Consider the following 97,302-nt stretch of genomic DNA (forward strand, 5'->3'; position numbering starts at 1 on the left):
CGGTTGCTCCGATCGAGCGGCGACCGGCCACCCCGGCGGAGCGGTAAGAGCGGTCGGCCGAGCTGGTGCGACGTTCGCTCATGACCGGAGACCCCTGCCGATGCTGGACAAGGTGAGCGGTGCCGATCTCGCGACGCAGAGTACGCAGGCCCTCAAGACCCGGCTGCTGCAGCTGGTAGACGGGCAGGACGACAAGCGGCTGAGCGAAAAGCTCGCACTGCTGGACGGTCCGCTCGCGCCCTATGTCGACGAGCTGACGCGGCGCAATCCGCATCCGCGCGCCGAGGATCAGGTCGCAGCGGTGATCGGAGTGTGGACGCCGGTGTGGTCGACTATCCCGTTTCACCATGCGCTGCCGGGCCGGATTCCCTCGCAGTCCTACCAGATCTTCCGAGACCGCGGCTTCTACGCCAACGTCGCGCACCATGCGCCGGGGCACCAGAACGCGCTGCTGCACCGGCTCACGCCGCTCGGCCTCGCCTGCAATCTGATGCTGGTGCAGCGGTTCGAGGTCAGAGGCGGGCGGTGGCTGATTGAGAATATCGGCATCGAGGTCGCGCGCGGCCGTCGCGACAAGGGCCTCAGCATCGACGACGCCGAAGCCTGGTTCGACGCGGTGCTGGAGCAGAAGCTCGATCGCGCCGAAGCTCCGAACGCCACGCGGGGCGCTCCCGACCTCAGCGGCCTCGACGCGGCATCAGCGAAGCGGCTGGCGAAGTCGTTCCAAGCGAAGCCGATGATGCAGAACATCTACGTCGACGACGATCTGCGCCTGATCCGAAGCCAGCGCGAAGCCGCACAGCGGCCGTCCTACACGATCGGTGTCCGGCGGCGTTGAAGCGCCAGCGGCGACCGTCTCGTCGCGCGACCACGCGATGATCCGCCCCTCGCTGTGATAGCGACAGGCCCACAACTCGGACGCCGCTGGCGCCGCGAGGCCGCGGAGGCATGGCTGTTGGGGATTTGAATCGATGGTCGCGGCAGGGCAGAGCGGAGCGCTCGCTCCAATCATCACCGTCATCGTCCGGCTTGTCCGGACGACCCAGTATCCCAGAGCGCTCGTTGCGCCGTGCGGAAGTTGTGCCACAGGCGCTCTGGAATACTGGATCCCCCGCATGCGCGGGGGATGACGGTGGAAATGGGATGACGACGGAGAAAGGGGTGATGATGAAAAGGAAGTGGTGATGAAGGAGGCGAGGGATGACGACGACGAGGCGTTCGGCGCTGATCCGAGGAGCAGCTGCGCGCGAGCTACTCCGCCGCGACCGCGCGTGGCCGCGTCGTCGCCAGCTTCAGCACGTCGCGATAGGACGGCGCCACGGTGACGCGGTCCAGCAAGCCCTTTTGCTGCAGGAGCCGGTGCGCTTCGGGAAGATTGTAGCAGGGCAGGTACATGAACAGGTGATGCTCGGCGTGGTAGTTGACCCAGTACGGCGCGATCAGCGCGCGCTCCAGCGGATTGGCCAGCGTGGTGCGGGCCTGGCTGAACGGATCGGCGCCGGTCGAGGTGCAGGCGTGCTCGGCGATGTTGCGCACCCGCGTCACCAGCGGCAGCCAAGTCGCCATCGCCACCAGCCAGACGCCGACGAACCAAACCCCGGCGCCGGCCAGCCAGAACAGCAGCAGCAACACGGCATTGGCCGCGAGGAAACGCTGGGTGCGCGCTTTGCCGCTCGCGACGAAGCTGTCGTGCTTCGGCGCGCCGCTGTCCATCGGCGCGAACAGCGCCTTCAACGCCGGCAGCCGCTGCTTGACGAAGGTTTGCCCGGTGAGGTCGCGGATCGCCTTGCGGGCGAAGCTATCCTTGCTGATCGGGAACGGCGCCGACAGCACTAGATCCGGATCCTCCGGCTGCTGGGTGTATTTGTGATGCTGCAGATGGTAGCGCCGATACGCCGGCAGATCGGCGCCGACCGGCACCGCGCACAGCCATTGCCCGATCGCCTCGTTGAGCTTCGGATTGCGGTGCAGCCCGCCATGCGCCGCCTCGTGCATCAGGATGGCGAGGCCGAGCTGCCTGGTGCCGACGATCATCACCGCGATCAGCCAGGTCAGCGGGGTCGGCCAGATCGTCACCAGCGCGACGGCCAGGGCAATACAGCCCCAGGCATGCGCCACCAGCCACAGGCCACGGGCCGAACTGCGATGCGTCAGCCGCGCCCATTCGTCGGCGGAGAAAATCGTCTTCGGATCGATCCGCGCCACTGCCGGCATCGCTGCCTCCCTGATTTTGTTTTCGGCAGTGTCGGGGAAGCGGCCGGCAGCGTCAATCGGCGCTGCGCGTGATGATGCTGACTTCCGAGGTGAGGGTGCGGTGCACCGGGCATTTGTCGGCGATCTCGATCAGCTTGGCGCGCTGCTCGGCGGAGAGATCGCCCTCGATGCCGATCACACGCTCGATGCGGTCGAGCAGCCCGACCTTGGTTTCGCACTCGGCGCAATCCTCAGCGTGGATCTTGGCGTGGCTCAGCGTCACCGTGACGCGATCGAGCGGCAGCGCCTTGCGTTCGGCATAGAGCCGCATCGTCATTGAGGTGCAGGCGCCGAGCGCGGACAGCAGCAGATCGTAAGGCCCCGGCCCGCTGTCACGGCCGCCGACGCTGGCGGGTTCGTCGGCCAGCAGCCGATGCGGCCCGACGCTGATCTGTTGCTGGAACTTGCCGTCGCCGGTTTCCTGCACGGTGACGAGGCGTGGCACTTCCGGCGCGCCGGCGGTCGGGGCCGGCGGCTCGGCGTCGATGTAGCGCTGCGCCCAGGCGGCGATCACGCTCGCCGCGTAGGTCGCGTCACGACGATCGCTCAGCAGATGGTCGGCGTGATCGAGCGAGACGAAGCTCTTCGGATGCTTCGCCGCGACAAAGATCTTGGTAGCGTTGTCGATGCCGACGGTGTCGTCGGTCGGCGCGTGCAGGATCAGCAGCGCTCTGTGCAGCTTGGCGATCTCGGCCATCAGATTGTGTTCTGCGATGTCGTCGAGAAACTCGCGCTTGATCGTGAACGGCCGGCCGGCAAGCGAAACATCGACCTGTCCTTCAGCGCGGATCGTCTCGATATCACCGGCAAACAGTCCGGTGACGTGCGACGGATCGGACGGCGCCGCAATGGTTGCGATCGCCTTCGCCTCCGGGATCTGCGCCGCGGCTGCCAGCACCGCAGCGCCGCCGAGGCTGTGCCCGATCAGCAGCGACGGCGCCCGATGCGACGACCGCAGATGATCGGCGGCCAGCACGAGGTCGGCGACGTTGGACGAGAACGTCGCGTTCTCGAACTCTCCCTCGCTGGCGCCCAATCCGGTGAAGTCGAACCGCAGGACAGCGATGCCGCGCGCCGCCAGCGCCGCCGAAATCCGCCGCGCCGCGAGGTTGTCCTTGCTGCAGGTGAAGCAATGCGCGAAGAGCGCATAGGCGAGTGGCTGCGCATCCGGCAGATCGAGCGCTGCAGCAAGTTGATGCCCGCCGCTGCCTGGAAATTGGAAACGTTCGGTGGGCATCTTGAATACTCCTGATGTCTCTTCGTCATTGCAAGGAGCGAAGCGAGGAAGCAATCCACTTCAGTGCACGAGGCTGGATTGCTTCGCTTCGCTCGCAATGACGGGTGGACTCTCTTCGCCACAGATCGTCATTCCGGGGCGCGCGGAGCGCGAACCCGGAATCCAGAAGTGCAGAGCACCTCGAGATTCCGGGTTCGCGCCTGTCGGCGCGCCCCGAATGACCCGCGCGGCGTCAATCACTCGAATAGCGCTGCTCGGCCCATGGATTGCCGCGGTTGTGATAGCCGCGGAGCTCCCAATAGCCGGGCGCGTCGTCGTCGCGGAATTCGATGGCCTGCAGCCACTTCGCGCTCTTCCAGAAATATAGATGCGGCACGACCAGACGCACCAGGCCGCCGTGTTCCTGATCGAGCGGCGCGCCAGACCAGCTGTGTGCGATCATCGCATCCGCGGCGGCGAAGTCTTCGATCGATAGATTAGTTGTGTAGCCGTCGTAGCTGTGCAGCACGACGTAGCGGGCGGCATCGGTCGGCTGGCAGGCGTCGAGCAGCGTTCGTGTCGCGGGCCCCTGCCAGCGATTGTCGTAGCGCGACCAGGTGATCACGCAATGAATATCGGAGACGATGTCAGCCTGCGGCTGGGCCATGAACTGCGCCCAATCCCAAAACACCGGCTGCGCCACCGCGCCATAGACGTCGAGCCGCCAGCGGTCGCGGCCGATCTGCGGCGTCAGGCCGAGATCGAGCACCGGCCAGTCTTTGACCAGATGCTGGCCCGGCGGCAGCCGTTGCTCATCCGGCCGGACGTGCCGGCCGGTGAGAAATTTGCCTTCTGCCGCCCAGCGCTGCTTGCTGCGGGTGAGTTTGGACTCCGGCGGCAGTTCGGCATCGTCGGACATCGGCGACCTTTCGGGCGAGGGCTCAGCTCGGCTTGCCGAACAGCAGCGGCAGGTTGCGCGGGCCCCGGACTGTGCCCTCCGACCATCGCACTTTTTGTGACGGGTCGAGCCTAAACGAAGCAATCCGCTTCAGCCACTCCTCGATCGCAACTGTCATCTCCATCCGCGCCAGATTGGAACCGACGCAGCGATGGATGCCGAGACCGAACGCGACATGCGGATTCTCCTTGCGGTCGATCATCACGCGGTCGGCATCGGGAAACACCGATGGATCACGATTAGCGGCGGGGAACGACAGCAGCACCATGTTGCCCGGCTTCACCGGGCAGCCGGCGATCGAGGTTTCCTTCATCACTTCGCGGGCCATCGTGACGGGCGAGTAGGCGCGCAGAAACTCCTCGATCGCGGTCGGCATCAGCTCGGGTTCGGCCAGCAGCCGTTCGCGGTCGGCCGGATGCGTGGCGAGATGCCACAGCGCAGCGCCGATCGCGCTCCAGGTGGTGTCGATGCCGGCGATCAGCAGCAGCCGCAGCGAGCCGAGCACATGCGCGTCCGACAGCGGCTGGCCCTTGTCGTCGCGGGCGTTCATCAGCGTGGTGATCAGGTCGTCGGTCGGCTTTTGCTTGCGGTGCTCGATATGGCCGTGGAAGTAGGTGCTCATTTCGAACACCGCCTTCATCAGGATGGCATCGTCGTTGATGCCGAGTTCAAGGATTTCGTGAATCCAGCGGATGAAGATGTCGCTGTCGCCTTCCGGAATGCCAAGCATGTGGCAGATGGTCTTGACCGGAATGTGCTTGGTGTAGGCGGTGGCGGCGTCGCAGCCATCGTCTTCGATGAAGGCGTCGATCAGTTCGTTGCAGATCGCGCGCACCCGCGGCTCGAGCTTGGCGACCGCATCGGGCGTGAACGGCGGCAACAGCAGCCGCTTGGCCGGTTTGTGCTCGGGCGGGTCGGAAGTGATCGGCGGTGCCGGCGGCGGCGATGCCGAGCGGACGTTGCGGACGATGATCCGCCGCGACGAGAAGTGATCGGTGTCGTAGGAGATTTCTTTCACCGCCGCAAACGTGGTCGGCATGTAGCAGCCGAGAAACCGGTCGGTGTGGACCAGCGGACTGGCCGAGCGCAGCTCGTCCCAGATCGGATAGGGGTTTTCGGTCCAGCGCGGATCGGTGTGGTCGAAGTCATTGACCCAGTCGGTGACGGGTGCGCGTTCGCTCATGTCTGGCGTTTCCTCTGCTGAATGTCGGTGCGGTCTTGGCGCCGCTCGAACGGGGAGAAGGCGGAGTGATCAAGCTTCGTCGATGACGATCGCGTTCTCGGGGCAGTTGGACTTGGCCAGCCATGCCTGGTCGATCAGCGCGGTGGGCACCGTGCCGTCGCCGGTTTCGTGGGCATTTCCGTAGTCATCGAGCTCGAACAATTCAGGAGCCAGCGCTTTGCAGCGCGCATGGCCCTGACACTTGTCTTGGTCGACGTGGATTTTCAGCGTCTCGGACGCTTTCAGGTGATCGGACATTGGCGTTTCCCTATCGTCCGCCTTTGTCGGCGGATCTATCGGTGTTGCAACACGCGTGAGAGTAGCACAGCGTGTTGCAACCGCCAGTCCCGGAGGGCGCCTACAGGCTGGCAGGCGCCGGGCGCGGGTCGATCGGGGTGGTGCTCTTCAGGCCGAGGATATCCTCGAGCACCGCGGCGCCGGCGAGCAGGCCGGCTTCGTTGCGCGGTTTTGCCACCATCTGCAGGCCGATCGGCAGCCCGGTTGCGGTGAAGCCGCAAGGCAGCGATAGGGCAGGGCAGCACACCAGCGTGATCGCATAGACGATGCCGAGCCATTCGACATAGTTGCCGAAGGTGTGGCCGTTGCATTCGGCGAGGTAGCGCTGCTCGACCGGGAACGGCGCGGTGATCGTTGCCGGGCACAGCAGCAGATCGTAGGTCTTAAAGAACTCGATCGTGCGCGCCGTCATCGCCACCCGCTGCGCTTCGGCCTTGGCGAGATCGTCGACGCTGAGCTTCAGGCCCTGTTCGATATTCCAGATCACTTCGGGCTTGAGCAGGTCGCGCTTGGTGCGCAGCAGATCGGCCTTGCTGATCGCGAAATCGAACGCGCGCAGCGCCTGGAAGCACTCATGTGCTTCGGACAGATCGGGCTGCGCCTGTTCGACGATCACGCCGGCTTCGGCGAAGCGTTCGGCCGCCTTGCGGGTGACGGCGGCGACTTCCGGATCGACAGGGGTGATGCCGAGGTCGGGCGAATACGCTACGCGCAGCGGCTTCTGCCGCGACCGCGCTGCAGCGAGGAACGAGGTGGCGGGCGAGGGGATCGACAGTGGGTCGGCGGCGTATTCACCGCTCATCGCGTCGAGCAGCAGCGCGACGTCTTCGACGTTGCGGGCCATCGGGCCCTGGACACCGAGATTGCGGTCGATCTTCGCCGCCGGCGTGTGCGCGACACGGCCGAAGCTGGGACGTAAGCCAACGATGCCGCAGAAACTCGCCGGATTGCGCAGCGAGCCGCCCATGTCCGAGCCGTGGGCCAGCCATGCGGTACCCGATGCAAGGGCCGCCGCGGCGCCGCCGGACGAACCCGCCGCGGAGCGCGACAGATCCCACGGGTTGCGCGTCGCGCCGAACACTTCGTTGAACGTATTGGCGCCGGCGCCGAATTCCGGCGTGTTCGACTTGGCGTAGACCACGCCGCCATTGCCTTCGAGATGCTCGACCATCAGGTCGGAGCGGGCGGGGACATTGTCCTTGTAGATCGGCGAGCCCTGGGTGGTGAGCACGCCTGCGACCGCGGTGAGATCCTTGATCGGCACCGGCAGACCGGCGAGAAGACCGCGCTCGGCCGGCGGTTTTTTCATCAGCTCGGCGGCGTGAGCGCGCGCGCGATCGAAGCACAGCGTGGGGAGAGCATTGACGGCGCCGTCGACTTCGGCAATCCGCTCTTGCAGCACATCGAGAACCTCGATCGGCGTCACCTCGCCGGACTTGAGCTTGTCGACCACTGCACAAGCGGTTTCCTTTACCAGCGCCTGATCTGCCGCCACCCTGTAACTCCCCTGAGTTGATTGCGCGGCGGTATCAGTACATCACCGTCAGCGCTTTTGGACCGGATACCAAGACTAGACGCAATGGGTACCCCGGACCGCTTCACAACCTGCCGGTCCGGGCCTTATATCGCGTCATGGGACTCTTCTCACATAACGACTCGAACGGCCACAACCTGACCGGGTTCTGGCTGCTGTCCCGCAGATTTTGGCTGAGCGGCAAGCCTCGCGTCACGGGCCTGATCGTGGTGCTGATCGGCGTCGTGCTCGCACAACTGCTGGTTCAGTTTTATCTCAATTTGTGGAATCGGCATTTCTTCGATGCACTCGAACGACGTGATGCCGGCGCCTTGTGGACGCAGACCGGGATTTTCGTGATGCTGGCCGCCACCAGCGTGCTGGTCGCTGCGACCTCGGTGTGGGGCCGCATGACCGGGCAGCGCAAATGGCGCGAGTCCATGACATGTGAAATCCTGGCGCGCTGGTCGCGAAAGGACCACAACGTCCCAATCGATGGTACAGATCACGGCGCCGAGAACCCGGAATATCGCCTCGCCGAGGACGTCCGGATCGCCACCGACTCACCGGTCGATCTGATCCTGGCGTTTCTGTCGTCGGTGCTCACGGCGCTGACCTTCTTCAGCGTCCTGTGGAGCGTCGGCGGCAGCATCGACATCAGCGTGTTCGGTCATCGCGCCGAGATCCCGGGCTACCTCGTGGTCGGTGTGGTCGGATATTCCACCCTGATGACCGCGCTGATGCTGTGGTTCGGCCGGCGCATGACCAGTATCAGCGAGCGTCGCAACCAGAACGAAGCGGAATTCCGGGCGGCAGCCGAGGTGATGCGCGGCGGGCGTCCCGCCAGCGAGGCCGACGAGAAGGCCTGGATGGCGAAGCTGGCGCGGCGTCTGCAGGAGGTGCTGCGGTCGTGGCGCGAGTTGTGCTGGCAGCTCGTCGACATGACGCTTGTGTCGCACAGCAACTTCCTGTTCGCGCCGGTTGCCGCGTATTTCCTGTGCTTTCCGAAATATCTCGCCGGCGCGATGACGCTCGGCGAGGTGACGCAGAGCGCGGCGGCGTTCGTCACCGTGCAGGGCGCGGTGAACTGGCTGGTCGACAATTATCAGCGGTTGGCGGACTGGCGCTCGTCGGCCAACCGCGTCGCCGCCCTGCTGGCCGCAATCGATGCGATGCCGGACCGCACGCCGGCGACGCCAGCCGAGGCGTCGCGCGAATTGGCGTCGTCGTAAAAGCCCCGCCTGCTGCTTCAGGCGCTCGCGCCGCGGGCGTGACGGATCACGTCGGCGAACCAGTTGAACGACGCCTTCGGGATCCGGCGCAGCGTCGCATAGTCGATGTAGATCAGCCCGAAGCGGACGCTGTAGCCGGATTCCCATTCGAAATTGTCGAGCAGCGACCAGACCATGTAGCCGCGGACATCGGCGCCGTCGGCGACCGCCTGATCGAGCGCGGTGATGTAGTCGCGCAGGAAGGCGATGCGGCCGGGGTCGATCACCTCGCCGTTGGCGTCGGGTTTCTCGATATTGCTGCCGTAGCCGTTCTCGGTGACGTAGACCGGCTTGCCGTAGCGGCGGCTGATCTCGATCAGCGTATCGCGGAAAGCATCCGGCTCGATCGTCCAGTCGATCGGCGAGCGCGGAATGCCTTCGGGCTTCGGGCCCCAGCCGAGTCCGACGATCGCGTTCGGATCTGAGTTGATGTAGACGGGGCTGTAGTGGTTCAGGCCGAACCAGTCGAGCGGCCGGTGGATGCGCTCCATGTCGCCCGGCTGGATGAACGGCTTGATGGCGTCGCGGATCAGGTCGGGGTATTCGCCACGATACTGCGGGTCGGCGAAAGCGCGATTCCAATAGTCGCTGATCAGCTTTGCCTCGGCGACGTCTTCCGGCTTGTCGCTCGACGGGTACACCGGCTGATAGTTGGTGACCAATCCGATCTTGGCGTCGGGGACGGTCTCGCGCAGCACGTCGACGGCGGCGCCGTGCGCCAGATTGACGTGATGAATCCAGCGATGCAGCTTCTCATCCGCGCTGCGGTCGCGCGCGCCGAATGAGCGGCTGAACAGGCTGAAGATGCCGGGCTCGTTGAAGGTCGCGAAGTGCTTCACCCGCTTGCCGTAGCGCTCGCCGATCACCCGGGCATAGTCGGCGAACCAGCCGACGATCTCGCGGTTCATCCAGCCGCCGCGCTCTTCCAGCGCTTGCGGCTGATCCCAGTGATACAGACAGATCCACGGCTCGATGCCGGCAGCTTCCAGCGCGTCGATCAGGCGATCATAGAAGGCGAGGCCGGGCTCGTTGATCGCGCCGGTGCCTTGCGGGAAGATTCGCGGCCAGGCGATCGAAAACCGATACACCTGAATCCCAAGCGCCTTCATCAGCGCGACGTCTTCCTGATAGCGATGATAGTGATCGCAGGCGACGTCGCCGGTGTCGTTGTTGGCGACGTAGCCGGCGCGGCAGTACACGTCCCAGATGCTCTGGCCGCGGCCGTCTTCGTTGGTGGCGCCTTCGATCTGGAAGCTCGCCGTCGACACGCCCCAAATGAAGTCTTTGCGGATGTGCGACAGCACCGGCAAACCGGGCATGGGCTCAGAAGCGGGAGGGGTGAGCGATGAGGCCATGGCGAAATCTCCGATTGCAGATGTCATTTGATACGCTGCGGCGCTGACGGCGCCGCTTGCGTTGAATCAAACAGCGACGTTGTGACGCCCGTGCGGTTGACGATCCGTTGCGGCACGGCTGTGGCGAAAGGCCTGCGCGGCCACACCGTCATGGCTGAGTTGCGGCCGGCGCGGCCGTTGTGGTTCAGGCCGGCCAGCCCGCGCTGAGGCCGCCATCGACCGAGAAGATCGCACCGGTGGTGTAGCCGGACCGGTCGGACGCCAGATAGGCCATCAGGTCGGCGATCTCGCGCGGCTGCGCCGGGCGGCCGAGCGGAAGGTTCTTCTGCAGTTCGAGGTAGCGGCTCTCGTCGCCGAGCTCGGCCTTGGCGCGGCCCTTCATCCGGCCGAGATAACGATCGGTGCCGACCGGGCCGGGGTTGATGCCGACGACGCGGATGTTGTCGGCGAGGCTGCGGCTGCCGAGCGCCCGGGTGAACGCCATCAGCGCAGCGTTGCCGGCAGAGCCGCAGATATAACCCGGGTCGAGCCGTTCGCCGGCTGCGCCGATGTCGTTGATGATGACGCCGCCGCCGCGCGCCTTCATCTGCGCGTACACCAAGCGGGTGAGATCGATGAAGCCGAACACCTTCAGATCCCACGCATGGCGCCAGGTCGCGTCGTCGATCGCATCGATCGTGCCGCGCGGAATATCGCCGGCATTGTTGACCAGGATGTCAATATCCGTCGCTTGAGCGGCGAGCTGCGACAGGTCTGTCTTGTTGCGCAGGTCGGCGACATGGACTGCGACGCCAACGCCGTGCTGGTCGCGGAGCCGGGCGGCGAGGGCTTCCAGCGCATCCTTGTGGCGGGCGGCGAGCCGCAGGTGACAGCCTTCCTCGGCGAAAGCTTCGGCCGCGGCGGCGCCGATGCCCTTCGACGCGCCGGTGATGAGGACGCGCTTGCCGCGTAGATGCAGGTCCATCGAGTGCCCTTCGGTGAGGTCCGGTTCGGCCGGACGCCGCCGTTACAGATAGCCCTCTCCGGCCTCGGCGGCAAAGCGCGCCGGATCGCCTTCCCAGACGATGCGGGCGTGTTCGAGCACATAGACACGGTCCGCGTGCGGCAGCGCGAAGGTGACGTTCTGTTCGCCGAGCAGCACGGTGATCGACGAGGTCTGGCGCAGCTTCTCCAGCGCCTTTGACAGTTGCTCCAGGATCACCGGCGCGAGCCCGAGCGTCGGCTCGTCGAGGATCAGGATCTTCGGCTGCATCATCAGCGCGCGGCCGATCGCGAGCATCTGCTGCTCGCCGCCGGACAAGGTCTGCGCGAGCTGGCCATGTCGTTCCCGCAAGATCGGAAACAGATCGAACAGCCATTCGATCTGCTTGTCGCGGACGTCGTCGGCGAGGTGATAGCCGCCGAGGTCGAGATTCTCGCGCACCGTCATCTCGCCGAACAATTCGCGGGATTCCGGGCACTGCACGATGCCATCGCGGGCAATCTTGGCCGCCGAGGTGCCACGCAGGACTTCGCCGCCGCGCTTGATCGCGCCCGTGTAGGGCAGGAGCCCGGAGATGGTGTTGAACAGCGTGGTCTTGCCGGCACCGTTGAGCCCGACCACCGAGACGAACTCGCCCTCATGGACGTGGATCGAGACGTTCTCGAGCGCCTGGGCTTTGCCGTAGAACACGTTGACGTTCTCGACCTGCAGCAGCGGGACCTTGTCGTGGAAGCTGGTCTCGGGCCGCGCCGAGGTCTCGATCGCGCCGCCGAGATACACCCGGCGCACCGTCTCGTTCTTCATCACCTCGCCGGCGGCGCCGGTGCAGATCTCTTCGCCGAGATACATCGCCAGCACGCGGTCGACCAGCGCTGCGACGCTCTTGACGTTGTGGTCGACCAGCAGCACCGCGCGGCCTTCGTCGCGGAAGCCGGCGATCAATTCGGAGAAGGTGCCGACCTCCGCCAGCGTCAGGCCGGCGAACGGCTCGTCGACCAGCACCACCTTGGGATCGCGCGCGATCGCTTTGGCCAATTCGAGGCGGCGCAGGTCGGCGAACGGCAGCGTCGGCGGCTTCCGCCGCATCACCGCGCCGAGGCCGACACGTTCGGCAATCGCCTCGGCGCGTTCGACCAGCGCCCGATCGTGAAACAGCGCCAGCAGGCTGTCGGGCAGCAGCGCCACCATGATGTTTTCCAGCACGGTCTGCCGGTTCAGCGGCCGGGAATGCTGAAACACCATGCCGAAGCCCTTGCGGGCGATCTTGTGCGCTGGCAGGCCGGCGACGTTCTCGCCCTGAAACATGACCTCGCCGGCGGTCGGGCGTTCGATCCCCATGATCGATTTCATCGCGGTGGATTTGCCTGACCCGTTCGGCCCGATCAGGCCGAAGATCTCGCCAGCGCGCAGGTCGAACGACAGGTTCTTGACTGCGGTGAGACCGCCGAACCGTTTGGTCAGACCGCGGACTTCGAGGGTGGGAGCGAAGTTGCTGGAGACGGCGTCCATCAAGTCCGGGCCTCACGCGACATGGCCGCTCCGAGGAAGCCGCCGGGGAAGAACAGCACGACGAGCAGAGCGATCGCCGAGACGATGAAGGTGGCAAGTTCGCCGGTCGGACGCAGGAATTCGCCTGCGACGATCAGGAACACCGCGCCGAGCGCAGCGCCGATCACGGTGCGCCGTCCGCCGAGCACGGCGGCGACAATCACGTTCACGCCGACTGCGACGTCGACCACGGTGCCGACCGAGGCGGTGCCGAAGTAGAACACCAAGAGCGCGCCGGACAGGCCGGAGAAGAAGGCACTGACCACGAAGGCGAACAGCTTGTGCTTGACGATGTTGAAGCCGAGTGCGCCTGCCTGCACCGGATCCTGGCCCGAGGCCTGCAGCACCAAGCCGATCGGCGATTGCGACAGGCCGTACAGGATCGCGCCGCTCACCGTCATGAAGCCGAGCGCGATCCAGTAATTGGCGCCAGCGTTGATGGTGATGACGTCCGGAATGGTCAGCCCGATCTCACCACCGGTGAGGTCGGCAAACACCACGATGAAGTTCTGCAACATCAGCACCGCGACCAGGGTAGTCAGGCCGAAATACGGCCCGCGCACCCTTAGCGCCGGCAGCGCCAGGATGAAGCCGGCGACGACCGAGGCCATCGCGCCGATGAAGATGCAGAAATACGGCGACAAGCCGTATTGATTGTTGATGATGCCGGCGGTGTAGGCGCCGACGCCGATCAGGAAGGTCGGGCCGAAATTGACCTCGCCGGCGAAGCCGAACAGCAGGTCCCAGGCCATCGCGAATACGCCGAAATAGAACGCGACCGTCAGCAGGCCGAGAATGTAGCCCGAGACATAGAGCGGCAGTGTCGAGGCGACTGCGACCACCAGCAGCGCGATCCAGAACAATCGTGACGTGAAGAACCCCATCTCAGCGCCTCCCGAGCAGGCCCTGAGGCCGCAGATACATCACCGTCACCAACAGCAGCAGCGCCGGGATGGTGCGGTAGGCCGGCGAAATCATGTAGGCGGTGAAGGTTTCGAGATAACCGACCACGAAGGCGGCGATCAGCGAGCCCGAGACGCTGCCGAGCCCGCCGAGCACCACGATCGAAAACGCGCTCGCGGTCAGCGGCCCGACACTGTAGGACGACACCCCGAGGAACATGCCGAGCAGCACGCCAGCGATGCCGGCGAGCACGCCGTAGATGATCCACACCACGACATAGATGTTGGTGAGTTCGAGCCCAAGCAGCGTGACGCCGCGCGGGTTCATCGAGGCTGCGAGCACCGCCTTGCCGATCTTGGTGCGGTTCACCAAGAGCCACAGCAGCGCGATCACCAGGCAGCACACTACGGCGGTGAATATCTCGTTGCGCGGGGTGCGGACGCCGAAGATCTCGACCACTCCGTTGACGATCGGCAGCACGGTCTTGGCGTTGTTGGTGAACAGGTAGGCGATCGCCTCCTGGATCATGATGCCCCACAGCAGGGTGCCGGTGAGGACGAAGATTTCCTTCTCCTCATTGGCGATCCGCCGCGAGCGCTGGATCGGCTGCACCACCGCGAAATAGGTGAGCAGCGCGATCACCAGCGCGGTGGCGATGCCGATCAGCGCGCCGGCGTAGCTGCCGACGCCGAATGTGCTCGACGCTGCCCACGCCGCGACCGCGGCGGCGACCATGATGGCGCCATGTGACAGGTTGAGCACGCCGGAGACGCCGAAGATCAACGTGAACCCGGTCGCGCCCAGCGCATACAGCGCGCTGATGGCGAAACCGTCGATCAGGATTTGCAGGGCGAGCATTCGGGACCTTCAGTTGGCCAAATCCGGTACGTCATTCCGGGATGCGCGCCGCCGGCGCGCAGACCCGGAATCCCGAGTTGTTCTGAGATTCCGGGTTCGCGGGCGTCGCCCGCGCCCCGGAATGACGATGTGGAGAAGCTTGCAGCCGGACGAAAAATGCTCCCGTCGTTGCCGGCGGGAGCATTCGTTGAAGCGGTCAGTTCGCGGCAGCCTTGATGAAGGCCGGGAACTTGATCTTGGCTTTGGCCACTTCCGGCGGCCACACCGCGACCTGCTTGCCGTCCTGCCATTGCAGCATCAGACCGGTGAGCAGGCCCTTGCCGTATTTCAAGCCGTGGGTGAACGGCTCGTCCTTGCCGTAGAACTGGACGCGGCCGATCGTGCCTTCGTAATCGGTCTTTTCCAGCGCCTCGACCAGCTTCTCGCCGTCGGTGGAGCCGGCACGCTTCACCGCTTCGGCGATGTAATAGACCTCGTCATAGGCCGTGTAACCGGCGTAAGACGGATAGTTGCCGTACTTCTTCTTGAAGTTCTCGGCGAACGGCACCGACTTCGACGTCACCGCGACGCCGGGGCCCGACACGCCTTGATACAGCACGCCATCGGACGCGTTGTTGGTGTCCTTGCCGAATGTTTCGTTGGTGGCCTGCGAGGCGATGCCGAACATCGGGATCGGCACCTGCTGGTTCTTCCACTGCACCGTCGGCTGGACGCCGACATGCGAGATGCCGGTGATGATCACGTCCGGCTTCGAGCCTTCGATCTTATTGAAGATCGGCGTGAAATCGGTGGTGTCGGGCGAGAACCGGATGTGGTCGAGCACCTTGAGACCGACCTTCGGCAGGCACTCCTGGTAGCCGACGTCGAGCGGCTTGGTCCAGGCGGCGTCCTCGCTCATGATCACGGCGGTCTTCATCTGCCGGGCGTCGACCAGCAGGTCCTTCGCGGCATCGCACACCGATTGGGCGAGCTCGCCCGAGGTCAGATAGCCGTGGAAGGTGTATTTATTCTTTTCGTAGTCCTTGTTGACCGCCTTGGTGATCTCGTTCGAGGCGGCGCCCGGCGTCACGAACGGCGTTTTCAGCCGCGAGGCCCAGGGCATCAGAGCCAGCACAACTTCCGAGATGTAGCTGGCGATCACCGCGTTGACCTTGTCCTCATTCACGGCGCGCTGGAAGGCGCGCACGGAATCGGCGGACGACGAGTGGTTGTCGTAGCTGACGATCTCGATCTTGCGGCCGTCGATGCCGCCTTTGGCGTTGATTTCTTCAGCAGCGAGCTGCGCGGCCTGCGGAATCGACGCGCCGGCGATCGCCTGCGCTTCGGCGATCACGCCGATCTTGATCGGGTCGGCTGCGAGTGCCGACGAAGCACCGAATCCGAGCGCTGTCGCGGCGACCATAGCGCGCATCGACCACGAACGGACATTCGAGGGGGCTGGAGACATGGCGTTTCCTCTTTATTGTCTTTGTTTGGTGGCGCGTTGGCCGGCGGCTTGTTGATCAGCCACGAAAAGTGTAGCGCGCGTTTTGTCGCAGGCAAGCACAATGCTTTCGTATTTACGCGGATTCGCTATGTGCAGCGCAGCGTTGAACGCCAACGTACTTTGGGCCAGATGAAGCCGCGCCACGCGCGACACAAAGGGGAACCGAGTTGAATCAGAGCAAGGATCAGTATCGCATCGCCGTGATCGCAGGCGACGGCATCGGCAAGGAAGTGATGCCGGAAGGACTGCGTGTGCTCGAAGCGGCCGCGAAGAAACATCGGGTCAAACTGGTGTTCGACCATTTCGATTTCGCCAGCTACGACTATTACGAAAAGCACGGCCAGATGATGCCGGACGACTGGAAGGAGAAGATCGGCGGGCATGACGCGATCTTCTTCGGCGCCGTCGGCTGGCCGGCGAAGATTCCGGATCACATTTCGCTGTGGGGCTCGCTGATCAAGTTCCGCCGCGAGTTCGATCAGTACGTCAACCTGCGCCCCGTGCGGCTGATGCCCGGGGTGCCGTCGCCGCTCGCCGGCCGCAAGCCGGGAGATATCGATTTCTGGGTGGTGCGTGAGAACACCGAGGGTGAATACTCCTCGGTCGGCGGCCGGATGTTCCCCGACACCGAGCGTGAGTTCGTCACCCAGCAGTCGGTGATGACCCGTGTTGGCGTCGACCGCATTCTGAAGTTCGCGTTCGAGCTGGCACAGTCGCGGCCGAAGCGGCATCTCACCTCAGCCACCAAGTCGAACGGCATCTCGATCACGATGCCGTATTGGGACGAGCGCGTCGAAGCGGTGGCCAAGAGCTACCCGGAGGTGAAGTGGGACAAGTACCACATCGACATCCTCACGGCGCACTTCGTGCTGCATCCGGACTGGTTCGACGTGGTGGTCGGCTCCAATCTGTTCGGCGACATCCTGTCCGACCTCGGCCCGGCCTGCACCGGCACCATCGGCATCGCGCCGTCGGGCAATATCAATCCCGAGGGCGACTTCCCGAGCGTGTTCGAGCCGGTGCACGGCTCGGCGCCGGACATCGCCGGCCAAGGCATCGCCAATCCGATCGGGATGATCTGGTCGGGCGCGATGATGCTGGAGCATCTCGGCGAGAAGCAGGCGGCGGATTCGATCGTCAAGGCGATCGAACGCACCTTGGAGGAGCGCACGCTCCGCACCCGTGATCTCGGCGGTCAGGCCGACACCTCGGCCTGCGGTAAGGGCGTGGCCGAGATGGTGGAGTAAGCGCTCCGCTGTGAAGCACGCAGAAGCCGGCGTCAGCGGGTCGGTGACGCCCCTGCTGCGCTGGCCCGGACCAGCGTCATCGGCTTGCGGACGCGCCGCCGCTGCCGGATCTGCGGCGGCTGCCGGAGCGGGCGGCGCGGCTTAAGCGCGATCGCGTAGCCGGGCTTGCGGCTCGGCAGCGGCGGAAGCGGACGAGCCCGATTGTGGGTCGTTTTACGCTGCTGACGCTTGCTTGCCGCCTTACGGACGCCGCGTGCAACGGGCCGGCGGTTTTGCGAGGGCCGCGGCTTGGTGACCTCCCGTGGCCGCGGCGCGACGATGCGGGTCGACGTCCGCAGCAGGAGTGGGGCCGGCTCAGCTACGGGCTGAACCGGCGTCACGGCCGGAGCCAGCACTGCCGAGCTCTGCGTGTTGTTGGGCGGCGGAAGCGGAGTGTTGCGGTTTGCGTGTGCCGAGACGTCTGCGCCGGCATCGTGAATACGCACCACGCGTCGCGGCGGCGTGGGGCCGTCGCGGTGGATGCTGAAGGCGAGATAGGCTGCAATTACGACAGCCACGAGCAAGGTGATCGGCGGGCCGACCATCAGCGTGCTGGCCATCACGATCATCGCGACCGCAGCCGCCTTCAACAGCTTGTCGCTATCGTCGAACAGTCGCTCGAGCCACTGCCAGTTGCTGCGGGTCCAGATCGGCGGATCGAACCGAACGCCGAACGCGGCGCGTGCCTGGGCGAAGCCCAATTCGCGTGCGGAGAGCAAGTACCACGTAACGAAGAAAGCCAGCAGGAATGCCAGCGTGCCGACGAGGCCGGCGGCAGAACCGATGATGATGACCAGAGCGAGGGCGAAGACCGCGTACCAATCCTTCATGGGAATGACTCCGTGCGATTCGCTAAGTATCGCACAGACTTAGTTCGCGTGCCGTTGATTCGGATCAGGCAGAGGCGCCGGCTCTCGCGGAGGCGGCCGCCTGTCCCCGCATTTTGCGGTAATCGATTGCTGTTATTAGGACTTAGCTTGCGCCCACGATCCGCCGGCAATGCGCGCGCGCCTCGGCGATCAGGTTCTCGCTCGCCTCCGGGGTGCGGAAGGCCGAATGCGCCGAGAGCGTGACGTTGGGCAGCGCGGTGAGGGGATGGTCGGCAGGCAGCGGCTCGATGTCGAACACGTCGAGCGCAGCATGGCGGAGGTGACCCGAGCGCAGCGCGTCGATCATCGCGGCCTCATCGACGAGGGCGCCGCGCGCGGTGTTGACCAGGATTGCGCCCGGCCGCATCGCGGCGATCCGCTGGCGCGACAGGAACCCGCGGGTCTCGTCATTGAGCAACAGATGCATCGAAACGACGTGGCTGTCGCGCAGCAGGGTGTCGAGATCGACGAAGCTGACGCCGTCGATCTGCTTCGTGCTCCTGTTCCAGGCGATCACCTTCATGCCCGAGCCGTAAGCGATCCGCGCTACTTCGGCGCCGATGCCGCCGAAGCCGATCAGGCCGAGGGTCTTGCCGGTGAGCTGCATGCCGTCTTCACGCAGCCATTGCCCGTGCCGCATCTCGCGATCCATGATCGCAAGATTGCGGGCCGCCGCCCACATCAGCGCGATGGTCCCTTCTGCAACCGCGGTGTCGCCGTAGCCGCGGATCAGGTGAACCTCGATGCCGAGCTCGGCGAGTTCTTCGATGTTCATGTAGCTCCGGGCGCCGGTGCCGAGAAACACGACGTGCTTCAGCCCGGTGCAGCGCCGTGCGATTTCGGTCGGCAGATAGGTGTGGTCGATCATCGCGATGGCGCCGCCGGCCAGCACATCCGGCAATTGCTCGGGTGTGACGTCCGGGTCGCGGTGGATCTTCACCGCTGGATCGCCGGGCGTCGCCATGCGCTCCATCAGTTCGGCAAGCGTATCGCTGGCGTCGACGAACACCGCGTGCATGGTGATCTCCCCCGAAATCTGCTGGTGTTGTCGGCGATTACTTGGCGACGCCGGCGAGCGACAGCACGGTATGCAGCAGCACGTTGGCGCCGGCGGCGCAGTCGGGCTGGGTCGCGTCTTCCAGCTCGTTATGGCTGATGCCGTCCTTGCACGGCACGAAGATCATCGCGGTCGGAATTCGGGTGTTGAGGTTGCAGGCATCGTGGCCGGCGCCCGAGGTGATGCGGCGGTTCTGATAGCCGAGGGCGTTGGCGGCGTTCTCGACGCTGCCGACCAGGGCAGGATCGAAGTGCGTCGGCTCCTTGCGCCACACCAGATCGAGCGCGACCTCGACCTTGCGCCGGGGCGCGATCTCGGCAACCGCGGCGCGCAGCCGCTGGTCGAGCTGGTCCATGATCGCCGCATCGGCACTACGCATGTCGATGGTGAAGGCGATCTCGCCGGGAATGACGTTGCGCGACGGTGAGGCGATTACCGCTTCGCCGACGGTGCCGACGGCATTGGGGCCGAGCTCGGTTGCGATCTTTTCGACCGCCAGCACGATCTCCGACAGCGTCGCCAGCGCATCGCGGCGCAGATGCATCGGCGTCGATCCGGCATGGCTTTCGAAGCCGGTGATCTTGCCGTCGTACCACAGCACACCCTGGCCATGATCGACCACGCCGATGGTCTTGCCTTCCGCTTCCAGGATCGGGCCCTGCTCGATGTGCAGTTCGATAAAGCCGGTAAACGGCTGGGCGCCGACCGGCTTGTCGCCGCGATAGCCGATGCCGTCGAGCGCTTCGGCGACGCTGATGCCGGCTGCATCCTTGCGCGACAGCACGTCCTCGACCGTGAAGTCGCCGACGAACGCCGCCGAGCCCATCATTGCCGGAGCGAACCGCGAGCCTTCTTCGTTGGTCCAGTTGGTGATGCACAGCGGCAGTTCGGTCTCGATGCCGGCGTTGTTGAGCGTCCGGATCACTTCGAGGGCGGCGAGGGTACCGAGGATGCCGTCAAACTTGCCGCCGGTCGGCTGAGTATCGAGATGCGAGCCGAGGCCGATCGGCGGCTTGGTCATATCCCGGCCCTTGCGCAGCGCGAACATGTTGCCGAGGGAATCGATGCTGACCTCGAGCCCTGCCTGCTCGCATGCCTGGCGAAACCAGTCGCGCACCTGCTTGTCTTCCGCCGACAGCGTCAGCCGTTTGACGCCGCCCTTTGGAGTGCCGCCGACCTGCGCGGTGCCGAGGATGGTGTCCCACAGCCGCGAGGAATCGATCTGCAGGTTCGAGGCAGTCTTGGTCATAGTCACTCCGGAAAGTCAGCGCGGACGCGCGAGGCAGAACGAAAGTGTGTCAAGCCGGCTGGGCGCGCGTCAACCAATCGCCGGTTCAACGACGTGGGCAATATCGCGGAGCTGCATTGCAGGATCGGGCATGAAGCCGCCGGTGTGCGCAATCTCGGCTGCGAGCTCGGCAACGCGCTCGATCGCGACGGTGTCGGGCGAAGCGAGCCAGCTCGCGGAGAACCGCAGCGGTGAGATTTTCAGGTTGGTCTGCAGCAGTTGCAGCCGGCCTTCGGCGAGTTCGTTCTCGACGATTGCGGTCGGGATCACCGCGATGCCGAGGCCTTCGATCGCCATGTGGATCACCGTGCCGAGCGACGCCGATGCATGCAGGCGGATCGGCGGCAGCTCCGGCTTGTTGAACAGCGAGCGCACGATCTCATAAGGCTGCGTCTTGCGCGGGAAGGTGATGATCGGGAATTTCGCCAAATCTCCAACAGTCAACGGACCGTTGCCGAGGCCGAGCGACGGGCTGGCAAGGAAGCCGATCGGATACTCGCACAACACCCGGCTGCGCACGGTCGAGGCCGTCATCGGGCCGAGCAGGAACGCCAGCTCGATCTCCTGTGCGAGCAGCCGCGCGCGCAGGTTCGGCGTGATGTCGACTTCGATTTCCAGCGACAGATTGGGATAGACCCGGTTCACCTGTTCGATCAGCCGCGGCAGCCAGGTGTGGACGATAGTTTCGGCGACGCCGAGCCGCAGCACGCCGCGCATACTCGACTGATCGCTTACCGCCGCCATCATCTCGGTCCGCAGCCGGATCAGCTTCTCGGCATACAGCATCAACTGCCGGCCGCTCGGCGTCGGCGAGGCGACCCGGTGGTCGCGCTGCAGCAGCCGCACCCCGAGCTCCCGCTCCAGTTGCGCGATCCGCTGCGAGATCGCCGGCTGGGTTGTGTTCAGCTTCTGCGCCGCGCCGCGGAAGCTGCCGAGCGTGACGACCCAAATGAATGTTTCGAGCGCTTTGAAGTCCACCATCGGTCGACTCCTTTGGTCGATAAGACAGGTTTATTGTTTCCGATCAGAAACAAAGATTAGACATTATACTAGGCTTCCGCTCCTCTACTGTCGAGAGACTAGGCAGGACGAGCGAATGACTGTTTTTGCGGCAGAGCAACAGTTCCACGACGCCGAAAGGCCGCTTCCTTCCCATCAGGCCCGGCTTGCCTGCCGCGCCGGACTCGCCGAAACGACGGCCGGTGTGGCGCCCGGTTTCGTCCAGGGCAACCTGGCGATCCTCCCGGAAAAATACGCCGCCGCCTTCCACCGCTTCTGTCAGCTTAACCCAAAGCCGTGCCCGATCGTCGGTATGTCTGACGTCGGCAACCCGATGATTCCATCGCTCGGGATTGACCTCGACATCCGCACCGACCTGCCGCGCTATCGGGTCTGGCGGGACGGTGAGCTGGCCGAGGAGCCGACCGATATTCTTGCGCATTGGCGTGACGACCTGGTCGCCTTTGTGATCGGCTGCTCGTTCTCGTTCGAGGAGGCGCTGCTCGCCGACGACATTCCGATCCGCCATATCGAGGAGAAGGTGCGGGTGCCGATGTATCGCACCAACATCCCGTGCGCGCCGGCCGGTCCGTTCTCCGGGCCGATGGTGGTGTCGATGCGGCCGCTGAAGCCGAAGGACGCGATCCGGGCGATCCAGATTACCTCGCGCTTTCCCTCCGTTCACGGCGCTCCGGTGCATATCGGATTGCCGCAGTCGATCGGGATCGCCGACATCGCCAAGCCGGACTATGGCGACCCGGTGCCAATCGGCTCCGACGAATTACCAGTGTTTTGGGCCTGCGGTGTCACTCCCCAGGCGGTGATTGCCGCCGCTAAAGTCCCGTTCGCCATCACCCACGCGCCCGGATTGATGCTTGTCACCGACCTGAAGAACAAGCACCTTGCCGTGCTGTAACGCCGAACCGAACCTCTGACCGCTTCACTCCCAACGCTGGTAGCAAAGGAAGACGTCATGAAGATCAATCGCCGTAACCTCGTTCTCGGCGGCGCGGTCAGCGCCGCTTTGCTGCCGTTCGCGACGGCACGGGCCGAGACCAAGGAAGTCGTCATCGGTGTGATCTATCCGTTGTCGGGATCGAGCGCCCAGATCGGCGTCGACGCGCAGAAGGCGTTCCAGACCGCCGCCGAACTGATCAATAACAAGTACGATTTCGATCTGCCGCTGGCGCGCGGCGAGGGCCTTCCGGGGCTCGGTGGCGCCAAGGTCCGCCTCGTATTCGCCGACCATCAGGCCGATCCGCAGAAGGGCCGCGCCGAAGCCGAGCGGCTGATCACTCAGGAGAAGGTCTGCGCCATCGTCGGCACCTACCAGAGCGCCGTGGCGGTCACCGTCAGCCAGGTTTGTGAGCGCTATCAGGTCCCGTTCCTGTCGGCCGACAACTCCTCGCCGAGCCTGCATCGCCGCGGCCTGAAGTATTATTTCCGGCCGGCTCCGCACGACGAGATGTTCTCGCAGGCGATGTTCGATTTCTTTGATGCCCTGAAGAAGAAGGGCCAGAAGATCGAGACCCTGGCGCTGTTCCACGAAGACACCATCTTCGGCACCGACTCCTCGAACGCGCAGCTCAAGCTGGCGCAGGAGCGCGGCTACAGGATCGCGGCGGACATCAAGTATCGCGCCAACTCGCCGTCGCTCACCGCCGAGGTGCAGCAGCTCAAGGCTGCGGACGCCGACGTGCTGATGCCGTCGAGCTACACCACCGACGGCATCCTGTTGATCCGCACCATGGGTGAGCTCGGCTACAAGGCCAAGAACATCGTGGCGCAGGACGCCGGCTTCTCCGAGAAGGCGCTGTATGACGCGGTCGGTGACAAGATTCCGGGCGTGATCTCGCGCGGCTCGTTCTCGATCGACCTTGCGCAGAAGCGGCCGATGGTCGGCAAGATCAACGACATGTACAAGGAGAAGTCCGGCAAGGACTTCAACGATTACTCGTCGCGGCAGTTCATGGGCCTGATCGTGATGGCCGACGCCATCAACCGCGCCAAATCGACCGACGGCGAGAAGATCCGCGACGCGCTGGCCGCCACCGACATGCCGGGCGAGCAGACCATCATGCCGTGGAGCCGCGTCAAGTTCGACGAGACCGGCCAGAACACCTTCGCCGACCCGGTGCTGCTGCAATATGTCGGTGGCAAGTTCGTCACCATCTTCCCCACCCAGGCCGCGGTCGCCGACGCGATCTGGCCGATGCCGTAACGCAAGAGTTGAAACGGGCGCACCTTGGTGCGCCCGTTTCTGCGAGGAGCCTAGCGACGACGCAATCCAGCGCTGGGCTCCTGTTTTGGATTGCTTCGCTTCGCTCGCAATGACGGAGAGAGGACTTTGACCACCGCGACGATCATCCAGTCTCTCGCCAGCGGCCTGCTGATGGGACTTCTGTACGGCTTGGTCGCGGTCGGCCTGGCTCTGATCTTTGGCCTGATGGACGTCACCAACTTCGCCCACGGCGAATTCCTGATGTTGGCGATGTACATCACCTTCTTCCTGTTCGCGTTCTTCGCGATCGATCCGATCCTCGCTGCTCCACTCGTTGGGGCGGCGATGTTCATATTCGGCGCGGTGATCTACTTATTGGTCGTCAGATTTGCGATGCGAGCCAGAGCCAATATCGGCATGGTGCAGATCTTCACGACCTTCGGCCTCGCGATCCTGATGCGCGGCCTGGCGCAGTACTTCTTCACCCCCGACTATCGCAGCATCAACGTCTCCTGGCTCGGCGGCAAGACGCTGGAGATCGGCGGCGTTTTCCTGCCGGTGCCGCAGCTGGTCGGCGCGCTGGTGTCGATCGCAGCGTTCGGCGCGCTGTACTTCTTCATGAAGAAGACCGACTTTGGCCGTGCCTTGGAAGCGACCCGCGAGGACGCCGGCGCGGTGGCGCTGGTCGGCATCGACAAGAATAAGGTGTTCGCCTTGGGCTGGGGGCTGGGTTCAGCCCTGATCGGGCTTGCCGGCGCCGTGATGGCGATCTTCTTCTACATCTATCCCGATGTCGGCGCCTCGTTCGCGCTGATTGCCTACGTCACGGTGGCGCTCGGGGGCTTCGGCAGCGTGTTCGGCGCCTTTGCCGGCGGCATTATCGTCGGTCTGGTCGAGGCGACCACCGCAATGATCCTGCCGCCGTCGCTGAAGTCGATCGGGATCTACGCCGTTTATCTGCTGGTTGTGTTCATTCGGCCGCGTGGCCTGTTCGGATCGATCTGATGGACGAGGCTTATCTCAAACGCCGCCGCCGCGACCTGATCGTCGCCGCTCTGCTCGCTGCCGCCGCCGCCTGCGCGCCGCTGTTCATCAAGGACGTCTACGTCCAGAACATCATGGTGCTGACCCTGATGTACGCGGCCTTATCGCAAGGCTGGAACATCCTGGGCGGCTATTGCGGCCAGATCTCGCTCGGCCACGCGCTGTATTTCGGCCTCGGGGCCTACACCACGGCGCTGCTGTTCACCAAGCTCGGCGTGCTGCCCTGGTTCGGCATGATCGGCGGCGGCATCATCTCCTCGGTGATTGCGCTGGCGCTCGGCTATCCGACCTTCCGGCTGCGCGGGCACTATTTTGTCATCGCCACCATCGTGATCGCCGAGATCGGTTTCCTGTTGTTCCACAATTGGGACTGGGCCGGTGCGGCGCTCGGCATCGACATTCCGGTGCGCGGCGACAGCTGGGCCAAATTCCAGTTCACCCGCAGCAAGCTGCCTTACTATTACTTCGCTCTGGTGTTCTGCTGCCTCGCTTGGCTGATCACCTGGTGGCTGGAAGACTCGAAGTGGGGCTACTGGTGGCGCGCCGTGAAGGACAATCCGGATGCCGCGGAAAGCCTCGGCGTGGTGGTGTTCAACTCCAAGATGGGCGCCGCCGCGGTGTCGGCGTTCCTCACCGCGGTGGGCGGCAGCTTTTACGCGATGTTCGTATCCTACATCGATCCTGAAAGCGTGATGACCTTCCAGTTCTCGCTGCTGATGGCGCTGCCCGCCGTGCTCGGTGGCATCGGCACGCTGTGGGGGCCTGTGCTCGGCGCTGCGATCCTGATCCCGCTCACCGAGCTGACGCGGTCGTTCGTCGGTGGTTCGGGACGCGGCGTCGACCTGATCCTGTACGGCAGCGTGATTGTGGTGATCGCGCTGGCGCGGCCGGAAGGCTTGATCGGGCTGTTCTCCCGCCGCCCGGCTTCCAAGGGAGTGCCGCAATGAGCGAGACACTTCTGGAGACCCGCGGGGTGTGGCAGCGCTTCGGTGGCCTCGTCGCCAACAGCGACGTCTCGATCAAGGTCGGGCGCGGCGAGATCGTCGGCCTAATCGGCCCGAACGGCGCCGGCAAGTCGACGCTGTTCAACCTGATCGCCGGCGTGCTGCCGCCGACCCAAGGCTCGATCATCTTCGATGGCGAGGATGTCACCAAATTGCCGGCCACCGCGCGCTGCGCCCGCGGGATCGGCCGGACCTTCCAGGTGGTGAAGAGCTTCGAGTCGATGACGGTGATCGACAACGTCATCGTCGGCGCGCTGATCCGCACCACGGTGATGCGCGAAGCGCGGCGCAAGGCACATGAGGTGCTGAAGTTCTGCGGCCTGGATGCGCGAGCCGACGTGCTCGCCAGTCAGCTGATCCCCTCGGAAAAGCGACGGCTCGAAGTCGCCCGCGCGCTCGCCACCGAGCCGAAGCTGCTGCTGCTCGACGAGGTGCTCACCGGCCTGACGCCCACCGAAGCGGAGAAGGGCGTCGAACTGGTCCGCCGCGTCCGCGACGCCGGCGTCACGGTGCTGATGGTCGAGCACGTCATGGAAATCGTCATGCCGCTGGTTGACCGTGCCATCGTTCTCGACCTCGGCAAGGTGCTCACCGAAGGCAAGCCGGCCGACGTGGTGCGCGACCCGAAAGTCATCACTGCTTATCTTGGGGATCGTCATGCTGTCGGTGCGTGAGGTCACCACCGCCTATAAGGGGCTGGTCGCGATTTCGAACGTTTCGATCGAGGTCGAGAAGGGCGAGATCGTCTGCGTCGCCGGCGCCAACGGCGCAGGCAAATCGACGCTGCTGAAATCGATCGCCGGCGCCGAGCGGATCCGCTCCGGCCAAGTGCTGTTCGACGGCGAGCGGCTCGACGGCGTCCCGCAGCATCTGATCACCAAGCGCGGCGTCGCCTATGTGCCGGAGAACCGCCGGTTGTTTCCGCGCCTCTCGGTGCACGACAATCTGCGGCTCGGAAGCTATCTCTACCGCGGTGAAGCCGACCGCGAAAAGCCGCTGGAATTCGTGTTCAGCCTGTTTCCCCGGCTGCAGGAGCGGCTTGAGCAGCGCGCCGAGACGTTAAGTGGCGGCGAGCAGCAGATGCTGGCGATCGGCCGCGCGCTGATGACACGGCCGCGCCTGTTGATGCTCGACGAGCCGTCGCAGGGCATCATGCCCAAGCTGGTCAGCGAGATCTTCCAGTCGGTGAAGAAAATCCGCGACGCCGGCATGACCGTGCTGATCGTCGAGCAGCGCATGGCCGAATGCCTCGAAATCGCCGACCGCGCCTACATCCTGCAGACCGGCCGAGTCCTGATGCAGGGCAAGGCCGCGGAGCTGATGGATAACCCGGACGTCCGGAAGGCGTATCTGGGGCTCTAGAGGCCGGTTCTCAGCAGGCGGCTGTTCTGCTAGACTGACGATATGAGCAGCGTCGAAGACATCGAAAGGGCGGTAGAGCAGCTGTCTGTCGAACAGCGGGCGCGGTTTCGCGCCTGGTTCGCCGAATACGATGCGGCCCGTTTTGATGAGCGCATCGAACGGGACGCCAGTGCCGGAAAACTGGACGAGCTTGCCGCCGAAGCTTTGGCAGAGCATCGTCATGGTCGCTCGCGCGAGCTGTGAAGCATCTGGCGAGCCCCAAATTCTGGGCCGCCTATCGCGCGCTTCCGCAACCGGTCTGCGCGCTCGCCGATAAGAACTCGCACTGCTGAAGGCTGATCCGGACCATCCCTCGCTGCACTTCAAGCGGGTAGGCCAGTTCTTCTCCGTCCGCGTTGGACTACGCTATCGTGCCCTTGCGCTTCCTGTGGACGAGGAGATGCTGTGATTCTGGATCGGCCCACACGCAGACTATGACTCGCTCCTGAAGTGATAATGCGCCATGCCCCGCTTCGCCGCTAATCTCAGTTTGCTGTTCACCGAATACGCTTTCCTCGATCGCTTCGAGGCGGCTGCTAAAGCCGGCTTCACGGCTGTGGAGTTTCTGTTTCCGTATGAGCACGACCCGGATGCGATCGGCGAGCGGTTGCGCCGCTTCGGGTTGACTCAAGCGTTGTTCAACCTGCCGCCGGGTGATTGGGCTGCCGGCGAAAAGGGCTTTGCGGCGCTGCCTGACAGGTTCGACGAACTCCAGCGTAGCCTGCACACCGCGCTGCCTTATGCGCTCGCGACCGGGGTGAAGCGGTTGCATCTGCTCGCCGGCAATGCCGACCGCCGCGACGGCGCGGCCGCGCTGGCGTTTCGGCGGTCGCTAGCGGTCGCGGCGCACTTCTTTGCGCCGCACGGCATCGACGTGCTGATCGAGCCGCTGAATCATCGGGATGCGCCGGGTTACTTCCTCGACGATGTCGACCATGCTCACGCGCTTGTCTGTGAAATGGCTATTCCCAATCTGAAGCTGCAGTTCGACGTCTATCACTGCCAGATCCTGCACGGCGACGTCACCACACGGCTGCGTGCGATGCTGACGGTCATCGGTCATATTCAGGTCGCCAGCGTGCCGTCCCGGCATGAGCCGGACGACGAGGAGCTGAACTACCCCTTTCTGTTCGCCGAGCTCGATCGGCTCGGTTACGCCGGCTTCGTCGGCGCCGAATATCGGCCGCGCGGCAAGACCGAGGATGGCCTCGGCTGGTTCAAGCCGTATCGCGCCGGAACCTGACGGCGCCGCCAGCGCGCATCGGTTTGCTGCACTGCAATCAATCTGTCGTGACCGCTCGGCGGAAACCCCTTAACACTGAGCGACCCCGCGGTTTGTCGCGTTGCTGCGGGCTGCGCGACGCTTGGCTAATTGCGCGGCTTTCGATAAATCAACACAAGGGCCCCGCCGGGCAGGCGGCCTTTCCGTAACAAGAAGACCGGGACGACCCGACGAATGATCGCGCTGGTCCGCATCGCACTGAGCCGGCCCTACACGTTCGTGGTGTTGGCGCTGCTGCTGCTGATCGTCGGTCCGCTGGCGGCGCTCCGCACCCCGACCGACATTTTCCCTGAAATTCGTATCCCGGTGATCGGTGTCGTCTGGCAGTACACCGGCCTGCCGCCGGATCAGATGGCCGGACGTATCACGACGCCGTTTCAGCGCGCGCTCACCACTACGGTGAACGACATCGAGCACATCGTGGCGAACTCCTATGGCGGGTTCGGTATCGTCAAGATCTTCTTCCAGCCCAATGTCGACATCCGCACCGCGAATGCGCAGGTCACCGCGATCTCGCAGACGCTGCTCAAGCAGATGCCGCCCGGCGCCACGCCGCCGTTGATCCTGAACTACTCCGCCTCCACCGTGCCGATCCTGCAGTTGGCGCTGTCGGGCGAGGGGATGACGGAACAGAGCCTTGCCGACCTCGCGATCAATCAGCTCCGCACCCCGCTGGTGACCGTGCCCGGCGCGGCGATCCCATGGCCGTTCGGCGGCAAGCAGCGCCAGATCCAGATCGACCTCGATCCCAGCGCCCTGCAGGCGCGGGGACTGTCGGGACAGGACGTCGCCAACGCGCTCGCCGCGCAGAACCTGATCACCCCGGTCGGCACCCAGAAGATCGGCGAGTTCGAATACATCATTCAGCTCAACAACTCGCCGCTGAAGATCGAGGAGCTCGGCAATCTGCCGATCAAGGCGGTCGGCGGCGCGATGGTCTACATCCGCGACGTGGCCTCGGTGCGCGACGGCAACCCGCCGCAGACCAACATCGTGCATGTCGACGGCAACCGTTCAGTGCTGATGATGGTGCTGAAGGCCGGCGCGGTGTCGACGCTCGATATCATTGCCGGCATCAAGCAGAAGATCGTCGACGTCAAAGACGCCATGCCGGAGTCGCTGAAGATCGCGCTGATCGGCGACCAATCCGTGTTCGTCCGCGGGGCCATCACCGGCGTCGCCGTCGAGGGCGTGATCGCGGCGCTGCTGACCAGCGTGATGATCCTGCTGTTCCTGGGCAGCTGGCGATCGACCATCATCATCGCAGTGTCGATCCCGCTGTCGGTGCTCGGCGCCATTATCTGCCTGTCGGCGATCGGCGAGACGCTGAACATCATGACGCTGGGCGGCCTCGCGCTGGCGGTGGGGATCCTGGTCGACGACGCCACGGTGACGATCGAGAACATCAATTGGCACCTGGAGCAGGGCAAGGAGGTCGAGCCTGCGATTCTCGACGGCGCCAATCAGATCGTGACGCCGGCCTTCGTCTCGCTGTTGTGCATCTGCATTGTGTTCGTACCAATGTTCTTCCTGCAGGGCGTCGCGCGCTATCTGTTCGTGCCGATGGCCGAAGCGGTGATGTTCGCGATGGCCTGGTCGTTCCTGCTGTCGCGTACGTTGGTGCCGACGATGGCCAAGTATTTGTTGAAGCCGCACGTCCATCACGACAGCCTCTCGGGCCGGAAGCCGTCGCGCAATCCGCTGGTGCGCTTTCAGCAGGCGTTCGAAGGTGTGTTCGCCCGGTTCCGCCACGGCTATGGTGATCTGCTGACCCTGGCGATGGGGCATCGCCGGGTGTTCGTCGCCGGCTTCCTCGGCGTGGTCGCGTTGTCGTTCGCGCTGGTGCCGTATCTCGGCCGCAACTTCTTTCCCTCGGTCGATGCCGGACAGATCCTGATGCATGTCCGCACCCAGGTCGGGACCCGGATCGAGGAGACGGCCAATCAGCTCGCCGAGGTGCAGAAGGCGGTCCGCAAGATCATTCCGCCGGATCAGATCGAGACCCTGACCGACAACATCGGCATGCCGATCTCGGGCATCAATCTCACCTACAACAACACCGGCGTGATCGGCACCCAGGATGCGGACATCCAGATCAAGCTGAAGGGCGAGCACCGGCCGACTGCGGAGTACGTGAAAATCCTGCGCGAGCAGCTGCCACGGCAGTTCCCGGGCATGACCTTCGCGTTCCTGCCTGCCGATATCGTCAGCCAGATCCTCAATTTCGGCGCGCCGGCGCCGATCGATCTGCAGATCCGCGGCGCCAATTTGCCGGCGAACTTCGATTACGCCGGCAAGCTGCTGGCCAAGATCAAGCGTATCCCGGGCGTGGCCGATGCCCGCATTCAGCAATCGCCCAACAACCCGACCTTCAATATCGATGTCGACCGCACCCGCGCCCAATATGTCGGCCTGACCGAGCGTGACGTTACCAACAGCCTCGTTGTCAATCTGGCCGGTTCGTCGCAGGTGGCGCCGACCTATTATCTCAATCCAGAGAACGGCGTGTCGTATTCGATCGTGATGCAGACGCCGCAATATCACGTCGATTCGCTGAGCAAGCTCGAGACCATTCCGGTCTCGGCTTCCGGTGCGGCCACGGCAAGCGCGCCGATCCTCGGTGGCCTTGCCGAGATCAAGCGCTCCGCCGGCAATGCTGTGGTGTCGCAATACGACATCCAGTCGATCGTGCAGATCTTCGCCACCACGCAGGGGCGGGATCTCGGTGCGGTGTCGGCCGATATCCGCAAGGTGATCGACGAGACCAAGCCCGAGGTGCCGAAAGGCTCATCGGTCGTTTTGCTCGGCCAGGTCGAGACCATGAACAGCGCGTTCGCCGGGCTGCTGTTCGGCCTACTCGGCGCGATCGTGCTGATCTATCTGCTGATCGTGGTTAACTTCCAATCTTGGGCCGACCCGTTCGTGATCATCACCGCGCTGCCGGCGGCGCTTGCCGGCATCGTCTGGATGCTGTTCGCGACCGGCACCACGTTGTCGGTGCCGGCGCTCACGGGCGCGATCATGTGCATGGGCGTTGCCACAGCCAACAGCGTGCTGGTGATCTCTTTCGCGCGCGAGCGCTACGCGGTGCTCGGTGATCCGATGCAGGCCGCGCTGGAGTCCGGCTTTGTCCGATTCCGTCCGGTGCTGATGACGGCGCTGGCGATGATCATCGGCATGGCGCCGATGGCGCTCGGCCTCGGCGAGGGCGGCGAGCAGAACGCGCCGCTCGGCCGCGCCGTGATCGGCGGTCTGCTGTTTGCGACGTTCGCGACGCTGATGTTCGTGCCGGTGGTTTTCAGCATGGTTCACAAGCAACAGCCGGCGTCCGATGCCGCGCCCGCTCCGGAGATGTCGCATGCCCACTGATCAACCGCCGCGCAGATCCCGTCGCGGTCTTGGCATCGCCGGCGTGGTGCTGGCCTGTGGGGCGGTCGCGATCGTCGTCACCGGCATCAGCGCTCGCGAGAAGAGCAGTGCCGAGCTGCGGACCTGGACCGACGAGCAGGCGATTTCCAGCGTGGCGGTGACGCGGCCGGACGGCAAGGCGCCGACCACCACGCTCGATCTGCCGGGCCGGCTGGAGGCGTATTCGCGCGCGCCGATCTACGCGCGCGTCTCCGGCTACGTGAAAAGCTGGAGCGCCGATATCGGCGCCAAGGTGAAAGCCGGTGAGGTGATCGCCGAGATCGAGGCGCCGGATCTCGATCAGCAATTGCTGCAGGCCCGTGCCGATCTCGCCAGCCAGCAGGCAAGCGCGAAGCTTTCGGAAGCGACCCTGAACCGCCGCAAGACGCTGGTAGCGTCGAACTTCGTCTCAGCGCAGGAGATCGACGAACGCACCGCGGATCTTGCCGCCAAGAAGGCCGCGGTGAACTCCGGCCAGGCCAATGTCGAACGGCTCGAAGCGCTTGCCGGCTATAAGAAGATCACCGCGCCGTTCGAGGGCATCGTCACTGAGCGCAACACCGACGTCGGTGCGCTGATCAACGCCGGCTCCAGCTCAGGGCCGGCGATGTTCGTGGTGTCGGATATCGCCAAGCTGCGCGTTTACGTCAACGTGCCGCAGAACTACGCGCCGCTGGTGCGGATCGGCGGCAAGGCCGTGATCGCGCTGCCGGAATATCCGGGCCGCACTTTCCCGGCGACGGTTGAAGCGTCTTCGCAGGCGGTGGACGTCGCCTCCGGCACGATGCGGATTCAACTTGGGCTCGACAACGCCAGGGGCGAACTGTTGCCGGGCGGCTTCGCCAATGTGAAGCTCGCGCTGGCTCGCGATCAGGCGCCGCTTCACATTCCCGCGTCTGCGCTGATTTTCAACCGCAGCGGGCTGCGTGTTGCGACGGTCGGCCCGGATGATCGTGTCCAGCTCAAGCCTGTCACCATCGCACGCGACCTCGGCCGCGAGATCGAGCTGTCGGCCGGTCTCACCGCCGACGACCGTATCATCATCGCGCCGCCGGACGGCATCGCCAACGGCGAGAAGGTGCGCGTCGTGGCCGACGATGCAGCCAAGGCAGGGAAGCCGACGGCGTCGGAGAAGCAGGACGTGAAGGGGTAGGACGCTTGCGTTCGATCCCGCACCTTTGAGATCGGACAAGCCCTCTCCCCGTCATAGCGAGGAGCGCAGCGACGAAGCAATCCAGCCCGGTGCACGGCGTCCCTGGATTGCTTCGCTTCGTTCGCAATGACGTAGATGGGGTGTGGCTCGGTCGCTCTGAAGGCCCGAACTAACCGGCGTTCCGCCATTCCAGCACGCCATCGGCTGCGGTGGCGATCGGTCCGCGCGTGCCGACCGGGCTGCGGTCCATATCGGTCAGGAACGTCAGCGTCGCCTGATCCTGAGCCGGCACGCGCGCCAGCGCGCGAGCGCCGTCAGCGGTGCGCAGCATCACCACGCCATGCTGGACCTCGCCGCGACCGTCATAGATCACAGTAAACGTCTCGACCGTGCCGTCACCGTTGGCCTCGGTGACGAAGCGCGGCACGGCGCCATAGGCCGCGTCGGCCTTCGCCTGCACGCTGATGTCTTCGCTCAGCGGTTGCTGCGGCGGGGTGCGCGAAACGATCAGACCGTGGTGCTTGGTGACGAAACCGCCCTGGCCGTACAGCAGGCCGAGCTTGGCGCCGTCGCGCAGGCGGCGCACCATCGCGCAGGCGGCATGGGTCATGTAGGTGTTGAGCGGCGCCCCGAAGAAGGTGAGGCCGCCTGTCACCGTCGGCTCGACGTCGTCGCCGAGACCGAGCGTGCGCCGCGCCATCTTCGGCACCACCGGGAAGCACGAGTACAGCTCGATCGCGTCGAAGGCGCGACCGTCGCCGCCCACCATCGCCTTGATGGTCTCCAGCACCGCGTTCTGGGCGTGGCTCTGCACGAACTGATCGCGGGCGAGATAATCACGCGGCTCTTCGGCGGATGCGCCGCCGTGGATGTAGATCAGCTTGTCCTCGGGAATGCCGGCTTCGCGCGCCTTAGCCAGCGAGGTCAGCAGCACCGCGGCGCCGAGATTGACGCTCGGATTGGCGACCATCAGTTTGGTGTAGGGCCAGGCGATCAGCCGGTTGTCGGACGAAGGCGTGGTGATCTCGTTCGGTGCGAAGGCGCGTTTGATCCAGGCGTTCGGATTGCGCGCCGCTGCCGCCGCGTAGCGCGACCATAGCACCCCGGATTCGTCGAGCGCCTGCTGCGGTGTCTGCCCCCAATGCGCCGCAGTGGCGGCCTCATACAACGGATACACCGTGATCGGCCGAGCGACCCCGAGGGTCGAGGCGATCGGCAGCTGGAACGCCGCGCCGCGCTTCGGCTCGGGCGCATCGTGGGCGAACGGCGTCCACGGCAGGTCGATCTTTGCCCTTGCGGCCTTGGTCGCGGTTGACTGCGCCTCGGCGCCGCAGACCACGGCGACCTGAGCTTCGCCGCGGGCGATCCGCAGCGCGGCTTCATGGATGAAGCGGATCGGGCTCTCGCCGCCGACCGGCCCGTAGAAACAGTGACGCGGCGCGATGCCGAGCCGCGTCGCGAGTTGTTCGGCCGGCGCGTGATAGCGCCAGCTCAGGAAGTTGACGATGTCGAGCGAGTCGATCTGTGGCAGCAGGCTCGCGGCGCTGTCGTTGCCGGCGCGTTGCACGGCGGCTTCGAGCAGCGCCAGCGGCTCCAGCCCTTGCGCGATGTCCTCGGGGTGGTCTGCGATTTCGCCGACACCGGCGATGACGGGAATGCGTTCGGGCGGGAGCGTGGTCGGCATTTCTTGCTTCTTATTGATCGAAGGGTGGTGGGGGTGTCGTCAGAACGCGGTGTAGCCGCCGTCGATCACGAAAGTATCGGCGGTGTGATACGACGAGGCCTTGCTCATCAGATACACCGCGATGCCGCCGAAGTCTTCCGGCTCGCCGAACCGCCGCACCGGAATCCGCGGCATCACATTGGCGACGAACTTGTCGTTGCCCATGATGCCGGCGGTCATGTCGCTCTTGATCCAGCCCGGCAGGATCGCATTGGCGGTGACGCCATAGCGCGCGAGTTCGACCGCCAGCGCGCGCACCAGCGCATTGATCGCCGCCTTGGTGGCTGCGTAGTGCTCGTTGCGCGCAGTGCCGAAGATCGAGGCGAGGCTCGAGGTGGCCACCAGCCGGCCGAACGGATCGCCGTCGGCAGCGCGCTCGGTCATGTGCCGCGCTGCTGCCTGGAAGGCGTGGAAGACGCCGTCGAGATTGGTGGCGAACATCGAGCGCCACTGCTCCTCGGTGCGGTCGATGAAAGCCTGCCGGCCGCCGCCGCCGATGCCGGCATTTGCGAAGCAACCATCGACACGGCCGAACGCCTTCAGCGTCGCATCCATCGCGGCCTTCACCGACGCCGGATCAGTGACGTCGCAGATCTGAGCTTCGACCTTGCCGGGCGCGTTCGCCATGGTGGCGAGCGCAGCGTGATTCTTGACCGCGTTACGACCCCAAATCGAGACGTTGCAGCCCGCCGCGGCCAGCGCCTGGGCCATGCCGAGGCCGATACCACCGTTGCCCCCGGTGACGACCGCGACGCGGCCGCTCAGATCGAAAATGCTCATCCAGCGTTTCCATTTTTGTTTGTTGCGCGCTACACCGTGCGGGCCGGGCACGCGCTGTGATCGATGCTGGACCATGGACAAGCGCGTCGCAAAAATCAAATATGGCCTCACGTCGTGAAGCCCTTCCACAGCGCGGAATAACCGCGAACCGATAGCGCGAGGAAACAATGCAGTTCAAACACGTCACGCTCGATTTCGACGGTCCCGTTGCGATCCTGAAACTCGATCATCAGGAAGTGATGAACGCGGTGTCGATCGACATGCTCGGCGGACTCGGCGAAGCGCTCGACGCGATCGAAGACAAGCGCTCGGAAGTGCGCTGCCTGGTGATCACCGGCGCCGGCCGCGCGTTCTGCACCGGCGCGAATCTGCAGGGCCGCAACTCCGGCAACAACATGAGCCAGAGCGGCAAGGGCGCCGGCGCCGCGCTGGAGACCGCGTTCCATCCGTTCCTGCGCCGGCTGCGCAAGCTGCATTGCCCGATCGTCACCTCGGTGAACGGCCCGGCCGCCGGCGCCGGCATGAGCTTCGCGCTGATGGGCGACATGATCCTGTGCGCCAAGTCGTCGTACTTCCTGCAGGCGTTCCGCCGCATCGGCCTGGTACCGGATTGCGGCTCGACCTGGCTGCTGCCGCGGCTGGTCGGCAAGGCGCGCTCGGTCGAGTTGTCGCTGCTCGGCGAGAAGCTCCCGGCCGACAAGGCGCTGGAATGGGGCCTCGTCAATCGCGTCTACGAGGACGCCGAGCTGTGGACCGAAACCATGAAGCTCGCCCAGGACCTCGCCAACGGCCCGACCGTGGCGCTGTCGCTGATCCGCAAGATGTACTGGGACTCGCCGGAGAACTCGTTCGAGGAGCAGCTCAACCTCGAATTCGAATGCCAGCGCGTCGCCGGCTCCACCGACGACTTCAAGGAAGGCGTCGGTGCGTTCCTCGAAAAGCGTCCGGCGCAGTTCAAGGGCAAATAAGCCCGACATGGCATCTGCAGCTATTACCGACGCGCTGACGCAAAGCGTGATCGGTTGGTGCGCTGGCGCCACCGGCATTCGCGATCTCGCGCAGCTCTCCGGCGGCGCGAGTCAGGAGACCTGGTCGTTCGTGATCGAGCGGCCGGACGGCGACGTCGCGGCGATCCTGCGCCGCTCGCCGCCGGGCTATGGCAGCGTTTCCGGGCGTGCCGCCGGTCTCGATGTTGAAGCCGAACTGATGCGGCTCGCCTATGAGGCCGGCGTGCCGTCGCCGCAGGTGCTGCACGTCCTCACCGAAGCCGACGCCCTCGGCGCCGGCTTCGTGATGCGGCGTGTCGATGGCGAAACCATCCCGCGCAAGATCCTGCGGGATGCGGAGTTTGCCGCAGCACGCCCGAAGCTGGCGCGGCAGATCGGCTCGATCCTCGCCGGCCTGCACGGCATCGAGAGCGCCGCACTGCCGCCGCTGCGGACGATCAGCTCGACCGAGGAGATCGGCCTGTTGCGCGACGACTATCGCTCTTACGAGTGGCCGCGGCCGGTGTTTGAACTGGCGCTGCGCTGGCTCGCCGATCACGATCCCGGCGTGTCGAAAGCGATCACCTTGGTGCATGGCGATTTTCGCCACGGCAATCTGATCATCGGTCCGGACGGCGTGCGCGCCGTGCTGGATTGGGAGCTGGCGCATCGTGGCGATCCGATGGAGGATCTCGGCTGGATCTGCGTGAATTCCTGGCGGTTCGGCGAGATCGACAAACCGGTCGGCGGGCTCGGCTCGCGGGAGGAGATGTTCGCCGGCTACGAAGCCGCGGGCGGCCATGTCGACGAGGCGCGGGTCAAGTTCTGGGAAGTGATGGGCACGCTGCGCTGGGGCATCATGTGCTGCGGCATGATGCGGCGGTTCCGGGAAGACCCGGATCATTCGATGGAGCGCGCGATGATCGGTCGACGCTCGTCCGAAACCGAGATCGATCTGCTGCGGCTGCTGGCGCCGCGCAGTTAATCATTCAGCGAGGCAGCGATGCAGGACGAACCGAGGCCGGACGAATTGATCAAGGCGGTGGCGGACTTTCTGCGCGAGCAGATCGTTCCGCAAATTTCGGGCCATGCTGCGTTCAAGCTACGGGTCGGCATCAACGCGCTCGATCTGGTGACGCGGCAACTGGCGCTATCGGACGAAAGCGACGCCGAAGAACACGCCAGCCTGCGCGCTCTGCTCGGCCACGACGGCTCGCTGTTCAACCTCAACGCCGAGCTCGCCGACCGTATCGCCACCGGCTCGGTCGACCTGTCGACGCCCGGCGTCAAGGACCATCTGTGGCGCACCACGCTGGCCAAGCTGGCCGTCGACCAGCCGAACTATGCGAGCTATCGCCGGGAGTTGGAACAGAAGTAATGGATGACGGGGCGCAACGGCCTCGGAGTTGCTAGGGCCGACGCGCCCATCGTTCGTCATTCCGGGGCGCGCGTAGCGCGAGCCCGGAATCCATAATCCCTGTGCCATCGTCTTACTAACGGCGTCGATCTCCCGCCGCGCCAGTGCCGCCAATGCTGCGGCATATGGATTCCGGGTTCGCGAGCTGCGCTCGCGCCCCGGACTGACGAACGACAGGTGTTCCTTCGTCATTGCGAGCGAAGCGAAGCAATCCAGCGTCGCGCACGGGCTGGATCGCTTCGTCGCTGCGCTCCTCGCCATGACGAAAGAGGTTGCGCGGCGAACGAACTACTTACCCTGCCAGTTCGGCGCGCGCTTTTCCGAGAACGCCTTCGGGCCTTCGATATAGTCCTGCGACGCCACCATCGCCTTGACTGCCGGGTAGTCGCGCTGTTCGGCGATCGCTTGGGGCAGCGAGACGTCGAGGCCGCGCATCAGGGTTTGCTTCGAGGCGCGGATCGACATCGGCGAGTTCTTGCAGATCGTCTCGGCCCAGCGCTCGGCGGCGGCGAGCGCTTCGCCTTGTGGCACGACTTCGTTGACGAAGCCGAGTTCCAGGCCCTCGCGGGCGGGGACGTGACGGGCGGTGAGGATCATGCCCATCGCGCGCTTGAGCCCAATCTGGCGGGGGAGGCGGTGCAGACCGCCGGCGAGGGCGGCGAGGCCGACGCGCGGCTCCGGCAGTGCGAAGGTGGCGTTCTCGGCCGCGATGATCAGGTCGCAGGCGAGCGCGATCTCGAAGCCGCCGCCCATCGCCACGCCGTTGACCGCGGCGATGATCGGCTTGTCGCAGTCGAACCGCGAGGTCAGTCCGCCGAAGCCGCTTTCGCCCCAGCCGCGCTTGCCGCCGCTGGCCTGCCACTTCAGATCGTTGCCGGCGCAGAACGCCTTGTCGCCGGCGCCGGTGACGATCGCCACCCACTGCTCGGGATCGGCGGCGAACTCGTTGAACACGCCTTCGAGTTCGTAGTGCGCGTCGGTATGCAGCGCGTTGTAAACTTCCGGCCGCGACAGCGTGACGATGGTAATCGGGCCTTTGCGGGTAACGGTGGAGAATTGCAGCGCCATCGGCGTTTCCTTTTTTCGTTGGACAGAATTGGTGCGGCTGAAGCGCGCTTGACTTGTCGTGTGCGGCGCATGTTAATCGGTCGCTTAACAAGATCAACAACAACACGAAGACTGTGGGAGCACGCCTTGGATTTTTCTCTGCCGCCCGATTTGGTCGCCTATCTCGCCGAGCTCGATCGCTTCATCGAGTCCAAGATCAAGCCGCTGGAGCAGGCGGACGACAACATCCGCTTCTTCGATCATCGCCGCGAATGGGCGCGTACCGATTTCGAGCATGGCGGGCTGCCGCGTCACGAGTGGGAAGAGCTGCTGCGCAAGGCGAAGAACCTCGCCGACGACGCCGGCCATCTTCGCTTTGCGATTCCGAAGCGCTATGGCGGCCAGGACGGCACCAACCTCTGGATGGCGGTGATCCGTGAACACTTCGCCGCCAAGGGGCTCGGCCTGCACAACGATCTGCAGAACGAACATTCGATCGTCGGCAATTTCCCGATCGTGAAGATGCTGGATCTGTACGGCACGCCGGACCAGAAGGCGATGATCGACGGCTCGATCACCGGCAAGTATCGCATCACTTTCGGCCTGACCGAGCCAGATCATGGCTCCGACGCGACGCACATGGAGACGCGTGCTGAAGAGGCCGTGCGCGACGGCAAGAAGGGCTGGGTGATCAACGGCGAGAAGATGTGGACGACCGGTATGCACGTCGCCACGCATTGCGCGCTGTTTGCCCGCACCGCCGGCAAGGACGGTGACGCGCGCGGCATTACCTGCTTCCTGGTGCCGGCCGATGCGCCAGGCGTGAAGGTCGAAGAGTATTTGTGGACCTTCAACATGCCGACCGACCATCCGCGGGTGTCGTTCAAGGATGTATTCGTCACCGAGGATGCGGTGTTTGGCGAGGTCGGCCGCGGCCTGTCGCTGGCGCAGTGCTTCGTGCACGAGAACCGCATCCGCCAGGCAGCCTCGTCGCTCGGCGCTGCGGTGTTCTGCATCAACGAGAGCGTCAAATACGCGCGTGAGCGCAAGCCGTTCGGCGAGGAGCTGGCGCGCAACCAGGCGATTCAATTCCCGCTGGTCGAGCTCGCCACCCAGGCCGAGATGCTGCGCCTCTTGATCCGCAAGACCGCGTGGGAGATGGATCAGATGACCCAGGCCCAGGTCGAGCACACGCTGTCCGACAAGGTGTCGATGTGTAACTATTGGGCGAACCGGCTGTGCGGCCAGGCGGCCGATCGCGCCATTCAGGTCCACGGCGGCATCGGCTATTCGCGCCACAAACAGTTCGAGCACATCTACCGCCACCACCGCCGCTATCGCATCACCGAAGGCAGCGAGGAGATCCAGATGCGGAAGGTGGCGGGCTTCCTGTTCGGCTACATGGGCGCGAATAAGCGATAGATATCTGTAAGGTGGGCACGCTTCGCGTTGCCCACCTTACAGCGCTACACGCAGAACCTCTCCGTCGTCATTCCGGGGCGCGCGAAGCGCGAACCCGGAATCCATATTCCCTGGCTTTGCCGTGTCAGTAGGTGTTTGCCACGCGGTGGCCTAACGCGACCACTGTGGTTATGGATTCCGGGTTCGCGAGCTTCGCTCGCGCCCCGGAATGACGAACGTGAGGGATGTGCGCCGGGCTTTGGCGACGTAGCGTCGCCGTCCGATGTGGCTGCGCTCAGTTCACCTGCCGGTCCTTGCCGCTCCAATACGGATCGCGGAGCTGGCGGCGGAGTATCTTGCCGGATGCGTTGCGGGGCAGGGCCGGGATGAAGTCGATCGACTTCGGCGTCTTGTAGCCGGCGATGCGGGTGCGGGTGAAGCCGATGATGTCCTGCGCGGTCGCTTCCTTGCCGGGCTTCATCACCACCACGGCTTTTACCGACTCGCCCCACTGATCGTCGGGGACGCCGACCACCGCGACTTCCGCGACGTCGGGATGGTCGCAGATCGCGCTCTCGACCTCGGCCGGATAGATGTTCTCGCCGCCGGAGATGATCATGTCCTTGATGCGGTCATGGATATAGACGTAGCCGTCCTCGTCCATGTAGCCGGCATCGCCGGTGCGCAGCCAGTTGTCGCCGTCGATCGTCTTCTTGGTGGCGTCGGGGAGATTCCAGTAGCCCACCATGTTGGAGCCGGAGCGGGTGGCGATCTCGCCGACCTGCCGAGGCGGCAGCGGCTTGCCGTCGGGATCGAGGATCGCGATCTCGACGCCGGGCAGCGCCTTGCCGGCCGAGCGCATCCGCTCCAGGCCCTCGACGTGATCCTCCGGCGGCAGCGCCACGATGGTGCCGGTGGTCTCGGTCATGCCGTACATCTGCACGAAGCCGCATTTGAAGACCTCGATGCACTCCTTCAGCAGCGCCGCCGGGATCGGGGAAGCGCCGTACAGCATGTATTTCAGCCGCGAGAAATCGACCTCGCGGGCGCGCGGCTGCCGCACCACGAACTGCATCGCCGCCGGCACCATGAACAGCTTGGTGATGCCTGACTGCTCAAAGAAGTCGAGCACCTTGGTCGGATCGAACTCGCGCGCGATTACGCCCTTGGCGCCGTGATACACCCCCATCATGCCCCAGCCGGAGCCGCCGATGTGGAACACCGGCATCGCCACCAGTGACACGTCATCGGGCGTCCAGGTGTTCCACTCCGGCTTGTTATCCTGGCCGGCGCGGACCAGCGACAGGAAGTTGGCGTGGCTGAGCATCGCGCCTTTCGGCTTGCCGGTGGTGCCGGAGGTGTAGAGCTGGATCGCGATGTCGGACGGCGCGATCCCGACCTGCGGATCATCGCCCGGTTGCGCGTCGCGCCATTTGGTGAAGTCCTGCCATTCCGGCGCGCCGCCTTCGGTGGTAATGATATGGCGCACGCTCGGGATCTGGTCCTTGAGGCCGCGGACCTGATCGACGAATTCCGGGCCGACGAACAGGATCGCCGCCTTGCAGTCTTCGACGATGTAGGCGATCTCCGGCCCTGCGAGGCGCCAGTTCACCGGCGCCATCACCGCCTTGGCCTTGATCGCGCCACTCCACAGTTCGAAATAGATATCGCTGTTCTTGCCGAGATAGGCGATGCGCTCGTTCGGCTGCACGCCGGAGGCCTGCAGTGCGCGGGCGACCTGGTTGGTGTGGCGATCGAAGTCGGCAAAGGTGGTGATGCGGCCTTCGAACTCGTAGGCGATCTCGTTGCCGCGGGTCTCGGCCTGCGCACGGATGACGTCGGCCAGCGTGGCCGGCTCGGCTGCCTCGGACATTGTCTCTCCCTTGGATATTGTTAGTTCGTTGCTTGTTGTTTGCACGAAGTCTGCCGCGCTTCGGCTGCAAACACAAGCGGGAGGGAATGTCGCGGGGATGATGAACGTGCGGCCTGGAGGCCAATGGCGCCGCTTGCAAAGCACAAAAGCTGCGCAGCACAAGATGGTCATCGCCCGGCTTGTCCAGGCGACCCAGTATTGCAGGGCGTTCGTGGTTAGCCGCTGACGCCCTGAAATACTGGATCCCCCGCATACGCGGGGGATGACGTCGTCATTAGTTGGTTCGTGCGTGCGATCCGAGCTTGTTATCCCCGCTGCGCGCGGTCTTTTTCGTTCTGGGCTTTGATCGAGGCCTTGGCGTTTTCCCAATCGTCGTTGCTCCAGTCGCGCAGCTGGTAGAAGTTGCCGCCCATCGCGAGGCCCTGCGCGCCGTCCATGGCGATGGTTTCGCCGCTGATCCAGTCGCAACCGCCGGAGATCAGGAAGGTCGCGAGGTTCTGCAGCTCTTCCATGGTGCCGACGCGGCCCATCGGGTTCATCTTGATGGTGCGGGCGCCGGCTTCGTCGCCCGGTTTGATCCGCTTGCTCATGCCTTCGGTCGGAATTTCGCCCGGCGCAATGGTGTTGAGGCGGATGCCGTATTTGCCCCATTCGGTGGCGAGCGACATCGTCATGGCGTGGATCGCCGACTTGCTCATCGCCGACGGCACCACATAGGGGCTGCCGTTGCGCACCCAGGTGGTGGTGATCGACACCACGTTGCCGCGGTGGCCGCCGGCGATCCAGCGCTTGCCGACCGCATGGGTGACGTAGAACGTGCCGTGCATCACGATGTTGGCGACGGCGTCGAAGCCGCGCGGGCTGAGATCCTCACTCCGCGAGATGAAATTTCCGGCCGCGTTGTTGATCAGGTCGGTGAGCGGCCCGCTCTCGAAGATGGTCTCGACCATATGGTCGACCGCCGCGGCGTCGCGGATATCGACGCCGTAGGTCATCACCTTGCCGCCGTACTGATCCATCAGTTCGGTCGCGGTCTCGTCGCACACGCCCTTGCGACGGCCGCAGATGTTCACTTCGGCGCCGAGCTGCAGGAAGCGCGCCGCCATCGCCTTGCCGAGGCCGGTGCCGCCACCGGTGACGAGGATGCGACGGCCGGCGAGAAGCTGATCTGTGAACATGAAGAAAACCGCCCGGAAAAGTTGAAGCTGATCATTAATTAGGCGATTGACTAAATCCCGACAACGCTTTTCTGTAGCGCCGCAACGCAAAACAAAATGGAGGATGTCCCGATGAGCGACCGCGTTTCGGTGACGATCACGGACGGTGTCGCCGATGTCCGCCTGGTGCGCGCGGACAAGATGAATGCGCTCGACGCCGCAATGTTCGAGGCTTTGGTGAAGGCCACCGAGCGCTTGGCGAACGAGAAGGGCGTGCGCGCCGTGGTGCTATCCGGCGAGGGTAAGGCGTTCTGCGCCGGCCTCGACATGGGACGTTTCGCCGCGATGAAGGACAGCGGTGGCAACGGAATTCCGGGAGGCGAATTTCGCGACCTGACCAAGCGCACGCACGGCCAGGCCAACGCTGCGCAGCAGGCGGTGTGGGGCTGGCGGATGCTGCCGGTGCCGGTGATTGCTGCGGTGCACGGCGTCGCCTTCGGCGGCGGCTGTCAGCTCGCGCTCGGCGCCGACATCCGGCTGATGGCGCCGGATGCCAAGATGTCGATCATGGAAATCAAATGGGGCCTGGTGCCCGACATGGCCGGCACGCCGATCCTGGCGACGCTGCTGCGCGACGACGTGCTGCGCGAACTGACCTACACCGGACGGATCGTTGCGGCACAGGAGGCTGTGAGCATCGGCCTCGCCACCAAGATCGTCGACGATCCGTACCAGGCCGCGCTGGAGATGGCGCGCGAGATCGCCGGCAAGAATCCGGACGCGGTGCGCGCTGCCAAGCGGATGATGAATAAGCTCTCGGTCGATCCGGGCCCGGCGCTGCTCGCCGAAAGCGTCGAACAGCAGAAGCTGATCGGTTCGCCGAACCAGACCGAAGCGGTGCGCGCGAATATGGAAAAGCGCGCGCCCAACTTCGTCGACGCATAGCGCTACGCGGCAAATACATGACTTATCGAGGGGACGCCGCGCGCATCGCGCGGCGTCTTCGCGTATAAGCGCCGCATCATCGTGCTGCAGCGTGCGGTCATCCTTGCGCGCTGCGGCCAACCCCGACTCGAGAATCGGAGAGTAACAATGTCCGAGAACCAGCTTTATCACGGCATCATTTCCGGCGACCGCCGCCGCAGCTTCGACGAAGTGAACGCGCGCGTCGCGACCATCGCCGGGGGCCTGCAGGCGCTCGGCGTCAAGCCCGGCGACTGCGTCTGCGTGCTGATGCGCAACGACATCGCCTTCATGGAAGCCGTGTACGGCGTGATGACGCTCGGCGCCTATGCGGTGCCGGTGAACTGGCATTTCAAGCCGGAGGAAGTCGGCTACATCATCGGCGATTCCGCCACGCGGGTGCTGATCGGCCACGCCGACCTGTTGCACAGCGTCGCCTCCGCGATCCCGGCCGAGCTCATGGTGCTCAGCGTGCCGACGCCGCCGGAAGTGATCGCCAACTACAAGATCTCGCCGGATCATCTGTCGCCGCCGGCGGGTGCGATCGATCTCGACGGCTGGCTGGCGCAGCAGAAGCCGTATGACGGCCCGGCGCTGCCGCAACCCCAGAACATGATCTACACCTCCGGCACCACCGGCCATCCGAAGGGCGTCAAGCGGTTCGCGCCGACGCCGGAGCAGGCGGCGCATGCCGAAAAGATGCGTGCGACGATCTACGGCCTCAAACCTCAAGTGCGGGCGCTGTGCCCCGGCCCGCTGTATCACTCCGCCCCGAACTCGTTCGGCATTCGCGCCGGCAAGCTCGGCGGCGTGCTGGTGCTGATGCCGCGCTTCCACCCCGAAGAGTTCCTGGCGCTGGTGCAGGAGCACAAGATCGGCACCGTGTTCATGGTGCCGACGATGTTCATCCGGATGATGAAGCTGCCGGCGGAGGTGCGCGCCAAGTACGACGTCTCGTCGCTGCGCCATGTCATCCACGCCGCGGCTCCGTGTCCGGCCGACGTCAAGCGCGCGATGATCGAGTGGTGGGGGCCGGTGATCTATGAGTTCTACGGCTCGACTGAATCCGGTGCGGTGACGTTTGCGACGTCCGAAGACGCGCTGAACAAGCCCGGCACTGTCGGCAAGATCGCGCACGGCGCCGAACTGAAGTTCATCGACGATGACGGCAACGAAGTGCCGCAGGGCGAGATCGGCGAGATCTTCTCGCGGATCGCCGGCAATCCGGATTTCACCTATCACAACAAGCCGGAGAAGCGCACCGAGATCGACCGCGGCGGCTTCATCACCTCCGGCGACATGGGCTATCTCGACGATGATGGCTATGTCTTCATCTGCGATCGCAAGCGCGACATGGTGATCTCGGGCGGCGTCAACATCTATCCGGCCGAGATCGAGGCTGCGCTGCACGCCGTGCAGGGCGTGCACGACTGCGCGGTGTTCGGCATTCCGGATGCGGAGTTCGGCGAAGCGCTGATGGCGATGCTCGAGCCGCAGCCGGGCGTGACGCTCGACGAGAGCTTCATCCGGTCGCAGCTCAAGCTGGCGCTCGCCGACTACAAGGTGCCCAAGCACATCAAGATCATGCCGGAGCTGCCGCGCGAGGATTCCGGCAAGATCTTCAAGCGCCGCCTGCGCGATCCGTATTGGGCGAATGCCGGCCGGGTGATCTAGCAGCGGTTCTGTCTCTGACGGGATCCGGCCGGCGCGTTGCGCCGCCATGCCATGAGGCTCCGCCGTGTTGCGCCTTGGCGGCGGAGCTCCAAGTTCACCGACATGGGACGAGTCTAGCTTGCGGCGCTCTTGCGTTCCGGGCCGGCCTCGTCTTCGGCCGGCTGATGATCGGCGCGGCCGAGGGCGGCGCGGACCAGGCGTGCCAGATCGGCTCGGCGGAACGGCTTCGATAGCAGCAGCACGCCGGGGTCGAGCCGGCCGTGATGCATGATGGCATTCTCGGTGTAGCCTGAGGTGTACAGCACCTTCACCGGCCGCAGCCGCGCCACCGCGTCGGCGAGCTGCCGGCCGTTCATGCCGCCCGGCATGATAATGTCGGTGAGCAGCAAATCGAACGGCGTTCCGCGCCGCACTTCCGCCAGCGCTGCGGTGCCGTCCGCGGCCGGAATGGTGCGATAGCCGAGGCCGCGAAGCTGCGCGAGTGCGAAGTTGCGGACCAATTCGTCGTCTTCGACCAGCAGGATGGTTTCGGTGCCGCCTTCGATCGGCGTGATCGACGGCAGGGCATCGACGTCGGAATCGGCGCGGGGCAGGTACAGCCGGATCGTGGTGCCGTGCTGTTCCTCGCTGTAGATCTGGATGTGGCCGTTCGACTGTTTGACGAAGCCGTACACCATGCTCAGGCCGAGGCCGGTGCCCTTGCCGACGCTCTTGGTGGTGAAGAACGGCTCGAACGCTTTCTCCAGCACGTCGGGCGTCATGCCGGCGCCGGAGTCGCTGACTGCGATCATCACATAGCGGCCCGGCTTCACCTCGGGGTGATGTTCGGCGTAGTCGTCGTCGAGCATCACGTTGGCGGTCTCGAACAGCAACTTGCCGCCGCCCGGCATCGCGTCGCGGGCGTTGACGGCAAGGTTGAGCAGTGCCGACGACAACTGCGACGGATCGATCAGCGCCGGATCGACCGCCGGATCGAGCCGAACGTCGATGTCGATGTGCTCGCCGATGGTCGGCCGTAGCAGCTGCTTGATGTTCGACACCACGGTATTGACGTCAATGTTGCGCGGCTGCAGCGGCTGCTTGCGGGCGAAGGCGAGCAGCTGACGGGTGAGGTCTGCGCCGCGCTCAGCGGCCTGGTCGATCATTTTGGCGATGGTGACGAGGTCGGGCCGGTCGGCCAGCTCGTCGAGCAAGATCTCGGCGGTGCCGCTGATCACCGTCAGCATGTTGTTGAAGTCGTGCGCGACGCCGCCGGTGAGCTGACCGATCGCCTCCAGCTTCTGCGATTGGTGCAGCCGCCGTTCGGTCTCCTTCAATTCGGAGACGTCGCTGAACACCACCACCGCGCCGCTGATCGTGCCGTCGGCCTCGCGGATCGGCCGCGCGTTGCCGGAGACATCGACAATCTTGTCGCTGCCGAGCACATGGACGACGAACTCGAAGCGATCAATCGGCTCGCCGCGCATCGCCCGTCGTCCGGGACGCTGATCCACCTCGAGCGGCGTGACGCCGTCAGCGAGGAACGACTCGACCGAAGTCTCCCAGGTCGGCCCCGTGATGCCGGTGGGCGAGGTGCGCAGCGCCACCGCGGCGGGGTTCTCATAGACGATCACCCCTTCGGTATCGACCAGCAGCACGGCCTCGGCCATCGCATTCATGATCGATTCGAAAATCTCCTTCTCGCGGCGGAGCGCGGCGGTCTTCTCGCGCGACTCCTGCATCGTCGAAGAGAACGCCTGCGCCAGCACTCCGATCTCACCGCCGGCGTTGCGCGGCAACGTCAGCGGCCCGCCGCTACTGAGGCTTTCGACCGCACGGGTCATCTCCGAGAGCGGCCTCGCCAAGCTGCGGGCGAACGTCACCGCCAGCACGATCGCCACCAGCACCGCGAAGCTGCCGCCGACCAGCGTTGACTTCCCCCACGCCAGCATCGGGCCGCGCGTCATATCGTGCTCGGCGATCGCTTCGACCAGCGCCAAAGGCGTCTCGGTGCCGGCGTTCATCGGCTGATAGGCGACGCCGAACCGACGGCCGTCGCTGCTCTCGATAACGGCCGGAGTCCAGCGGTCGGTCGCCAGCGCCTCGGCCAGCGTGGGAAAATCCTGCTCCAAGGTGGAGGGGAAGCCGATCGCTAGGTCGCCCCGAGAGGCGTCCGGGTGGAACAAGTAGTGCCCCTTGTCGTCCACCACATAGATCTTCGACGCCGCCAGTACCGGGTCTTTCAGCCGCTCGAACGGCCTTCTCAGGTCGATCGTCGCGGCCAGGACGCCGAACCGCGCGCCTTCGTCGCTGAACACCGGGGTGACGACACGAATGACGGGACGCAATGTTGCAGCGTCGTGCTGTGGGGGTTTGGCGGACGGCTGCTCGATCGGTTCGAATTCGACGTTCGAGATCAGCATCTCGCCGTCTTTGGCCGACATGCCGAGCTGAATGATCTCACGTCCGCCCGCGAACGCTAACTCGTCATCGGGAACGATACGAATCTTGCCGGTTGTCTGACGCTCGACTCGGATGATGTCGCGGCTCTGGTTGGCGACGCCGATCAGGCGGTAGCGTGCGAAGTCCGGCTTGTTCTCCAGTTCTAGCGCGAGGCGGCGGCCGATCCGTTCGCGCCATTGCGGCAGGCTCCCCCCGCCGGCGACGGTCTTTGACGGGTCGAGGCTGAGTTCGATCAGCTCGTCGATGCCGATGATCTGGCGGAAGCCCATCAGATCGGCGGTGGCGCCGTTGACAAGGTGGGACAGCTCGCGCGCCTGCCAGCTTGCATTGGCGTCGAGCCCGGCTAAAGTCCGCTCGATCGCCACCGGCGCGATGTTGCGATAGCCGAGGTAGCCGACCCCGCTTGCGGTCAGCATTGCCGTCGACATCACCAAGATCGCCAGCCTGGTCGAAAGCGTCAGCCCCTTGCGCAACGTGCCACCCTCCTAGGTTGTGACCCTAGGCATGGCTTCGGCAGCGCCGCAACGATGCGAGGCAAATAAGCTAAGTTTTCTTTGGATAGTTACAGAGTTGTGAGTTCCTGTGGCGGGAACCGGGAATTAGCAGCGACGATTTTGGTATCCAAATCCAGATCAGCGCGTGGGCGGATCGGACAATTCAGCAAGTAGTGCGTTCTCGGCCTGACTGTGGCTGTGTTCCTTGTGACGCAAGAGATGAAACGCGCGATGCGGCAGATCGAATCGCTGGCTGTGCAACGTGCCTGCGGTCAGTGACGGCGCGGCGACGAGCGCAGAGATCGCGGTGGCGCAGTCAGAACTTTCGACTGCGGCGCGGACCGCTTCGTTAGAGGGCAATTCCAGCCGCACATCGAGATCGGACAGCGCTAGCCCGCTGCGTTGCAGCGCGGCCTCGAACATCGCGCGCGTGCCCGAGCCGCGTTCGCGCAGCACCCAGCCGGTGGTGGTGAGCTTGGCAGTCGTCAGCCGCGGCAGCGTGCACCATGGATGGTCGCGTCCGACCACGATCACCAGATCATCGCCGCCGATCGGCGTCGCGTTCAGCAGCGGATCGTCGACCTCGCCTTCGACCAGGCCAAGATCGGTGCGGCCTTCGCGCACCGCGGCGGCGACCTGTTCGGTGTTGGCGATCGTGAGCTGCAGCGTGATGCCGGGATAACGCTGCCGGAAGCGCAGCAGCCGCTGCGGCAGCCAGTAGTTGCCGACGGTTTGGCTGGCGGCGACGCTGAGCGAACCTCGCTTCAGTCCGGCGATGTCGTCAAGCGCCTGTGCGGCGGCGCGCGCGCGGGCAAGCACGGCGCGGGCTACGCCGAGGAAGTCGCGACCGGCTTGCGTGAGCACGATGCCGCGGCCGACGCGGTCGAACAGCTTGACCCCGTGACGTGCTTCCAGCGCGGCGATTGCCGCGCTGGTGGCCGATTGGGTGAGGTTCAGTCCGCTCGCGGCGCGGGTCATGTGCTGCTGTTCGGCGACCGCGATGAAGATGCGGAGCTGTTCCAGTGTCATCCGTGCCATCCTGTGAGTTTGATCAGCATCAGCGAGAAGCCGGCGATGAACAGCGACGCGGTGAGGCCGAGCAAGGCGGGGCGTAGGCCGCGCGCGGCGAGTTTGCGCAGGTCGGTCTCCAGTCCCATTGCCGCCAGCGCCATCGACAAAAGGAAGCCGGTGATAGCCACGATCCAGCTCTTGGCCTCGTGCGGGATGGCGACGAACTGGTTGACGCCGATCATCGCCACGAAGCCGAGCACAAACCAGGGCATCGGCGGCGCCGCGGCGCGGTCGCCGGCGGGCAGATGCTTGGCGCGGAAGCGGGCCAGCATGCCAAGCGCGATCACCAGCGGCGCCAGCAGCATCACCCGAGCCAGCTTGGCGATGGTGCCGAATTCACCGGCGCGCTGGCCGCCCTGGAAGCTTGTCGCCACGACCTGGGCGATCTCGTGGATGGAGGCGCCGCTCCACAGCCCGAAGCCGTGAGCATCGAGATTGAACGCCGCCTGCAGCAGCGGGTAGCCGACCATCGCCAAAGAGCCGAACACGGTGACGCAGGCGACCCCATAGGCGACGTCCTCGTCATCGGCGCGGGTCACGGTGTTGGTGGCGATGATCGCAGAGGCGCCGCAGATTGATGTGCCGGCGGCGATCAGCTCGGCGAGCTTGCGGTCGACGCCGAGCACGCGACCGAACCACACCGTAAAGCAGAAGGTGGTGAGCAGCGTTGCGGCGATGATTGCAAGGCCTGCACCGCCGACCTCGATCAGCTGCGCGGTGGTGAGCTGCAGGCCGAGCAGGATGATGGCGAAGCGCAGCACTCGCCGCAGGCTGAACTTGACCCCCGGCACCGCCCAGGACGGCGTGCCGATGGCATTGTGGCCGACGATGCCGATCAGGATCGCCAGCAGCATCGGGCTGATGCCGGGCATGCCCGGAATGGCATGCAGGCCGACGGCGGCGGTTGCGATTGCGGCGGTCACCGCCACCCCTGGGGCGATCGCCGCGAGATGCCGTCCAAGGTGGGCGGCACGAGGGTGGTGGGGGTGCGGGTTCGGCTTGGCATTTGTGATGAGGCTCATGGATCGGCTCCTTGTTGGCCAATCCATTGCGGTTCCAGACTCATCAATCAAACAGATTGTTTTGTTTAAAGCAATCGATTTAGATGATTAATCTCTGAAGGGCCCGCCTAAAGCAGAGTTCCTTCTCTCTGGAACCGCCGCTGCACCGGATCGTTGCCAAGGTGTGACGCGTGCGGACGCCGGTTGGCAGCTTGCTTACCAAAGCGGGAGATCCGCCCCAGGACGTCACAGCGCGTCCGCGGGTTCCATGCTACACAGGGGCACGCTGGAGGGGATCGATCATGACAGACCTGCATTCAGACCCGTCGCGTGCAAAATGGCATTCCGGCATCGGCGGCTTCGTCGTCGGGGAGTGGCCGTATCTCTTGATGCTGCTGTTGGCGCTGTTCGGCGTCGCTTACACCAGCTTCTCCGAAACCAGCATCTACTGGGTGATCCTGGCCCCGTTCATCGGCCTGGTCTGCGTGGTGTCGCGCTGGCGTGAAGCCCGCGCTGCCGATCAGCACGTCTATCTGGTGGTGTCGCAGGTGCTGCATTGGGGCGCCGTGCTGCTGACCATGGAATTGATGTCGCTGCAGGTGACGCGCCAGCTCAGCGGCCTTGCCGCTGCGCTCGGCGTGCTGACGCTGCTGGCGCTCGGCACCTTCACGGCCGGTTTGCACATCCGCGCCTGGAAGATTGCGGTGGTCGGCGTCATCCTTGGCGTCAGCGTCCCGGCGATCGCCTTCCTGCAGCAATCGGCGCTGCTGATCCTGCTGGTGATCGGCCTGATCATCGCCATCGTGGTGCCGTTCGTTTGGGCCAAGCGCCGGCCTGCGCCAGCTTCGGAGCCGCTATTCCAGCCGCCGTTCACCCGCACCACCACCCCGCCGACCTCGGCCAGCGCGCGGCCGGTGCCGCAGCCGCCGCTGTACGAAACGTCGGTCGCGGCCCCGATGCCGGTCGCCCCGCCGCCGGCTCCGACGCCCAGCGCTGCCGAGCCGGCCTCGCCGCCGCCCGACAGCGACACGCCGCCGGACAATGTCCGCAACATCTCGGGCGCGCGCTAACTACCCTTCGACCAGGCCGCGCGACGTGCACCGCCGATTCTTGATCTTGCGTGCGGTGCACAAAATCCTTCAGGATACCGATCTGATCCTGGAGTGCTGCGATGTCGTCGTTGAACCTGTCCGCCGGTGCCGAGCCGGTTTCCGAACGTCCTGACGACGCGGCCGCGATCGAGGCCGAGACCCGGCTGCGCAACGACATCCGGCTGCTCGGCCGGATCCTCGGCGACACCGTGCGCGAGCAGGAAGGCCAGACCGTGTTCGATCTGGTCGAGAACATCCGCCAGACCTCGATCCGATTCCATCGCGACGACGACAAGACCGCGCGCGCCGAGCTCGAAGCGATCCTGGACGGAATGTCGATCCCCGACACGATGCGGATCGTTCGCGCCTTCAGCTATTTCTCGCACCTCGCCAACATCGCCGAGGACCAGAACAACATCCGCCAGATGCGCGCCGGCTCGACCGCGGGTTCGGCGCCGCGCGCCGGACTGCTCGCCAAGACGCTGGCGCATGCACGGCAGGAAGGGATCAGCGCGGCGGAACTGCGCAAGTTCTTTGCGACCGCGCTGGTCAGCCCGGTGCTGACCGCGCACCCGACCGAAGTGCGCCGCAAGAGCACGATGGACCGCGAAATGCAGATCGCTTCGCTGCTCGATCAGCGCGACCGCGTTCAGCTCACCGCCGACGAATGGGCCGACAATGAGGAGCGGCTGCGCCGCGCCGTCGAGACGCTGTGGAAGACCAATCTGCTGCGCCGAACCAAGCTGACGGTGCTGGACGAAGTCACCAACGGCCTGTCGTTCTACGACTACACTTTCCTGCGCGAGGTGCCGCGGCTGCACAGTGCGCTGGAAGACCGGCTTGCCGATGCGGCCAAGGCGGAAGGCGTCAACAGCGAAGGCGAGCTTGCGAGCTTCCTGCGGATGGGAAGCTGGATCGGCGGCGATCGCGACGGCAATCCGTTCGTCACCGCCGAGGTGCTGCACGGCACCTTGAAGCTGCAGAGCACCCGCGTGCTGCGCTATTATCTCGACGAGCTGCACGAGCTCGGCTCGGAGTTGTCGCTGGCCTCGCATCTCGCCGGTACCACCGACACCGTCAAGGCGCTGGCCGAGACCTCGCCCGACACCTCGCCGCATCGCAAGTACGAGCCGTATCGCCTCGCGGTGTCCGGCATCTACGCGCGGCTCGCAGCGACCGCGCTCAAGCTCGAGGTCGAGAACCTCCGCGCGCCGGTCGGCGAGGCCGAGCCCTACGCCAGCGCGCAGGACTTCAAGGCCGATCTCGACGCCATCCATCTGTCGCTCACCCAGCACAATTCCGGCGTGATCGCGCGCGGCCGGCTGCGCCAGCTCCGCCGGGCGATCGACTGCTTCGGCTTCCATCTCGCCAGCCTGGACATGCGGCAGAACTCGGCGGTGCACGAGCGCACCATTACCGAGCTGATGGACGCGGCCCGGCCCGGCACCTCCTATGCGATGCTCGACGAGGAGGCGCGGATCGCGCTCTTGATCAGCGAGCTGCGCAGCACCCGGCCGCTGACCTCGATGTTCGTCAAATACAGCGACGAGACCGTCGGCGAGCTAGCAGTGTTCCGCGAAGCCGCGAAGGCGCACGCGACCTACGGGGCGGCGGCGATCCCCCAATGCATCATCTCCATGACCAAGGGCGTCTCCGATCTGCTCGAAGTCGCGGTGCTGCTCAAGGAAGTCGGGCTGATCGATCCGTCGGGGCGTAGCGCCATCAACGTGGTGCCGCTGTTCGAGACCATCGAGGACCTGCAGGCCTGCGCCAAGATCATGGACCGGCTGTTGTCGATCCCGGAATATCGCCGGCTGGTCGACAGCCGCGGCTCGGTGCAGGAGGTGATGCTCGGCTACTCCGACAGCAACAAGGACGGCGGCTTCGTCACCTCGGGCTGGGAGCTGTACAAGGCCGAGATCGGCCTAATCGAGATCTTCGAGCACCATGGCGTGCGGTTGCGGCTGTTCCACGGCCGTGGCGGCTCGGTCGGCCGTGGCGGCGGTCCGAGCTACGACGCCATCGTGGCGCAGCCGGGCGGCGCCGTGAACGGCCAGATCCGCATTACCGAGCAGGGCGAGATCATCACCAGCAAGTATTCCAACGTCGAAGTCGGCCGCAACAACCTCGAGATCCTCGCCGCCGCGACGTTGGAAGCAAGCCTGCTGCAGCCGAAGCGGGTGGCGCCGCATCGCGACTATCTCGAAGCGATGGAGCAGCTCTCGGCATTGGCCTTCAAGGCGTATCGTGGCCTGGTGTACGAGACCGACGGCTTCGTCGACTACTTCTGGGCCTCGACGGTGATCAATGAGATCTCGACGCTGAACATCGGCAGCCGTCCGGCCTCGCGCAAGAAAACGCGCGCGATCGAGGACCTGCGCGCGATTCCGTGGGTGTTCTCATGGGCGCAGTGCCGGCTGATGCTGCCGGGCTGGTACGGTTTCGGCAGTGCGGTCTCGGCCTGGGTCACCGCGCATCCCGAGAAGGGCATCGCCTTCCTGCAAAAGATGTATCAGGAGTGGCCGTTCTTTCGCACGCTGCTGTCGAACATGGACATGGTGCTGTCGAAGAGCTCGATCGGCATTGCCTCGCGCTATGCCGAGCTGGTCGAGGACGTCGATGTCCGCGAGCGCATCTTCGGCCGCATCCGCGCCGAATGGCATTCGTCGATCGAGTATCTGTTCGCGATCATGCAGCAGGACCGCCTGCTGCAGAGCAACCCGCTGCTCGAACGCTCGATCCGCCACCGCTTCCCGTACCTCGACCCCCTGAACCACGTCCAGGTCCAGCTGCTGCGCGAACACCGCACCCACGATCCGGACGAACAGGTGCTCCGCGGCGTGCAACTGACGATCAACGGGATTTCGGCGGGGCTGCGGAATAGCGGGTGAGGGCGGGGTGCCGCTGGGATTGGTCTGGGCTCGTTCAGCCGGTGGAAAGGCGCGCCTGTTAGATTGGCGGCGATGCTGAAGCCGGCCAGCAGCCGCAGACACCGAGGACGTCCACCATGCATTGGCTCTATCTTCTGATCGCGATCGTGGCTGAAGTCGCCGGGACATCAGCGCTGAAGGCGTCGCAGGGGTTTACGGTGCTGTTGCCGTCGGTGCTGGTCGTCGTCGGCTACGGCGCGGCGTTCTATTTCCTGTCGCTGACGCTGACCAGCATCTCGGTCGGCATTGCTTATGCGCTATGGTCCGGGATCGGGATCGTGCTGATCTCGGCGGTCGGCTGGCTGTGGTTCGGCCAGGCCTTGGACGCCGCGGCGATGGTCGGCATCGCGTTCATCATCGCCGGCGTCGGCATCATCAATTTCTTTTCGAACGTGTCGGCGCATTAGAGCGCAGCGGGCTCGCCGAGACCCGCGCGGATAATTTCGGCACTGCGATCTGCCGCGTCGCTTCAAGCGGAGCCGAATCGATCCTCCGACTTTGCATCCCGATACCGCGAGCGCTGTATCCCGCTACGGTCTGGTAGAGGGGTAGTTAGTTGCGTGCCAAAAATGTCGGCGCGTGTGCTTAGTTAGTAAGCACGAAGTACGACAGGTCAAACTTTTGTCAGGATACGGCTCGGCCAAGCCGATCGCCAGCAACGACACCGCCGAAGGCCGGGCGCAGAATCGGCGGATCGAATTCGTGGTGAAGTAACTCCCCCTCCAAGGTGCTTCACCCGACGGAAAAGCCCGCTGCAAGGCGGGCTTTTCTGTGTGTGTAAACTGCGGGGGCTGTTAGTTCTTCGAGTCATTCCGGGGTGCGAGCGCAGCTCGCGGACCCGGAATCCCGAGTTGGTAGCGACGGCCGGGTGTCCCACAGCTCCGGATTCCGGGTTCGCGCCTGGCGGCGCGCCCCGGAATGACGTGCTGGTGTTTAACCGATCGTCGTCGTGGAGCTGACCGAGTTTACACCGGATCCCAGTTGAAGATGTCGGCGGAGCGGTCGAGCTTGTAGAACGAGCCCTTCAGCGCCGGCATGCCGTGCTCGGCGAGGCTTTCGCAGGTCCAGCCGCCGTCGCGGTGCACCGAACGGATCGGGCGCGACTGGCCCATCAGGAAGATCTCGTTCATCCGCACGGCGAAGATCTGGCCGCTGACGTCCTTGGCGGCGTCGCCGAGCAGATACACCGACAGCGGCGCAATCTTCTCCGGGCCCATTTGCTGCATCCGCGCGACGCGGGCCTTCTCGGCCTCGGTCTCGGTCGGAATGGTGCCGATCAGGCGGCTCCAGGCGAACGGCGACACGCAGTTGGAGCGGACGTTGAAGCGGCTCATGTCGAGCGCGATCGACTTCGACAGGCCGACGATGCCGAGCTTGGCGGCCGCGTAGTTGGCCTGGCCGAAATTGCCGATCAGGCCCGAGGTCGAGGTGAAGTGCACGAACGAGCCGCTCTCCTGCTCGCGGAACAGCCGGGCAGCGGCGTGGCTGACGTAGAAAGTGCCCATCAGGTGCACCTTGATGACCTGCTCGAACGCGTCGATGCTCATGCGGTGGAAGATCGCATCGCGCAGAATGCCGGCGTTGTTCACCACGCCGTCGAGCTTGCCGTAGGTGTCGACCGCCTGCTTGACGATCTTGCTGGCGGGGATCGCCTCAGCGACGCTTTCGAAGTTCGCGACCGCGGTGCCGCCTTCCTTCTTGATCTCCTCGACGACCTGCTCGGCCGGGGCGGCGTCGGTGCCCGAGCCGTCGGAGGCGACGCCCGGATCGTTGACGACCACCTTGGCGCCTTCGCGCGCCGCGAGCAGTGCGATCTCGCGGCCGATGCCGCGCCCCGCGCCGGTGACGATGATGACTTTGCCGTCCAGTGCCTTGGCCATGTTTTTCTTTCCGTTGTTGGCGTTTGGTCGTTGATGGTGCCGCTGCGTTCACCTCTCCCCGCGTGCGGGGAGAGGTCGACCGGCGAGCGTGAGCGAAGCCGGGCGGGTGAGGGGGCGCTTCCACGCGGCCGAGCGGTTCAGACTCGCGGAGACGCCCCCTCACCCCAGCCCTCTCCCCGCACGCGGGGAGAGGGAGCGCGCCTCGCGGCGCCGATGGTCTGAACTACTTCTCGTTGGTGAAGATGATCGTCCCCGACGCCGCGAACATGCCGCCGACGCCGTGGCAGACCGAGATCTTCGCGCCTTCCACCTGCGCGGGCGCGATGCCACGCATTTGCCGGACGCTTTCCTGCAACGCATACATGCCGTACATGCCCGAGTGCATGTAGGACAGGCCGCCGCCGTTGGTGTTGAGCGGCAGCTTGCCGCCGGGGCGGGTGTTGCCGTCGGCGATGAACTTTCCGGTTTCCTCATACGGCATGAAGCCGAGGTCGCCGAGGCCGAACAGCGGCAGGTGCGCGAAGGCGTCGTAGATCATCAGATGATCGACGTCCTTGTGGCTGATGCCGGCCTCGCGGAACGCGGTCGGGCCCGCCACCTTGAAGGCCCGCGAGGAGTTGAAGGTCTCCATCTGGCTGACCATCGGCGTTTCCACGCTCTCGCCGGTGCCGAGCACATAGACCGGTTTGTGCGGGAAGTCCTTGGCACGATCGGCCGAGGTCATGATCAGCGCGCCGCCACCGTCGGTGACGAGGCAGCACTGCAGCAGGCGGAACGGATAGGCGATCATCCGCGAGTTGAGGACGTCCTCGACCGTGATCGGGTCCTTCATCATCGCGCGCGGATTCTTCGCCGCCCATTCGCGCTGCGCCACCGCGACCGAGGCGATCTGCTCGTGGGTGATGCCGTAGGTCTTCATGAAGCGCAGCACCGGGATCGGGAACTGGCTCGGCGGCCCGTAGATGCCGTAGGGCGCTTCGAACTGGCCCTGCAGGCTGTCGGCCTGGAACGAGCGCGGCAGTTTGCCGATCATCGACTTGCCGCTCTCGGCGTGGGTGATCAGCACCGTCTTGCACAGCCCGGCCTCGATCGCCGCGGCGGCGTGGCGGACGTGCAGCATGAACGAGCAGCCGCCGACCGAGGTGCCGTCGACCCAGGTCGGGGTGATGCCGAGATAGTGGGCGATCTGCTGCGGGGTTTCGACCGCGGTAGCGATGCCGTCGATGTCCGACAGCTTCAGCCCGGCGTCGGCGATCGCGTTGAGCGCGGCGTCGGCGTGGAGCTGGATCTGCGACATGTCGGGAATGACGCCGAGCTTGGTGGTTTCGGCGGCGCCGACGATAGCAACCTGATTGCGACGCATGGTGCTTACCCCTTCGCCGGACGGAATTGCGGAAGGGTGAGATTGTCGTCGATCTTCTGGAAGGTGACTTCCAGCTTCATGTCGAGTTCGAGCGCCTCCGGGGTCTGCGGGCACTCCAGGATGTTGCTCATCATCCGCGGGCCCTCTTCGAGCTCCACGACCGCGATGGCGTAGGGCTCGGTGAAGCCGGCCGCCAGCGGGCGGTGATTGATCACGTAGGAATACAGGGTGCCGTTGCCGGAGGCCTTGAACACGCTGACCTCGCGCGAGCCGCATTTCGGGCAGAAGGGGCGGGGCGGGAAGTACGCATGAGCGCAGGAATCGCAGCGCTGAAGCCGCAGTTCGCCTTGCTTGGCGCCGTCCCAGTAGTGCTGGGTTTCCGGAGTGATCTTGGGACGTGCGCGTGCGGGTTCAGCCATGTCTTAGTTTTCTCCCTGAGCTGGCTCGTGGGCCCATCGGTTGTGGCGTCTTGATGCGATATCGCTCCGTCAGCGTCAACACGCGCAGGGCGCGGAGCCGTGTGCAGGAATTGTATTCCGCAAAGCGGACAATCGACCATGGCGAGCGATGCGCTGCACGCGGAGCCGGAACCGCCTTCGCCGCGGATGGCAAACCGTCACTTTCCGCGCTACTGAATAAGCCGATGATCCTCATGTACGATCGAGGCGCGCCGCAGCGCGCGGCCGGTCGGCTCCCAGCGGAATGAACACTATGACCCGACATCCCACGCTCGCCGCCCTCGCGGCCGATCTCGAAGCCGGCCGCACCACCGCCCGCAAGCTGGTGGAGGACTGTCTGGCGCGGATCGACGATCCGGCCGGCGAGGGCGCGCGCGCCTTCATTCACGTCGACCGCGACGCGGCGTTGCAGGCAGCGGATGCGATGGACAGGCTGCGCGCCGCCAACGCGGCGCCGTCGCCGTTCGCCGGCATTCCGGTCTCGATCAAGGATCTGTTCGACATCAAGGGGCAGGTGACCCGCGCCGGCTCGCGTGCGCTCGACGATAATCCGCCGGCCGAGGCCGACGCGCCGACGGTCGCGCGGCTGAGGCGCGCCGGCTTCGTGGTGATCGGCCGCAGCAACATGACCGAGTTCGCCTATTCGGGCATCGGCATCAACCCGCATTACGGCACGCCGAAAGCCGTCTATCGCCGCGACGTCGGCCATGTGCCGGGCGGCTCGTCGTCGGGCGCCGCGGTGTCGGTCGCCGACGGCATGGCGCATGCCGGGCTCGGCACCGACACCGGCGGCTCGTGCCGGATTCCGGCAGCGTTCAACGGCATCGTCGGCTACAAGCCGTCGCAGGCCCGCGTGCCGCGCGACGGCGCGGTGCCGCTGTCGTTCTCGCTCGACTCGATCGGCCCGCTGGCGCGCAGCGTCGCCTGCTGCGCCGCGCTGGACGCGATCCTGGCCGACCAGCCGGTGGTGCCGCTGAGCACGCGGCCGCTGAAGGGGATGCGGATCGCGGTCCCCTCCACGGTGGCGCTGGATGAACTCGACGCCGTCGTGAAGGCCGCATTCGACCGCGCGCTGACTACGCTGGCCAGTCATGGCGTGATCGTCGAGCAGATCGAGGTGCCGGAGTTCAACGACGTCGCACCGCTGAGTGCGAAAGGTGGCCTGACCGCCGCCGAGAGCTACGCCTGGCACCGCTATCTGGTCGTCGCGCAGGGCGACGTCTACGATCCGCGGGTACGCGAGCGCATCCTGCGCGGCGAGACCCAGAGCGCCGCGGACTACATCGATATCGTGACCGCACGCAAATCGCTGATCGAACGCGCCACGGCGCGGCTGGCACCCTACGACGCGGTGGCGATGCCGACCACCGCGATCGCCGCGCCGACCATTGCCGAACTTGCCGACGACAAGGCGTTCACCAAGGCCAATCTGCTGGCCTTGCGCAATTGCACGTTGATCAACATGATCGACGGCTGTGCGATCTCGCTGCCGTGCCATCGGGACGGCGAGGCGCCGGTCGGGTTGATGCTGGCGGGCGTCAATGGCACCGACCGCGAGATCTTCGAAGTCGCGGCCGGCATGGAGGCGGTGATCCGTGGTTGATCTTGCCTTCACGCTCGCCGCTGCCGGCGGCCGCACCCAACTGACGCTGCCGATTACGACGGCGGTGATCGCCGGCTGGACCGGGCGCGATCCGGTGGCGCGCGACCACCACATTGCCGAACTCGAGGCGCTCGGCATCGCGCGGCCGGTGTCGACGCCGATCTACTACCGCGTCGCCGCGGCGCGGCTCACCTCCGCGCCGGTGATCGAAGTGTCCGGTGGCGACTCGTCCGGCGAAGTCGAGTTCGTGCTGATCGGCCATCAGAGCCGCATCCTGGTCGGCGTCGGCTCCGACCACACGGACCGCAAGGTGGAAGCCTATGGCGTCACCGTGTCGAAGCAGATGTGCGACAAGCCGGTGGCACCGGAGCTGTGGGAGTTCGGCGACATCGAGGCACATTGGGATCGCATCGTGCTGCGTTCCTACGCCACGATCGGGGGGACGCGCGTGCTGTACCAGGAGGGCACGCTCGATGCGATGCTGCCGGCGCGCGAGCTGATCGCCCGCGGCTTTGGCGGCGCGAGCCTGCCCGATGGCTGCGCGCTATTCGGCGGCACCTTCGCCGCCAAGGGCGGCATCCGCCCGGCATCACGTTTCGAATTCGAGATCGACGATCCCGTGCTCGGCCGCGTCATCCGCCATGGCTATGACGTGGTGGAGCTGCCGATCTTGGGGTGAGCAAGGCGCAAGCGCACCATCATCACCGATCGTCATTCCGGGGCACGCGCGAAGCGCGTGAGCCCGGAATCCCGAGGTTGTGACGAAGGCTGGCGGCGCAGAACAGCTCCGGGTTCCGGGTTCGCGCTCCGCGCGCCCCGGAACGTCGGTGCCAGACGGCCATGAGCCGCTAACTCACTCCTTCGCCGTCACCACGCTGAATGTGCCGTTGGCGCGGGCGCAGCGGGTGCCGTCGGTGGTGACGAAGCACTGCGCGACGCACAGCTTGGCGCCGACCTTGATCACCTCCGGCTCGATCTGCAGCCATTGGCCGATCTTGGCGGGACCGATGAAGTCGATGGCCAGCGACGACGTCAACAGCCGCGCGCCGCCGCCGAGCTTGAGGCCGCAGCTGTAGCCCATCGCGTTGTCGGCCAGCGCCGTGATCAGCCCGCCATGGGCGAGACCGCGCGAATTGGTGTGGCATTCGCGAATCTGCAGGCCGAGCATCACCGCATCCGCCGTGGTCTTGGCGTAGAGCGGCTCCCACGGCGCGGTGAGCGGGCTCGAACGGCTGTGGCGCACGAAGCCGTCAGGAATGCTGTCAGGCGCTGGGATGGAGTTCTGATCCGGTTCGGTCGTCATGCGCGTCGCTCGCCTCCCTGCATCGAACACCTTTAGACCGCACCGCAGCATCGTCCGCAACGCCGACAAAGTTTGAAGCGTGGTTTGAGAGGGTGTTTGAAACGGCCGGCAGGGGGGCGGGCTGATTGCACCGCTGCTTCGACAGCCTGGCGTTCGTCATTCCGGGGCACGCGCGTCAGCGCGTGAGCCCGGAATCCATAACTACAGCCGTGATTAGAGCTTGTGGAGGTTCGATCGTCCCAGAATACAAGCGCAGCGCTTATGGATTCCGGGCTCGCGCTCCGGAATGACAATGGCTAAGCCGTGAATGGCGGCGGCTCTGCGTCGTCTCAATACGGCAGGCCGACGTAGTTCTCCGCCAGCGAGGTGATCGCGGCCTTGGAGTTGACCAGGTAGTCCAGTTCGGCGGTCTGGATGCGCTGGGAGAAGGCGTCGCTGTCGGGGAAGCGGTGGAGCTGCGAGGTCATCCACCAGGAGAACCGCTCGGCCTTCCACACCCGGCGCAGCGCGTTGGCCGAATAGGCATCGATGCCGGCCTGCGACTTCTCGGCGTAGTATTCGCGCATGGCGCGCGACAGGTAGTACACGTCGCTGGCGGCGAGGTTGAGGCCCTTGGCGCCGGTCGGCGGCACGATGTGGGCGGCGTCGCCGGCGAGGAACAGCCGGCCGAACCGCATCGGCTCGGCGACGAACGACCGCAGCGGCGCAATGCTCTTTTCGATCGACGGCCCGGTGACCAGCTTGCCGGCGGTCTCCGGATCGAGCCGGCTCTTCAGCTCGTCCCAGAACCGGTCGTCGCTCCAGTCGGCGACGTCGTCGGTGAGCGGGCACTGCACGTAATAGCGGCTGCGGTGCATCGAGCGCATCGAGCACAGCGCAAAACCGCGGTCGTGGTTGACGTAGATCAGCTCGGGCGACACCGGTGGGGTGTCGGACAGCAATCCGAGCCAGCCGAACGGATACACCCGCTCAAACGACTGCACTGCGCTGGCCGGCACGCTCTGCCGGCTGATGCCGTGGAAGCCGTCGCAGCCGGCGATGAAATCGCACACGATCTCGCGCGTGGTGCCGTCCTTGACGTATCGCACCTTGGGGTGGGCACCTTCGAAGTCGTGCAGGCTGACGTCGGCGGCATCGTAGATCGTGGCAAGGCCAGCGGCATTGCGCGCTTCCATCAGGTCGCGGGTGACCTCGGTCTGGCCATACACGGTGACGCTCTTGCCGCCGGTCGCGCCTTTCAGATCGATGTGATGCCGCTTGCCGGCGAACGCGATCTCGAAGCCACCGTGCACCAGCGCCTCCTGATGCAAGCGGGTCGAGACGCCGGCCTCGTCGAGCAGATCGACCATGCCCTGTTCGAGCACGCCGGCACGAATCCGCGACAGCACGTAGTCCGGATCCTTGCGTTCCACGATGACGGCGTCGATGCCGTATTTGTGCAGCAGCTGGCCGAGCAGCAGTCCGGACGGACCCGCGCCGATGATGGCCACTTGTGTCCGCATGGTCGTTCCCCCGATGATGTTGTCGCCTCGTTACGGGACCGTCACGAAGCCGTCTAGCCGCCGTCCGGTGTCTAGCAGCTATTACGCGGCCGTCACTTGCAATGATGGTTATAACCTATAACAATGCGCCCCAAAGGCCGATTGAAGCCGACCAAGGGAGAGAGCTCGATGAGGAAGACTCTGCTCGCGCTGCTGCTTGCCGCCAGCGTGACACCCGCGCTTGCGCAGGACAAAACCGTCAACTGGAAAGTCTCGCTGTGGGTGCCGCCAGCGCATCCGCTGGTGCCGGCGACCAAGGCGTGGGCCGAGGACATTCAGAAAGCCTCCGGCGGCAGCATCCGGATGACCGTGTTCCCCTCCGAGCAACTCGGCAAGGCATTCGACCATTACGACATGGCGCGCGACGGCATCGCCGACGTCACCTACGTCAATCCCGGCTATCAGCCCGGCCGCTTCCCGATCGTCTCCGCCGGCCAGCTTCCGTTCGTGTTCAAGGACGGCAAGAAGGGCACGTTGGCGCTGAACGAGTGGTACCACAAATACGCGCCGACCGAGATGAAGGACACCAAGCTGTGCTTCGCCTTCATCCACGATCCGGGCGCGCTGCACGGCAAGAAGAAGGTGCTGCTGCCGTCCGATATGAGCGGCCTGAAGGTGCGGCCGGCGCAATCGACCATCGGCGAAATGGTGAAGCTGTTCGGCGGCACCAATGTGCAAGCCTCGGCGCCGGAATCGCGCGACGCGCTGGAGCGCGGCGTCGCTGACGAGATCACCTTCCCGTGGGGGTCGGTGTTCCTGTTCGGCATCGACAAGGTGGTCAAGTATCACATGGACGTGCCGCTCTACACCACGGTGTTCACCTACAACATCGGGCTGAAGGCTTATAACGCGCTGTCGGACGCGCAGAAGAAGATCATCGACGACCACTGCACGCCAGAATGGGCCTCCAAGGTCACCGACCCCTGGACCGATTTCGAGGCCAATGGCCGCGTCAAGATGAAGGCGCTGCAGGACCACGAGGTCTATCCGCTGACCGATGCGCAGCTCGCCGAATGGAAGAAGGCGACCAAGCCGCTGCGCGACAGCTGGGCCGAGCAGGTCAAGAAATCCGGCGGTGATCCCGCCGCGGTCGAAACCGATCTGCAAAACGCGCTGAAGAAGTACGACGCGGGGTTGTGAGCCTCTGCGTGGTCGTTCCGGCATGCGCGTATCGCGCGCAGACCCGGAATCTCGCGGTCGCACGATCGAGATTCCGGGTTCGCTCGCTGCGCGAGCGCCCCGGAATGACTTTTTCATTGTGATTGACGCAATACCAACGATCGAGCTCCGATGAGTTCTCCTCCCGACGACAAGCTCCGCGACCGGCTGCCTGGCGCCCTGACGACGCGGCGCTTCTCCAAGAACGGCATGGACCGCTTCATCGACGCGATCGAATGGATCGCGGCGTTCTTCGTCGGCATCGTCGCGCTGAACACGTTTCTCGCCGTGTTCATGCGCAAGTTCTTTTCGGTGACAATCCCGGATTACTACAATTTCGGTCAGTTCATGCTCGGCGTGCTGATCTTCTGGGGTATTGCCGCCACTTCCTACCGCGGCTCGCACATCACCGTGGATCTGGTGTGGGCGGCGGCGTCGCCGCGCTGGCAGCGGATCATCGATATCTTCGCCACCCTGGTCCTGCTGTTCGTCGTCAGCGTGCAGACCTACACGCTGTTCGACAAGGTGGTGACCACCAAAGCCGACCACATCGTCACGATGGACCTCCAGATCCCGATCTGGCCGTTCTATCTGGTGTCGTGGATCGGCGACGTCTCCGCCGTGCTGCTGATCGCGATTCGAACCTTCCGGCTGATCTTCCATCCGGAGCAGATGCGCGAAGTGCGCATGAAGCCGGTGGAGTAGCTAGCGATGCTGACCAACGAGACCGTGGCCGCGATCGGCTTCATCAGCCTGTTCGTCCTGATGCTGCTGCGCGTGCCGGTCGGCATGGCGATGGGCCTCGTCGGCGTCACCGGCTTCGGCTATCTCACCGGATTCGAGCCGGCGCTGAAGCTGGTCGGCCAGACCACGATGCGCACCGTCACCGACTATTCGTTCGGTGTGATCCCGATGTTCCTGCTGATGGGCGCGTTCGTGTCGGCGTCGGGCATCAGCCGCGAGCTGTTTCGCGCCGGCAACACAATCGTCGGCCACTGGAAGGGCGGGCTCGGCATCGCCACCATCGCGGCCTGCGGCGGCTTTGCGGCGATCTCCGGTTCGTCGGTCGCGACCGCCGCGACCTTCTCGGCGGTGGCCTATCCGGAGATGCGCCGGTTCGGCTATCCGCAGTCGTTCTCGACCGGCGTGATCGCGGTCGGCGGCACGCTCGGCGCGATGCTGCCGCCGTCGACCGTGCTGGCGGTGTACGGCATCATCACCCAGCAGGACATCGGCAAGCTGTTCATCGCCGGCATCCTGCCGGGCCTGCTGGCAATCGTGATGCACATGATCACGATCTGGATCATCGGCGTGGCGCGGCCGGGATTCCTGCCCGCGGGGCCGAAGAGTTCGTGGGGCGACCGCCTCGCGGCGTTCCGCGACGTGTGGTCGCCGCTGCTGCTGTTCTTGTTCGTGATCGGCGGGCTGTATGGCGGCTTCTTCATCCCGACCGAGGCCGGCGCGGTCGGCGCCGTCGGCGCGTTCCTGATCGGCATCCTGCGCGGCAAGCTCGACCGCGAGGGCATCCTGCAGTCGCTGCTGCAGGCGACCCGCACCGCGGCCGCGGTGTTCACCGTGCTGATCGGCGCGCTGTGCTTCGGCTACTTCCTCACCATCACCCAGACGCCGCAAGTCGTCACCGAGTTCCTCACCGGGCTCGGCATTGGCCCTTACGGCGTGCTGGCGCTGATCCTGCTGATGTATCTGGTGCTCGGCTGCCTGATGGACGCGATGGCGATGGTGATCCTGACCGTGCCGATCGTGTTTCCGGTGGTCACGGCACTCGGCTTCGATCCGATCTGGTTCGGCATCATCATCGTGATGACGGTCGAGCTCGGCCTGATCCACCCGCCGGTTGGTATGAACGTGTTCGTGATCAAGAGTGTGATCAAGGACGTCAGCATGTCCACGGTGTTCGCCGGCGTGCTGCCGTTCGTCGTCACCGACCTGATCCGGCTGGTGATCCTGATCGCGTTCCCGATCATCGCGCTGTGGCTGCCGATGCGGATGATCGGGTAGTTCGAAAACCTCGTCATGGCCGGGCTCGTCCCGGTGATCACCGTGGATGTATGCGATGACCCCGACCCTCGAAACCAAATACGCCTTCACCATCACGGCGCGGATCGGCGAGGTGACGTCGGCCGGCGAGATCGGCAGTGGCGTGCGTCGGATCATTCCGATTCTCGGCGGCGAGGTGAAGGGCGAGGGGATCAGCGGCAACGTGCTGCCGTTCGGCGCCGACTTCCAGATCATCCGGCCGAACGAACTGATCGAGCTCGAAGCCAAATATGCGTTCGAGACCGATGACGGCGCGGTGGTCTATGTCGAGAACATCGGCATCCGGTTCGGGCCGGTCGAATTGCTGCAGAAGCTGAAGCGCGGCGAGCCGGTCGACCCCAAGCTGATCTATTTCCGCACCCGGCCGCGATTCGAGACCGGCCACCCGAACTATCAGTGGCTGATGCAGCATTTGTTCATCGGCTCCGCCGCCCGCCACGCCGACCGCGTCGTGATCGACGTGCATCAGGTGTTGTGAAGCCTCCTTCCTAACCTCTCCCCGCGTGCGGGGAGAGGTCGGATCGGCGCGAAGCGCTGATCCGGGTGAGGGGGCGCTTCCACACGGCCGAGCCGCACGGATTCGCGGATAGCTGCCCCTCACCCCAACCCTCTCCCCGCAAGGGCGGGGCGAGGGAGCGCGCCATGCTTGGCTGCTAGTCCCGGCGAGAATTCGAGCCGATCGCTGAGCGCCGCTCGCAATGCCGATTGACGCCGGGCTCAAGCGATTGTTATGATCTATAACTATTCTGCACAGGACGTAATAAGTGCTCACAGGAAACGCTCAGGCCGCGACGCTCGCGGACCCGTCGACGCTTGTCGTCGATACCGTCGGCCCCGTGCTGACGATCGGTCTCAATCGCCCCAAGAAACGCAACGCCCTCAATGACGGGCTGATGGCGGCGCTGAAGGACTGTCTCACCGACATTCCGGATGAGATCCGCGCGGTGGTGATCCACGGCATCGGCGATCACTTCTCGGCCGGCCTCGACCTCTCCGAACTGCGCGAACGCGACGCTACCGAAGGGCTGGTGCATTCCCAGACCTGGCATCGGGTGTTCGACAAGATCCAGTACTGCCGGGTGCCGGTGATTGCGGCGCTGAAGGGCGCTGTGATCGGCGGCGGGCTCGAGCTCGCCTGCGCGGCGCATATCCGCGTCGCCGAGGCGTCCGCCTACTACGCGCTACCCGAGGGCAGCCGCGGCATCTTCGTCGGCGGCGGCGGCTCGGTGCGGTTGCCGCGGTTGATCGGCGTCGCCCGGATGGCCGACATGATGCTGACCGGGCGCGTGTATTCGGCCGCCGAGGGCGTCATGCACGGCTTTTCGCAATATCTGATCGACAATGGGGCGGCCTATGACAAGGCGCTGGAGCTCGGCAATCGCGTCGCGCAGAACGCGCCGCTGACCAATTTCGCGGTGCTCCAGGCGTTGCCGATGATCGCCGAGGCCAATCCGCAGACCGGCCTGTTGATGGAATCGCTGATGGCGACCGTGGCGCAGAGCGACCAGGAAGCCAAAACGCGGATACGCGCTTTCCTCGATCACAAGACAGCCAAGGTTCGGCCGAGCTGAACGGAGCCGTGATGGACGCCATGACCGATCCCATTGCATTCGCCGCTACTGCCGACGGGCGTGACGCGGCTCACCCGCTGCGCGATATCTCGTTCGGCGAGATCGGCATCGCCACCGAGCGCAAGCCGGATGGCACGATCTACGTGCGCTCGACCACCACGCTCACCGATTATCCGGTGCGGATCACCGACCGGCTGCATCATTTTGCCGAGATCGCGCCGGACCGGGTGTTCATGGCCGAGCGCAATGGCGAAGGCGGTTGGCGCAAGATCAGCTATGCCGAGATGCTGCGCGCCGCGCAGACCATCGCCTCGGCGCTGATCGCGCGCGGCCTGTCGGCCGAGCGGCCGGTGATGATCCTGTCCGGCAACTCGATCGACCATGCGATCGTGATGTTCGGCGCGCTGTATGCGGGCGTGGCAATGTGTCCGGTGTCGCCGCCATATTCGCTGGTGTCGAAGGATTACGGCAAGCTGCGCCACATCGTCGGGCTGCTGACCCCCGGCCTGATCTTCGCTGACGATATCACCGCCTTCGCGCCCGCGATCCTCGCCACCGTGCCGGAGGACGTCGAGCTCGCTGCCACGCGCGGCGAGGTGAAGGGGCGCAAGGTGACGTCGCTCGCCGAATTGCTTGCGACGCCGGAGCATCCTGAGCTGGCCGCCAAGCACGAGGCGATCGGCCACGACACCATTGCGAAGTTTTTGCTGACCTCGGGATCGACCGGCAATCCGAAAGCGGTGATCAACACCCAGCGGATGATCTGCGCCAATCAGGTGATGATCCGCGAGGCGATGGCGTTCCTGAAAGACGAGCCGCCGGTGATCGTCGACTGGCTGCCGTGGAATCACACCTTCGGTGGCAACCACAATATCGGCCTGACGCTGTTCAACGGCGGCTCGATGTATATCGACGACGGCAAGCCGACGCCGGCCGGGATCGCCGCCACGATCCGCAATCTGCGCGAGATCGCGCCGACGGTGTATTTCAACGTCCCGAAGGGCTACGAGTCGCTGCTGCCGGTGCTGCGCGAAGATCAGCAGCTCCGCAAATTGTTCTTCAGCCGCCTGCACGCGATGTTCTTCTCGGGCGCCAGCCTGGCGGCGCACGTCTGGAGCGGGCTCGACGAGGTTGCAGTTGCGGAGACCGGCGCGCGGGTGCCGATGCTCACCGGCCTTGGTGCGACGGAGACTGCGCCGTTCTTCATGTCGGTGACGCCGCAGACATCGCGGTCGGGCCATGTCGGTCTGCCGGTGCCGGGCAACGAGGCCAAGCTGGTGCCGAACAACGGCAAGCTCGAAGTCCGCGCCAAGGGGCCGAACATCACGCCCGGCTATTGGCGCGCTTCGGAGTTGACCGAGAAGGCGTTCGACGAGGAGGGCTTCTACAAGCTCAACGACGCGCTGAAGCCGGTCGATCCCAACGATCTTTCGAGAGGCTTCGATTTCGACGGCCGCATCTCGGAGGACTTCAAGCTGGCGTCGGGCACCTGGGTCAGCGTCGGTCCGCTGCGCGCCAAGTTCATCGCCGCCTGCGCACCGCTGGTGCGCGACGTGGTGATCGCCGGGCTCGACCGCGATTACGTCACCGCGCTGGCGATCCTCGATCCCGACGGCTGCAAGCTGATCAACGCCACGCTGCCGCTGGAGGATCTGGCTGGAATGGCGGCCGATCATCTGATCCGCGAGGCGTTCCGCGAACGCTTCGCCACGCTGCTGATGCAGGCGACCGGCTCGTCGAACCGCGTCACCCGCGCCGTGCTGCTCGGCGAGCCGCTGTCGATCGATAAGGGTGAGATCACCGACAAGGGCTCGGTCAACCAGCGCGCCGTGCTGGAATATCGTGCCGCGCTGATCGCAGACCTGTACGCAGACCCGCCGCCCGCGTATGTGATCGCGCTGGAGTGAGGGGCAATGGCCTCCGTCATTCCGGGGCGCGGACGCAGTCCGCGAACCCGGAATCCCGAGATGATCTGTGCAAGAGATTCCGGGTTCGCCGCTGCGCGGCGCCCCGGAATGACCAACTGAGAGCTAGGCGACTGTAGATGTTCACCAACCGCCGTGAGGTGCAGATCCAGTGGGGCGATTGTGACCCGGCGGATATTGTGTACTACCCGCGTTACTTTGCGATGTTCGACGACTCCACCTCGGCGCTTTTTGTCGCAGCCGGATGCTCGAAGCGCGACCTGATCAAGGTCTATAGTCTGGTCGGGATTCCGATGGTGGACACCCGCGCCAAGTTCTACATCCCCTCGACCTATGGCGATGTGATCAGCATCGAAAGCCGGATCGAGCGGTTCGGTCGTTCCAGCTTCGAAGTGGTGCATAAGCTCTTCAAGGGCGAACAGCTGGCGCTCGAAGGCTTCGAGACGCGGGTGATGGTCGGTCGTCATCCGGACGATCCAGGCCGGTTGAAATCGGTGCCGGTGCCCGAGGAGGTGAAGGCGAAATTCATGCGGGGCTGACTCGCCGCCGGTGATGCCGTAAACAAGACGACAAGATCGCGCCGAACACGGCCGATGCCATAACAGAGGGAGGAGGAGAACGTGACCAAGTTCAAGCTATCCGCTACGGCGATCGCCGTGGCCCTCGCGTTGCCGGGATTGTCCGGTGCCGCTCTTGCCGAAACCAACGAAATCACCATCGGTATCACCGTCACCACCACGGGACCTGCGGCGGCGCTCGGCATTCCGGAGCGCAACGCGCTCGAATTCGTGGCGAAGGAAATCGGCGGCCATCCGCTCAAGGTGATCGTGCTCGACGACGGCGGCGACCCGACTGCCGCCACCACCAACGCGCGGCGTTTCGTCACGGAGTCCAAGGCCGACGTGATCATGGGCTCGTCGGTGACGCCGCCGACCGTGGCGGTCTCCAACGTCGCCAACGAAGCGCAGGTGCCGCACATCGCTCTGGCGCCGCTGCCGATCACGCCGGAGCGCGCCAAGTGGTCGGTGGCGATGCCGCAGCCGATCCCGATCATGGGCAAGGTGCTCTACGAGCACATGAAGAAGAACAACATCAAGACCGTCGGCTACATCGGCTATTCCGACTCCTATGGCGACCTCTGGTTCAACGACCTGAAGAAGCAGGGCGAGGCGATGGGCCTGAAGATCGTCGCCGAAGAGCGCTTCGCGCGTCCGGATACGTCGGTCGCCGGCCAGGTGCTGAAACTGGTGGCCGCCAATCCCGATGCGATCCTGGTCGGCGCCTCCGGCACCGCCGCGGCGTTGCCGCAGACCACGCTGCGCGAGCGCGGCTACAAGGGCCTGATCTACCAGACCCACGGTGCGGCCTCGATGGACTTCATCCGTATCGCTGGCAAGGCGGCGGAGGGCGTTCTGATGGCGTCGGGTCCGGTGATGGATCCGGAAGGTCAGGATGCCAGCGCGCTGACCAAGAAGCCCGGCCTCGAGCTCAACTCGGCTTATGAAGCCAAGTATGGCCCGAACAGCCGCAGCCAGTTCGCCGCGCACTCGTTCGACGCCTTCAAGGTGCTGGAGCGGGTGGTGCCGGTGGCGTTGAAGACCGCCAAGCCGGGCACGCAGGAATTCCGCGAAGCGATCCGCAAGGCGCTGATCAGTGAGAAGGACATCGCGGCGAGCCAGGGCGTGTACAGCTTCACCGAAACCGATCGCTACGGCCTCGACGACCGTTCGCGCATCCTGCTGACGGTGAAGGACGGCAAGTACGTGATGGTGAAGTAGCCCCATCGCGCCGGCGGCATCCTGCCTGCGCATTGCGAAGCCGGCCTCCGTGCGAGGCCGGCTTTTTGCTGCGCGGGGCAGCCCTTGCGGCCTCAAGAGGTTCGTCCTGCCCCGCAGAAAAATGGGGCACCGCCTTAGCGTCGCGTTAAGGCTGATGCTTCGAATTGCGCGGAGTTAACGTGACCGGCCCGCGTCCTCTGGTAGGAGTATCGGGGTTCAACGAACTTCGCGCGGCGGAACGCCGTGCATCGGGCCCGACGGCAGCCGAGGCGGTTACGCTTCCGGACCGGTCCGGCCCCAGCAACGGTGATTGATGCCGAGCCAGATCGTCACGCAGCGTGATGTGATCCGCTACACCGCGGGGCGGGTGGCGGCCGCAGCCGGGATTACGGCGATCGTCACCATCATCTTTCTGATTTCCGATCTCGGCACCGATTGGCACGCGACCGTGGAGGTCGGCGCTGTGGTGAAGGCGTCGCTGGTGGTGGCGCTCAGCGTGTCGACCACGCTGTCGGGCGCGATGGCGTATCGGTCGGCCCGTCTGATGCGGCAACTGACCTCGACCCGCGCCGAACTGATGCGGATGTCGCGCACTGATCCTCTGACCGGTCTCCTCAACCGGCGCGGTTTCGATGAGGCGGCGGCGACCCAGCTCGCGCAGGCCAATTTCGCCGGGCAGCCGGTGGTGGCGATGATGTGCGACCTCGACCGCTTCAAGGCGATCAACGACCATTACGGCCACAACATCGGCGACCGCGTGCTCGCCGAGGTCGGCGACATTCTGCGCGACTTCGCCGCGCCGCGTGGCATGCTGATCGCTCGCCACGGCGGCGAGGAATTTGCCGGCCTGATGGTCGGCGTCAGCGACGAGCAGGCCAACGATTACGCGCTCGAGCTGTGCCGGCTGTGCGCCACCGCTGTGGCATGCGACGGCCGGCTGGTTGCGGTGACGATGAGCTTTGGCCTCGCGGCCTATCGCGGCAGTGAACTGTCGGCGCTGATGCGGCGCGCGGACCTCGCGCTGTATCGCGCCAAGGATCTCGGCCGCAACTGTGTGGTGCTGCTCGACGACGGCGACGCCTTGCCGATGGCGCCCGCCGAAGCGTCAGGCGGGGTGCGAGAAGCCGAGATAGCTCGCGACCACCGCCTCGTTGCGGGCAACCTCTGAGGCCGGCCCGTCGAGCACGAACTCGCCGAGCTCCATCACATAGGCGCGGTCGGCGATCGCCAGCGCGGCCTTGGCGTTCTGCTCCACCAGCAGCACCGAAACCCCGGCTTCGCGAAGTTCGCCGACGATGCGGAAGATGTCCGCCACGATGATCGGCGCGAGACCGAGGCTCGGCTCGTCGAGCATCAACAGCTTCGGCGCCCCCATCAGCGCGCGGCCCATCGCCAGCATCTGCTGCTCACCGCCGCTCAATGTGCCGGCGAGCTGCTTGCGTCGCTCCTTCAGCCGCGGAAACAGGCCATAGACCCGCTCCTGCGATTGCGCGGCGATGCTCTTGGCGATGCGGAAGGCGCCGAGTTCGAGATTGTCCTCCACCGTCATGGTGGCGAACAGCTCGCGATGCTCGGGCACCAGCGACAGCCCGGCGGCGACGCGGTCCTCGATGTCGAGCCGCGCGACGTCGATGCCGTCGAAAGTGACGCGGCCCTTCAGCGGCAGCACGCCCATCGCGGCGCTGAGCAGGGTGGTCTTGCCGGCGCCGTTGGCGCCGACCACGGTGACGATCTCGCGTGTCCGCACCTCAAGCGACACGTTCCGCACCGCCTCGACCTTGCCGTAGGACACCGAGACGCCGGACACCGAAAGCAGGGCGGTCATGCCAGCGCTCCGAGATAGGCTTTGATCACGTCCGGATTGGTCTTGATCGCGTCGGGCGTGCCTTCGGCGATCCTTGTGCCGAAGTCGAGCACGACGATGCGGTCGGCGAGGTCCATCACGAAGCCCATGTCGTGCTCGACCAGCAGCACCGACATGCCGCTGTCCTTGAGCTGACGCAGCAGCGCGGCGAGCCGCTGCTTTTCCATGTGGCGGAGGCCAGCCGCCGGCTCGTCGAGCAGCAGCAGTTCCGGATCGGCGCACAGCGCACGCGCGATCTCGACGATGCGCTGCTGGCCGAGCGAGAGCGAACCCGCCAGCTGATCAATCTCCGCGCCGAGTCCGACGCGCTCGATTTGCCGCGCAGCTTCAGCGAGCAGCTTGGCCTCGTCGCCGCGATCGAACCTCAGCATGCTGGTGATCGCGCCGGAGCGGCCCCGCAGGTGCGCGCCGATCGCGACGTTCTCCAGCACGGTCATGTCCGGCACCAGCTTGACGTGCTGGAAGGTGCGGGCGATGCCGAGCTTCACGACTTCCTGTGGTGGGGTGTTGTCGACCGGCTTGCCGTGTACTTCGATCCGGCCGCCGGTGGTGGTGAGGATGCCGGTGATCAGGTTGAAGGTAGTCGACTTGCCGGCGCCGTTGGGGCCGATCAGCGCCACGATCTCGGCAGCGTTGACGTCGAACGACACGTCGTTGACCGCAACCACGCCGCCGAACTGCTTTCGCGCGCGCTCGACCTTCAGCAGCGGCGCGGTCGTGGAGCCGCCGACCCGTTCACGCGCGGGCAGGCCGCCGGCCTTGCCTGTGACGGCGCGCCGGAATTTGACCGGCACCAGATTGGCGAGCCACGGCCACACCCCGCCGGGCGCAAGCTGCAGCAGCACCACCAGGAGGATGCCGAACACGATGATCTCGAGCTGGCCCTGGCCGCCGAACAACAGCGGCAGATAGCCCTGCAGCACTTCCTTCAGGATGATGACGATCGCGGCGCCGAGCACGCCGCCCCAGACATAGCCTGCGCCGCCGACCACGGCGATGAACAGATATTCGATGCCGGCCTGCGGCCCGAATGGCGTCGGGTTCACGTTGCGCTGGAAGTGGGCGTACAGCCAGCCCGACAGGCCCGCCAGCACCGCCGCATAGATGAACACCAGGAGCTTGGCGCGCGCGGTCTGCACGCCGAAGGCTTCGGCAGCGACATGGCCGCGGCGCAGCGCGCGGATGGCGCGGCCGGTGCGGCTGTCGAGCAGGTTCATCGTCAGCACCGCGCTGATCAGTACCATCGCCCAGATCACGAAATAGATCGTATGCGGATCGTACATGTCGATCGGGCCGATCGACAGGGGCGGCACCCTTGAGATGCCGTCGTTGCGGCCGAGGAAGTCGAGCTTGCTGAACAGGTAGTACAGCGCGATGCCCCAGGCGATGGTGCCGAGCGGCAGATAGTGGCCGGACAGCCGCACTGTCATCAGCCCGAGCAGCACCGCGGCGATGCCGGCGACTGCAAGCGAAGCCGGCAGCGCCAGCCATGGCGACAGGCCATAAACCGTGGTGATGTAGGCGGTGGTGTAGGCGCCGAAGCCGCAGAATGCGGCCTGGCCGAACGAGGTGAGCCCGCCGACGCCGGTGAGCAGCACCAGGCCCATCGCCACCAGCGCGGCGAGGCCGATATTGTCGAGCAGCACGATCCAGAACGGCGGAATGCCCGGGATCAGCGGCAGTGCCGTCATCACGGCGGCGAACAGGAGAATTGGCAACCAACGCGGCATCACGCTTAGTCCTTCTCTTCTTCGACCGCGGGGGCGGCGAGCGAGCGCAGCACCAGCACCGGCAGGATCAGCGTGAAGACGATGACCTCCTTGTAGTTCGAGGCATAGAACGAGGAGAACGACTCGACGATACCGACCACGATCGCGGCGATGGCGGTGAGCGGATAGCTGACCAGTCCGCCGATGATCGCGGCGACGAAGCCCTTGAGGCCGATCAGGAAGCCGGTGTCGTAATAGAGTGTGGTGATCGGTACGATCAGGATGCCGGAGATCGCGCCGATTACCGAGGCGAGCAGGAACGCGATCTGGCCGGAGAGCGAGGTACGGATGCCGACCAGCCGCGCGCCGAGCCGGTTGACCGCGGTGGCGCGCAGCGCCTTGCCGTAGCGGGTGTAGCCGAAGAACAGCCACAGCGCCGCCATCAGCGCCAGGGTGATGCCGTACACCGCGAGGCTCTGGCCGGTGAAGATCAGCGGGCCTGCGCTCAGCGTCACGTCCGACAGCGGTGGGCCGCGCAGACCTTCGGCGCCGAAGAAGACGAGGCCGAAGCCTTGCAGTGCCAGATGGCAGCCGACCGAGGCGATCAGCAGCACCAGCACCGAAGTGTGGGCCAGCGGCTGGAAGGCGATGCGATACAGAAACAGCCCGATCGCGGCGACGATCAGCAGCGACAGCGCGATGTTGACGGCGACGCCGGGCTTATGCGCCGGCAGCCACGTCGCCAGCGCCAACACGACTGCCGGGAAGGCGATGTAAATCAGCGCCGCGCGCGCCACCTTGGCGAGATGCAGCGATTTGCGGGCGCTGAACAGCTCGAAGGCGAACGCGACCAGCCCCATCACCAGCGCCAGTTGCGCGGTGCCGGGGACGCCGCCGGCCGACAGCGTCGCGTAGGTGAGAGCTCCGAATGTGATGAATTCGCCCTGGGGAATCAGGATCACCCGGGTGACGGCAAAGACCAGCACCAGCGCCAGCCCGAGCAGTGCGTAGATCGCGCCGTTGGTGATACCGTCCTGAACCAGGAACAGCAGAATCGTGGTGTTCACGCGAACGTCCCCTCCCGCGAAGGCACGTCGTTGCGCGCCTCCATCCGCCGGCAGTTGAATTCTGCGCAGGCTATTTGATATGGTGCATAACAATTATCGATTATAAGCTCAAGGCCCCGCGAGGCGTTCGCGGGGACCTTAGCGAACAGGATCACGAGCCCGGCGATGCCCGCATCGAAAACCGCCGCCGTCGCCAAGCCGGCACGAGGCGCGCGCAAGGAGCCGCCGGTCGAGAGTGCCGCAGAGGCCTCCGAGCTGATGATGGGCGAACTGTCGGAGCTGCTTGGCTACGCGCTAAAGCGTGCGCAGCTCCGTGTGTTCGAAGACTTCCTGCATTGTGTCGCCCCGGTGCAGCTCACACCGGCGCAGTTCTCGGTGCTGCTGCTGCTCGATGCCAATCCCGGCCGCAATCAGACCGAGATCGCCACCACGCTCGGCATCCTGCGGCCGAATTTCGTGGCGATGCTCGATGCTCTGGAAAGCCGCGGTCTGTGCGTCCGCACCCGATCGCCGAGCGATCGCCGCTCGCACATCCTGATGCTCACCGACAAGGGCCGCGCCACGCTGGCGCGCGCCAAGAAGTTGGTGGCGACCCGTCACGAAGATCGCCTGACCGAACTGCTCGGCCGCGACAATCGCGACGCTTTGCTGTCGATGCTCGCGACCATCGCGCGCGAATTCTGAAACGCGCCGGCGGTCAGCTCTTTTTGAAGCAACGTTTGTCGTTCCCCGGGCAGGGGTCGACCTCCTGCACCGAGGCGGTGATCGAGTTGAGCTCGATCGCCGCGCGCTTTCGCTTTGCCACCAGGAAGCGGTCGACGAAGGCGACCGAGGTCGCTTTCAAGGTCACGACGGCTTCGGCGCGTTCGGCGCGCGCGATGAAGTCGTCGGCCTCCTCAGGGGTCAGCGAGCGGCAGAACCGCACGACCGCCGCGGCCGGTGACACGTAGCGGGTGAATGGTCCGGCCGCTTGCTTCTTGGCGGCCGGCTTCGCCGCAGAGGTTTTCTTGGCCTTCGACTTCGCGGGTGTGGTCGCCATCATCGTCCCCCTTGATCATTGGGCAGGGTACAGTTGCAGCTCACGACGCTTCATCTGATCGATTGCGATCACGGCGAGGACTTCGGACGGCGTGCCGCCGCCGGTCACGCGGTCGCCGACATACAGGGTTTGTGATCCGCCGCCAGTCTTGCGCACCGCAGCGGTCGGAGCGCCGCCGGCGCGCGGTGCGGTGAACAGATAGGTCCGCATTGTGGCGAGATCGGCGGCCTCGTTACCCGCAAGTGCTAGCGCAATCGCGACCTGATGCACGTCGCTGCGTTTGGCGCTGGCGGTCAATTGCGCGTCGGCAAGATCGAACGCGGTGGTGACGCGCGTGAATACCACGCTCGGCGTGGCGCTGGCGTTCAGCGTGGTGGTGAACACCAGCTTGTCGGTCATCGCCGGCACTGCGCCGTTGTTGCTGCCGGCGAGGTTGCCGAACAGCGTCAGCTCGATAAAATCCTTGACCAGCTTCTCGACGCCGATACGGCCGGTGATCGGATAGACGTAGTTCGCCGCGACGATCTGCCCGTTGCAGTAGCTGCCGCGCGAGGGATCGTTCAGTGTCTTGAGCAGATATTCGAAAGTGTCGGTCACCGTGAAGGTACGCTGGTTGCTGCGCTTGCGCAGCGCGCCGGCGCCGACATTCAGCCTGAACACGTGCTCGGGCAGCACCCGCAATAGGTTAGCCTGCGAGGTCAGGTCGTTGTCTTCGGTGATGTTGAGATCGAAATTATACGCGACGCCGGTCCGGTAGAACGTCCGGATCAGCGTCCGGACCTTGTCATAGGCGCGGCCGGGAAACAGCTCGGGGCCAAATTGGCTGGTCGCTTCGCGGTTCTGGGCATAGGTGGCGCTGAGCTGCTGGGCGATCGGATCGCCGCTCTGGGCGAGCTTGTCGACCCACGCGATCACCACGGTCTGGACCGCATCGCGGGTTTCGCAGCGGATGCGTTTGACGATATCGGGCGTGTCGACGCCGGAGAAATCCTCCGGCAGCGGGTGAATCGCGCACCCGGTCAGCACCAGTAATAAAATGGCAGCCGAACCGATGCTCTTCCACATCGCGTGCCTCGGGCAATCACTCGAACAACGACAAACGGCAAACCGAAATACGCGCCGACTATACGCCGGCGCTGTGCCGTGTCTGTTGTTTCGGTGCAACTATGAGGCGAAGTCACCCGGGCGATAGCGTTACGGGAGTACTTCCCGGCGTTCGGCGAGACGGGCGTCGAGGGCGGCGCGCTTGTCGGACAGCAGGCCATTATCGGCGGCTTCGATCACCTCGTACAGCTCACGGGCGTCGGCGAGCCGGGTGACGGTGACGTAGTCGGCGCCCGCCTGATACATCGCGTCGACATCGGCCAGCAGATCGGCGGTGGCGACGATCTGCGCGTTGGGATTGAGCGCGCGGACGTGGCGCACCAGCCGTTCGTTGGTGGCGCCCTTCAGCAGCGAGTCCGGCACGCTGAGAATGATGATCTCGGCCTTGGCGACGCCGGCGTGCAGGAGCGTGTCGACATTGCTGATGTCGCCGTAGATCACGTGCATGCCGCGCTCGGTGAGGGTGCGGTACACCATCGGGTTGAAGTCGATCACGCTGATCTGCTTGAGCAGCTCTGGCGTATGCTGCTCGATCTCGCTGACCAGCGCACTGGCGGCGCGGAAGAAGCCGAGGATGACGATGCGATGCACCGCGCCGTGGCCGGCCTCTGCGGCGGCTTCGGCGCCGCTCTGCTGCTGGCCGAGATCGCGGAAGCCGAATTTGGTCAGTGTCCCGATCGCGCGGCGGGTGATCGGATCGCTGCGCATGATCACGAAGGTCGACAGCACCGCCAGGAGCACGAAGGCGAACGACGCCGCGCTCGCGGTCTGGGTGCCGATATGGCCGGCGGCGACGCCGGTCTGGATCACCACCAGTGAGAATTCGCTGATCTGTGCCAGGTTCAGCGCCGGCAGCAGGCTGGCGCGCAGGCCTTGCTTCATCAGATACAGCGGCAGGAAGGTGGTGAGCAGCCGGCTTGCCAGCGTGAACACCGCAATTGCCAGCGCCAGCCCGATCACGGAGCCGTTCGGGATCGGAATCGTCATGCCGAGCGCGACGAAGAACAGGGTGATGAAGAAGTCCCGCAGCGTCGTCACCTTGGCGGTGACGTCGAGCGCGTAGGGGAAGGTCGACAGCGACACGCCGGCGACCAGCGCACCCATCTCGCGCGACAGATGCAGCCGCTCGGCGATTTCGCCGATCAGGAAGCACCACGCCAATGCGCCGAGCAGCACCAGTTCGGGCGTGCGCGCGATGCGGTGAAACAGCCAGGGCAGCACGTAGCGCGACAGCGCCAGCGCAGTCGCGACCAGCGCGACGACCCGCGCGATCGACAGCAGCAGCACCGAGATCTGCAGGTCGGCGAGACTTGGCTGCACCGCCAGGAACAGGATCGCGAAGATGTCCTGCAGCACTAGGATGCCGAGCGTGATGCGGCCGGGCAGGGTGTCGAGCTCGCGCTTCTCGTACAGCACCTTGACGATGATTACGGTCGACGACAGCGCGCACGCCACCGTCAGGTACAGCGCGTCGAAATGGCCGCCGCCGAGGCTGAGCCCGATGCCGACGAAGAAGGCGAGGCCGAGCAGCACGCCGCCGGCGATCTGTCCGCCGGCCGCGACCAGGATCACCGGACCGGCTCGGATGATCTTCTTCAGATCGATCTCGAGACCGATCATGAACAGCATGAAGATCAGCCCGAGCTCGGAGATCACCGAGATCGAGTTCTCGGATTTCACCCAGCCAAGGCCGAATGGACCGATGACGAAACCGCCGATAAGGTAGGCGAGGATCAGCGGCTGACGGAAAAAATGCGCCGCCAAGCCGAGCAGCCAGGCGAACAGGATGCTCAGCGTGATATCGCCAATCAGTTCGTGCATGCACCTTCCGCCGTGGAATGCCTTGGCGCGAACACTAAAGGGACAGCCATGCTGAGACAACGCATCGGGAGCCGGGCTCGCGGAACGAGACGCCATCGCTCCGGCGCGCTCGTGATTCTCTGCCTGACATGCCTGATTCTGTCGGCTGGCGCACCGGCTTTGGCTCAATCACCGGCCCCGCGCGACATCGCCAAGACGTTCGCGGGCTCGCTGACCGCGCTGCCGACCGAGCCCTTGACCGTCGGCGGCTCGATCTATGTGCCGGCCTATTCCAGCGTCTGGATCAACCAGGGCGGGGCGCGGGCGGATTTTTCGGTGACGCTGAGCATTCACAACGCCTCCGAGACCAAGCCGCTGGTGATTAAGCGGATCGCCTATTACGACGGCGCCGGTAAAATGGTGGAGAGTCATCTCAAGGAGCCGGTGGCGCTGAAGCCGTTCGCCACCATCGAGGCGTTCGTCGCGACGCTCGACACCCGCGGCGGAACCGGCGCCAATTTCGTGATCGACTGGGCCGCGGCCGGCGAGATCGCCGAGCCGGTTACCGAAGCGCTGATGATCGGGACCTTCGCCAACGGCCATTACGCGTTCATCTCGCAGGGCCGGCCGATCCGCACCACCTCCGGCCGCTGAGCCGGGACTGCTACGGGCTAGGCCACGCGCTATCTCTGACCGGTAGCCCTGCACCCGGATGCTTCTCTTTATACCGCCTACGCGCTAGGTTCCCGGCTATCGCGGCAACCAGGGCACGGCGGCATGGACAAATCCGAGACGGACGATCTGCGCGCTCGTGGACCGGCCTTGCGATCGCGGTGCTGCTGCTCGGGCTGCCGCTGGCGGTGTGGCTCGATCTCACCAACCTTGCCGATGCAGCGCTGCGCCGGCAGGCGTCCGATCTGAATTCGGTGATCAAGAGCGTCCGTCACTACTACGCCGCCAACGTGGTCGGGCGCATCCTGTCCCATCCCGGGCAGGTGCAGGTGATCCACGACTACGAAAATGTGCCCGGCGCGATTCCGATCCCGGCCACGCTGTCGCTTGAGCTCGGCAAGGTGATCGGCGAGCAGCAGAGCAACATCACCTATCGGTTCGTCTCGGATTATCCGTTCGCCAATCGCGCCCCGCATCAGCTCGACGCCTTCGAGCGGGATGCGCTGGCGGCGCTGCGCAAGGACTCGAGCGACAACATCGTGTCGGCCTCTGCTGGATTGTTCAGCGACAGCGTCCGGCTGGTGTCGCCGGTGACGATGGCGCCGGCCTGCGTCGCCTGCCACAACAGCCATCCTGAAAGCCCGAAGCGCGATTGGAAGGTCGGCGACGTCCGCGGCATCCAGGAGGTGATGATCACCCAGCCGATCGCCGCCAATCTGTTCTCGTTCAAGTTCTTGCTAGCGTACTTCGTGCTGGCTGCGGTGTGCGGCGTGTCGTTCCTGACAATGCAGCGCCGGCAGTCGCAGAAGATCCTGGCGATGAACCACGAGCTGGAGACCAACAACGACTTTCTGGCTTCGTTGTCGATGAAGATCTCGCGCTACATCCCGCCGCAGATCTACAAGAGCATCTTTTCCGGCCAGAAGGACGTCGTCATCCACACCGAGCGCAAGAAGCTGACGATCTTCTTCTCCGACATCCAGAATTTCACCGCCACCACCGAGCGGCTGCAGCCGGAGCTGATCACCCAGCTGCTCAACGAGTACTTCACCGAGATGTCGGAGATCGCGCATCGCTACGGCGGCACGATCGACAAGTTCATCGGCGATGCGATGCTGATCTTCTTTGGTGATCCGGAGACCAAGGGCGACCGCGCCGACGCGCAGGCCTGCGTGCGGATGGCGTGGGCGATGCAGCGCCGGCTGTCGGAGCTCAACGCCAAATGGCGCGCGGCCGGGATCGAGCAGCCGTTCCGGTCGCGGATCGGGATCAATTCCGGCTATTGCAACGTCGGGAATTTCGGCAGCACCGACCGGATAGATTACACCATCATCGGTGCCGAGGCGAACCTTGCCGCGCGGCTGCAGTCGATCGCCGAGCCTGGCGGAATCGTGGTGTCGTACGAAACCTATGCGCTGGTCAGCGACATCATCGACGCCCGGGCGCTGCCGTCGATCACCATGAAGGGCATCAGCCGCGAGGTGGTGCCATACGCCATCGATCATCTCCGCGATGGCAGCGAGGCCGCGGCGGTGGTGATCGAGAAGATGCCGGGCTTCGACTTCCACCTCGACACTGCAGCCGTCGCCGCAAACGATAGTGAGCGCGTCCGCTCAGTGCTACTCCAGGCGCTGTCCTCGCTCGACCGCCGTCAGCCGAAGGCGGCGGAGTAGCAGGCTCAATCAACGGTCATCGCCGGGCTCGACCCGGCGATCCATCTTCCCGAAGGCGCAGGCTTTCACCGCGCCGGAGCGGTTACGGCCCCGCAGGCGGGACAAGCCCGCGCATGGCGGCGATTGTTGGCGCGCGGCCTCTCGTGCGTCATTGCGAGGAGCGAAGCGACGAAGCAATCCAGGAGCTCAGGATACGGAGCTTCTGGATTGCTTCGCTTCGCTCGCAATGACGGATAAGGGATGAACTAAACCAGGATCACCCGGATATCGTTGACGTTGGTGAGTGTCGGGCCGGTGATCAGCAGGTCGCCGGTCTGCGCGAAGAACCTGGTGGCGTCGTTGTCGGCCAGATAGGCGGCGGGGTCGAGCCGCCGCGCGGCGATCTGCGCGAAGGTCGCCGCGTCGATCAGGGCGCCGGCGGGATCGTCGGCGTTGCCGGCGCCGCCGTCGGCGCCGTCGGTGTCGGCCGCGAGTGCGGCGATGTCGGGCAGGTCGGACAGCTGCTGCGCCAGCGCCAGCGCGTATTCCTGGTTGGGGCCGCCGCGGCCCTGGCCGCGCACCGTCACCGTCAATTCGCCGCCGGACAGGATCGCCAGTTTGCGCCCCGCAGCCCGAGCTTCGCGCGCGAGCCGGGTGTGCGCGGCGGCAACCTCGCGGGCTTCGCCTTCGAGATCGGCGCCGAGATCGGCGACCTCATAGCCGGCGTCGCGCGCAACTTGGATGGCCGCATCGAGCGACTGTCGCGGTCGCGCGATGATCTCGAACCGCGCGCGCGCGAACGCGGCATCGCCGGCCTTGACGCTCTCGTTCCGCTGATCGTTCAGCGCGGCGGCGACCGCGGGATCGAGCTGCAGATCATAACGGGCCACCAGCGCGCGGGCATCGGCCAGCGTGGTCGGATCCGGCACCGTCGGGCCCGACGCGATCGCGGACGGCTCGTCGCGCGGTACGTCCGAGATCGCCAGCGTCACGATCTGCCCGGCGTGCCGCCCGGCGCGGGCGAGGCGGCCGCCTTTGATCCGCGACAGATGTTTGCGCACCGTGTTGACCTCGCCGATCGGTGCGCCGGAGCGCAGCAGCGCCCGGGTCGCCTGCTGCTTCTGCGCCAGCGTCACGCCCTCGGTCGGCGCGATCCAATTGGCCGAGCCGCCGCCGGATAGCAGCACGAGCAACAGATCGTCCGGCGTCGCGGTCGCGGCGAGGGCGAGGTTGGCTTCGGCGCCGCGCACGCCGGCGGCATCGGGCATCGGATGGCCGGCTTCGATCACCTCGATGACTCGCGTCGGAACACGGTGGCCATGGCGCGTGGTGGCGATGCCGACCAGCCGCGACGGTTCCAGACCCAACGTGTCGAGATAGTGTCGCTCGGCCGCGGCGGCCATCGCAGCGGCGCCTTTGCCGGCCGCGAGACAGATGATCCGTCCGCGCGGTGCCGGCGGCAGCGCGGCAGCGAGAATGCGGTCGGGATGCGCGGCGGCAACGGCCGCATCGAAGATGGCACGGAGCAGGGGGCGACGATCGGTCATGCCGCCAGTTGTGGCAGGCGCACTGCGGGGCGGCAAGACGGCGCGCGCGATGAATGAAAAAGCCCTCCGCGGTGATCGCGGAGGGCTGGTTCGTCGAGGCGAAGAGGAGAGCGAACTAGCCGCCGCTGGGCGCAGCGACTTCGCCTTCGATCACGTCGCCGAACAGCTTCCAGTTCTCGCCTTCGAACCGCATCATCTGCAGCTGCTCGATCGGCGCGAAGTCGGTCGGCGAGGTGTTGAGCGTCACGCCCGGCAGCAGGCCGCCGAGCTGCACGCCCTTCAGGTTCGCCGCCTGCTTCATCACGTTCTCACGGCTGAGGTCGTCGCCGCACTGCTTGATCAGCACCGCAACGGTCTCGGCGATGTTGTAGCCGGTGGTGAACGAGGAGTCGGCGCGGCTGGCGTCCGGCGCGTACTTGGCCATGAACTCGTAATACGCCTTCATGCCCGGGTCGTTTTCCCACTGCTTGTCGGTGGCGTCCTTGGCGTAGGCGGCCGAGACGATGCCCTGCGCGTTTTCGAAGCCGGCCGGCTTCATCACGCTGCCGGTCGAGGCCGACACGTTCGGCACGATCATCATTGGCTTCCAGGCCAGCTCGGCGACCTTCTTGATGGTCTGCGCGGCGAACTTCGGCGTCGCGAAGATCACCAGCACGTCCGGATTGGCGGCCTTGATTTTGACGATGTGGGAGTCGACGGTCGGCTCGGTCAGCTCGTAGCTGTCCTCGATCACGACCTGCGACGCCTTGGCGCCGAGACCGTCCTTGAGGCCCTTCAGGTAGTCCTTGCCGAAGTCGTCGCCCTGATACAGCACGGCGATCTTGGCGTCCGGTTTCTCCTTCATGATGTACTTGGCGTAGATCCGGCCTTCGCTCTGGTAGCTCGGCAGCCAGCCCATCGTCCACGGGAAGTGCTTCGGATCGTTCCACTTGGTGGCGCCCGACGCCAGGAACAGATGCGGCACCTTCTTGGCGTTCAGATACTTCTGGATCGCGGTGTTCGACGGCGTGCCGAGCGGCGAGAACATGAACAGCACTTCGTCGCTCTCGACCAGCTTGCGGGTCTGCTCGACGGCCTTCGGCGGCGAATAGGCGTCGTCATAGGACACGTAGACGATCTTGCGGCCGTTGATGCCGCCCTTGTCGTTGATCATCTTGAAGTAGGCTTCCTGCGCCCGGCCGACGCTGCCATAGGCCGAGGCGGGGCCGGAATACGGCACGATGTTGCCGATCTTGACTTCGGTGTCGCTCGCGCCGGGGCCGTATTTCTTTTGCGCCAGTGCTTGACCGCCGGTGGCGGACAGCAGCGCGACGGCCGCGACGGCGGCGATGGAACGGGACAGGGCAGACATCGGATTCCTCGCGTGTTGTTGTTGGTCTTGCCGCATGCGCTGCATTGCAGTGCAACAGTGCAGCGGAGCGTTAGCCGGTTCGGCCGCCGCGCTCAACCCGCGGAAATTGCGACGGTTACCAAATTTCCCGCCCATTCCGTCGAATGGAAATAGATCCGTCCGCTGCGCCGAAATGTCGCGCAGGCAGGGAAGGTTGCGTGCGGTGGCGCGCGGTAGGGGCGTGGTCGAAAGGCGACTACGCTGCGTGCGCCTTCTTCAGGTGCGCGGCGACGAGTTTCAAATCGTCGACGAAGCGGGCGTACTCGCGTTCCTTGGCTTCGGCGTCGGGCAGGCGCAGCAGATAGGACGGATGCACCGTCACCAGCACCTGCGGGCCGTCGTCGCGGTCGATCAGGTGTCCGCGATTGGCGTTGATCGGGGTGATCTTGCCGAGCACGCTCTGCGCCGCGGTCGCGCCCATCGCCACCACCAGCAGCGGCTGCACCGCGGCGAGTTCGCGTTCGTACCATTGCCGGCACGCCTTGATCTCCGGTGTGTTCGGCTTCTGGTGCAGCCGGATCTTGCCGCGCGGCACGAATTTGAAGTGCTTCACCGCGTTGGTCACATAGGTCTTGCTGCGGTCGACGCCGGCTTCCGCCAGCGCGCGATCGAGCATCTGCCCGGCCGGGCCGACGAACGGCTTGCCGGCGAGGTCTTCCTTGTCGCCGGGCTGCTCGCCGACCAGCATCACGGTGGCGTGCTGCGGACCTTCGCCGAACACGGTCTGGGTGGCGTCCTTCCACAGGTCGCAGGCGCGGCAGTCTTTCGCTTCCTCGCGCAGATGCGCCAGCGTGTCGGCCTTCGACTTGGTTCTCGTCATCGGCGGCTCCTGTCGCTGCGGCTTCCTCGGCGCGGTCGCCTCGGCCGCGACCATTGCGTGCGCCTTGCGCTCGGCGTGTTCGATCAGCGGTTTGATCAGCGCCGCTTCGGGCAGATTGCGCCAATACTTCTTCGGCATCTCGGCCTGCATCGCCTTGGTCTTCAGCCGCGCCGGATTGAAGATGCTGGCGTAGTAGGTGAGCCAGGTTTCTTCGAGGCGATCCTCCGACGGTGCCATCGCCTTGGTGACGCCGGGCGTGATCGCAATCGCGTGGCCATCCCAATGCGCGCAGACGTCGGGCGTCAGGATCGACCATTCCATGTCGGCGAAGCGCCGCGCGAAGAATGGCGCAGCGAGCTCGACGATATGGTGCTCGGGCTCGAACCACGCGACATAGCGTGACTTCGGTTCGCGGCCGATCTCGCGGAACCGGACGAAGGCGTGCATCTTGTGCTCGTCGCGCCGCACCGCCTTGGCCATTCCCTGCAGCCGCGCCACGTCGGGATCGGTCGCCACCTGCATCAATTCGGGATTGGCGCGCAGCCGCCATAGCAGCTGATACAGATACGCAAAGCGCTGCGGATCGCGGTGCAAGATTGCAGTCTGTGCCAACTCGACGAAGCGGGCGGGGACGTTGAACGTCTGCACGGGTAAGAGGGCGGCAGTGTCGTCGGACCGCGAGCCCGGCTGCGTAAATGCCGCCGGCGCTTCAGCAAACGATCCCGTGCTAGGCGCCAGCCCCGGCGCGTCGAACAACTCCGGCTCGTCGCCGGCTACGGTCCACGTGATATCCGCCGGTGCCACGTCCGCCAGCACCAGCTCCCGCGCCGCCTTGCGCCAGCCGCCAAAATCGGTGTCGCTGTCGAGCTGGATGCGGTGCATGTGCCTTTGGTTGCCCCAGACTGTTAGTTAATTCCTACGCGCGTGCTACGTGGCACTATCCTCATCCTGAGGAGCCGCAGCGAAGCCCGAAGGGTTTCGTCGTGGCGTCTCAAAGGATGGCCCCAGGGTGTGACTTCATCCTTCGAGACGGCTGCTGCGCAGCCTCCTCAGGATGAGGTCGCGCTTGTAGCTAATCACCCATCCCCGTCATTGCGAGCGAAGCGACGAAGCAATCCAGCTCAGTGCAAAGTGCTGGATTGCTTCGTCGCTTCGCTCCTCGCAATGACGACACCCTCAAAACCCAAATCCCAGTTGCTGCGCCTTCGGCCGAAACCGTTCCGCCAGCCGCGCGGCGTCGAGCATAGTGCTCGGCGGGCGGTGGTCGGGAAGAACGATGAACGGCAGCGCCTTGTTCCTTGGGATGTGGAGTTTGGCGAGGTCCGAGCTGCGGATCGTGCAGTGGCGGCGGGTATCGATGATGCGGTCGACCGCCTTGCGGCCGAAGCCGGGAATGCGCAGCAATTCCTCGCGGCTGGCGCGATTGACGTCGAGTGGGAAGCGCTCGCGGTGGCGCAGCGCCCAGGCCAGCTTCGGATCCATCTCCAGCGACAGCATCCCGGCGGCGGGATCGATGATTTCGCCGGCGTCGAAGCCGTAGAACCGCATCAGCCAGTCGGCTTGGTACAGCCGATGTTCGCGCACCAGGGGCGGCGCCTGTAGCGGCAGCGCCCGGCTGGAATCCGGGATCGGGCTGAACGCCGAGTAGTACACCCGCTTCAGATTGTACGAGCCGTAGAGGTTGGCGCTGGTGTTGAGGATGGTCTGGTCGGTGGCGCTGTCGGCGCCGACGATCATCTGCGTGCTCTGGCCGGCCGGTGCGAAGCGCGGCGGCTTGGCGCGGGTGGGGGTCTTCCGCGCCGCGGCCTTGGCCTCGGTCGCTTCATCCAGCTTCAGCCGCAGCCGCCCCATGGTGCGGCGGATGGCGCGGACGTTCTTCTCCGGCGCCAATTGAGCGAGGCTGTTCTCCTCCGGCATCTCGATATTGATGCTGAGCCGGTCCGCATAACGGCCGGCCTTGGCGATCAGCGCGTCGTCGGCTTCCGGGATCGTCTTCAGATGAATGTAGCCGCGGAAGTGATGCTCCTCCCGGAGGCGTCGCGCCACTTCGACGATCTGCTCCATCGTATAGTCGGCGCTGCGGATGATGCCCGAGGACAGAAACAGCCCCTCGATGTAGTTGCGGCGATAGAAGTCGAGCGTGAGCTGCACCACCTCACCCACGGTGAAGCGGGCGCGCGGCACGTTCGACGACGCCCGGTTGACGCAATACAGGCAGTCATAGGCGCAGGCGTTGGTGAGCAGCACCTTGAGCAGCGAGATGCAGCGCCCGTCCGGCGCATAAGAATGGCAGATGCCCATGCCGGGTGCGGTCGAGCCGAGACCCTTGCCGCCCTGGCTGTCGCGTTTCTCCGTCCCGCTGGAGGCGCAGGAGGCGTCGTATTTCGCCGCGTCCGCCAGGATGGCCAGCTTGCGCTGCACGTCCATGCTTGGAATCTCCTTGATTCATCTCGCGAAAAAAATTGCCGCAAGACCTCGGTGCGATCCCGATTGACTCCGCCCGGGAGCAGGGATTTATTAGAACATATCATGAACAAATGAGCCGGCAACGGGTTCATCGAATCCGAAAATGGCAACGGAAAAAGGAGCGGCGCATGGATAGCGCCCGCCTCGGTATGCTTGCGCGCCTGCAGGGCGAAATCGACCGGCTCGAAAGCGGGGCGGCGGAGACGTTGCGCCGCGTGCCGCTCGGCCATGACGATGTGGATGCGGTGCTGCATGGCGGCCTGATGCAGGGCGCGCTGCACGAAGTGTTCTGCGATGGCCGTCACGCCTCTGCTGCAACCGGCTTTATCGCCGGCGTGGCGCAGCTGCTCGCCGAGGCGCGCTATCTGTTGTGGATCCGCCAGGATTTTTCCGCGCGCGAGAACGGCGAACTGGCGATGGAGGGGCTGGCCGAACTCGGCTTCGACCCGCGCCGCCTGGTGATGGTGCGCGCCCATGATGCCGACAGCGCGCTCCGCGCCGCTGCCGATGCGCTGGCCTGCAACGGGCTCGGCGCGGTGATCACCGAACTGTGGGGCGAGACCCGCGCGTTCGATTCCGTCGCCTCGCGAAAACTGACGCTGGCGGCGCAGCAGTCCGGCGTCACCGCGCTGATGCTGCGGATCGCCGCTGCGCCGCAGGCCTCCACGGCAGAGACCCGCTGGGTGATCCGCGCGGCGCCTTCGCCGCCGATCGAAGGCTGGGGCGCCCCGGTGCTCGACACCTCCCTTGTTCGCAATCGTCGCGGCCAGACCGGCCGCTGGATCATGGAATGGAATTGTGATGCGTGCCGTTTCCGTGAACCGCAGGCGTATCCTCGGTCTTTGGCTGCCGAGGCTTTCGACCGATCGGGTCGAACGGGCCTCGCTGCAGGCGAGCACCGGCTCGCCGGCTGATGCTGCGCCTCCGCCGCCGCGGGTCGTCGCCGCCAAGCGCGACAACGCGCTGGTGGTTGTCGCGTGCGATGCGCGCGCCAGCCGCGGCGGCGTGATGCCCGGCATGCCGCTCGCCACCGTGCGGGCGATGCATCCGGCGGTCGATGTCATCGACCACGACCCGCATGCCGATGCGGCGCTGCTGAATGCGATCGCCGACTGGTGCGATCGCTTCACGCCGCTGGTGGCGCTCGACGGTGCCGATGGGCTGCTGCTCGACATCACCGGTTGCGCGCATCTGTTCGGCGACGAGGCCAAGCTGCTGAACACACTGACCGCGGCGCTGACGCGGCAGGGCTTTGCGGTCAGCGCCGCGATCGCCGGCACCGCGGTGGCGGCGAGGGCGCTGACCCGCGGCGGCTCCGGCCTGATCGTCGCCCCGGGCGAAGAGGTGCGCGCGGTGGCGCCGCTGCCGGTAGCGGCGCTGGGCGTCGATGACGCGATCGTCCGCGGCCTGCGCCGCGCCGGGTTCAAGACCGTCGGCGAGGTGCTGGCGCGGCAGCCGACCGAACTCGCCGCAAGGTTCGGCGAAGGCTTCGTCGCGGTGCTGCGCCAGGCGACCGGCGAAGACGACGCGCCAATCTCGCCGCGGCGGCCGGCACCGGACTACGTGGTCGACAAGAATTTTCCCGAACCGGTTGCCACCACCGAGGTCATTCTGCCGACACTGCTGGCGCTGGCGCGGCTGCTGATCGCTGCGATGGAGCGGAGCGGCAAAGGCGCGCGCCAGCTCACCGCGAGCTTCTTCCGCAGCGATGGTGCGGTGCGCAGCATCAGCGTCGAAACCGGACAGCCGGTGACGCGGGTCGAGGTGGTGCAGCGGCTGTTTGCCGAGAAGCTCGACGCGCTCGCCGATCCGCTCGATCCCGGGTTCGGTTACGATCTGATCCGGCTCGCCGCCAGCGTCAGCGTGTCTGTCGCCGAGGCGCAGCGCGGTTTCGACACCACCGCGCATCAGGCCGAGGATGTCGCCTTGCTGGCCGATACGCTGGCGGCGCGGCTCGGGGCGCGGCGGGTGGTGCGCTATCTGCCGCAGGATACGCACATCCCGGAACGCGCGGCGCTGGCCGTGCCGGTGCAGCATTGTCCGCCGCACGCCGGCGATGCGCCGTGGCCGGCGCGCGCCGACGAGCCGCCGCTGCGCCCACTTCGGTTGCTCCAGCCGCCCGAGCCGATCGACGTGATGGCCGGCACGCCGGACGATCCGCCGGCGAAATTCACCTGGCGCCGCGTCCTTCATCGCGTCATCCGTGCCGAGGGCCCGGAGCGCATCGCCATGGAATGGTGGCGTGCCGCCGAGCCCGGCCTGACCCGCGATTACTTCCGGATCGAAGACGAAGCCGGCGCGCGGTTCTGGGTGTATCGCGACGGCCTCTACAATGTCGAAGTGACGCCCCAGCCCGACGGCACCGGCCAGCCGCGCTGGTACATGCATGGATTGTTTGCGTGAGGAGCGGGCGAGGCGAGTGCGTATGCGTCCAGCCTCTCCCGTCATTGCGAGAGCGAAGCGACGAAGCAATCCAGCGCCGTGCACTGAGCTGGATTGCTTCGCTTCGCTCGCAATGACGAATCTAACGACTGAATTTTGAATCGAGACGCCCATGAGCGTGCCGCGCTACGCCGAGATCGGCGTCACCACCAATTTCTCGTTCCTCGAAGGCGGCTCGCATCCGCAGGACTATGTCCATGAAGCGAGCCGGCTCAGGCTCGACGCCATCGGGATCGCCGACCGCAACACGCTGGCCGGCGTGGTGCGTGCCTATAGCGAGCTCGACAATAAAGACCTCGTCCATAAACCGAAGCTGCTGATCGGCGCGCGGCTGTGCTTTGTCGACGGCACGCCGGACATTCTCGCCTATCCGACCGACCGCGCCGCCTACGGCCGCCTCTGCCGCCTGCTCAGCACCGGCAAGCTCCGCGCCGAGAAGGGCGAGTGCCATCTGACGTTTGGGGATTTGGAGGAATTCATCCACGAGCCTGCGAGGTCCACCCCTCAGCCTTCCGCCTCTATCCATCAGTTTCCAACACCGTCATGGCCGGGCTCGTCCCGGCCATCCACGTCTTTAAGCAAGGCCGTGCTGGTGTCCGTGGATGCCCGGGTCAAGCCCGGGCATGACGGTGGGAAACGTATGGCCAGTAACTCTCAGATCCTGCTGGTGATGATGCCATCCTATCGCTTCCAGACGAAGACGATCGCCACCGCGTTGGAGCGTCTCGCCGCGCTCAACGCCGGTGCCGTCTGGCTCGCCCTCGCACCGTATTATCGCGGCGACGATAAGCGGCGGCTTGATCGGCTGCGGCGGATCGCGGCCGCAACGAAAGTTCCATGCATCGCCACCAACGATGTGCTTTATCACCACCCGCGGCGGCGGGCGCTGCAGGATGTGCTGACCTGCGTACGCGAGAAAACCACGATTGATAAAGCCGGTCGCCGGCTGGAAGCCAATGCCGAGCGGCATCTCAAGCCCGCCGCCGAGATGGCGCGGCTGTTTCGCCATGATCCCGATGCCATCGCCGAGACGCTGCGCTTCGCCGAGCGGATCGATTTCTCGCTCGATCAGCTCAAATATCAATATCCCGACGAGCCGGTGCCGCCGGGCAAGACCGCGCAGCGTCATCTCGAGGATCTGACCTGGTCCGGCGCCCACAAATGCTTCCCGGTGCGGATTCCGCCGCGTACCAAGAAGGTGCTGCACAAGGAGCTGCGGCTGATCCGCAAGCTGCGCTACGCGCACTACTTCCTCACGGTGCACGACATCGTGCAGTTCGCGCGGTCGCAGAACATCCTGTGCCAGGGCCGCGGCTCGGCGGCGAATTCGGCGGTGTGCTACGTGCTCGGCGTCACCGCGGTGAACCCGGCCGAGACCGATCTGTTGTTCGAACGCTTCATTTCCAAGGAGCGGCTGGAGCCGCCGGATATCGACGTCGATTTCGAACACGTCCGGCGCGAGGAGGTGATGCAATATGTGTATCGCCGCTACGGCCGCCACCGCGCTGCGATCGTCGCCACCGTCATTCACTATCGGCCGCGCTCGGCGATCCGCGACGTCGGCAAGGCGCTGGGGCTGACCGAGGACGTCACCGCCGCGCTGGCCGATACGGTGTGGGGCAGCTGGGGCAAGGGCCTCAACGACATGCAGGTCAGGCAGGCCGGGCTTGATCCGGCCAATCCGATGATCGCGCTCGCGGTCGAGCTCGCCACCGAGCTGATCGAATTTCCGCGGCATCTGTCGCAGCACGTCGGCGGTTACGTGCTGACCCAGGATCGGCTGGATAGCTACGTGCCGGTCGGCAACGCCGCGATGGCGGATCGCACCTTCATCGAGTGGGACAAGGACGATATCGACACCCTGAAGATGATGAAGGTCGACGTGCTGGCGCTCGGCATGCTGACCTGCATCCGCAAATGTTTCGACCTGATCGACGCGCACAAGCGCGAGCGCTGGACGCTTGCCAGCATTCCGCGAAAGGTGCCGGAAGTCTACGACATGCTGTGCCGCGGCGAGTCGCTCGGCGTGTTCCAGGTCGAAAGCCGCGCGCAGATGAACATGCTGCCGCGGCTGAAGCCGCGTATATTCTACGATCTCGTGATCGAAGTCGCGATCGTGCGGCCGGGCCCGATTCAGGGCGACATGGTGCATCCCTATCTGCGGCGGCGAAATAATCAGGAGAAAGTCTCCTATCCGTCGCCATCGCCGCAGCACGGCGACAAGGACGAACTCCGCAAGGTGCTGCACAAGACACTCGGCGTGCCGCTGTTTCAGGAGCAGGCAATGCGCATCGCCATCGAGGCGGCGAAGTTCACGCCCGAACAGGCCAACGGCCTGCGCCGCGCGATGGCGACGTTTCGCAATGTTGGCACCATCGGCAAGTTCGAGTCGATGATGGTCGAGAACATGGCGGCGCGCGGCTACGAGCGCGCATTCGCGCAAAACTGTTTCGAGCAGATCAAGGGGTTCGGCTCTTACGGCTTTCCCGAAAGCCACGCCGCCAGTTTCGCCCAATTGGTCTACGCGTCGTCATGGCTCAAGCACGTTCATCCCGACGCGTTCTGCTGTGCGCTCTTGAATTCGCAGCCGATGGGATTCTACGCGCCGGCGCAGATCGTCGGCGATGCGCGCGCCAACAAGGTCGAGGTGCGGCCGGTCGATGTGTCGTTCAGCGAGGGGCAGTGCACGCTCGAAGAACTCACCCGCAAGTATCACGCGGTGCGGCTCGGCTTCCGCATGATCGACGGCTTCCGCTGGGCCGATCCGGACGAGGAGCGGGTGCGGCGCGACGCCGGCGAAGCGCCGAGCGACGACTGGGCGGCGCGGATCGTCGCAGCGCGGGCGAGGGGGGCGTTCACGTCGCTCGAACAATTCGCCCGCATCACCGCGTTGCCGAAGCGCGCGCTGATCCTGCTCGCTGACGCCGACGCGTTCCGCTCGCTCGGGCTCGATCGTCGCGCCGCGCTGTGGGCGGTGCGGCGGCTGCCCGACGATGTGCCGCTGCCGTTGTTCGAAGCCGCGCACGCCCGCGAGCAGGACGATGAACGCGCCGCGCCGCTGCCGGCGATGCCGATGGCCGAGCACGTCGTTGCCGATTATCAGACGGTGCGGCTGTCGCTGAAGGGGCATCCGATGGAATTCCTGCGCGCGCTGTTCGCGGCCGAGCGGGTGGTGACGTGTAGCGAGGTGTCGCAGTCCGATCAGCGCGCCAGCGGCCGCTGGCTGCGCTGCGCCGGCGTCGTGCTGGTGCGGCAGCGGCCGGGCAGCGCCAATGGTGTGATCTTCATGACCATCGAGGACGAGACCGGCATCGCCAACATCGTGGTGTGGCCGGCCATCATGGAGAAGTTTCGCAAAGAGGTGATGGGCGCACGGCTGGTGCTGGTCGAGGGCAAGGTCCAGGCGAGCCCCGAAGGCGTGGTGCATCTCGTCGCCGAGCGCCTGATCGACCGCAGCCATGAGATGGGCCGCCTCGCCGAAGGCCTGGTCCGCCCGGCACTGCCGGACGGCACCGACCTCTACGAGCAACTGACCTCCGAAAAGCGCGGCTACGAAGCCCTCAACGGCGACCGCCGCGACACGCCCGACGCCCCCGCCCAACGCCATCGCCACCCCCGCGACGTCCGCATCCTGCCGCCGTCACGGGATTTTCATTGAAGGGGTGTGATGCCGCTTATGACCCGGAGCGGACAAGCGATTTGGCTGATCTTTTCACCTAAACTCAAAGCGAGGAATGAGCTCTTCTTTCACTTTGAGAAATGGAAAATTCTCTTTCAATTTTGCTTCTAGCTCAGCCTCATATTCCCATGGTTGCGTTATCACACACCAGTTAAGCAAAAAGTCTTCGCCGTCTTTGGCCATGATCAACCCAACGCAACAGTTCAGATGTTGATCGTATTTGTGTCCCAATGTGAAATTGAGTAGCCCTCGTTCCATAAGCTCAACAGCATTTTCCTCCGCCATCAATTTGGGGTCTACCGGCACGAAGACAAACCCAACCGACAGCTCTTTCCATGCAAAGCGTGTGGGAGCCCGGAATTCCTGCTTTTGCAATGCATCGATGCAGTAGTTAATTCGGGTTTTGGCCGCCTTCCAGCCTGAGCGCGGAAGTCGTCCGAACTGGCGCAATATTTCATAGTAATCGTCAGGCTTATTTTGCCTCTCCACCTTACGGTAAATGTTCTGCAAGATCATCGAAATATCGAATTCGGAAGCGTTCTGTTTAAGCGCCACAAGAAATTTGTGAGATTCCTCCGACGGCAACGTATTCTCGTCGCCCGAAAGGTATTGCCCCATAATCAATGCCTCTGGAGCCGCGAACTTAGCGTCGCTTTCGAGCAGTCTTTGCCTGTAGCCAAAATAGTCCCGTATATCTGCCGGAACACGCAACGTTCGACATATCTCCAGATAGTCGCGAGCATCAATCACGTGGATGAACCCGCCCGTCTGACTTACATGGTGTCGAGTTGATCTAGCGATATCAGGAACGATCTTGCCAGGGAGGAAGACGACAATCTTGGTCTTCGTTCGAATTTGATCGCCGCGAAGATCGAAGCTATGGCCATGCCCATTGGTAACGGTGATGGCAGGGTGTTCTTCAAGAAATTTGAGCGTGCCACGTACCTGCTTTGTCGCCTTCCCTAGGACCTTGGCTTGAAACCAACGCGTCTCGGAAGCATCATCCTCTACGTGCTCGGTGGATCGCTCTTTCAACTGCAGTATTGTTACGTCATCTGCCATCCAAACGATGTTGTCGGCCAGTTCGAGCTCCGTGCCACCCGCCCCCGGTTTGAATGTATTCTTCGAGAAAGTGAATTCCTTAAAGAACGCGAGCGCGTTGAGTTCGCTTACAAATTCCTCCAGCGTCATGACGACACTCCTAGATTTCGTTGACGGGCCGGACATCGCAGTAGCTTCGCCAGGCAGCTTCGTCAAAAGATCCAGTTCACAGGCTCGCGCCGCTAATGTCGGCTCCTGGCCCAAAGCGGTCTTGGCCAGGGCGATCAGCTGACGGACTTCTCGTGTATCGCTCTCGGGAGCCCGTGCGGCCGTCATACGAACCGTCGCTAGCACGCCTCAGGGGAGGTCTATTTCGCTGGCGGAAACACGTCGGGGTTCGGAGGGGTTCGCGGAAGCGGCCGGACAGCGGTCGGCGGTATTTGATGCGTCTTTCTGCACTGGCTTCGAAAGTCGTTGATCGCGCCGAGTCCGACATTGACGCTGTCGCCGTCACTGATCGTCTTACCGATCGCAAGGCGCACTGAGCCCGTCTTCTCGAAATCGTCGAGCCACTTGCTGTCAACCGGAACGGTGAAAGCATACGACCAGCCATCAGCATCGCCGAATTCAAGCTTCGCAAGTGCCGACTTGGTCCGTCCGTCCGACAGCGCGACCGTGGGATATTCACCGCTGGTCAGCAGCGCCGCGAATGCGGAGCGTTGCTCATCCGTCATCGCCACCGAGACGGCGACGTTTCCAGATTTCACGACGCATGTGAACGCGAAGCGGCCGACGGCGTCCGTCGCGTCGGAAGATGCCTGGACGAGAGATGATCGACCCTCGGACGTCGAAGTCCGCCAGCGAAGATCACCCTGCTGTGCTCTCGTCTCTTCGCAAACGGCAGCCGAAGCGAGTGTTAGCAACAAGGCTGCGCTCAATACTGGCTTGATCCAAGATGTCGTGCTCATCCAGGCGACTCCACGATTGCCGCATCGCAATCGTACAACAGCGGACGCAATAGGAGAATTGGCCTTCTGGCTCTCTCGACATGGTCGGATTTCAGATCCGCTCTCGCGCACCAAGATTCCGTAGCCCTGCGCCCTGACAAAATCCTGGTTCGACTACCCGTCCTGTCCAACGAGGGGCGTATCATGAGGCGTCTTGGTGGGGGCAGATCGGTCGGCTGGGTGACCAGCCGGGCGACTTTGGCGGAGCCGGCGTGGCTGGCGAAGCCGGAGTGACGCGATGGGTCTCGCAAGCCCGCGTCCGGGAGGCATCGGGTCTCCGTCCGAGTATACGACGGGGCTCTGCGACTTGTTAGTTCGCTGGACGCGGGACGAGCGAAGGCGGGGAAAGCCCGCCGGTGGCGCGCTGCAAGGCGACGCGCGGTTGGTCGTTCGCTGCGGCGAACGTCGCGTTCGCGACACGCCCGACGCCCCCGCCCGACG

The 97,302-nt window shown here is 65.1% G+C and carries 80 protein-coding genes; 39 read left to right on the forward strand and 41 right to left on the reverse strand.

What is annotated here, in order from left to right; all coding sequences use genetic code 11:
• The first annotated feature begins 100 nt into the window (after positions 1-100).
• Complete coding sequence (locus tag VRZ08_RS16240; RefSeq protein WP_414533197.1) at positions 101-838, forward strand: hypothetical protein; 738 nt, start codon at positions 101-103, stop codon at positions 836-838.
• Positions 839-1,251: 413 nt separating this feature from the next.
• Here VRZ08_RS16240 and VRZ08_RS16245 read toward each other — a convergent pair whose 3' ends face one another.
• The 6 genes from VRZ08_RS16245 to VRZ08_RS16270 all read right to left on the reverse strand — a co-directional run bounded on the left by VRZ08_RS16245 (position 1,252) and on the right by VRZ08_RS16270 (position 7,441).
• Positions 1,252-2,214, reverse strand: coding sequence for a fatty acid desaturase family protein (locus VRZ08_RS16245; protein ID WP_414533198.1), 963 nt, complete (start codon positions 2,212-2,214; stop codon positions 1,252-1,254).
• A gap of 52 nt (positions 2,215-2,266) precedes the next feature.
• On the reverse strand, positions 2,267-3,490 hold the full coding sequence (locus tag VRZ08_RS16250) for an alpha/beta fold hydrolase (protein ID WP_414533199.1): 1,224 nt from the start codon (positions 3,488-3,490) through the stop codon (positions 2,267-2,269).
• Positions 3,491-3,722: 232 nt separating this feature from the next.
• Positions 3,723-4,388 (reverse strand): sulfite oxidase-like oxidoreductase, encoded by a 666-nt coding sequence (locus tag VRZ08_RS16255; RefSeq protein ID WP_414533200.1) that lies wholly within the window; start codon positions 4,386-4,388, stop codon positions 3,723-3,725.
• Between the two features lie 22 nt (positions 4,389-4,410).
• The gene (locus VRZ08_RS16260) at positions 4,411-5,610 is read right to left on the reverse strand and encodes a cytochrome P450 (RefSeq protein WP_414533201.1); all 1,200 of its coding nucleotides are present in this window, start codon (positions 5,608-5,610) and stop codon (positions 4,411-4,413) included.
• A 69-nt stretch (positions 5,611-5,679) separates the two neighbouring features.
• Positions 5,680-5,907 carry a ferredoxin gene (locus VRZ08_RS16265; protein ID WP_264054904.1) on the reverse strand — a complete coding sequence of 76 codons (228 nt, stop codon included), beginning with the start codon at positions 5,905-5,907 and terminating at the stop codon, positions 5,680-5,682.
• A 100-nt stretch (positions 5,908-6,007) separates the two neighbouring features.
• A complete protein-coding gene (locus VRZ08_RS16270) occupies positions 6,008-7,441 on the reverse strand; it encodes an amidase (RefSeq protein ID WP_414533202.1) in 1,434 nt (477 codons plus the stop codon).
• A gap of 137 nt (positions 7,442-7,578) precedes the next feature.
• On the opposite strand from VRZ08_RS16270, the gene VRZ08_RS16275 reads away from it, so the two are divergent.
• Complete coding sequence (locus VRZ08_RS16275) at positions 7,579-8,691, forward strand: SbmA/BacA-like family transporter (protein ID WP_107343712.1); 1,113 nt, start codon at positions 7,579-7,581, stop codon at positions 8,689-8,691.
• 17 nt (positions 8,692-8,708) lie between these two features.
• Here VRZ08_RS16275 and VRZ08_RS16280 read toward each other — a convergent pair whose 3' ends face one another.
• The 6 genes from VRZ08_RS16280 to VRZ08_RS16305 form a co-directional block, all read right to left on the reverse strand.
• The gene (locus VRZ08_RS16280) at positions 8,709-10,085 is read right to left on the reverse strand and encodes a GH1 family beta-glucosidase (RefSeq protein ID WP_414533203.1); all 1,377 of its coding nucleotides are present in this window, start codon (positions 10,083-10,085) and stop codon (positions 8,709-8,711) included.
• 184 nt (positions 10,086-10,269) lie between these two features.
• On the reverse strand, positions 10,270-11,049 hold the full coding sequence (locus VRZ08_RS16285; RefSeq protein ID WP_414533204.1) for an SDR family oxidoreductase: 780 nt from the start codon (positions 11,047-11,049) through the stop codon (positions 10,270-10,272).
• A 42-nt stretch (positions 11,050-11,091) separates the two neighbouring features.
• Complete coding sequence (locus tag VRZ08_RS16290) at positions 11,092-12,576, reverse strand: ATP-binding cassette domain-containing protein (protein WP_414533205.1); 1,485 nt, start codon at positions 12,574-12,576, stop codon at positions 11,092-11,094.
• A complete protein-coding gene (locus VRZ08_RS16295) occupies positions 12,576-13,499 on the reverse strand; it encodes a branched-chain amino acid ABC transporter permease (protein WP_107354908.1) in 924 nt (307 codons plus the stop codon). Before VRZ08_RS16295 ends, VRZ08_RS16290 begins: the two co-directional genes overlap by 1 nt.
• A gap of 1 nt (position 13,500) precedes the next feature.
• Complete coding sequence (locus VRZ08_RS16300; RefSeq protein ID WP_107343717.1) at positions 13,501-14,376, reverse strand: branched-chain amino acid ABC transporter permease; 876 nt, start codon at positions 14,374-14,376, stop codon at positions 13,501-13,503.
• Between the two features lie 196 nt (positions 14,377-14,572).
• On the reverse strand, positions 14,573-15,787 hold the full coding sequence (locus tag VRZ08_RS16305; RefSeq protein ID WP_234822401.1) for an ABC transporter substrate-binding protein: 1,215 nt from the start codon (positions 15,785-15,787) through the stop codon (positions 14,573-14,575).
• Between the two features lie 308 nt (positions 15,788-16,095).
• On the opposite strand from VRZ08_RS16305, the gene VRZ08_RS16310 reads away from it, so the two are divergent.
• Positions 16,096-17,109, forward strand: coding sequence for a tartrate dehydrogenase (locus VRZ08_RS16310; protein ID WP_234803296.1), 1,014 nt, complete (start codon positions 16,096-16,098; stop codon positions 17,107-17,109).
• 32 nt (positions 17,110-17,141) lie between these two features.
• Here the strand turns inward: VRZ08_RS16310 and VRZ08_RS16315 are convergent, their stop codons facing one another.
• The 4 genes from VRZ08_RS16315 to VRZ08_RS16330 all read right to left on the reverse strand — a co-directional run bounded on the left by VRZ08_RS16315 (position 17,142) and on the right by VRZ08_RS16330 (position 21,343).
• Entirely contained in the window at positions 17,142-17,978 is an 837-nt protein-coding gene (locus VRZ08_RS16315) for a hypothetical protein (RefSeq protein WP_414533206.1), read from the reverse strand.
• Positions 17,979-18,120: 142 nt separating this feature from the next.
• A complete protein-coding gene (locus VRZ08_RS16320) occupies positions 18,121-19,035 on the reverse strand; it encodes an NAD(P)-dependent oxidoreductase (RefSeq protein WP_414533207.1) in 915 nt (304 codons plus the stop codon).
• A gap of 37 nt (positions 19,036-19,072) precedes the next feature.
• The gene (locus VRZ08_RS16325; RefSeq protein ID WP_414533208.1) at positions 19,073-20,323 is read right to left on the reverse strand and encodes a Zn-dependent hydrolase; all 1,251 of its coding nucleotides are present in this window, start codon (positions 20,321-20,323) and stop codon (positions 19,073-19,075) included.
• A 69-nt stretch (positions 20,324-20,392) separates the two neighbouring features.
• Complete coding sequence (locus VRZ08_RS16330; protein ID WP_107343723.1) at positions 20,393-21,343, reverse strand: LysR family transcriptional regulator; 951 nt, start codon at positions 21,341-21,343, stop codon at positions 20,393-20,395.
• A gap of 115 nt (positions 21,344-21,458) precedes the next feature.
• On the opposite strand from VRZ08_RS16330, the gene VRZ08_RS16335 reads away from it, so the two are divergent.
• The 10 genes from VRZ08_RS16335 to VRZ08_RS16380 all read left to right on the forward strand — a co-directional run bounded on the left by VRZ08_RS16335 (position 21,459) and on the right by VRZ08_RS16380 (position 32,874).
• A complete protein-coding gene (locus VRZ08_RS16335; protein ID WP_414533209.1) occupies positions 21,459-22,277 on the forward strand; it encodes a putative hydro-lyase in 819 nt (272 codons plus the stop codon).
• Between the two features lie 57 nt (positions 22,278-22,334).
• On the forward strand, positions 22,335-23,582 hold the full coding sequence (locus VRZ08_RS16340) for an ABC transporter substrate-binding protein (RefSeq protein ID WP_414533210.1): 1,248 nt from the start codon (positions 22,335-22,337) through the stop codon (positions 23,580-23,582).
• A gap of 126 nt (positions 23,583-23,708) precedes the next feature.
• Complete coding sequence (locus VRZ08_RS16345) at positions 23,709-24,587, forward strand: branched-chain amino acid ABC transporter permease (protein ID WP_107354916.1); 879 nt, start codon at positions 23,709-23,711, stop codon at positions 24,585-24,587.
• A complete protein-coding gene (locus VRZ08_RS16350; protein ID WP_107343727.1) occupies positions 24,587-25,573 on the forward strand; it encodes a branched-chain amino acid ABC transporter permease in 987 nt (328 codons plus the stop codon). Before VRZ08_RS16345 ends, VRZ08_RS16350 begins: the two co-directional genes overlap by 1 nt.
• Positions 25,570-26,304 (forward strand): ABC transporter ATP-binding protein, encoded by a 735-nt coding sequence (locus VRZ08_RS16355; RefSeq protein ID WP_107354918.1) that lies wholly within the window; start codon positions 25,570-25,572, stop codon positions 26,302-26,304. Before VRZ08_RS16350 ends, VRZ08_RS16355 begins: the two co-directional genes overlap by 4 nt.
• Entirely contained in the window at positions 26,288-26,992 is a 705-nt protein-coding gene (locus tag VRZ08_RS16360) for an ABC transporter ATP-binding protein (RefSeq protein ID WP_107343729.1), read from the forward strand. Before VRZ08_RS16355 ends, VRZ08_RS16360 begins: the two co-directional genes overlap by 17 nt.
• A 42-nt stretch (positions 26,993-27,034) precedes the next feature.
• On the forward strand, positions 27,035-27,235 hold the full coding sequence (locus tag VRZ08_RS16365) for a hypothetical protein (protein WP_414533211.1): 201 nt from the start codon (positions 27,035-27,037) through the stop codon (positions 27,233-27,235).
• Positions 27,236-27,494: 259 nt separating this feature from the next.
• On the forward strand, positions 27,495-28,274 hold the full coding sequence (otnI, locus tag VRZ08_RS16370) for a 2-oxo-tetronate isomerase (RefSeq protein ID WP_414533213.1): 780 nt from the start codon (positions 27,495-27,497) through the stop codon (positions 28,272-28,274).
• Between the two features lie 213 nt (positions 28,275-28,487).
• Positions 28,488-31,682, forward strand: coding sequence for an efflux RND transporter permease subunit (locus VRZ08_RS16375; protein ID WP_414533214.1), 3,195 nt, complete (start codon positions 28,488-28,490; stop codon positions 31,680-31,682).
• Positions 31,672-32,874 (forward strand): efflux RND transporter periplasmic adaptor subunit, encoded by a 1,203-nt coding sequence (locus VRZ08_RS16380; RefSeq protein WP_414533215.1) that lies wholly within the window; start codon positions 31,672-31,674, stop codon positions 32,872-32,874. The genes VRZ08_RS16375 and VRZ08_RS16380 overlap by 11 nt, the downstream gene beginning before the upstream one ends.
• Positions 32,875-33,043: 169 nt before the next feature.
• Here VRZ08_RS16380 and VRZ08_RS16385 read toward each other — a convergent pair whose 3' ends face one another.
• A complete protein-coding gene (locus VRZ08_RS16385; RefSeq protein ID WP_414533216.1) occupies positions 33,044-34,558 on the reverse strand; it encodes an acetyl-CoA acetyltransferase in 1,515 nt (504 codons plus the stop codon).
• A gap of 39 nt (positions 34,559-34,597) precedes the next feature.
• Positions 34,598-35,377 (reverse strand): SDR family NAD(P)-dependent oxidoreductase, encoded by a 780-nt coding sequence (locus VRZ08_RS16390; protein WP_011157263.1) that lies wholly within the window; start codon positions 35,375-35,377, stop codon positions 34,598-34,600.
• Positions 35,378-35,544: 167 nt separating this feature from the next.
• On the opposite strand from VRZ08_RS16390, the gene VRZ08_RS16395 reads away from it, so the two are divergent.
• Genes VRZ08_RS16395 through VRZ08_RS16405 form a run of 3 tightly spaced genes read left to right on the forward strand, consistent with a single transcriptional unit; the run spans position 35,545 to position 37,741 of the window.
• Positions 35,545-36,345 (forward strand): enoyl-CoA hydratase/isomerase, encoded by an 801-nt coding sequence (locus tag VRZ08_RS16395; protein ID WP_408018249.1) that lies wholly within the window; start codon positions 35,545-35,547, stop codon positions 36,343-36,345.
• A 7-nt stretch (positions 36,346-36,352) separates the two neighbouring features.
• On the forward strand, positions 36,353-37,348 hold the full coding sequence (locus VRZ08_RS16400; protein WP_414533217.1) for a phosphotransferase family protein: 996 nt from the start codon (positions 36,353-36,355) through the stop codon (positions 37,346-37,348).
• Between the two features lie 18 nt (positions 37,349-37,366).
• The gene (locus VRZ08_RS16405; RefSeq protein WP_346296980.1) at positions 37,367-37,741 is read left to right on the forward strand and encodes a DUF6285 domain-containing protein; all 375 of its coding nucleotides are present in this window, start codon (positions 37,367-37,369) and stop codon (positions 37,739-37,741) included.
• Between the two features lie 327 nt (positions 37,742-38,068).
• Here VRZ08_RS16405 and VRZ08_RS16410 read toward each other — a convergent pair whose 3' ends face one another.
• Positions 38,069-38,848, reverse strand: a complete 780-nt coding sequence (locus VRZ08_RS16410) for an enoyl-CoA hydratase-related protein (RefSeq protein ID WP_107354928.1) — start codon at positions 38,846-38,848, stop codon at positions 38,069-38,071.
• Between the two features lie 126 nt (positions 38,849-38,974).
• Between VRZ08_RS16410 and VRZ08_RS16415 the strand changes: the two genes are divergently transcribed.
• Positions 38,975-40,249 (forward strand): acyl-CoA dehydrogenase family protein, encoded by a 1,275-nt coding sequence (locus tag VRZ08_RS16415; protein ID WP_164574011.1) that lies wholly within the window; start codon positions 38,975-38,977, stop codon positions 40,247-40,249.
• Positions 40,250-40,523: 274 nt separating this feature from the next.
• Here VRZ08_RS16415 and VRZ08_RS16420 read toward each other — a convergent pair whose 3' ends face one another.
• Both VRZ08_RS16420 and VRZ08_RS16425 read right to left on the reverse strand, forming a co-directional pair.
• Positions 40,524-42,101, reverse strand: a complete 1,578-nt coding sequence (locus VRZ08_RS16420; protein ID WP_414533218.1) for a fatty acid--CoA ligase — start codon at positions 42,099-42,101, stop codon at positions 40,524-40,526.
• Between the two features lie 305 nt (positions 42,102-42,406).
• Complete coding sequence (locus VRZ08_RS16425; protein WP_414533219.1) at positions 42,407-43,279, reverse strand: SDR family oxidoreductase; 873 nt, start codon at positions 43,277-43,279, stop codon at positions 42,407-42,409.
• 111 nt (positions 43,280-43,390) lie between these two features.
• On the opposite strand from VRZ08_RS16425, the gene VRZ08_RS16430 reads away from it, so the two are divergent.
• Together VRZ08_RS16430 and VRZ08_RS16435 are read left to right on the forward strand one after the other, a co-directional pair.
• A complete protein-coding gene (locus tag VRZ08_RS16430) occupies positions 43,391-44,203 on the forward strand; it encodes a crotonase/enoyl-CoA hydratase family protein (protein WP_414533220.1) in 813 nt (270 codons plus the stop codon).
• Between the two features lie 147 nt (positions 44,204-44,350).
• Positions 44,351-45,895 carry an acyl-CoA synthetase gene (locus VRZ08_RS16435; RefSeq protein ID WP_414533221.1) on the forward strand — a complete coding sequence of 515 codons (1,545 nt, stop codon included), beginning with the start codon at positions 44,351-44,353 and terminating at the stop codon, positions 45,893-45,895.
• Between the two features lie 113 nt (positions 45,896-46,008).
• On the opposite strand, the gene VRZ08_RS16440 is transcribed toward VRZ08_RS16435, so the two are convergent.
• The 3 genes from VRZ08_RS16440 to VRZ08_RS16450 form a co-directional block, all read right to left on the reverse strand.
• A complete protein-coding gene (locus VRZ08_RS16440; RefSeq protein ID WP_414533222.1) occupies positions 46,009-48,810 on the reverse strand; it encodes an ATP-binding protein in 2,802 nt (933 codons plus the stop codon).
• 159 nt (positions 48,811-48,969) lie between these two features.
• On the reverse strand, positions 48,970-49,860 hold the full coding sequence (locus VRZ08_RS16445) for a LysR family transcriptional regulator (RefSeq protein WP_414533223.1): 891 nt from the start codon (positions 49,858-49,860) through the stop codon (positions 48,970-48,972).
• Entirely contained in the window at positions 49,857-50,924 is a 1,068-nt protein-coding gene (locus tag VRZ08_RS16450) for a YeiH family protein (protein ID WP_414533224.1), read from the reverse strand. Before VRZ08_RS16450 ends, VRZ08_RS16445 begins: the two co-directional genes overlap by 4 nt.
• Positions 50,925-51,205: 281 nt before the next feature.
• Here VRZ08_RS16450 and VRZ08_RS16455 point away from each other — a divergent pair, with 281 nt between their 5' ends.
• From VRZ08_RS16455 to VRZ08_RS16465, 3 genes are all read left to right on the forward strand, one after another.
• Positions 51,206-51,973 (forward strand): hypothetical protein, encoded by a 768-nt coding sequence (locus VRZ08_RS16455; protein ID WP_414533225.1) that lies wholly within the window; start codon positions 51,206-51,208, stop codon positions 51,971-51,973.
• A gap of 101 nt (positions 51,974-52,074) precedes the next feature.
• Positions 52,075-54,885, forward strand: a complete 2,811-nt coding sequence (ppc, locus tag VRZ08_RS16460; protein ID WP_414533226.1) for a phosphoenolpyruvate carboxylase — start codon at positions 52,075-52,077, stop codon at positions 54,883-54,885.
• 116 nt (positions 54,886-55,001) lie between these two features.
• On the forward strand, positions 55,002-55,331 hold the full coding sequence (locus VRZ08_RS16465) for a DMT family transporter (RefSeq protein WP_264054933.1): 330 nt from the start codon (positions 55,002-55,004) through the stop codon (positions 55,329-55,331).
• A gap of 558 nt (positions 55,332-55,889) precedes the next feature.
• Here the strand turns inward: VRZ08_RS16465 and VRZ08_RS16470 are convergent.
• The 3 genes from VRZ08_RS16470 to VRZ08_RS16480 all read right to left on the reverse strand — a co-directional run bounded on the left by VRZ08_RS16470 (position 55,890) and on the right by VRZ08_RS16480 (position 58,586).
• Positions 55,890-56,804 carry an SDR family NAD(P)-dependent oxidoreductase gene (locus VRZ08_RS16470; protein ID WP_164604605.1) on the reverse strand — a complete coding sequence of 305 codons (915 nt, stop codon included), beginning with the start codon at positions 56,802-56,804 and terminating at the stop codon, positions 55,890-55,892.
• 223 nt (positions 56,805-57,027) lie between these two features.
• Positions 57,028-58,167 carry a thiolase C-terminal domain-containing protein gene (locus VRZ08_RS16475; protein WP_164604606.1) on the reverse strand — a complete coding sequence of 380 codons (1,140 nt, stop codon included), beginning with the start codon at positions 58,165-58,167 and terminating at the stop codon, positions 57,028-57,030.
• 5 nt (positions 58,168-58,172) lie between these two features.
• Positions 58,173-58,586, reverse strand: a complete 414-nt coding sequence (locus VRZ08_RS16480) for a Zn-ribbon domain-containing OB-fold protein (protein ID WP_013503432.1) — start codon at positions 58,584-58,586, stop codon at positions 58,173-58,175.
• Between the two features lie 292 nt (positions 58,587-58,878).
• Here VRZ08_RS16480 and VRZ08_RS16485 point away from each other — a divergent pair, with 292 nt between their 5' ends.
• Positions 58,879-60,228 carry an amidase gene (locus tag VRZ08_RS16485; protein WP_414533227.1) on the forward strand — a complete coding sequence of 450 codons (1,350 nt, stop codon included), beginning with the start codon at positions 58,879-58,881 and terminating at the stop codon, positions 60,226-60,228.
• Positions 60,221-60,907 (forward strand): DUF2848 domain-containing protein, encoded by a 687-nt coding sequence (locus tag VRZ08_RS16490; RefSeq protein WP_414533228.1) that lies wholly within the window; start codon positions 60,221-60,223, stop codon positions 60,905-60,907. Before VRZ08_RS16485 ends, VRZ08_RS16490 begins: the two co-directional genes overlap by 8 nt.
• 174 nt (positions 60,908-61,081) lie before the next feature.
• On the opposite strand, the gene VRZ08_RS16495 is transcribed toward VRZ08_RS16490, so the two are convergent.
• Positions 61,082-61,531: a PaaI family thioesterase gene (locus VRZ08_RS16495; protein WP_414533229.1), complete on the reverse strand. Its 450-nt coding sequence runs from the start codon at positions 61,529-61,531 to the stop codon at positions 61,082-61,084.
• A gap of 329 nt (positions 61,532-61,860) precedes the next feature.
• Complete coding sequence (gene pobA, locus VRZ08_RS16500; RefSeq protein ID WP_414533230.1) at positions 61,861-63,033, reverse strand: 4-hydroxybenzoate 3-monooxygenase; 1,173 nt, start codon at positions 63,031-63,033, stop codon at positions 61,861-61,863.
• Positions 63,034-63,201: 168 nt separating this feature from the next.
• Between pobA and VRZ08_RS16505 the strand changes: the two genes are divergently transcribed.
• The 9 genes from VRZ08_RS16505 (at position 63,202) to VRZ08_RS16545 (ending at position 72,730) form a co-directional block, all read left to right on the forward strand.
• Positions 63,202-64,212, forward strand: a complete 1,011-nt coding sequence (locus tag VRZ08_RS16505; protein ID WP_414533231.1) for a TRAP transporter substrate-binding protein — start codon at positions 63,202-63,204, stop codon at positions 64,210-64,212.
• Positions 64,213-64,440: 228 nt separating this feature from the next.
• A complete protein-coding gene (locus VRZ08_RS16510; protein ID WP_041810326.1) occupies positions 64,441-64,935 on the forward strand; it encodes a TRAP transporter small permease in 495 nt (164 codons plus the stop codon).
• A gap of 6 nt (positions 64,936-64,941) precedes the next feature.
• On the forward strand, positions 64,942-66,249 hold the full coding sequence (locus VRZ08_RS16515) for a TRAP transporter large permease (protein ID WP_414533232.1): 1,308 nt from the start codon (positions 64,942-64,944) through the stop codon (positions 66,247-66,249).
• Positions 66,250-66,304: 55 nt separating this feature from the next.
• Positions 66,305-66,766 (forward strand): DUF3237 domain-containing protein, encoded by a 462-nt coding sequence (locus tag VRZ08_RS16520; RefSeq protein WP_414533233.1) that lies wholly within the window; start codon positions 66,305-66,307, stop codon positions 66,764-66,766.
• A 286-nt stretch (positions 66,767-67,052) separates the two neighbouring features.
• Entirely contained in the window at positions 67,053-67,859 is an 807-nt protein-coding gene (locus tag VRZ08_RS16525; protein WP_107343755.1) for a crotonase/enoyl-CoA hydratase family protein, read from the forward strand.
• 11 nt (positions 67,860-67,870) lie between these two features.
• The gene (locus tag VRZ08_RS16530) at positions 67,871-69,766 is read left to right on the forward strand and encodes a feruloyl-CoA synthase (RefSeq protein ID WP_414533234.1); all 1,896 of its coding nucleotides are present in this window, start codon (positions 67,871-67,873) and stop codon (positions 69,764-69,766) included.
• Between the two features lie 137 nt (positions 69,767-69,903).
• Positions 69,904-70,323 carry an acyl-CoA thioesterase gene (locus VRZ08_RS16535; protein WP_414533235.1) on the forward strand — a complete coding sequence of 140 codons (420 nt, stop codon included), beginning with the start codon at positions 69,904-69,906 and terminating at the stop codon, positions 70,321-70,323.
• Between the two features lie 81 nt (positions 70,324-70,404).
• Entirely contained in the window at positions 70,405-71,562 is a 1,158-nt protein-coding gene (locus tag VRZ08_RS16540; RefSeq protein ID WP_107343758.1) for an ABC transporter substrate-binding protein, read from the forward strand.
• 313 nt (positions 71,563-71,875) lie between these two features.
• Complete coding sequence (locus VRZ08_RS16545; protein ID WP_414533236.1) at positions 71,876-72,730, forward strand: GGDEF domain-containing protein; 855 nt, start codon at positions 71,876-71,878, stop codon at positions 72,728-72,730.
• Here the strand turns inward: VRZ08_RS16545 and VRZ08_RS16550 are convergent.
• From VRZ08_RS16550 to VRZ08_RS16560, 3 genes are read right to left on the reverse strand one after another with little or no spacing between them, the layout of a single operon-like run.
• On the reverse strand, positions 72,668-73,387 hold the full coding sequence (locus VRZ08_RS16550) for an ABC transporter ATP-binding protein (RefSeq protein ID WP_107343760.1): 720 nt from the start codon (positions 73,385-73,387) through the stop codon (positions 72,668-72,670). The genes VRZ08_RS16545 and VRZ08_RS16550 overlap by 63 nt on opposite strands.
• Complete coding sequence (locus VRZ08_RS16555) at positions 73,384-75,156, reverse strand: ABC transporter permease subunit (RefSeq protein ID WP_414533237.1); 1,773 nt, start codon at positions 75,154-75,156, stop codon at positions 73,384-73,386. The genes VRZ08_RS16550 and VRZ08_RS16555 overlap by 4 nt, the downstream gene beginning before the upstream one ends.
• Positions 75,157-75,161: 5 nt before the next feature.
• The gene (locus VRZ08_RS16560; protein ID WP_414533238.1) at positions 75,162-76,202 is read right to left on the reverse strand and encodes a branched-chain amino acid ABC transporter permease; all 1,041 of its coding nucleotides are present in this window, start codon (positions 76,200-76,202) and stop codon (positions 75,162-75,164) included.
• Positions 76,203-76,367: 165 nt separating this feature from the next.
• Between VRZ08_RS16560 and VRZ08_RS16565 the strand changes: the two genes are divergently transcribed.
• On the forward strand, positions 76,368-76,886 hold the full coding sequence (locus VRZ08_RS16565) for a MarR family winged helix-turn-helix transcriptional regulator (protein WP_107354951.1): 519 nt from the start codon (positions 76,368-76,370) through the stop codon (positions 76,884-76,886).
• 13 nt (positions 76,887-76,899) lie between these two features.
• Here the strand turns inward: VRZ08_RS16565 and VRZ08_RS16570 are convergent, their stop codons facing one another.
• The 3 genes from VRZ08_RS16570 to VRZ08_RS16580 form a co-directional block, all read right to left on the reverse strand.
• Positions 76,900-77,241 (reverse strand): hypothetical protein, encoded by a 342-nt coding sequence (locus VRZ08_RS16570; RefSeq protein ID WP_159060658.1) that lies wholly within the window; start codon positions 77,239-77,241, stop codon positions 76,900-76,902.
• A 15-nt stretch (positions 77,242-77,256) separates the two neighbouring features.
• The gene (locus tag VRZ08_RS16575) at positions 77,257-78,306 is read right to left on the reverse strand and encodes a hypothetical protein (RefSeq protein ID WP_414533239.1); all 1,050 of its coding nucleotides are present in this window, start codon (positions 78,304-78,306) and stop codon (positions 77,257-77,259) included.
• Positions 78,307-78,435: 129 nt separating this feature from the next.
• On the reverse strand, positions 78,436-80,166 hold the full coding sequence (locus VRZ08_RS16580; RefSeq protein ID WP_164637816.1) for a cation:proton antiporter: 1,731 nt from the start codon (positions 80,164-80,166) through the stop codon (positions 78,436-78,438).
• A 48-nt stretch (positions 80,167-80,214) separates the two neighbouring features.
• On the opposite strand from VRZ08_RS16580, the gene VRZ08_RS16585 reads away from it, so the two are divergent.
• Positions 80,215-80,799: a DUF3124 domain-containing protein gene (locus VRZ08_RS16585; RefSeq protein WP_414533240.1), complete on the forward strand. Its 585-nt coding sequence runs from the start codon at positions 80,215-80,217 to the stop codon at positions 80,797-80,799.
• Positions 80,800-80,930: 131 nt separating this feature from the next.
• Positions 80,931-82,490 (forward strand): adenylate/guanylate cyclase domain-containing protein, encoded by a 1,560-nt coding sequence (locus VRZ08_RS16590; RefSeq protein ID WP_414533252.1) that lies wholly within the window; start codon positions 80,931-80,933, stop codon positions 82,488-82,490.
• Positions 82,491-82,735: 245 nt separating this feature from the next.
• On the opposite strand, the gene VRZ08_RS16595 is transcribed toward VRZ08_RS16590, so the two are convergent.
• From VRZ08_RS16595 to VRZ08_RS16610, 4 genes are all read right to left on the reverse strand, one after another.
• On the reverse strand, positions 82,736-84,016 hold the full coding sequence (locus VRZ08_RS16595; protein ID WP_414533241.1) for a glycerate kinase type-2 family protein: 1,281 nt from the start codon (positions 84,014-84,016) through the stop codon (positions 82,736-82,738).
• 115 nt (positions 84,017-84,131) lie between these two features.
• A complete protein-coding gene (locus VRZ08_RS16600) occupies positions 84,132-85,367 on the reverse strand; it encodes an ABC transporter substrate-binding protein (RefSeq protein WP_107354958.1) in 1,236 nt (411 codons plus the stop codon).
• A gap of 235 nt (positions 85,368-85,602) precedes the next feature.
• Complete coding sequence (locus tag VRZ08_RS16605) at positions 85,603-87,108, reverse strand: UdgX family uracil-DNA binding protein (protein ID WP_414533242.1); 1,506 nt, start codon at positions 87,106-87,108, stop codon at positions 85,603-85,605.
• 294 nt (positions 87,109-87,402) lie between these two features.
• Positions 87,403-88,653 (reverse strand): putative DNA modification/repair radical SAM protein, encoded by a 1,251-nt coding sequence (locus VRZ08_RS16610; RefSeq protein ID WP_414533243.1) that lies wholly within the window; start codon positions 88,651-88,653, stop codon positions 87,403-87,405.
• A gap of 167 nt (positions 88,654-88,820) precedes the next feature.
• On the opposite strand from VRZ08_RS16610, the gene VRZ08_RS16615 reads away from it, so the two are divergent.
• The 3 genes from VRZ08_RS16615 to VRZ08_RS16625 all read left to right on the forward strand — a co-directional run bounded on the left by VRZ08_RS16615 (position 88,821) and on the right by VRZ08_RS16625 (position 94,792).
• Positions 88,821-89,606 (forward strand): ImuA family protein, encoded by a 786-nt coding sequence (locus VRZ08_RS16615; RefSeq protein WP_414533253.1) that lies wholly within the window; start codon positions 88,821-88,823, stop codon positions 89,604-89,606.
• Positions 89,494-91,095, forward strand: coding sequence for a Y-family DNA polymerase (locus VRZ08_RS16620; protein WP_414533244.1), 1,602 nt, complete (start codon positions 89,494-89,496; stop codon positions 91,093-91,095). The genes VRZ08_RS16615 and VRZ08_RS16620 overlap by 113 nt, the downstream gene beginning before the upstream one ends.
• 151 nt (positions 91,096-91,246) lie before the next feature.
• Complete coding sequence (locus tag VRZ08_RS16625; RefSeq protein WP_414533245.1) at positions 91,247-94,792, forward strand: error-prone DNA polymerase; 3,546 nt, start codon at positions 91,247-91,249, stop codon at positions 94,790-94,792.
• 54 nt (positions 94,793-94,846) lie between these two features.
• Here the strand turns inward: VRZ08_RS16625 and VRZ08_RS16630 are convergent, their stop codons facing one another.
• Positions 94,847-96,190 (reverse strand): hypothetical protein, encoded by a 1,344-nt coding sequence (locus VRZ08_RS16630; protein WP_414533247.1) that lies wholly within the window; start codon positions 96,188-96,190, stop codon positions 94,847-94,849.
• A 32-nt stretch (positions 96,191-96,222) separates the two neighbouring features.
• Positions 96,223-96,822 carry a hypothetical protein gene (locus tag VRZ08_RS16635; protein WP_414533248.1) on the reverse strand — a complete coding sequence of 200 codons (600 nt, stop codon included), beginning with the start codon at positions 96,820-96,822 and terminating at the stop codon, positions 96,223-96,225.
• Positions 96,823-97,302: the final 480 nt, after the last annotated feature.

This window comes from Rhodopseudomonas sp. G2_2311, assembly GCF_047501505.1.
Classification (GTDB): Bacteria; Pseudomonadota; Alphaproteobacteria; order Rhizobiales; family Xanthobacteraceae; genus Rhodopseudomonas; species Rhodopseudomonas palustris_H.

Bases quoted from the DNA above. Each gene is read 5' to 3' on its own strand.
- VRZ08_RS16625 (WP_414533245.1), top strand. From the start codon at position 91,247: ATGAGCGTGCCGCGCTACGCCGAGATCGGCGTCACCACCAATTTCTCG.
- VRZ08_RS16465 (WP_264054933.1), top strand. From the start codon at position 55,002: ATGCATTGGCTCTATCTTCTGATCGCGATCGTGGCTGAAGTCGCCGGG.
- VRZ08_RS16425 (WP_414533219.1), bottom strand. From the start codon at position 43,279: ATGTTCACAGATCAGCTTCTCGCCGGCCGTCGCATCCTCGTCACCGGT.
- VRZ08_RS16615 (WP_414533253.1), top strand. From the start codon at position 88,821: ATGGATAGCGCCCGCCTCGGTATGCTTGCGCGCCTGCAGGGCGAAATC.
- VRZ08_RS16455 (WP_414533225.1), top strand. From the start codon at position 51,206: ATGACAGACCTGCATTCAGACCCGTCGCGTGCAAAATGGCATTCCGGC.
- VRZ08_RS16335 (WP_414533209.1), top strand. From the start codon at position 21,459: ATGACTGTTTTTGCGGCAGAGCAACAGTTCCACGACGCCGAAAGGCCG.
- VRZ08_RS16280 (WP_414533203.1), bottom strand. From the start codon at position 10,085: ATGGCCTCATCGCTCACCCCTCCCGCTTCTGAGCCCATGCCCGGTTTG.
- VRZ08_RS16395 (WP_408018249.1), top strand. From the start codon at position 35,545: ATGCAGTTCAAACACGTCACGCTCGATTTCGACGGTCCCGTTGCGATC.
- VRZ08_RS16480 (WP_013503432.1), bottom strand. From the start codon at position 58,586: ATGGCTGAACCCGCACGCGCACGTCCCAAGATCACTCCGGAAACCCAG.
- VRZ08_RS16450 (WP_414533224.1), bottom strand. From the start codon at position 50,924: ATGAGCCTCATCACAAATGCCAAGCCGAACCCGCACCCCCACCACCCT.
- VRZ08_RS16385 (WP_414533216.1), bottom strand. From the start codon at position 34,558: ATGCCGACCACGCTCCCGCCCGAACGCATTCCCGTCATCGCCGGTGTC.
- VRZ08_RS16315 (WP_414533206.1), bottom strand. From the start codon at position 17,978: ATGAAGGATTGGTACGCGGTCTTCGCCCTCGCTCTGGTCATCATCATC.
- VRZ08_RS16240 (WP_414533197.1), top strand. From the start codon at position 101: ATGCTGGACAAGGTGAGCGGTGCCGATCTCGCGACGCAGAGTACGCAG.
- VRZ08_RS16305 (WP_234822401.1), bottom strand. From the start codon at position 15,787: ATGCGCGCTATGGTCGCCGCGACAGCGCTCGGATTCGGTGCTTCGTCG.
- VRZ08_RS16580 (WP_164637816.1), bottom strand. From the start codon at position 80,166: ATGCACGAACTGATTGGCGATATCACGCTGAGCATCCTGTTCGCCTGG.
- VRZ08_RS16260 (WP_414533201.1), bottom strand. From the start codon at position 5,610: ATGAGCGAACGCGCACCCGTCACCGACTGGGTCAATGACTTCGACCAC.
- pobA (WP_414533230.1), bottom strand. From the start codon at position 63,033: ATGCGGACACAAGTGGCCATCATCGGCGCGGGTCCGTCCGGACTGCTG.
- VRZ08_RS16520 (WP_414533233.1), top strand. From the start codon at position 66,305: ATGACCCCGACCCTCGAAACCAAATACGCCTTCACCATCACGGCGCGG.
- VRZ08_RS16330 (WP_107343723.1), bottom strand. From the start codon at position 21,343: ATGGTGGACTTCAAAGCGCTCGAAACATTCATTTGGGTCGTCACGCTC.
- VRZ08_RS16595 (WP_414533241.1), bottom strand. From the start codon at position 84,016: ATGACCGATCGTCGCCCCCTGCTCCGTGCCATCTTCGATGCGGCCGTT.
- VRZ08_RS16355 (WP_107354918.1), top strand. From the start codon at position 25,570: ATGAGCGAGACACTTCTGGAGACCCGCGGGGTGTGGCAGCGCTTCGGT.
- VRZ08_RS16380 (WP_414533215.1), top strand. From the start codon at position 31,672: ATGCCCACTGATCAACCGCCGCGCAGATCCCGTCGCGGTCTTGGCATC.
- VRZ08_RS16435 (WP_414533221.1), top strand. From the start codon at position 44,351: ATGTCCGAGAACCAGCTTTATCACGGCATCATTTCCGGCGACCGCCGC.
- VRZ08_RS16390 (WP_011157263.1), bottom strand. From the start codon at position 35,377: ATGAGCATTTTCGATCTGAGCGGCCGCGTCGCGGTCGTCACCGGGGGC.
- VRZ08_RS16620 (WP_414533244.1), top strand. From the start codon at position 89,494: ATGCGTGCCGTTTCCGTGAACCGCAGGCGTATCCTCGGTCTTTGGCTG.
- VRZ08_RS16360 (WP_107343729.1), top strand. From the start codon at position 26,288: ATGCTGTCGGTGCGTGAGGTCACCACCGCCTATAAGGGGCTGGTCGCG.
- VRZ08_RS16400 (WP_414533217.1), top strand. From the start codon at position 36,353: ATGGCATCTGCAGCTATTACCGACGCGCTGACGCAAAGCGTGATCGGT.
- VRZ08_RS16485 (WP_414533227.1), top strand. From the start codon at position 58,879: ATGACCCGACATCCCACGCTCGCCGCCCTCGCGGCCGATCTCGAAGCC.
- VRZ08_RS16340 (WP_414533210.1), top strand. From the start codon at position 22,335: ATGAAGATCAATCGCCGTAACCTCGTTCTCGGCGGCGCGGTCAGCGCC.
- VRZ08_RS16375 (WP_414533214.1), top strand. From the start codon at position 28,488: ATGATCGCGCTGGTCCGCATCGCACTGAGCCGGCCCTACACGTTCGTG.
- VRZ08_RS16445 (WP_414533223.1), bottom strand. From the start codon at position 49,860: ATGACACTGGAACAGCTCCGCATCTTCATCGCGGTCGCCGAACAGCAG.
- VRZ08_RS16600 (WP_107354958.1), bottom strand. From the start codon at position 85,367: ATGTCTGCCCTGTCCCGTTCCATCGCCGCCGTCGCGGCCGTCGCGCTG.
- VRZ08_RS16555 (WP_414533237.1), bottom strand. From the start codon at position 75,156: ATGCCGCGTTGGTTGCCAATTCTCCTGTTCGCCGCCGTGATGACGGCA.
- VRZ08_RS16545 (WP_414533236.1), top strand. From the start codon at position 71,876: ATGCCGAGCCAGATCGTCACGCAGCGTGATGTGATCCGCTACACCGCG.
- VRZ08_RS16535 (WP_414533235.1), top strand. From the start codon at position 69,904: ATGTTCACCAACCGCCGTGAGGTGCAGATCCAGTGGGGCGATTGTGAC.
- VRZ08_RS16430 (WP_414533220.1), top strand. From the start codon at position 43,391: ATGAGCGACCGCGTTTCGGTGACGATCACGGACGGTGTCGCCGATGTC.
- VRZ08_RS16350 (WP_107343727.1), top strand. From the start codon at position 24,587: ATGGACGAGGCTTATCTCAAACGCCGCCGCCGCGACCTGATCGTCGCC.
- VRZ08_RS16530 (WP_414533234.1), top strand. From the start codon at position 67,871: ATGGACGCCATGACCGATCCCATTGCATTCGCCGCTACTGCCGACGGG.
- VRZ08_RS16630 (WP_414533247.1), bottom strand. From the start codon at position 96,190: ATGACGGCCGCACGGGCTCCCGAGAGCGATACACGAGAAGTCCGTCAG.
- ppc (WP_414533226.1), top strand. From the start codon at position 52,075: ATGTCGTCGTTGAACCTGTCCGCCGGTGCCGAGCCGGTTTCCGAACGT.
- VRZ08_RS16505 (WP_414533231.1), top strand. From the start codon at position 63,202: ATGAGGAAGACTCTGCTCGCGCTGCTGCTTGCCGCCAGCGTGACACCC.
- VRZ08_RS16585 (WP_414533240.1), top strand. From the start codon at position 80,215: ATGCTGAGACAACGCATCGGGAGCCGGGCTCGCGGAACGAGACGCCAT.
- VRZ08_RS16300 (WP_107343717.1), bottom strand. From the start codon at position 14,376: ATGCTCGCCCTGCAAATCCTGATCGACGGTTTCGCCATCAGCGCGCTG.
- VRZ08_RS16320 (WP_414533207.1), bottom strand. From the start codon at position 19,035: ATGCACGCGGTGTTCGTCGACGCCAGCGATACGCTTGCCGAACTGATG.
- VRZ08_RS16285 (WP_414533204.1), bottom strand. From the start codon at position 11,049: ATGGACCTGCATCTACGCGGCAAGCGCGTCCTCATCACCGGCGCGTCG.
- VRZ08_RS16250 (WP_414533199.1), bottom strand. From the start codon at position 3,490: ATGCCCACCGAACGTTTCCAATTTCCAGGCAGCGGCGGGCATCAACTT.
- VRZ08_RS16245 (WP_414533198.1), bottom strand. From the start codon at position 2,214: ATGCCGGCAGTGGCGCGGATCGATCCGAAGACGATTTTCTCCGCCGAC.
- VRZ08_RS16570 (WP_159060658.1), bottom strand. From the start codon at position 77,241: ATGGCGACCACACCCGCGAAGTCGAAGGCCAAGAAAACCTCTGCGGCG.
- VRZ08_RS16470 (WP_164604605.1), bottom strand. From the start codon at position 56,804: ATGGCCAAGGCACTGGACGGCAAAGTCATCATCGTCACCGGCGCGGGG.
- VRZ08_RS16510 (WP_041810326.1), top strand. From the start codon at position 64,441: ATGGACCGCTTCATCGACGCGATCGAATGGATCGCGGCGTTCTTCGTC.
- VRZ08_RS16420 (WP_414533218.1), bottom strand. From the start codon at position 42,101: ATGTCCGAGGCAGCCGAGCCGGCCACGCTGGCCGACGTCATCCGTGCG.
- VRZ08_RS16275 (WP_107343712.1), top strand. From the start codon at position 7,579: ATGGGACTCTTCTCACATAACGACTCGAACGGCCACAACCTGACCGGG.
- VRZ08_RS16575 (WP_414533239.1), bottom strand. From the start codon at position 78,306: ATGTGGAAGAGCATCGGTTCGGCTGCCATTTTATTACTGGTGCTGACC.
- VRZ08_RS16255 (WP_414533200.1), bottom strand. From the start codon at position 4,388: ATGTCCGACGATGCCGAACTGCCGCCGGAGTCCAAACTCACCCGCAGC.
- VRZ08_RS16610 (WP_414533243.1), bottom strand. From the start codon at position 88,653: ATGGACGTGCAGCGCAAGCTGGCCATCCTGGCGGACGCGGCGAAATAC.
- VRZ08_RS16365 (WP_414533211.1), top strand. From the start codon at position 27,035: ATGAGCAGCGTCGAAGACATCGAAAGGGCGGTAGAGCAGCTGTCTGTC.
- VRZ08_RS16410 (WP_107354928.1), bottom strand. From the start codon at position 38,848: ATGGCGCTGCAATTCTCCACCGTTACCCGCAAAGGCCCGATTACCATC.
- VRZ08_RS16605 (WP_414533242.1), bottom strand. From the start codon at position 87,108: ATGCACCGCATCCAGCTCGACAGCGACACCGATTTTGGCGGCTGGCGC.
- VRZ08_RS16325 (WP_414533208.1), bottom strand. From the start codon at position 20,323: ATGACCAAGACTGCCTCGAACCTGCAGATCGATTCCTCGCGGCTGTGG.
- VRZ08_RS16565 (WP_107354951.1), top strand. From the start codon at position 76,368: ATGCCCGCATCGAAAACCGCCGCCGTCGCCAAGCCGGCACGAGGCGCG.
- otnI (WP_414533213.1), top strand. From the start codon at position 27,495: ATGCCCCGCTTCGCCGCTAATCTCAGTTTGCTGTTCACCGAATACGCT.
- VRZ08_RS16290 (WP_414533205.1), bottom strand. From the start codon at position 12,576: ATGGACGCCGTCTCCAGCAACTTCGCTCCCACCCTCGAAGTCCGCGGT.
- VRZ08_RS16295 (WP_107354908.1), bottom strand. From the start codon at position 13,499: ATGGGGTTCTTCACGTCACGATTGTTCTGGATCGCGCTGCTGGTGGTC.
- VRZ08_RS16475 (WP_164604606.1), bottom strand. From the start codon at position 58,167: ATGCGTCGCAATCAGGTTGCTATCGTCGGCGCCGCCGAAACCACCAAG.
- VRZ08_RS16550 (WP_107343760.1), bottom strand. From the start codon at position 73,387: ATGACCGCCCTGCTTTCGGTGTCCGGCGTCTCGGTGTCCTACGGCAAG.
- VRZ08_RS16515 (WP_414533232.1), top strand. From the start codon at position 64,942: ATGCTGACCAACGAGACCGTGGCCGCGATCGGCTTCATCAGCCTGTTC.
- VRZ08_RS16405 (WP_346296980.1), top strand. From the start codon at position 37,367: ATGCAGGACGAACCGAGGCCGGACGAATTGATCAAGGCGGTGGCGGAC.
- VRZ08_RS16265 (WP_264054904.1), bottom strand. From the start codon at position 5,907: ATGTCCGATCACCTGAAAGCGTCCGAGACGCTGAAAATCCACGTCGAC.
- VRZ08_RS16495 (WP_414533229.1), bottom strand. From the start codon at position 61,531: ATGACGACCGAACCGGATCAGAACTCCATCCCAGCGCCTGACAGCATT.
- VRZ08_RS16635 (WP_414533248.1), bottom strand. From the start codon at position 96,822: ATGAGCACGACATCTTGGATCAAGCCAGTATTGAGCGCAGCCTTGTTG.
- VRZ08_RS16310 (WP_234803296.1), top strand. From the start codon at position 16,096: ATGCCGGAAGGACTGCGTGTGCTCGAAGCGGCCGCGAAGAAACATCGG.